Consider the following 115,343-nt stretch of genomic DNA (forward strand, 5'->3'; position numbering starts at 1 on the left):
CTTTCCCGGTTATCGCGTATTACGGGAGATCCGCAATGCCGCGCGGCGTGGCGTGCGGGTGCGGCTGATCCTCCAGGGCGAACCGGACATGCCGATCGCCAAGTTCGGCGCGCGCATGCTCTACAACTACCTGATGCGTGACGGCGTGGAGATTCACGAATACTGCCGGCGCCCGCTGCATGGCAAGGTGGCGCTGGCCGACTATGAATGGTCGACAGTGGGATCGAGCAACCTCGACCCGCTGAGCTTGTCGCTGAATCTGGAAGCCAACCTGATCATCCGCGACCACGTGTTCAACCGGCACCTGCACGAGCGGCTCGATCACCTGCTGCAGACCGACTGCCGACGCATCCCGCTGGAACGGATCATCCGGGGCTTCTGGTGGCGCGCGCCGCTGGCATTTCTGATCTTCCACTTCCTGCGGCATTTCCCCGGTCTGGTGGACCTGTTCCCCAAACACAAGCCACGTCTGGAGCTGCTCGATGCAGATGCGCCTCCACTCGATAGCGTGCCCGCCCCCATACAGCGAGAACAACGATGAGCCACACGACCCACGGCGAGGCGAATGGCGGCTGGCGTCGGCGCTGGCCATTGATCAAGAGGATTCTCACGTACGTCTTCTTCATCCTGGTCGCAGGGCTGTTGATCGGGCTGGCCCGCAACCTCGACTGGCAGGAGGTCTACAACACCCTGCGCAACTACCGCGCCGAGACACTGTTGATGGCAGGCGCGGCTGCGCTAGGCAGCTACGTCGTCTATTGCTTTTTCGACGTGCTCGGCAAGCGTTACGCGCGACATGACCTGCCGTTGCGGCAGATCCTGCCGGTCACCTTTGTCTGTTATGCCTTCAACCTCAACCTCAGCGCCTGGGTCGGCGGCATCGCCCTGCGCTTTCGCCTCTACTCGCGCCTCGGCCTGCGCCCATCGCAGATCACCAGGGTATTCACCCTGAGCCTGCTCACCAACTGGCTGGGCTACATGTGGCTGGCCGGGTTGATCTTCGTCATGGGCTGGATCACGCCGCCAGCCAACTGGGAAATCGGCTTCACCGCGTTGCGCGTGCTAGGCGCCGGATTGTTGCTGGCGTGCGCTGTCTACCTTGGGCTCTGTGGCTTTTCCAAACGGCGTTCCTGGACCATTCGCGGTCACGAGATTCACCTGCCGTCACTACGCCTGGCACTGATTCAGCTGGTCCTCGGCGCGGCGAACTGGTCCCTGATGGCGCTGGTGGTGTACTTCATGCTGTCCCGGCAGGCGGCCTATCCAGAGGTGCTGGGCATTCTGATGATCAGCAGTATCGCCGGCGTGGTAACTCATATTCCCGCGGGGCTCGGCGTGATCGAGGCCGTGTTCGTGGCCATGCTCGCCGATGAGATGAGCAAGGGAGCCATCGTCGCCGGGCTGATCGGCTATCGGGTGATCTACTTCCTGATTCCCCTGCTGTTCGCCACCCTTGTTTACGTGGTGCTCGAGGCTCGGGCGAAGAAGCTGCGCAAAGGCAACCAGGGCGCAGAGCAGCCGGCGGTTACCCAGGAAACGAGCTGAAAGCTGGGGCGGCTGCGGCTCCCCCTCGCGGCCCGCTCCCACAAGGGGCGGCGCTGCAGCCTCGCCATCAGACCAGTCGGCAGCTCGTTCCACGACAGTGGTTGATCACGGCACTCGCTGGAGTGGTCTTGATCGCGACATTCAGCGACTCAAGCAAACCCACAAAGCACAGTGACCAGATGCCCCGCCTCCCTGCCGCCCTCCAGTAAAAAAAAACGCCGCTCAGGTTGCCCCGAGCGGCGCTTGTCATTGCTGTAGCCTTCAGACCTGCGGTCGCATTACCAGCACGCCCAGTGGCGGCAGGGTCAGCGACAGCGAAACCTTCTCACCGTGACTCTCCACCGGCTCGGCCAGCATGCCGCCGCCGTTGCCGGTGTTGGAGCCGCCGTAGCATTCGGCGTCGCTGTTGAACACTTCCAGCCACCTGGCATCCACCGGCACACCGATGCGATAGCCCTCGCGCACCACCGGGGTGAAGTTGCCGATCACCAGCAGCGGATGGCCGGTCGAACTCTTGCGCAGCCAGGCGAACACGCTGTTCGCCCTGTCGTCGCCGATCAGCCACTGGAAACCGCGGGGGTCACTGTCCAGTTCATGCAGCGCCGGCTCCTGGCTGTACAACCGATTCAGATCGCGCACGAGGTTTTGCACGCCGCGGTGATCGGCTTCTTCGAGCAGGTGCCAATCCAGCTCGCGGTCATGATTCCATTCACGCCACTGGCCGAACTCGCTGCCCATGAACAGCAGTTTCTTGCCTGGATGTGTCCACATGAACGACAGGTAGGCGCGCAGGTTGGCGAACTTCTGCCAGCGGTCGCCCGGCATCTTGTCGATCAGCGAGCCCTTGCCGTGGACCACCTCGTCGTGGGAGATCGGCAGCACGAAATGCTCGGAATAGGCGTAAACCATACCGAAGGTCAGCTTGTCGTGGTGATACTGGCGGTGGATCGGGTCTTCCTGGATGTACTTGAGCGTGTCGTGCATCCAGCCCATGTTCCATTTGTAGGAAAAGCCCAGCCCGCCTTCGCTGGTCGGCTTGCTGACCCCGGGGAACGCGGTGGACTCCTCGGCGATCACCAATGCGCCCGGCGTTTCCGTGGCCACCACGTCGTTCAGGTGACGGACGAAATCTATCGCCTCGAGATTCTCGCGCCCGCCGTGACGGTTGGGAATCCACTCGCCCTCGTTGCGCGAGTAATCGCGGTAGAGCATCGAGGCCACTGCGTCGACGCGTAGCGCATCGACGTGGAACTCACGCAGCCAATGCAGCGCCGAGGCCAGCATGAAGCCGTGCACCTCGGTACGGCCGAGGTTGTAGATGTAGGTGTCCCAGTCCTGATGGAAGCCCTCGAACGGGTGCGCGTATTCGTACAGCGCGGTGCCGTCGAACTCGCCGAGGCCATGGGCATCGGTCGGGAAATGCGCCGGCACCCAGTCGAGAATCACGCCGATGCCAGCGTTGTGGCAGGCATCGACGAACTCGGCGAAGTCATGGGCATTGCCATAGCGGGCGCTGGGGGCGAACTGCGAGAGCAACTGGTAACCCCAGGAGCCGCCGAACGGGTGCTCCATGATCGGCATCAGCTCGATATGGGTGAAGCCCATGTCCACCACGTAGGGGATCAGCCGCTCGGCCAGCTCATGCCAGTTGTACAGCCGGCCGTTATCGCCACCCTCACGTCGCCAGGAACCCGCATGCAGCTCATAGATGCTCATCGGCGCGTTGAGTGACTGGCGCGAGGCGCGCTGCTGGATCCAGGTCTGGTCCTTCCACTGGTAATCCAGCGGCCGCGCGATGACCGAGGCGGTGCCCGGCGGAAGCTCGGTGGCCAGGGCAACCGGGTCGGCCTTCAGCGGCACGATGCCGTTGGGGCCGAGAATCTCGTACTTGTAGGTGTCGCCAGGCTGCAAGCGCGGAATGAACAGCTCCCACACGCCGGATGGAAAGCGCAGCCGCATGGGATGGCGGCGACCGTCCCAGCCGTTGAAGCTGCCGACCACCGAGACGCGCCGGGCGTTGGGCGCCCATACGGCGAAACGCACGCCCTGTATGCCGTCCACCTCGATCACCTGGGAGCCGAACACTCGGCCGATCTGCCGATGGTTGCCTTCGGAGAACAGGTGCATGTCCAGCTCACCGAGCTGCGGGCCGAAACTGTAGGGGTCTTCGGTGATCTGTTCCCCGCCCGCCCAGCGAATCTTCAGCAGGTAGGGCTGCCGATGGGCCAGTCGAGTGAAGAAGAAACCCGGTGCCTGCCCTTGCTCCATCACCGCCAGCAACTGCTGGTCCCGGTCGAGCAGCTCCACACCGAGCGCGTTGGGCAAGTAGGCCCGTACCACCATTCCATCACCGTCCGGATGCGGTCCGAGCACGGCGAAGGGATTGCCATGTTCGGCTCGTACCAGGGCGTCCACATCGGTATCGCTGGGCATCAGGGTCTCCCCTGGCGTGGTCAGAACCGGGCGATCAATCATTGGAACCTCCATCGAAAAGCTGTTGTGCCAGGGTCAGCAATCCCTGTAGCGGGACGGGCAACCAGGCCGGGCGGTTCTCCGCTTCGTAAACGATCTCGTACGCGCATTTCTCCAGGCTGAACAGCAGCAGTGCAGCATTCGCGCCATCCTTGTCCTTCCAGGCGTGCGGCAGTTCGGCCGTGGCCTGCCGGTAGGCTTCGAGGAACGCCTGCTGGGCACTGCTCTGGTAACTCGCGGCAATGCGCTGGCGGGCCTGGTCCGCTTCCGGCGTGCTGTCGCTGATCTGTGCACCGCGAATGGTCATGGCAGCGGCATATTCGAACGAGCGCAGCAGCCCTGACACGTCCTTGAAGGGGCTGTGCTTGCCACGCCGCTCTTCCAGCGAGCGGGCGGGCTCGCCTTCGAAGTCGATGAAGTATGCATCGCCTTGGACCACCAGCACCTGGCCGAGGTGCAAGTCACCATGCACCCGGGTGCGCAGACCTCCAAGCGTTCTAGCAGCAAGAGGTTGCACTTGTGCGAGCAGGCCGTCACGCCGCTCGAGCAACTGCCCGACCGCGGCCGCATCCTTGCGCTCGAAGCTGGAACGGTGCTCGGCGAGGCGCGCCAGCGCCTGTTCGAGCTGGCCGACGATGCTCTGCGCCCACTGCTCGGCATTGGCCTTGTCGGTGCGTTCGTAGGCGAACGCCGGATCGTCCGTCTGCGCTGCGAGGGCGACATGCATTTCCCCAAGGCGCTGGCCGAGCAGCCGGTTGAACGCCTCAAGTTCATCGAGGGCGCTGAACTGATTCTCGTGCAGCGACACGCCACCGGCGATCTCGTCGCGTACCGCGCGGTCGAGGTTGTTCAGCGTCCATTCCCAGGCGTCGCCCTGACTGTCGAGGAAATGCTGGATCACCATCAGCGCCACCGGCTCGCCCTGCTTGTTGATCCGGCTGACCTGGCCGAGCATGCCGGAAATGTGGGCGAAACCACCGGCAGTGAGGAAGCCGCCCATTTCCAGCTCGGGGTGGATACCCGCCGCGACGCGACGCAGCAGCTTGATCATCACCTTGTTGTCGATGATCGCTGAACTGTTGGATTGCTCGGCGGAGATGAAGCGTACCTCCGGGTGCTCCGGCAACTGCAGCTCGTCCAGCTGTGGCATCGGTACGAAGCGGATCTCGCCATCGTTGCAGGGCAACACCAGCTCGTCGCGTAGCCCCTGGATGACCGCTGCGCTGAACTGTTCCAGCGCGAAGGCATCGGTCATGAGTCCGACCTGCGGCCCACGGCGTACGCGGGCCAGTGCCAGCTGTTGCGGCAGTGCGGTGCCGAAGTCCGCCTCGTCGAGGAAGCCCAGCGGCAACTGATAGAGATCGCTGCGCCCGGCCGATTCGACACAGAGTTCGCTCAAAAGCACCGGCCGGTTGGGATCGCCGAACGGCACGCAGTAGTTGATGCGAATCGCCTCGATCGCCACGTCCTTTGCAGCGAACCAGCGACGCTTGGGCAAGTAGGCGGGTAACGACTCGGTCTCCAGAATGCGCCGGTTGCCGCTGGTGAGCGTGTCCAGGCGCTTGAGCACCAGGGTCCGGAAGTCCGGCATGGTGTCCACCGGTTCCTGGTGCCAGCTCGGCATCTGATTGGTGGGCGCCAACTGGAACCAGTAGAAGCCGTAAGGCGGCAGGGTCAGCAGATACGGCAGTTGGCCGATGGGCGGGAAGGCACTGCCGCCGACCATTTCCACCGGGACCATGCCGGCGTACTGCGACATTTCCAGCTCCGCCGCCTGGGCCGAACGCGAGACGTTGGCGACGCAGAAGATGATCTCGGTTTCGCCATTCGGCCCGGTGAATTCGCGCAGATAGGCCAGGATGCGCCGGTTGCTCGGCGCCAGCATTTTCAGCGTGCCGCGGCCGAAGGCCTTGAACTGCTTGCGGATGGTCAGCATCCGCCGTGTCCAGTTCAGCAGCGAATGCGGGTCGCGCTGCTGCGCCTCCACGTTGATGGTGTAGTAGCCGTAGAGCGGGTCCATCACCGGCGGCAGCACCAGATTCGGCGGGTCGGCGCGGGAGAAACCGCCGTTGCGGTCCACCGACCACTGCATGGGCGTGCGCACACCGTCGCGATCGCCGAGGAAGATGTTGTCGCCCATGCCGATCTCGTCACCGTAGTAGATCACCGGGGTGCCAGGCATGGAGAGCAACAGGCTGTTGAGCAGTTCGATGCGCCGACGATCGCGCTCGAGCAGCGGTGCCAGACGCCGACGGATGCCTAGGTTGATGCGTGCCCGCTTGTCCGAGGCGTAGTAGTTCCAGAGGTAGTCACGCTCGCGGTCAGTGACCATCTCCAGGGTCAGCTCATCATGGTTGCGCAGGAAGATCGCCCACTGGCAGTTGGCCGGGATGTCCGGTGTCTGCCGCAGGATGTCGGTAATCGGGAAGCGGTCTTCCTGGGCGATGGCCATGTACATGCGCGGCATCAGCGGGAAGTGGAACGCCATGTGGCATTCGTCGCCAGGGCCGCCGTCCTCGCCGCCGAAGTACAGCTGGGTGTCCTCCGGCCACTGGTTGGCCTCGGCCAGCAACATGCGGTCGGGGTAATTGGCGTCGATCTCGGCGCGTATCGCCTTGAGCACCGCGTGGGTCTCGGGCAGGTTTTCGTTGTTGGTGCCGTCGCGTTCCACCAGATAGGGGATCGCGTCCAGGCGCAGGCCATCGATGCCCATATCCAGCCAGTAGCGCATCACCGCCAGCACGGCCTTCATCACCTGCGGGTTGTCGAAATTCAGATCCGGCTGGTGGGAATAGAAGCGGTGCCAGAAGTACTGCTTGGCCACCGGGTCCCAGGTCCAGTTGGATTTCTCGGTGTCGAGAAAGATGATCCGCGTGCCCTGGTACTTGTCGTCGGTGTCGGACCAGACGTAGAAATTGCGCGCCGCCGAGCCCTTCTTCGCCTTGCGTGCGCGCTGGAACCAGGGGTGCTGGTCCGAGGTGTGGTTGATGACCAGCTCGGTGATCACCCGCAGCCCGCGCTTGTGCGCTTCGGCGATGAAGCGCCGGGCATCGGCCATGTTGCCGTACTCCGGATGCACGCCGCGGTAGTCGGCGATGTCGTAGCCGTCATCGCGCCGCGGCGAGGGATAGAACGGCAGCAGCCAGATGGTGTTCACGCCCAGATCGGCGATGTAGTCCAGCTTGTCGATCAGCCCGACGAAGTCGCCAACGCCATCGTTATTGGAGTCGTAGAAGGATTTTAGGTGCACTTGGTACACCACCGCGTCCTTGTACCAGAGCGGATCCTTGATGAATGCGGCCGGCTTGCGCGGTTTTGCCATGTTCTTCATTCCTGTCGTGGTGAAGGGCCGCAGTCGTTCGCAGCCCGAGCAACGACGAAACTGCGTCTGGAACCAACATCAACAGATCAATGCAACGTATTGATTTTGCGTAGATTCCAGCTACATCCAAGAAACTACTTGAGGTCGGGGTCCGGCCGCTGGGCAGTCAGGCGCCAGATACCGAACGGCAGATGCCAGGGCTCGATACGCATCCACTGGGTCTTGCCGTACCAGGTCCAGCGATGCCCGTTCATCAGGTCCTCGCCCTGGGTGTGCGCGTCATCCGGCAGGCCGAGCTCCCACAACGGCAGCTCGAAGTGCGCTTCCTGTGCGTTGTGTGGATCGAGGCTGATGGCCACCAGGATGAAATTGGACAGGTCCGGCGTGCGCTTGCCGAAGTAGAGAATGTTGTCGTTCCACGCCAGGTAGGGTTTGAAACCCAGGTGCGTCTGCAGCGCCGGGTTCTGCCGGCGGATGCGGTTGAGCTGGGCGATCTCGGCCACGATGTTGCCCGGCGCCTGATAGTTGCGTGGCCGGATCTGATACTTCTCCGAATCCAGGTACTCCTCCTTGCCCGGAATCGCCGCCGACTCGCACAGCTCGAAGCCCGAGTACATGCCCCACAGCCCCGAGCCCATGGTTGCCAGTGCCGCGCGGATCAGAAAACCGGCGCGACCGGAGTCCTGCAGGAAGAACGGGTTGATGTCCGGCGTGTTGACGAAGAAGTTCGGCCGGTAGCAGTCGCGCAGCGGCGGCTCGTTGAGCTCGCTGAGATAGTCGGAAAGCTCCGCCTTGGTGTTGCGCCAGGTGAAGTAGGTGTAGCTCTGGCTGAAGCCGACCTTGCCGAGGCGCGCCATCATGCCCGGGCGGGTGAAGGCCTCGGAGAGGAACATCACGTCGCGGTCGCGCTCGCGGATATCGGCGATCAGCCACTCCCAGAACGGCAACGGCTTGGTGTGTGGGTTGTCGACGCGAAAGATCTTCACGCCCTGCTCCACCCAGTGCCAGACCACGTCACGCAGCGCGATCCAGAGGTCGGGCATGGCGTCCTCGGCGTAGAAGTCGACGTTGACGATGTCCTGGTACTTCTTCGGTGGGTTTTCGGCGTACTTGATCGTGCCGTCCGGGCGCCAGGAGAACCAGCCCGGATGCTCCTTGAGCCAGGGGTGGTCCTGGGAGCACTGGATGGCGAAGTCCAGAGCGATCTCCAGGCCGTGCTCGCGGGCCGCGGCCACCAGCTCGCGGAAGTCGTCCAGCGTGCCCAACTGCGGGTGGATGGCGTCGTGGCCACCCTCCTCGCTGCCGATGGCATAGGGGCTGCCCGGATCGTTCGGGCCGGCCTGCAGACTGTTGTTCGGACCCTTGCGATGCTGGCGCCCGATGGGGTGGATCGGCGGGAAGTACAGCACATCGAAGCCCATGTCGCGGATCGCCGGCAGACGCTTGTGCACGTCGCGGAAGGTGCCGTGCCGATTGGGATCATCGGTCTCCGAGCGTGGGAAAAGCTCGTACCAGCTGGCGAACTGGGCCATCGGGCGCTCGACATCCAGCGGATAGACCGAGCTACGGCTGCAGTGCTCGCGCGGATCGGCCGCAGCCATGGCCGCAGCGGTTTCCGCCGCCAGCAGCAGCGATACCCGCTCATCTTCCAGATGCGCCGACCCCAGCCGGTGCAACAGATCGTCGAGGATCGCGCGGTTCTCGCCCTGGGCGCGCGCGCTGGCCTTTTCCAGCAGCAGGCGGCCCTCTTCCAGCTCCAGCTGCACCGGTACGCCCGCGGTGTGCTTTTTCGACAGTTCGTAGCGGTAGCTTTCGAACACGTCCCACCAGGCCTCGATCACGAACTCGTGTTCGGCCACCTGGGTCGGGGTGAACTGACCTTGCCAGCTATCATTGCCCAAGAGCTTCAATCGCGCACGACGCCAGCTGCTCTCGCCCTTTTCGCGCCAGCACACCGCGGCGGCGAGCTGGTCATGGCCGTCTGCGAATATCCTGCTGGTAACAACGACGGGCTGGCCAATGATCGCCTTGGCCGCAAAGCGGCCATCGTCGACCACCGGCAAGGTGGATTCGATGGCGATGCGCGGCATCTTCAGGGCTTCTTCGAGTCGAGGGTGAATCGTCACGTCGGGCTGTGCATCGCTCATCGAACGGGCTCCTGGGGCGCAAGGGTTCGGGTTGCCCGAGCCGCCTCTGGATGCGTCATCGTGCGGTTCGGGTGCCGACCCGCGAATGGCGGTTTTTGTCGGCTCTTTCTTCCGAGCCAGCCCGCCTGGGAAAGTTCAGCGTTTCACGGCGCCGACAGCTCCATTCCGCAACTGGTCGACGGGATGCCTGCAGGGCGCTTTGCAACCCTTGCGCAGGCGGCTACGGCCGACCGTCGCAGGACTTGAAAGTCCCGACGGCTGGCCGGAACCGGCGCAGCCCGCGCCCATCAATCAAGAACGTCGGACGTCATCAACAGCGTCCGGTCAGAGGAGAACGAGCATGACTCACGCACGCCCCGATATGCCCCAGCCCGATCCGATCGTGCATGACAAGCCAGGCGATGTGCCGCAGGTGCCCTGTGCCGACGAGTTGGACGAACACAAACCCGGTTCGCCCTATGGCAATCAGTCGGTCGTGGATACCGACGACCCGCAACCGTCCTGACCCTGGGGCGCCGCTCACGACGGTTCATCGAAGACGAGCAACGGGTTGTAGCCGCTGCGAGCGTACTCGCCCTCCTCGGCCAGCATCAGGTCCAGCGCCAGGCTGGCAAGATCGTCGGCGACAGGGTCGGCGCGGCCCTGCAGTTGTCGCAGCACGATCTTCAGGTAGCTTTCGCAGGCGCCGCAGGCTTCCGCCTGCACCGGCAGGAACGGCTCGCCCTGCTCATCGTCCAGCCCCAGATAGAGCAACTGCCCACCCGTCTCGCAGTTGCTGCACTTGACCCGCTCCAGGTGCCATTCCGTTGCACACAGCGCGCAGTGCAGGAAGCGCACGCCGCTGCGATACGGTTCGTTGTGCACCACGCTCGCTACGGGCGGCGAGCCACAGCACGGGCACAAGGCCCGCGCCTCGGCCAGCGGTTGCGCTGGCGGACGTGGCAAGGCCGCCGCCAGGCGCACCCAGGCCACCTGCAGCGCGGCTGCCACCAGCGGCATCAGCCCGCGGGTATCGGCGCTGCCGGCGCGCTGTTCCAGTACATCCTCGGCGATCGCCTGCAGTGCATCGGCATTCGCGTCACGCAGGGCTTGAAGCAGCGGTCTCTGCCGCTCACCGACGTGCAGCGCCAGCGCATCGAGGATCGCGCGCAGATCACCCTGCCAGTCCAGATCGCGGCGCAACGCACGAAAGCCCAGCGGCGGCATGCGATGCTCCAAAGCCTGATCGAAGGCATCCGGCGCCGGACGCCAGGACGGTTCGCGCCCACTCAAGACCTGATGCTGGGCCTGCGCCAGGCGCGCCATGAAGTCGAGAAACTCGTCCAGCGCCGGCACCATGACCATCAGCTCGCGCAGGCGCAGCGCACGGCGGCTGAACAACTGGTCGTCCGGCAGGACTACCTGCGGCGGTTCCATGATGGTGGTGGGTGCGCTGCCGAATTCGTGGCTCGCGGGGCCGCGTTTTCCTTTCATGCTCGATTCCCTTGTTGGTCAGTCATGTTCGGGTTCTGGACGCCGCGGCATCGCCGGGCTCGCGATGGGGCAAGGCCGTCTCGTCGCCACGTTTCTCGCCGGCCATGACCTCGTCGTACCAGAGCTTGTGGTGATGCCGGGCCCAGGCCGGGCTGACCCGGCCCTGGGTCATCGCGCGGATCGAACCCTTGACCCAGATGGCCGAGTAGACGTGGATGATCAGCGTGAGGATGGCGACGAAGGCCGTCACCGCGTGGATCAATGCCGCCCAGCGCAGCGCCCAGATCGGCATTTCACTGGCCACCCAGGGCCGCCAGAGCACCACACCGGTTACCAGCAGCACTGGCACCGTGGCCAGGAATACCCAGTACACCAGCTTCTGCCCGGCGTTGTTCTGCCCCACCGGGGGAAGGCGCTCGTCCCGGTTGGACAGCACGTCGCCGATCTGCCGCGCCCATTGCACGTCGTAGCGGCGGAACAGATTGGCGCGAAAGAAGCGCACCGCCTGGATCAGGAAGAACAGCGTCATGAACACACCGATGTACGGGTGCACGATGCGCGTCGGCTCCGGCCCGCCGAACAGCGCGGTGAGGCCGAAGAACGCCGGGTAGAACAGCGCCAGTCCGCTCAGGGTGAGCAGCACGAAACAGATCGCGACGATCCAGTGATTGGCCCGCGCCCAGGGGCCATAGCGCAGGATGCCCTTGCGTACGTTGGAATGACTCATGGCCGCCGCTCCTCGTCACGCAGATCCTGTTCACGGTCCGCCGCGGCGTTTTCCGCCTCGGGATCGTCCTCCGGTTCTTCCTTCGGTCCCTTGGTCATGTAGTGGAAGAAGCCGGCCAGCACCGAGACGCCCAGTACCGCGGACATGATCGGCTTGGTCACGCCCTTCCACAGCTCCACCGTCGGGCTGATATGCGGGTCCTTCGGCAGACCGCTGTAGATCTCCGGCTTGTCGGCATGCTGCAGCACGTACACCACATGGGTGCCGCCGACGCCGGCCGGGTCGTAGATGCCGGCGTTCTCGAAGCCACGCTCCTTGAGCTTCTCGACCCGGTGCGCGCCGTAGTCGAGCATCTGCTCCTTGGTGCCGAACTGGATCGAGCCGGTCGGGCAGCTCTTCACGCAGGCCGGCTCCAGGCCGTGATAGACGCGATCGGAACAGAGCGTGCACTTGTAGGCCTTGTTGTCCTTCTTCGAGATGCGCGGGATGTTGAACGGGCACCCGGCCACGCAATAGCCGCAGCCGATGCAGTGCTCGGAATTGAAGTCGACGATGCCGTTGGCGTACTGCACGATGGCACCGGGCGACGGGCAGGCCTTCAGGCAGCCCGGCTCGGCGCAGTGCATGCAGTTGTCCTTGCGGATCAGCCACTCCAGGTCGCCCTCCTCGTTCTCGTACTCGGAAAAGCGCATGACCTCGAACGACGACGGGGTCAGGTCCTGCGGGGCATTGTAGGTGCCGTCGCACTCGCCGACCTCGTCGCGCAGGTCGTTCCATTCCATGCACGCCACCTGGCAGGCCTTGCAGCCGATGCACACCGACACGTCGATCAGCTTGGTCACCTTCTCCACGCCGCCGGAGCGGATCTGCGGCGAAGGCTCGGTGGTCGCCGAACGCGCGATGATGTTCTGCAGGTTGATCTGGTCACCTCGCATCAGGCGTCTCCTATAGCTTCTCGACGTTCACCAGGAACGACTTGAATTCCGGGGTCTGGGTGTTGCCGTCGCCCACGAAGGGGGTCAGCGTGTTGGTCAGGTGAGCCTTTCTCGCCACGCCGGTGAAGCCCCAGTGGATCGGGATACCGACCTGATGCACGGTGCGCCCGTCCACCTGCAGCGGACGCAGGCGCTTGGTCACCACCGCCACCGCATCGATATGCCCGCGCTTGGAGCGAACCCGCACCTTTTCCCCCGCGGCGATGCCCAGCTCGCCAGCCAGCACCTCGCCGATCTCGACGAACTTTTCCGGCTGGACGATGGCGTTGAGCAGCACGTGGGTCGTCCAGTAGTGGAAGTGTTCGGTGAGGCGGTAGGTGGTCGCCGCATACGGAAACTCTTCGTAGGTGCCGAAGGTATGTCGATCTTCGGCGAAGATGCGGGCAACCGGATTGTGATAGGCCAGCGGGTTGTCCGGGTGCAGCGGATTGTTCGGAATCGGCGATTCCAGTGGCTCGTAGTGCTCGGGAAACGGCCCCTCGCCCAGCCACTCGCTGGCGAAGAAGTGCCCGGTGCCGCTCTCGGTGAGGATGAACGGCTTGACGTCGTCCTCCGGCGGTGCGGCCACCGGGTAGTCCGGCACGTCGGCACCGACCCAGCGTTCACCGTTCCACCACACCAGCGCGCGGTTAGGGTCCCAAGGCGTGCCGTCCGGGCGGGCCGAGGCGCGGTTGTAGAGAATCCGCCGATTCAGCGGCCAGGCCCAGGCCCAGCCGAGGGTGACGCCGATGTCGTATGGGTCGGAGTTGTCGCGCCGATCCATCATGTTGCCCTGCTCGGTCCAGGAACCGGAGTAGATCCAGCAACCGCAGGAGGTCGAGCCGTCGGCACGCAGCTCTCCGAAATCGTTGAGCAGCTCGCCCTTGCGGCGGATGATCCGCCCCTGGTCATCAATGTCCGCCAGCGCGCGGCCGTTGTATTCCTTGGCCAGCTCCGACGCGGCGGGATGCGCCGGGTCGCTGTAGTCCCAGGTCAGGTTGAGGATCGGCTCGGGGAAGGCTCCGCCCTCCTGCTGGTAGAGCTTCTGCAGGCGATGGAACAATCCGGCGAGAATCGCCGTGTCGGTCTTCGCCTCGCCGGGCGGCGGTGCCGCCTGGTGGTGCCACTGCAGCCAGCGCGAGCTGTTGGTGATCGAGCCGTCGTCCTCGGCGAAGGTGGTGGTCGGCAGGCGGAACACCGCGGTCTGGATCTGGCTCGGGTCGACGTCGTTGAACTCGCCATGGTTCTTCCAGAACTCGCCGGTCTCGGTGGCCAATGGATCCATGACCACCAGCCACTTGAGCTTCGACAGCCCATCCAGCACCTTCGCCTTGTTCGGGAACGCCGCGAGGATGTTGAATCCCTGGCAGAAGGCGCCGGTCATCTTGCCTTTGGTCATGTCGTTGACCGCGTAGAGCACGTCGTACAGCGGCTCGGACAGCTTCGGCAACCAGTCGTAGCACCAGTCGTTATCGGCTGTTGCCGCCTCGCCATAGAACGCCTTCATCATGCTGACGAAGAAACGCTCGTAGTGCTTCCAGTACGACACCTGATTGGGCAGCAACGGCTTGCGGATCTTCTCGCGGATGTAGTCCTCGTAGCGCTGGGCGCCAGCCGCCGGCAGCGTCATGTAGCCCGGCAGCAGATTGGACAGCAGGCCTATGTCGGTCAGCCCCTGGATGTTGGAATGCCCGCGCAGCGCGTTGACCCCGCCTCCCGGCATGCCCATGTTGCCCAGCAGCAGCTGGACCATGGCACCGGTGCGGATCATCTGCGCGCCAATGGAGTGCTGCGTCCAGCCCAGGGCATAGAGGATGGTCATGGTCTTGTCCGGCGCCGCGCTCTGCGCCAGCAACTCCCATAGCTGCAGGACCTTGGCCTGCGGCATGCCGCAGACGCGCTCGACCATCTCCACCGTGTAGCGGCTGTAGTGCTGGCGCATCAGCTGGAACACGCAGTGCGGGTGCTGCAGTGTCTCGTCGCGGCGGACGAAGCCCTGCTCGTCGAGGTCGAAGTTCCAGGTGGCCTTGTCGTACTGGTGGCGCTCTTCGTCGTAGCCGGTGAACAGCCCGTCGTTGAACTCGAAGCCTTCGCGCACCAGGTGCGCCGCGTCGGTGTAATGCAGCACGTATTCGTGGGCGTAGCGGTCATTCTCGATCAGGTAGCTGATCAGCCCGCCAAGGAAGACGATATCGGTCCCGGTGCGGATCCAGGCGTGATAGTCCGCCACCGCGGTGGTGCGGTTGTAGCGCGGGTCGATGGAGATCAGGATCGCATCGCTGCGCTCCTTGGCTTGCATGACCCAGCGGAAGCCCACCGGATGCGCCTCGGCCGAGTTCCCGCCCATGGACAGGACAATATTGGCATTGCGGATGTCGACCCAGCTGTTGGTCATGGCACCGCGACCGAATGAAGGGGCAAGACCTGCCACCGTCGGTCCGTGTCAGACGCGCGCCTGGTTGTCGAGTTTGAGAATGCCCAGCGCCCGAGTGATCTTCTGCGTCAGGTACGCCGTCTCATTGGTGCAGGCCGAGGCCGCCACCATGGAGGTGGTCATCCAGCGGTTGACCTGCCGCCCCTCCTCGTCCTGGCTCTCGAAATTGCGGTCGCGGTCGTCCTTCATCAGGCGGGCGATGCGGTCGAGCGCCTCATCCCAGCTGATGCGCTTCCACTCATCCGTGCCCGGCTCGCGCACCTGCGGGTAGCGCACCCGCGAGTCGCTCCTGATGAAGTCGAGCACACCGGCGCCCCGCGGGCATAGCGAGCCGCGGCTGACCGGATGGTCCGGATCGCCCTCGACATGGAAGATGTGGTCATGGCTGTTGATCGCGCCGTCACCGCGCGCGTACAGCAACATGCCGCAACCGACCGAGCAGTATGTGCATATGTTGCGGGTGACCTTGGCGCCGGTGAGCTTGAAATGCCGCACCGAGGCCAGCGCCTCCTCCGGGGCGAAGCCCATCATCGCCATGCTGGAAGCGCCCAAGCCGGCAGCGCCGAACTTGAGAAACTGCCGCCGGGATACTCGTACCGTCATCGGTATCTCCTTTCATGAATGCTCGGCCACACTGGTAGAGGGTCGACTGGCTGCGGTTGGCAGAGGTTCAGACGGGATGACGGGCGGCTCTACCGCCGGGGGTACAAGGTGGTCGGAATGCGCTGCCGCCCGGTCAGAATCGGGGCTGCGACAGGCACAAAGGGCAGCCTAGCGGTCCTCGCGCAACCGCTCGAGCAGCTCCCGTCCCAGCCGCTGGCGAGTGTTGCCGTAGTCGGCCCAGGGATCGTCGCTGCGCGCGCTCAGGTAGTCGCGGACGTTGCCCAGCCGCCACTGATCGGCGCCTTCCAGGTGGCGCACCTCTTCCAGGCTCACCGGCAGCGACACCCCAAGGCCGGGCCGCGCCCGCACCGAGTAGGCGGCGACGGTACTGGCGCCCTTCTGGTTGCGCAGGTAGTCGACGAAAATGCGCCCGACACGATTCTGCGGGCCCATCTTGCCGACGATCAGCTGCGGCGACTCCCGCGCCAGCCGCTCCGTCACCGAGCGCGCGAAGCTGCGCGCGCAATCCCAGTCGTGGCGCCGCTCGATCGGCACCACCACATGCATCCCGCGCCCGCCGCTGGTCTTGAGGAAGGCGCGCAGCCCCAGCTCGTCCAGCAGCGCCAGGGTCAGCTCGGTAGCCTCGACCATGCTCGCCCAGGGCAGTGCCGGGTCCGGATCCAGATCGAAGATCACCCGGTCCGGTCGCTCGATGCGATCGCTGCGGGCGTTCCAGGTATGGAATTCGACGCTGCCCATCTGCACCGCCTCGATGACGGCGGTGATGTTGTCGGCCTGGATCAACCGGGCGTGCTCGGGATCGAGGTTTTTCGGCAGCGCGCGCATGTGCGGCATCTTCAACCGGCCGCAGTGACGCTGGAAGAAGCTCTCGCCGCCGATACCTTCCGGCGCACGGACGATGGAAAGCGGTCGCCCGGCGAGCTGTGGCACCAGCCGGTCCGCCACCGCCAGGTAATACTCTGCCAGCGCCAGCTTGGTGGTGCCGCTGGCCTCGTCGATCACCCGCTGATGGCTGCTGATGCCGACACCGCCTGCCAGTGGGCGAGCGCTGTCCTTTCGCGCGGCCATGCCTCAGCTGGCCTTCTTGCTGGATTTGCTGCTCGCCGCCGGTGCCTTGCGTGTGCGTGACGAGCTGGACGACTTGCTGGTCTTGGCCTTGCTCGCAGGCTTGGATTTGGCTGGCGCCTTTTCCGGCGCATCGTCCTCTTCGTCCGCCTCGGCGGCGCGCGCCTTGCCCGGCTTGGCAGCCAGGCTGCGCTTGAGCAGCTCGGTGAGGTCGATGACATCCGCCGAGCGGCGATCCACCGACTCTTCCGGCCCGCCCACGGCTTCCAGCTTGCCTTCGCGTGCCTTCTTCTCCACCAGGTCCATGATCTGGTCCTGGAAGGTGTCCTTGTACTGCTCCGGCTTCCACTTCTCGGTCATGTCTTCCACCAGACGCTTGGCCATGTCCAGTTCGCGCTCGGCCAGGTCCGGATCGAGCGCTTCGTCCTTGAGCTCGAGGTATTCGACGCCGCGCACCTCGTCGGCCCAGCGCAGGGTGTTCATCACCAGCGCCTTGCCCAGCGGCATCACCACCGCCAGATGCTGCTTGTTGCGCAGCACCACGTTGGCGATGCCGACCTTGCCGGTCTGGATCAGCGTCTCGCGCAAGAGCGCATAGACCTTTTCCCCACGCCGGTCCGGGGTCAGGTAGTACGGCGTGTCGATGTAGAGAAAGGAAATGTCCTTGGCGTCGACGAAGGCGACGATGTCCACGGTCTGCGTGGCTTTGGGATGCGCCGCCTTGATCTCGTCGTCGCTGATGACCACGTAGTGGCCCTTCTCGTACTCGACGCCCTTGACGATGTTCTCGCTGTCGATGTCCTCGCCGGTGGTCTTGTTGATGCGCTTGTAACCGACCCGATCCATGCTGCGCTTGTCCAGCCAGTCGAAATCGATGCCCTGCCGTGTAGTGGCCGGCACCAGCGCCACCGGGATGTGTACCAGTCCGAAACTGACCGCGCCTTTCCAGATCGTGCGTGGCATACCCTGTACTCCTTCGCGTAGGTGCCGGCCCGCGGTCAGCCGTTGACCACGGTGCCGCCGTTGACGTGAATCACCTGCCCACTGACATAGGACGCATCGCTGCTGGCCAGATAGACGTAGGCCGGCGCCACCTCTTCAGGCTGACCGGGCCGTTTCATAGGCACGTTGGAGCCGAATTCGGCGACCTTGTCGGCATCGAAGGTGGAGGGAATCAGGGGCGTCCAGATCGGTCCCGGCGCCACCGAGTTCACTCGGATGCCTCGCTCGGCCAGGCTCATGGCCAGGGCACGGGTGAAGGCGACGATGGCGCCCTTGGTGGAGGAATAGTCGATCAGCATCGGATTGCCCTTGTAGGCGGTCACCGAGCTGGTGTTGATGATCGAGGCGCCTTTCTGCAGGTGCGGCAACGCCACCTGAGTCAGCTGGAACATGCCGAACACGTTGGTACGGAAGGTCTGCTCCCACTGCTCCGGTGGAATGTCCTCGAAACGATCGCGGGGATGCTGCTCGGCAGCATTGTTGACCAGGATGTCCAGCTTGCCGAACTGCGCCAGCGTCTCGTCGACGACCTTGCGGCAGACATCGCGGTCGGCCACGTCACCGGCGAAGGTCAGGCAGCGCCGGCCGTGTTGCTCGACGTCCTTGCGTGTCTGCTCGGCATCCTGGTGTTGGTCGAGGTAGAGGATGGCCACGTCGGCACCTTCGCGGGCGAACAGCACCGCCACCGAGCGGCCGATACCACTGTCGCCACCGGTGATGATGGCGACCTTGCCGGCGAGCTTGCCGGCCGCCTTGTAGTCCTCCCCGCGATATTGCGGCCGCGGGTTCATCAGCCCTTCCTTGCCGGGTTCTGCCTGCTTCTGTGGGGGTAGGGTCTGATTGTCATCGGCCATGGAAAATCCTCCGTCAAGGTAGTGAGCCTGTCTTCGGAGGACTGGAACGGCGCGCGAAAAGTTTCTGCGGGGCGATGAGAGGGCCCTGTACAGGGCCCTCGGATGGTCAGTTCAGCGTCAGCACGACACGACCACGAGGTACGCCGCTTTCGACGTACTGGTGGGCTTCGACTGCCTGCTCGAAGGGGAACTGCCGGTCGACCTGCGGACGCACCAGGCGGTCGACGGTCAGTTGGTTGATGTGTTGCAGCGCGCGTTCGACGGCCTCGCGGTTCTGCTCGATGCCCAGCTCCGGCTGCCCAGTGAAGTCGCAAAGGCAATGCAGGAAGAATTTGAAGTTCTTCTTGAAGGCCGCACACACCGGCAGGGCCGTTTCGTTGCCGCCGTTCATGCCATAGAGGATCAGCTTGCCCAGCGGCGCCATGACATCGCCGAGCAGTTTCATCTGCGAGCCGCCACAGGCATCCAGCACCACCTCGACGCCGCGGCCTTCGGTCACCTTCTGCAGACGGCCGACCAGGTCTTCCTCTTCGGTGACGATCACCGTCTCCGCGCCAAGCTCGCGCAGGTAGTCGCGGTCCTCGCTGGTGTCGCAGGTGGCGATCACCCGCCCCCCCAGCGCCTTGGCCAGCTGTACGGCTGCCGGTCCGGTGCAATGCGCGGCCTGGTTGATCAGCACGTATTGCCCGGGCTCCAGCTGAGCCAGTTCGACCAGGGCGAAATAGCTCACCAGCATCGGCGTATAGTGGATCGCCGCCTCGCTGGCGCTGAGCATGTCCGGGTAATGCACCAGGGCCTGCTGCGGCAGCAGCGCGTGTTCGGCATACAGCGGGTACTGATTGAGATCGTGGGCGGGGAAACCCGCCACCTGGTCGCCGACGCTGAAGCCCTGGACGCCCTCTCCCACCGCCAGCACCTCGCCCGCCACCTCGCTGCCGAGCCCGGCGGGCAGACGCGCATGGCGCGGCGCCAGGTCCTGCCGCCAGAGCACGTCGTTCCAGCTCACGCCGACGGCGCGCACGCCGATCAGGACCTCGCCCGGGCCGGCAACCGGCACCGCGCGCTCTTCCTGACGCAATACGTCGGCCGGGCCGAACTGATGAAAACGGATGATGCGGGACATTGCGACCCCTCGCTTACTACTGTGCAAACGGACTCTATCGTCAGTATCGTCACAACTCCAGTGAACGGCGTGGATTCCCATTGATAGTTCCCATGCGCAGTAATGATGGAACTACGTATGTATGCTTGCCGGCGCATTGCAGCTTTGTGCATTTCGAAAGCGGGATCGGGCATGCGCTCGTCTGCGCAAGCTGTCTAGAATGCAGCGACCCACCGAACCGGACCGCGGTCCGGCCACCAGGCTCGACGTGAACCAGGCATGAATCGCAACGACCTTCGCCGTGTTGACCTCAATCTGCTGATCGTCTTCGAAACGCTGATGCACGAGCGCAGCGTGACCCGCGCCGCCGAGAAGCTCTTTCTCGGCCAGCCGGCGATCAGCGCCGCGCTGGCCCGACTGCGCGCGCTGTTCGACGACCCGCTGTTCGTGCGCACCGGTCGGAGCATGGAACCCACTGCCCGCGCGCTGGACATCGCCCAGCTGTTGTCGCCGGCGTTGGACTCGATCTCCACCGCCGTCAGCCGCGCCTCCACCTTCGACCCAGCCACCAGCACCCAGGTGTTTCGCATCGGCCTGACCGATGAAGTCGAGTTCGCCCTGCTACCGCCGCTGCTGCGCCGCCTGCGCGCCGAGGCACCGGACGTGGTGCTGGTGGTGCGGCGCGCCAACTACCTGTTGATGCCCGGCCTGCTGGCGTCCGGCGAGATTTCGGTGGGCGTCTGCTACACCGAGGAGCTGCCGGCCAACGCCAAGCGCAAGGTACTGCGCCGGCCCAAACCGATGCTGCTGCGTGCCGACAGCATTCCAGGCCGGCTGAGCATGGAGGACTACTGCAGCCGTCCGCATGCGATGGTCTCCTTTGCCGGCGATCTCAACGGCTATATCGACGAGGAACTGGCGCTGCACGGCTGCAAGCGCAAGGTGGTCCTGGCGGTGCCGCAGTTCAACGGCCTGGCCAGCCTGCTTGCCGGCACCGATATCATCGCCACCGTTCCGGACTACGCCGCCGCGGCACTGGCGGCCAATGGTGGCGTGCGCGCCGAACCGCTGCCGTTTCAGACCAGCCAGGACTTCGAACTGTCCATGGCCTGGCGCGGCGCTCAGGACAACGACCCCGCCGAACGCTGGCTGCGCTCGCGTATCCAGATGTTCGTCGGCGACCCGGATAGTCTGTAGGGTGGAAAACGGCGCAGCCTTTTCCACGCGTATGCCGCCCCAAGCACACCGCCTCGTCATTCCAATACCCTGCCCCTGCAGCTCCTTCTAGCAGTCCCGTAGCGTGGGCTTCAGCCCACCAAGCGCTCTCAGGCCTCAACGCCCATTGGTGGGCTAAAGCCCACCCTACGAATCCCATCCCGAGTGTCCATACTGACGCAACGGCACCAACACCTCGCACGACGTCCTCGCCCCGCGCTGATATCGAATGCCCAACCATCACCGCCAATGATATTCACCTTTGGCCCGTTCGATTTCTGCTGAACGGCTTGACCACGCAGACTCCTGCCATCAACAAATCCGACTTGCGGAGTCAAGCATGGAACGTTCGCTCAACGCCTTGCGTTTTCCCCTTATTGCCCTGACGGTGCTGATCACCGCCGCCTGCGGCAAGGCACCGGAGGCCACCCAGTCGGGTACGCCGCCGCCTGCGGTCAGCGTGGCTGAAGTCATCGAGCAGCAGGTGACCGAGTGGGACGAGGTCACCGGGCGCCTGGAGGCGCCGGAGTCGGTGGAGATCCGCCCGCGCGTCTCGGGCTTCATCGACAAGGTGGCCTTCGAGGAAGGCGCGCTGGTGAAAAAAGGCGACCTCCTGTTCCAGATCGATCCACGCCCGTTCCAGGCCGAGGTCAAGCGTCTGCAGGCGCAGCTGCAACAGGCCCGCGCCACCCAGCAGCGCACCGCCGCCGAAGCCGAGCGCGGCGAGCGCCTGCGGCAGAAGAACGCGATTTCCGCCGAACTGGCCGATGCCCGCGTGAGTGCCGCCAGCGAAGCGAAGTCGGCAGTCGCGGCGATCCAGGCGCAGCTGGACAAGGCCCAGTTGGACCTCTCCTTCACCCGCGTGACGGCGCCCATCGACGGCCGTGCCGGCCGCGCGCTGATCACGGCCGGCAACCTGGTCAACGCCGGCGAGGCCCTGCTGACCACGCTGGTCTCCACCGACAAGGTCTACGCCTACTTCGAAGCGGACGAACGTCTGTACCTGAAGTACCGCGAGTTGGCGCGCCAGGGCGACCGTGGCGAGGCGACCCCGGTCTATCTCGGCCTCTCGGACGAGGACGGCCACCCGCATCTGGGCCACATGGACTTCATGGACAACCAGGTCGACCCGCGTACCGGCACCATTCGCGGCCGCGCCGTGTTCGACAACCGCGACCGCAGCTTTACCCCCGGGCTGTATGCACGGCTGAAGCTGGTCGGCAGCCCGACCTACGAGGCGGTACTGATCAAGGACGTAGCGGTGGGCACTGACCTGGGCAAGAAGTTCGTCCTGGTACTGGCCGAGGACGGCACCGTGGCCTACCGGCCGGTCGAGCTCGGGCCCAAGCTCGAAGGGCTGCGCATCGTGCGCGATGGCCTGGCCAAGGGCGAGCGCATCGTGGTCAACGGCCTGCAGCGCGTACGCCCGGGTAGCCCGGTGCAGCCCGAGTCGGTGCCCATGGCCGACGCCGAGACGCTGGCGGCGCTGAAGCAGCAGAACCGTGCGATCAGCGAGGCGATGAAGCCGCAGGTCGACGAGCGCACCCTGGCCCAGCGCCCGAGCAGTTGACCGTCCGACAGCAGTCCTGAACTCCGGCGCGCCAGTCGCGCCCATCCGATCGATCCGCCAGGGCGCGCCCGCCGCGCCCTACTCCGGAGTGCGCCATGAATTTCTCGCAATTCTTCATCAAGCGGCCGATTTTCGCCGCCGTGCTGTCGTTGGTGATCCTCATCGGCGGCGCCATCTCGCTGTTCCAGCTGCCGATCAGCGAATATCCGGAAGTGGTGCCGCCCACCGTGGTGGTGCGGGCCAACTTCCCCGGCGCCAACCCCAAGGTGATCGGCGAAACCGTTGCCTCGCCGCTGGAACAGGCCATCACCGGCGTCGAGGGCATGCTTTACATGTCGTCCCAGGCGACCGCCGACGGCAAGCTGACGCTGACCATCACCTTCGCCCTCGGCACCGACCTGGACAACGCCCAGGTGCAGGTGCAGAACCGCGTGACGCGCACCATGCCGACCCTGCCCACCGAGGTGCAGCGCCTCGGCGTGACCGTCGACAAGGCCTCCCCCGACCTGACCATGGTGGTGCACCTGACCTCGCCGGATAACCGCTACGACATGCTCTACCTGTCCAACTACGCCGCGCTCAACGTCAAGGACGAGCTGGCGCGGCTGGACGGTGTGGGCGACGTGCAGCTGTTTGGCCTGGGCAACTATTCCCTGCGCGTCTGGCTCGACCCGAACAAGGTCGCCCAGCGCAACCTCACCGCCACCGACGTGGTCAACGCCATCCGCGAGCAGAACCGTCAGGTCGCCGCCGGTGCCCTGGGCGCCCCGCCGGCACCGGGCGCCACCGACTTCCAGCTGTCGATCAACACCCAGGGGCGCCTGGTGGACGAGGAGGAGTTCGAGAACATCATCGTGCGCGCCGGCGAGGACGGCGAGATCACCCGCCTGAAGGACATCGCCCGCATCGAACTGGGTTCCAGCCAGTACGCCCTGCGCTCGTTGCTGAACAACCAGCCGGCGGTGGCCATCCCGATCTTCCAGCGCCCGGGCTCCAATGCCATCGCCATCTCGGACCTGGTGCGCGAGCGCATGGCCGAGCTCAAGCAGAGCTTCCCCCAGGGCGTGGATTACGAGATCGTCTACGACCCGACCATCTTCGTGCGCGGCTCCATCGAGGCGGTGGTGCACACCCTGCTCGAAGCCATCGTGCTGGTGGTGCTGGTGGTGATCCTGTTCCTGCAGACCTGGCGCGCCTCGATCATTCCGCTGGCCGCCGTGCCGGTGTCGCTGATCGGCACCTTCGCGGTGATGCACCTGCTCGGTTTCTCGCTCAATGCGTTGTCGCTGTTCGGCCTGGTGCTAGCCATCGGCATCGTGGTGGATGACGCCATCGTCGTGGTGGAGAACGTCGAGCGCAACATCGGCCTCGGCAAGTCGCCGGTAGAGGCGACCCGCCAGGCCATGAAGGAAGTCACCGGGCCGATCATCGCCACCGCCCTGGTGCTCTGCGCGGTGTTCATCCCGACTGCGTTCATTTCCGGCCTGACCGGGCAGTTCTATCAGCAGTTCGCGCTGACCATCGCGATCTCCACGGTGATCTCGGCGTTCAACTCGCTGACCCTGTCGCCGGCGCTGGCTGCGACCCTGCTCAAAGCCCACGATGCGCCGAAGGACGGCTTCTCACGGCTGCTCGACCGACTGTTCGGCGGCTGGCTGTTCCGCCCCTTCAACCGCATGTTCGACCGCGCCAGCCATGGTTACGTTGGCATGGTACGGCGCATCCTGCGCGGCAGTGCCGTGGCCCTGCTGGTCTACGTCGGCCTGGTGGGCCTGGGGTATCTGGGCTTTGCCAGTACCCCGACCGGCTTCGTTCCGCAGCAGGACAAGCAATACCTGGTCGCCTTCGCCCAGCTGCCGGACGCCGCCACCCTGGACCGTACCGAGGATGTGATCAAGCGCATGTCGGAAATCGCCGGCAAGCATCCGGGCGTGGAGAACACCGTGGCCTTCCCGGGGCTGTCGATCAACGGTTTCACCAACAGCCCGAACAGCGGCATCGTCTTCACCCCGCTCAAGCCCTTCGATGAGCGCAAGGACCCGTCGCTCTCGGCCAACGCCATCGCGGCGGACCTGAACGGCCAGTTCGCGCAGATCCAGGATGCCTTCATCGCCATCTTCCCGCCGCCACCCGTACAGGGCCTGGGCACGATCGGCGGCTTCCGCGTGCAGGTGCAGGATCGCGGCAACCTCGGCTATGAAGAGCTGTACAAGCAGGTGCAGAACGTCATCGCCAAGAGCGCCGACTATCCGGAACTGGCCGGCCTGTTCACCAGCTATCAGGTCAACGTGCCGCAGGTGGACGCCGATATCGACCGCGAGAAGGCCAAGACCCACGGCGTGGCCATCGATGACATCTTCGACACCATGCAGGTCTACCTCGGCTCGCTGTATGCCAACGACTTCAACCGCTTCGGCCGCACCTATCAGGTCAACGTCCAGGCCGACCAGAAGTTCCGCCTCGCGCCAGAGCAGATCGGCCAGCTAAAGGTGCGCAACAACCGCGGCGAGATGGTCCCTCTGTCGACCTTCGTCAGCGTCACGGACAGCGCCGGCCCGGACCGGGTGATGCACTACAACGGCTTCCTCACCGCGGAGATCAACGGCGCCGCCGCACCGGGCTACAGCTCAGGGCAAGCCGAAGCAGCCATGGAACGACTGCTCCAGACCGAGCTGCCCAACGGCATGACCTACGAGTGGACCGAGCTGACCTACCAGCAGATCCTCGCCGGCAACACCGCGGTGTTCGTCTTCCCGCTCTGCGTGCTTCTGGCCTTCCTGGTGCTGGCCGCGCAGTACGAGAGCTGGAGCCTGCCGCTGGCGGTGATCCTGATCGTGCCGATGACGCTGCTCTCGGCCATCACCGGGGTGATCCTGGCCGGCAGCGACAACAACGTGTTCACCCAGATCGGCCTGATCGTGCTGGTGGGCCTGGCGTGCAAGAACGCGATCCTGATCGTCGAGTTCGCCAAGGACAAGCAGGAAGAAGGCATGGACCGGCTGGCCGCCACTCTGGAGGCCTGCCGCCTGCGCCTGCGGCCGATCCTGATGACCAGCTTCGCCTTCATCATGGGCGTGGTACCGCTGGTGCTTTCCAGCGGGGCCGGCGCCGAGATGCGCCATGCCATGGGTGTTGCGGTGTTCAGCGGCATGCTCGGGGTGACCTTCTTCGGGCTGCTGCTGACCCCGGTGTTCTATCTGGTGATTCGCGCCTTCGTCGAGAAGCGTGAAGCGCGCAAGGCGGTATTCAAGGAGGCCCGCGCATGAAGTTCTTCACCCTTTCCCTGCTCGCCCTGACCATCGCCGGTTGCGCGGTCGGTCCGGACTACCGCGCGCCTCAACCGGAGCCGGCGCGGCTGCTTCAGGCCGAGCATGGCGGCCACGACCGTTCGCGCTTCGAGGCGGCCTGGTGGCGGCAGTTCGAGGACCCGACGCTGGACGCCCTGGTCGGCGAAGCGCTGGATGAAAACCGCGAGCTGCGCATCGCCTATGCCCGCCTGCGTGCGGCCCGAGCGATTCGCGACGACATCAGCAATGATCATTTGCCGACCGTCACCGCCGGCGCCAGCGCTGATATCGGCAAGGCCCAGCAACCGGGGTTCAGCGAAGAACGGGTGAACGCCGAACGTTACGATCTGGGCCTGGACATGGCCTGGGAACTAGACCTGTTCGGCCGTATCCAGCGCAGCCTGGAGGCCAGCGAAGCGCAGGCCGAGGCCGCCGAGGCCGAGCTCTATCAATTGCAGGTCAGCCTGGTCGCCGAGCTGGTGGATGCCTACGGTCAGCTGCGTGGCGCCCAGCTGCGCGAGCGCATCGCCCGCGACAACCTGGCCAACCAGCGCAATTCCCATGAACTGACCGAGCAGCTGCGCGAAGCGGGTGTCGGCAGCGAACTCGATGTGCTGCGCGCCGATGCCCGTCTGGCGGCCACCGAGGCCAGCCTGCCGCAGCTCAGGGCACAGCAGGTGCGTGCGCGCAACCGCATCGCCACCTTGCTCGGCCAGCGCGCCGATCAGCTCAGCGTCGACCTCTCGCCGCGCGAGCTGCCGGCGATTGCCAAGGCGCTGCCGATCGGCGACCCCGGCGAGTTGTTGCGCCGACGCCCGGACATTCGTGCGGCCGAACGCCAGCTGGCCGCCGCGACTGCAAACGTCGGCGTGGCCACAGCCGATCTGTTTCCGAGGGTGAGTCTGTCGGGCTTTCTCGGCTTCATCGCCGGGCGCGGCTCGCAGATCGGCTCCAGCGCCGCACAGGCCTGGGGCGTGGCGCCGAGCATCAGCTGGGCGGCGTTCGACCTGGGCAGCGTGCGCGCCCGTCTGCGCGGTGCCGAGGCGGATGCCGACGCTGCTCTAGCGGGTTACGAACAGCAAGTGTTGTTGGCGCTGGAGGAATCTGAAAACGCCTTCAGCGACTACGCCAACGCCCAGCAGCGCCTGCTCTCCTTGATTCGCCAATCAACGGCCAGCCGCGCCGCCGCACAGCAGGCGGAAATCCGCTATCGCGAAGGCACGGCTGACTTTCTCGTGCTGCTCGATGCCGAACGCGAGCGACTGCAGGCCGAGGATGCCCAGGCCCAGGCCGAGGTGGAGGTCTACCGCTCGGTTGTCTCGTTGTACAAGGCGCTCGGGGGTGGCTGGGACCTCGGTGGTCAGTCGGCTCGCCTAGCGGTTTCCGCGGCCGGTCAGGCGAAAATGTGACACGGTGCCGCTCCCGTCTGGTTGGTTGGGGAAAGCGCTTTCAGTCGTCATCTATCTTTGGCATAACGGGCGGCTGAAAGCCTAGAGGTGTCCTGTGGCTCAGCCGCACGGATGCACTGCCAACCAACCAGAATAAAGAGTCTTTCATGAAGCCGATCATTACCCTTGCCGGGCTTGTGCTGGCGGCCGCCAGCGCACTGGCCCAGGCAGAGCCCGTCGTCATCAAGTTTTCCCATGTTGTGGCTGAGGACACCCCCAAGGGCAAGGGTGCGTTGATGTTCAAGCGACTCGCCGAGGAGCGCCTGCCCGGGCAGGTACGTGTCGAGGTCTACCCGAACTCGATGCTGTTCGGTGATGCCACGGAGCTGGAGGCATTGCGCAACAACGAAGTGCAGCTGCTGGCGCCGTCACTGGCGAAGTTCGAGCAGTACACCAAGCAGCTGCAGGTATTCGACCTGCCTTTCCTGTTCGACGATATCGACGCGGTAAACCGCTTCCAGAAGCGCACCAAGGGCAAGCAGCTGCTGCGCTCCATGGAAGACCAGAACATCACCGGCCTGGCCTACTGGCACAACGGCATGAAGCAGCTTTCGGCGACCCGCATGCTGCGCCTGCCGAGCGATGCCTCGGGGCTGAGCTTCCGCATCCAACCCTCTGCCGTGCTCGAGGCGCAGTTCGGTGCTGTCGGCGCCTCAACCCAGAAGATCGCCTTCGCCGATGTCTACGACGCCCTGCGTACCGGTACCGTACAGGGCGCGGAGAACCCGTGGTCGAACATCTACAGCAAGAAGATGCATACCGTGCAGCCCTACATCATCGAGAGCGACCACGGTGTGCTCGACTATATGGTGGTCAGCAACACCCGCTTCTGGATGGGCATGCCGCACAAGATTCGTTTCGAGCTGGAAGCCATCCTCGACGAGGTGAGCTACATGGTGAACCGCGAGGCCGAGGAACTGAATCAGGCCGACCGCGAACGCATTCGCCAGGCGGGAACGACCGAAATCGTCAGCCTGACCCCCGAAGAGCGCGAGCGCTGGCGCGAAGCGATGCGTCCGGTTTGGCAGCAGTTCGAACCCGTGATCGGCGCCGACATCATCAAGGCAGCCCAGACCGTCAATCGCAAGCAGCGCAAATGACCGCCGCGCGCGACGCCGCTTAGGACGCAAAAGCCCCGCCGATCATGCGGGGCTTTTTTTCCGGCAGCGACCTCGCGACTGGAATCAGGGCGCGTCCGGCGAAGCCGCAGCCGTCGGTGACTGATCCAGCTGCGCGCTGTCCCAGCCACCGCCCAGCGCGGCGATCAGCAGCACACTGGCGGTCAGCCGATCGCCCAGCAGGGTCAGATTGGTGCGCTCGTTGTTCAGCGCGGTGGTCTGCACCGTGGCAACGCTGAGGAAATCGACGGTGCCTGCCCGGTACTGGTTCTCGATCAGACGCAGGGACTCCTGTGCCGCCTCCAGCGCCTCGCGCTGCACCACCGCCTCCTCTTCCAGGACTCGCAGCTGCACCAGGTAATCCTCCACCTCGCGGAAGCTGTCGAGCACGGTCTGCCGGTAAGTGGCCACGGTCTGGTCGTAACTGGCTTCGGCACGCTCCAGTTCGGCGCGCCGGCTGCCGAAGTCCAGCAGTGTCAGCGCGAGTTGCGGGCCGAGCGACCAGAACTGGTTGGGCACGCTGAACAGGTCGCTGAAGCTGCTGTTGCGGTAGCCACCGCTGGCGGAGAGCGTCAGGTCGGGATACCAGGCCGCTTCGGCGACGCCGATGTTGGCGTTGGCCGCCATGACCTGGCGCTCGGCGGCGGCAATATCGGGACGCCGCTCCAGCAACTGTGACGGCACGGCTAGCGGCACGCCCGGCAGCGCCGGGATGTCCTCGCGCACCGCGATGTCCAGCTCCGAGGGCGCAACGCCGATGAGCACGGCAATCGCGTGTTCCATCTGCGCCCGCTGCCAGCGCAGGTCGATAGCCTGGGCCTGGGTACTCTTGAGTTGTGTCTGCGCCTGGGTGACGTCGGATTTCGGCACGATACCGGCCCGATACTGGTTCTCGGTCAGGCGCAGCGAGCGTGCGTAGGCCGCGACGGTCTGATCGAGCAGGCGCTGATGTTCGTCGATCACCCGCAGTTGCAGGTAGGTCTGCACCAACTCGGCCTGCAGGCTCAGCCGCACCGCGGCCAGGTCTGCGGCGCTGGCCTGCATGCTGGCGCGGTTCGCTTCCAGATTGCGCCGCAGCCGGCCCCAGATGTCCGCTTCCCAGGACGCACTCAGGCCTGCTTCGTAGCTTTCGCTGACGCCACTGCCGAACGAGCCGCCGCTGGTGTCCGAGCTACCGCTGCCCTGCGCCGAACGGGTCACGCCGGCGCTGCCGGAAAGGATCGGGAACAGCTGCGAGCGTGCACCACGTACCAGTGCCCGGGCCTGACGGAACTGCGCCTCGGCCGCTGCCAGGTTCTGATTGTCGACATTCAGCCGGCCGACCAGGGCGTCCAGCTCGGCATCGCCATAAAGCCGCCACCACTCGCCACGCGCCAGCACATCGGCCGGTGACGCCGGCTTCCAGCCTTCGGCCTGCTTGAACTCGGCGGCTACCGGCAGTTCCGGCCGTTGATAGTCCGGGCCCAGGGTACAGGCACTCAACGACAGAGCCAGAACGGCAGCGGCGATGGGTTGCAGGGGCATCTTCAGCGACAACGGGCTCATAGCGAATTTTCCAGGGCGGCATCGGTGCGTACACCGCGCCAGCTGTTGAAACGATGACGCAGACGGTCCAGGTACAGATAGACCACCGGCGTGGTGTAGAGGGTCAGGATCTGGCTCAGCAGCAGGCCACCGATGATGGTCAGGCCCAGCGGCTGGCGCATTTCGGCGCCCTCCGCGCCGCCGAGCAGCAAGGGCAGCGCGCCAAGGATCGCCGCCATGGTGGTCATCAGAATCGGGCGAAAGCGCAACAGGCAGGCTTGGTGAATCGACTCGGCGGGCGACAGCTTGTCCTGGCGCTCGAACTGCAGCGCCAGGTCGATCATCAGGATCGCGTTTTTCTTCACCACGCCGATCAGCAGGAACAGCCCGAGCAACGAAATCAGGCTGAACTGGTTGCCGGTGAGGATGATCGCCAGCAGCGCGCCGACTCCGGCCGATGGCAGCGTCGAGAGAATGGTCAGCGGGTGAATGTAACTCTCATAGAGAATGCCCAGCACGATGTAGACCAGCAGCAAGGCGCCGAGGATCATCAGCGGCTGGCCCTGTTGAGTGCTCTCGAAGGCGCTGCCGGTGCCGCCGAGACGGCCCTGTACCTCGCTCGGCAGGCCGATTGCCGCCACCGCCCGCTCGATCGCCAGCGTTGCCTGGTCGAGGCTGACGCCCGGGGCGAGGTCGAAGTCGATGTTCTCCGCAGCGAACTGGCCATCATGGCTGACCCGGTCTTCTTCCAGACTGCGCTCGTAGCGTGCGAAGGCCGCCAGCGGAACACGGCGACCGTCCCCGGTGATGACATGAATCTGTTCGAGCACCTCAGGGTAATCGGCGTAGCCTGGGTCGATTTCCATTACCACGCGGTACTGGTTGAGCGCCTCGTAAATAGTGGAAATCTGTCGCTGACTGAAGGCGTTGTTGAGCAGCGTGGTCACCGTGCTCATGTCGATGCCCAGACGCTTGGCGGCATCCCTGTCGACCTTGAGGGTGATCTGTTGCGCTCCTTCGCCATCATTGGCGTCGATGCTGGTCAGCTCGGGCAGCGCCGAAAGCGCCTGGGTGACCCGTGGCACCCAGGTGCGCAGGTCGCCGAGATCACTCGCCAGCAGCGTGTAGGAATAGGCCGAGCTGCTCTGCCGGCCGCCGCCGAACTGCAGGTCCTGGTCGGCCATGAGGAACATGCGCCCGCCGGGCACTGTGGGCTGGTTCTTGCGGATGCGCTCGATCACCTTCTGCGCCGAGATCTTGCGCTCGCTCAGGGGCTTGAGGCGCACGATCATGAAGGCATTATTGATGCCGCCCTGCCCGCCGATGAAGCCGGCTACGCTCTCCACTGCCGGATCGGCCAATACCGCCTTGCGGAATATTTCCATCTTCGGCTGCATGACCTGGAACGACAGGCCGTCGTCGCCACGGATGAAGCCGGTCAGCTGACCGGTGTCCTGCTGTGGAAGGAACGTCTTGGGCACCTGCACGTAGAGCACCACGTTCAGCGCAATGGTCGCCAGCAGGCTCAACAGGGTGATGCGCCGATGACGCAGCGCCCAGCTCAGCGAGCGATCGTAGTAGCGCAGCAGCCACTGGTGCGCCGCGTGGCTCCAGCGCTGCAGGCGCCCTTCCGTCGCCGCTTCGTGGGATTTGAGCCAACGCGCGCAGAGCATCGGCGTCAGCGTCAGCGAGACCAGCAGGGACACCAGGATCGCTGCCGCCAGGGTGATGGAGAACTCGCGAAACAGCCGCTCGACGATGCCGCCCATGTAGAGGATCGAGACGAACACCACCACCAGCGACAGGTTCATCGACAGCAACGTGAATCCGACTTCGCGGGTACCGACATAGGCGGCCTTCAACGGAGGCATGCCTTCATCGATATGCCGGGCGATGTTCTCCAGCACCACGATGGCGTCATCCACTACCAGGCCGGCGGCCAGGATCAGTGCCATCAGCGAAAGGATGTTCAGCGAGAAGCCGAACAGGTACATCACCGCGAAGGTGCCGACCAGCGACACCGGCACCGCCAGCGCCGGAATCAGCGCGGTGCGCAGGCGACCGAGAAACAGGAACACCAGCACGATGACCAGGCCCACCGCGATCAGCAGCGTGCGCTCGGCCTCGTGCAGCGTGGCGCGGATCACCGGCGAGCGGTCCATGGCGATATCCAGGTCGACGCTGCCCGGCATGATGGCCTGCAGCGCCGGCAACTCACGGCGAATGCCTTCGATGGTTTCGATGATGTTGGCACCGGCCTGGCGGTTGACGATCAGCAGCACCGCCTGCTCATTGTTGAAGAAACCGCTGTTGTAGCGGTCCTCGACCGAGTCCCGAACCTGCGCCACGTCACCCAGGCGCAGCGCGGCGCCGTCCTGGTAGCGGATGATCAGCGGCGTGTAGTCGGCGGCCTGGTGGAGTTGGTCGTTGGCGCGCACCTGCCAGTGCCGGTCGGCGTCCTCGACCATGCCCTTGGGCCGGCGCACGTTGGCATTGGCGATGGTCTGGCGCACCTCGTCCAGCGAAACGCCGTACTGTTCCAGCTGTTGCGGCTGCAATTCGACGCGCACCGCCGGCAACGAGCTGCCACCGACCTGGATCTCGCCAACGCCGGACACCTGCGACAGCTTCTGCGCCAGGATGGTGGAGCCGATGTCGTACAGATCGGCCTTGTCCAGCACGTCTGAGGTCAGCGAAAGCACCATGATCGGCGCCTGGGACGGGTTGATCTTGCGGTAGGTGGGCATGCTGCGCATGCCGCTGGGCAACAGGTTGCGCGCGGCGTTGATCGCTGCCTGCACATCGCGGGCAGCCCCATTGATGTCGCGATCCAGATCGAACTGGATGATGATCCGCGTCGAGCCCTGGCTGCTGCGGCTGGTCATCTGGCTGACCCCGGCGATGCTGCCCAGCGAGCGCTCCAGTGGCGTGGCCACGCTGGAAGCCATGATCTCCGGACTGGCGCCGGGCAGGCTGGCCTGCACCGTGATCACCGGGAAGTCCATGTTCGGCAGCGGCGACACCGGCAGCAGGCCGAAGCTGACCCCACCGAGCAGCAGGATCGCCAGGCTCATCAGCATGGTCGCCACCGGGCGGGCGATGAACGGGGCTGAAAGGTTCATGCCTGCCCCCGCGCGATTGCAGTCCTGCTCACGCTTGCGCCTCCGCCAGCGGCTCGCGACGACGCCCGAAGCGCTGGCCGAGGCGGTCGAAGAACAGGTAGATCACCGGTGTGGTGAACAACGTCAGCAGCTGACTGAGCAGCAGGCCGCCCACCAGCACCAGGCCGAGCGGCTGGCGCAGTTCGGCACCGGAGCCGGATGCCAGCATCAGCGGAATCGCACCGAACAGCGCCGCCAGGGTGGTCATCAGGATCGGCCGGAAGCGCAGCAGCGCCGCGCGGTAGATCGCATCCTGCGGGCTCATGCCTTGCTGCCGTTCGGCCTCAAGGGCGAAGTCGATCATCATGATCGCGTTCTTCTTGACGATGCCGATCAGGAGGATGATGCCGATGATCGCGATAAGCCCGAGATCGTTGCCGGTCAGCAGCAAGGCGAGCAAGGCGCCCACCGCCGCCGAGGGCAGCGTGGAGAGGATGGTGATCGGGTGGATGTAGCTCTCGTAGAGCACACCGAGCACGATGTACATGGTCACCACCGCGGCAAGGATCAGCAGCAGCGTGCTCGATAGCGAGGCGCGGAAGGCCTCCGCGGCACCCTGGAAACGCGTCTGGATTCCGGCCGGCAGGCCGATCTCCTGCTCCACCGCCTCGATCACCTCCACCGCCTTGCCCAGCGACACGCCACTGGCCAGGTTGAACGAGAGGGTCACCGCCGGAAACTGACCGATATGGTTGATCAGCAGCGGTGCGTTGCGCTGTTCCAGGGTTGCCAGGCTCGACAGCCGCACCGGCGTGCCGCCTTCGCTCTGCACGAACAGCTGCTCCAGCGCCTGCGGACCAAGACGGTTGCCCGCCTCCGCCTCCAGCACCACGCGGTACTGGCTGGCCTGGGTGAAGATGGTGGAGATCTGTCGCTGGCCGAAGGCGTCGTACAGCGCATCGGTGATGTCCGCGACCTGGATGCCGAGGCGCGCCGCCGCGTCGCGGTCGATGTCCAGGTAGATCTGCAGACCATTGCTCTGCAGGTCGCTGGCCACGTCGGTCAGCTCCGGCCGCTCGCGCAGCGCCTCGACCAGGCGCGGCGTCCACTCCTGCAGCAACTCGCTGTCCGGCGTTTCCAGGCTGAACTGGAACTGCGTGCGGCTGACCCGGTCCTCGATGGACAGGTCCTGCACCGGCTGCAGATACAGCTCGATACCCGGCACCTTTGCCAGCTCCGGCCGCAGGCGATCGATCACCTGGCTGGCGGTCAGGTCGCGCTCGCCGTGGGGCTTGAGGTTGATCAGCAAACGGCCGCTGTTGAGCGTGACGTTACTGCCGTCAACGCCGATATAGGACGACAGACTGTCCACCGCCGGATCGGCAAGAATCACTCGCGCCAATGCCTGTTGACGCTCGCTCATGGCGCGGAAGGAGATCGACTGCGGTGCCTCGCTGATGCCCTGGATTACGCCGGTGTCCTGCACCGGGAAGAAGCCCTTGGGCACGGCAAGGTAGAGCACAACCGTCAGCCCCAGTGTGACGATTGCCACCACCAGGGTCAGCGTCTGGTGGCGCAGCACCCAGGTCAGCCAGCGCGAATAGCCGCCGATCAGCCGCTCCACCCAATCGGGTTTTTCTTCTGCCGCGTGGGGTTTGAGCAGCTTGGCGCACATCATCGGGGTCAGCGTCAGCGAGACCACCAGGGAGATGAGGATGGCCACCGCCAGGGTGATGGCGAACTCGCGGAACAGCCGGCCCACCACGTCCTGCATGAACAGCAGTGGGATCAGCACGGCGATCAGCGAGAGGGTCAGGGAGATCAGGGTGAAACCGATCTGCTTCGCGCCCTTGAGCGCCGCATTGAGCGGGGTCTCGCCCTCCTCCAGGTGCCGCGCGATGTTCTCCAGCATGACGATGGCATCGTCCACCACGAAGCCGGTGGCGATGGTCAGCGCCATTAGCGTCAGGTTGTTCAGCGAGAAGCCGCACAGGTACATCACGGCGAAGGTGCCGACCAGCGACAGTGGCACCGCGATCGACGGGATCACCGTGGCCGACAGCTTCTTGAGAAAGACGAAGGTCACCATCACCACCAGGAAGGTGGCGAGCATCAGCTCATGCTGTACATCGGTGACCGCGGCGCGGATGGTCTGGGTACGGTCGGTAAGCACGATCACGTCGAGCCCGGCCGGCATGCTGGCGGTCACCTCCGGCAGCAACGCCTGGATGCGCTCGACCACCTCGATCACATTGGCGCCCGGCTGGCGCTGGATGTTCAGCAGCACGGCCTGGCTTTCGTTGGCCCAGGCCGCGAGACGTTCGTTCTCGGCGCCATCGACGATCTCGGCTACGTCCTTCAGGCGCAGCGCGGCGCCGTCCTGATAGGTCAGGATCAGCTCGGCGTACTCCTCCGGCGTCTCCAGCTGGTCGTTGGCGTCGAGCATCGACACCCGCGTCGGTCCATCGAAGTTGCCCTTGGGCTGGTTGACGTTGGAGTTGGCGATCAGCGAACGCACGTCGGCCAGCGACAGGCCATAGGCGGCCAGTGCTTCTGGATTGGTACGGATACGCACCGCCGGTCGCTGCCCGCCGGCGATACTGACCATGCCGACGCCGTTGATCTGCGCCAGCTTCTGCGCCATGCGGGTATCGACCAGATCGTGCAGCTGCGGTAGCGGCAACGCATCGGACTTTACCGCCAGCGTCAGCACTGGCGTATCTGCCGGGTTGACCTTGTTGTAGACCGGCGGCGCCGGGAGGTCGTTGGGCAGCAGGTTGTTCGCCGCGTTGATTGCCGCCTGCACTTCCTGCTCCGCGATATCCAGCGCCACTTCCAGCGAGAAGCGCAGGGTGATGACCGAAGCACCGCCGGAGCTGGTCGAGGACATCTGCGCGAGCCCCGGCATCTGGCCGAACTGGCGCTCCAGCGGAGCGGTTACCGCGCTGGTCATCACCTCCGGGCTGGCGCCTGGGTAGAGTGTCATCACGCGGATAGTCGGGTAATCGACCTGCGGCAGCGCGGCCACCGGCAGCAGCTTGTAGGCGATCAACCCGGCCAGCAGGATCGCGACCATGCTCAGCGTGGTCGCTACCGGTCGCAGGATGAACAGGCGGGAGATATTCATCGCGCCTCGCGCTCCGCGGCCTCGTCACCACCGAGGACCGGCTTCTCGGCCGCCTCCTCGGCCATTCGCTGGCCGCTCACGACCTCGACCTCAGCACCGTCACGCAGGCGGTCGGTGCCTTCCATCACCACTCGCTCGCCGACTTCGAGGCCCTCGAGCACCACGGTGGTTTCGCCATTGGTAGGGCCGGCCTCTAGCGATCGCAGTTCCACCTTGCTGTCGTCGCCGATGACGTAGGCGAAGGTACCGCGCGAGCCGAACTGCAGCGCCGCGGAGGGAATGAGTACAGCATCGGCCAGGGTCTCCACCCGCAGGCGGACGTTGACGAACTGGTTGGGGATCAGCAGCTCCGCTTCATTGTCGAAACGCGCCTTCAGGCGCAGCGTGCCGGTGGTCGCATCGATCTGGTTGTCGATACTTTCCAGCACGCCCTCGCCGAACAGCACGCGTTCGCCACGATCCCAGGCCTGCACCGCCAGCTCGTCGCCCTGCCGATAGCGGGTCAGCACCGGCAGCAGGTCACCCTCGGGCAGGGTGAAGCTGATCGACATGGGCTGGGTCTGCGTGATGACCGCCAGCGGCGTGGTGTCATTGGCCGACACCAGGTTACCTGCGTCGAGTTGGCGAAGACCGACTCGACCGTCGATGGGTGAGCGGATCTGGGTGAACTCCAGGTTCAGGCGCGCCTCGTTGACCGCAGCCTGATTCGCCGCCAGCGTGCCCTGATACTGGCTGACCAGCGCCTCTTGGGTATCCAGTGTCTGCTTGGCAATGCTGTCTTCGGCGTACAGGCCGCGATAGCGCTCGAGATCCACCTGGGCATTCTTCAGCTGCGCACGGTTCTGCTGCAGCGTGCCTTCGGCCTGTTGTAGCGCGACCTTGTAAGGCCTCGGATCAATCACGGCCAGCAGGTCGCCTTTCTTGACGCGCTGCCCCTCCTCGAAGCGCAGCTCCACCAGCTCGCCGCCGACCCGGCTGCGCAGATTGACCGTGTTCAACGGCGTCACGCTGCCCAAGGCTTTCTGGAACACCTCGAACTCGCCCTGCTCTACCGTCGCGACACGCACCGGAACCGGGCCGCCGAACGCGCCGAATCCCGGTCGACCACCCGGGCGCTGCGGGGCGTCCTTGGAGGCGGGCCATAGCCACCAGATCAGCGCCGCAATGGCGATGACGGCGATGATTAGAACCACCCAGCGAAGGCTGGAGCGCGTGGATGTGGGATGCGTCTCGGACATGAACGGAGTTCGCTTGGAAAGGAGCGTGAACCATAAGCAGTCGCGATCCGCTCGCAAAGTGCCTTTACGGCATTTTTACGTATCGGCATGTACACGATGACCGGTTCAGAGCCATGGGCCTGGAACCATGGAGCAGGTCTTAAGTCTATCTAGCGTTCCTCTCGCGGCCCGTGCGCGAGTGGAGCGCTGTGAGCAAGCCCCGCGCTTTGCAGCACGTCGAAATCGGACATTGTCGTGTCGTTCAACGAGCCATCGCCTCATCGATGGCCGGCATAGGATCAAGGAATGAATGCATCGCTGGTCATTCTGGCGCTCACCGTCGCCAGCTTTCTTCTCGGTTTTCTTCGCGATCTGTTCATCGCCCGCTCGTTCGGCCTCAGCTGGGAAGCGGATCTCATCTTCGTTGCGCTGATCCTGCCGCTGTTCTTCGAGAACTTCCTCGGCCTGGCATTGCGCGACACCATGATCCCCTACCTGCAGAGGCTGCGCAGCCAGTCGGAATCGCTGTTCGAGGCGGTCGCGCGCTGGCTCTACTGGCGTGTGATGCTGCTCGGTGCCGCCGCCTGCGCACTGATCGTGATTTCCAGCTACTGGGTACTCAACGCGCTGGCGCCCGGTTGGACCACCGAGCAGGTAGCCAGCGGTCAGCTGGTGTTCTGTGTCGGCGCTCTGCTGATCGCCGTGCAAGCGGCGCTTTACTGCCAGGGCGCACTGCTGAACATGGACAACGTGTTCATCATGCCGATGACGCGCACGCTGCTACTCAATGCCGGGGCAATCGTCGGCATTCTGTTGTTCGAGCCCAGTGGCATGGTGATCTTCCTCGGCATGCTGCTGCCGCAGGTTGCGCTGATCATCGTCCAGCACCGGCGCATCCGCTACATGCGTGGCGAAGCGTTGCCGCTGGAGAAGGGACACGGCAGTCAGTTCGGACTGGCGTTCGCGCCAGTGCTGCTGGCTGCCGGGGCGCAGCAGGCATGCATACTTGCCGAACGCATGTTCGCCTCGTTTCTCGAGGAAGGCAGCATCACCATGCTTTCCTTCGCCTTCCGCATCGTCACCATTCCGCTGACGCTGTACGCCATGTCGGTGCTGTCGGTCTTGTTTCCGCAGTTTTCCTCAAGCTGGAACGACCAGGACCATAGCGGTCACGCCGCTGTGATCCGCAAGGGGTTGCTGGCGACGCTGTTGTTCCTCGTGCCTGCCGCAGTGGTGCTGTGCTCCTTCCCCGAGGCGGTAGTCTCGGTGCTGCTCGAACGTGGGCAGTTCGGCGCGGCCCAGACGCGGGCAACGGCTTCGCTGATGGTGATTTACGCGCTCGGCCTACCGGCGATGGGACTTGCCCTGCTGTGGGGACGAGCGTTGCTTGCACAGCACCAGGCGCGTCTGTTCCTCGTCATCACGCTGATCAGCTCGGTCATGACCATAGCGCTGGATGCTGCACTCTATCGCCACTACGGCGCCGCCGGGCTGGCACTGGCCTTCACCAGCGGGGCCATGTTGCAGGCGCTGTTCATGGGGCTGTTCGTCTACCGCACCTCGCCCCGAGGCGCCGGGGTGGCCGTACTGGCGCGCTGGCTGGCGACCGCAGTAGCGCTCGCCGGGGCAGTGCATTTCCTGCCGCAGCCACAGGGCTTCGTCGAACTGTGCCTTTATATCGGGCTGGTGCTGGTGGGTTTCGCCGCAGGGGTCACCCTGCTGGGTGAGCGTGATCTGTTCCGTCCGCGCTACTGGTCGATGCGCAAGGCGTGACAGATGCTCACTGTCGTCGCGAGCTGAAGTTCCAACGGCAGAAACGACAAGGCCGCTGCGTGGTGCAGCGGCCTTGTCGTCAGGACGTTCATGCTCACCCCCCCAGGGCGAGCATTCCCATGGTGCTGACGCAGGGCGTCGTCCAGCCGTCCGATGTGGCATCGGATTTCTGCGGACGCGGTCGGCGCTGCTCCATGACGATGTCCAGCGCACGACTGGGCAGGATATCGATATCGTCGAAGGTGATGATCTGCCCCGGCTCGACCGCACGTTTGAGCGCCGTCTTGCGTAGCAGGCCGATAGGTACGTGATCCGGATGCTCGGCGAGCTTGATCGCCTCGCCACGGAACTGGAAGCCACCGATTCCACGATCAATCAGCTCACCGGGCTTCATGGCGCGCTTGGCAATCGCCGCCACGCCCAAGGTCGGCTCGGTCGAGTTGTTGAGCAGCACACCGCCGCCGTCCAGTACGCGGCGCAGGGTCTTGCCCACCTCCAGCGAACACAGGTGGAACGGCCTGACCAACGTGTAGAACGGCCCGCGTCCCAGCTTGAAGTACTCGATGGCTCGCGCCTGATCCTCGTCGTGCCGCCCGACCAGGAACACGCCACCGGCTGGGTAACCTGAGGGGATCACATAGTCGACGATCGGCTGTCCAGCGCGCTCGGCCATCATTCCCAGCAAACTGGCGCTGTCGTCCAGATTGGTCGAGGCCAGCCCTTCCATGCCCTGACGGGTAATGGTCGCGCCGAGGCCGTTGCCGAGGATCACCTGTTCGATCTGGACCTTGGTGCCATCGGTAAAGGAGGTCGTCTGGTCAACGCTGATGCCTTGTCGATTGGCCCAGTAGGCCATGTCTTCGGGCGAGGGGTCGTGGTTCAGATAGCCCTTCATGTTGCCGTAGACCATCGGCTGGAAGCCCATCTGCAGCGCATCTTCGCGCAACGCCGCGAGCGAGCCGGGCTGATCGCCCTCGGCTTCGGTGAGAAAACCCTTCCCCGCCAGGTAGGAACCCGTGGTGACCTGCAGCTCGGCGTTGACGGTCACCACCTGCAGCCCAGCCTCGAAGGCCCGTTCGATGACCGAAGTACCGTGGAAGACATCACCACTGCATTCGACGATCAGATCGGAATGATCGATCAGCTCGTCCAGCGAGTTGGTCAACGCCTCGGGCAGCGGGAAGTCAGTCAGCGAGGAAAGCGGGCGGCGCGTCAGGACGCGGGAAATCTGCATGTCCTGATAGTGCCGTTTGATCAACCGAACGATGCCGTGGGCAATCATTCCGGTTCCGGATATACCGATTCTTTTGACATCTGAGGTAGGCATAACTGAATCCATTCAATGGGCATCAGCTCTATGACAGCAGCCGCGCGAAAAGATTTTTAAGAAAAGCTGCCTAATTGCCATCTTTGTGGGCTTACGCTCACCCTGAAATCCTCTGGTAAGCGACACCACGGAAAGTAGTTCGACCCCGCTGTTTCCGCTAATTGACCTCGACAGGCGGTTTCACTTGTGCCGATGGGTTTCTGTCGCCAAAAAAAAAAACGGCGAGCCCCTAAGGACTCGCCGTCGATTAGCCATTTGCGCGCTTCAGGCAAGTGAAGCGATAGCTGCCTCGTAGTTCGGTTCGCTGCCGATCTCGCTGACCAGTTCGCTGTGCAGCACGCGATCCTGCTCATCCAGCACGACTACCGCGCGTGCGGCAACGCCGGCCAGCGGGCCGCTGGCGATGGCCACACCGTAGTCCTTGAGGAACTCGGCGCCCCGCATGGTTGACAGGTTGACCACATTTTCCAGCCCCTCGGTGCCACAGAAGCGTTTCTGCGCAAACGGCAGGTCGGCGGAGATGCACAGCACGACGGTGTTCTCGAGCGCATTGGCCTGAGCATTGAACTTGCGCACCGACGTGGCGCAGGTCGGCGTATCGACACTTGGGAAGATGTTGAGGATCTTGCGCTTGCCAGCAAAGGCTGCCAGCTCGACGTCGGCGAGGTCGGCGCCTACCAGGCGAAACGGCTTGGCCTGCTGACCGGCCTGCGGAAACTCGCCGGCTACCTGGACGGGGGTGCCTTTCAGGGTGACTTCTGTCATTGCTTCGCTCCTCGATGGGTGACACGAAAAGGCCGCGGGGCCATCAGCCCCACGGCCTGAAAGAGGGCCCGAGTGTAGCCTCGGACCGCCGATCGGTGAACCGCCATCTAGGGCGATTACCGACCGTTACCGGCATCAGCTGCGTGCGAAATATTCCTTGGTCAGCTTGACCACTACCGGACTCAGCAGCAACAGCGAAACGAGGTTGGGGATCGCCATCAGGCCGTTGAGGGTATCGGCCAACAGCCAGGCGAAGTCGAGCTGGGCGATGGCACCGAACGGCACCGCCAGCACCCAGATCACACGGAAAGGCCAGATGGCTCGCGTGCCGACCAGAAACTCCCAGCACTTCTCGCCGAAGTAGCTCCAGCCCAGGATGGTAGTGAAGGCGAAGACCACCAGCGCGATGGTCAGGATGATGCCACCGATACCCGGCATGGCCGACTCGAAGGCTGCCGCGGACAGCGCCGCCCCGCTTTCGCCGCTGGTCCAGACGCCGGTGCAGATGATCGCAAGGCCTGTCATCGAGCAGACGATGATGGTGTCGATGAACGTACCCAGCATGCCGATCATGCCCGAGCGCACCGAGCTGGTGGTGGTACCGGCCGCCTGAGCGATACCGGCGGTACCGAGGCCCGCCTCGTTGGAGAAGATGCCACGAGCCACACCGAAGCGAATTGCCGCCATGACCGCAGCGCCGGCGAAACCACCGGTAGCGGCGATCGGGGTGAAGGCGTGGGTGAAGATCAGGTCAAACGCCGCCGGAATGGTCGATGCATTGACTACCAGCACCACTACAGCAGCGATCAGGTAAGCCAGGCACATGAACGGCACCAGCGAGGCGGCGACCACACCGATGCGGCGAATACCGCCGAGGATCACCAGGCCGACGATCACCATGGTGATCAGGCCGGTCGCCCACAGCGGCACCGAGAAGGTGGTTTCCAGCGCGTGGGCCATGCTGTTGACCTGCACCATGTTGCCGATGCCGAAGCCGGCCAGCCCGCCGAAGATGGCGAATGCGGTGCCCAGCCAGACCCACTTCTTGCCCAGGCCGTTCTTGATCGCGTACATCGGGCCGCCAACGTGCTCGCCCCGGTCGTCCTTCTCGCGGTAATGAACCGCCAGCACGACCTCGCAGTACTTGGTTGCCATACCGACCAGCGCGGTGCACCACATCCAGAACAGCGCCCCCGGCCCGCCGAGAAAGATTGCGGTCGCCACACCGGCGATATTCCCTGTCCCCACTGTCGCGGCAAGGGAGGTCATCAGTGCCTGGAACGGGCTGATTTCACCGGTCGAATCATCTCCCTTGGCACGGCCGCGCCACATCAGCGCAAAGCCTGTGCCGATGCGCGTAAGCGGCATGAACTTGAGGAAGATCATCAGGAACAGACCGGTACCGAGGATCAGTACCAGCATGGGTGGGCCCCAGACGAGGCCGTTTACGGTATTGACGAGGTTGTTCAGAAATTCCATTCGAGCACCTTATTTCTTATAGGCGAGTTCCCTCGCGTTGGGGGCGCGCTACCGTGGAGCCGTTGAAAAACATGACGCTTGTGGCGGTGGTTTTTCAGCGACCAGGTACCGACGACTCCGATCCGCCTCTGGAGCTTGTAAGCGCTGAGGTCCGCAGCGCTTTGCAAGACTCGTGCTAGAGCGTTGCGCGGCGATGACCGCGACGGTCGGAAGCGTGGATGCTACCACTGCATTCGCTCGTTGGGCGCGGGGCAATCGCGCCAGATTCGATGATCGAATCGACGCAGGAACCAGACCGAACGGTCAAACCCGGACAGCCAGAGCCCGCCGAATAGCGAATGGCAAGCAAAGCGAACTCAGCGTAGCCCAGTCTGGTGCGCGCGCCAGTGATCGCTGGCGCGCTTTGGTGCGCCTGTTGCCATATCAGATCGATCGGCCGGGTAGAACAGCGCCGCAAGGCGACGGCCGCCCTGTAGCCACGCCGTGCCTGCACTCAGAAATTGCGGCGGTAGAAGATGTCCAGCGAACTGGCCAGACCGCTGGCCGCCTCGAGAAAAATCCGCCGCGTCAGTTGATAGCGCAGCGCGATGGTATTCGACGGCTCGAACACGCCGACGCCGTAGCGCAGGGCCAGGCGTTCGGTCAGTCGGCCGGTGGCGACCACGCTGGTGCTGGCGCCCGTGCCTTCGGTGTCCAGCTGGAAGTCCTGGATGCCCAGGCGCTGCGCCAGGCCGCCGGTGATGGACGAGCTACCCGCCAGGCCAAGACCCAGCGCCGCCTGTGCCAGCAGGTTGCTGTCCCCGCTATCGGCGCCCAGCGGTCGCCCCAGCACCAGATAGGCCAGTGCCTGCTCCTGACTCATGGCCGGTTCGGAAAACACATCGATGCGTGGCTGCTCGGCGCTGCCGGTGATGCGCAGCCCGGCGACCACATTATCCGCATCGATCCGCCGGATCGCCTCGATGTTGAGGAACGGCTGGCTGATCACGCCGGTGAACAGCAATTCGGCGCGGCGGATGGTCAGCCGCTGGCCGTAGGCCCGATAGCGACCGTTCTTCAGCTGCAACTCGCCGCGCGCATCCAGGTTGTCGCCGATATGCAGATAACCCGCTAGATCGGCGGTCAGCCCGAAGCCGGAGAAGCGCAAGCGGTCCTGGCCCACCTCGACATCGATATCCATCTTCACAGCCAGCGGTGTCGCCGGCTCCTCGGCTTCGCGACCGATGATCACCGTGTCCTCGGAGACCTTCACCGTCGCCGGCGGTAGCTCGCGAACCGTGATCGCACCGCGCGGCACTTCGACCCGACCGCTGACCGCCAGGTCCTGCCCGCTGAGCACGATGCGCAGATCCGGCTCTACCTCGAGGTCAGCGTAAGGCTCGACTACCACCGGCAGGCGACTGCCCTTGATCGCCAAATCCAGATCCAGTTCGTTTCGCCAGTCCAGTGCGCCGTTCAGGCTGCCGCGGCCCTGTTCACCGGCCCGCCAGTTGCCGTCGATGTTCAGCCGCTCACCCTCGATCAGCAGGCGCACCCGCAGATCTTCGAACGTCGTCGGCAGTTCGCTGCCGGCAATTTCACCGTCACTCAACAGCAGCTGGCCGTTGAGCGTCGGCTGCTGCAGGGTGCCGGCCAGCTGGCCACTTCCGTTCAGTTCGCCGCGCAGACGCTCGACCATCGGCACAAACGGGCGCGCCACCGAAAGATCGAGACCGCTCAGGCGAAACTCGCCATCGATTGGCTTGGCCGCAGGCCGCGGATCGATCTGCAGCTGCACGTCCAGTTCGCCCAGCTCACCGCCCTGAAAACGCAGCTGGCTGTCGATTCGCTCCGGCAGCAAGCGACTGTTCAGCGCCAGGGTCTGATAGGGGAAGTCGTGCCACTCGTCTGCATCGCGAATGCGCAGCACGCCGGGGCCGGCGTCGACCTGAACCCGGCCATTGGGTCCGCCAGCGGGAAGGTCCAGCTCGATATCGGCATTCAACTCGCCCTGCCAGCGGAAATCTTCGGGCAGATACTCGGCCAGGGTCTGCAGGGAGAAATCGCGCAGGCGATAGCGAATCTGCGGCTCCGGCAGCAGGCGCTGATTCTCCGCACAGAGGCTGGCGGGCCCGGAGCGCCAACAATGCGCACCGAATTCCAGTCGGCCATCGGCAAAACGCTGCAGCGTGGCCGGCTGTTGCAGGGCCCAGTCCTGCTGCTGCGCGCTGAGTTCGCCACGCGTCAGCCGGCCAAGCCAGTCCTCACCGCGCAATCCGCCATCGAAAGCCAAGGCCAGGTCGAGCAACGGACCTTGCAGCTGCAGATCGGCCTGATGCCGTTCCGCAGTGCCTTCGGCATTGATCCGCAGTGCACCGAGTTCCGTCTCGCCTGCGCGGATTCGCTCGGCGTTCAGCGCCAGCCGCCCGCGTTCCCCATCGGATAGCTGACCCTGCACGCTGAGGCGACGCAGCCGATTGTCCTGATAAGCGAGGTTGCGACCGCTCAGCTCGAGCCGCCCGCTCGGCGCCGCTGCGGTTCCCGCCAGCGTGACCTCACCGTTCACTCGCCCTCTGAGATCGGGCCACAACTGCGCCAGGCGGCCCAGCTCCAGTTGCAATCGGCCATCCAGCGTCTGTGCCCAGCTGCCGCTGCCGTGCACGCGGTTATCACCCGTACGCAGGTCGATGACCAGCAGATCCCAACGCTCGCCTTCGCCGTTGGCCTGCAATTGAAGGCTGGTGTTCTGACCACGCAGGCGTCCGGCGATGTCGAGGCTCGCTTCGGCCTGCAGCTGTTCGTCACGCAAGGCGCCCTGGCTTTTCAGCGAACCGCCGAGATTGCCCGGCAGTTCAGCCAGCCAGTACGCAGGATCGAGTTCGCTCAACGTCAGGTCGGCTTTCCAGTCGACGCCCGCGGCGAAGCCGATGCTCAACGAACCCGTCGCACTGCCCTGCCCGGCTTGCAGCTGCAGTTGCGGCAGATGTACCGCTTCGAGATTGCCGCTGACCGGGCTGTTCAATGTGAAATCCCCGGCCGGGCCGGTCATGGCCGATTCGAAATTACCGAGATAGCTGCCGTCGTCATACTGAATCTGCGCCTTGAGCTCGCGTAGGGTCACCGGCGGCTCTTCGATCGCCGGGTAGAGCCGTCGCCAGGGAAAATCGCGCCAGAGCAGATCGGCATTCGCGGTCAGGCCGTCCTGCCAGTCGACATCGCCACTCAACCGCACATCGCGCTGCTGACCCGCATCCAGCTCGAGCATCTCGATCTGCGCTCCGCTCGGACTGACGACGCCCTCCAGCGCCAGCCGCACTGCGCCACCCTCCCCTGGCAGTTCGGTGGTACCGAGCAACCGGTAACCGTCCTGCAGGTTGCCGCTTGCTGTTAGCTCCAGATCGTTCAGGCGCAGGGTGTCCGGCAGATCGGGGAGCGCCTTGAACCCGTCGGCGTTCAGCCGGAGCGTCGCCGGCAATTGCTCATCGAGGGCGCGCAGCTGCCCGCTGAGGGTACCGTCGAGATAGCCCTGGCTTTGCACCTGCACCTGCAGCTTCTCGCGCAGATCGCCATCCACAGCGATCATCAGCGCCCACGGCTGCTCGTCCGGCGACTGCAACGCCGCCTGTCCGTCCAGCGTCAACGGCCAGTCACCGCTGGGCTGCAGCCGGCCAGTCACTGACAGGTCCACATCCGCCCTGCGCAAGTCGAGGCGCTGGATGTCCAGGCCATCCGCACGCCAATCTGCCTGCAGATATAGATTTTGCACCTGCTCGCTTTCATTGAGCGTCACCCGGCCGATTTCGATGCGTTCGACTTGCAGCGCCAGCGGTAGATCGAGCTCAGGCAAGCTGAAGGGCTCCGCCGCCGGATCAGGCTCACTGGGCGGGAAGCTGAGGTCGATGTCGCCGGTGACCAGCTCGTCGATGCACAGCGTGCGTTTGAGCAGGCACGCCGGTGACCAGGCAAGACGGGGCTGTTGCACTTCGACACGGCTGCCGTCCTGCTCCCAGATCAGCCGCTCGGCCTGCCAGCGCTGGCCGAGTCGGCCCTCGAACGTTTCGACTGTCAACCCCGGTACCTGACCCAGCAGCCAGCGGCTGCCGCTGGCGGTGCCGAGTAGCACGACGGTGACGATGAGCACGAGCAGGATCAGCCCAAGCAGCGTCCAGCCAAGCCCACGCAGTAGCCGCATCACAGCTCCGGCCCCATGGAGAAATGCAGGCGGACACCACCGTCGCCATCCAGCGGATGCGCGACATCGACGCGAATCGGGCCGACCGGCGATACCCAGCGCACACCGACGCCAACGGCACTTTTCAGCGTGGGAATTTCCAGCGAGTTGAAGGCGTTGCCCTGATCGACGAAGGTCGCGACACGCCATTTCTCGGCAATCGAATACTGATACTCGGCGCTGACCGCGAACTGATAGCGGCCGCCGATCTTGTCGCCATCGGAGTTGGTCGGTGACAGGCTTTGGTAATCGTAGCCGCGCACGCTCTGATCACCACCGGCGAAATAGCGCAGTGACGGCGGCACGTTGACGTACTCATCGGTCCAGTTGCCGCCAAGCTGCACGCGACCGAGAAAGCGATGCCGCTGGGCCAGGGTGGTCAGCCCCCGCAGTTGCACGTTGGCGTGGACCAGATCCGCGTCGGAAAGCACCCCGGCCTTCGCGGCAGCCACTTCGAACTGCAGGCGATACCCGCGGCTCGGGTCGATACGGTTGTCGCTACGCAGGTAGCTGTAGGCGACGCCGGGCATGAGCAGAGTACTGGTCCCGGAATCGTCCCCGAGGCGATATTCCTCGTGCTGCCACTTCAGCGACAGCACGCGCAGCCAGCCGCTGGGCAGCTGGCTGTGCCATTCCGGCCCGACCTTGAGCAGACGGCTTAGGCTGTCGGTGCCGGCGATCTCTTCATACTGGTAGCCGCCGACGAAGCGCAGCTTGTCGGTCAGTGGCGGGTCCAGCGGAATGTCGTACCAGAAACCGACGTTCTGCCGCGGCGCCGACAGTTCCGCCTCGGCACCGTAGCTATGACCTTGCGGGTTGACCCAGTGGCGCGTCCAATCCAGCCGGACCCGCGGGCCTACGTCGGTGGAATAACCAAGGCCGAAGCCGAAGGTGCGCGGCTTGCGGGTGGTGAGCGCGACCGAAACCGGGATGCGCTGCTGGTTGGCACCGCTCGGGTTGGCATCGACACGCACGCCCTCGAAATAGCCGCTCGACTGCAGCGCCTGGCTGAGTTCGGCGATCAGTTCTGAGTCGTACGGGGTGTCTGCCTCGAACGGCACCATGCGCCCGAGCAAGTCGTCATCGAACGGCGAATCCCCCTCGAAGCGCACGTCGCCCAGGCGGTAGCGCGGCCCGCTGTCGAATACCAGCTCGACGTCGGCGACATTCTCCCGCGGATCGACGGCCAACCGCTGCTGAGTGAAGCGACCATCGAAATAGCCGAAGCGCGAGGCCTGGTTGAGGAACTGCTGCTTCACCTCCTCGTACCGACCGTGGTTCAGCACATCGCCCTGACGCAGGGTGCGTTCGGCGACGCGAAAGCCGGAGAACTCAGCGGCAGGCCCGTCCAGCCGGACGGTGATGTTGCGCAGCTTCACCGGCTCACCGGTTCGCACACGCAACAGCAGCGCCGGTTCCTCGCCCTCACGCACATCGGTGCGGATGCGGCTGCGGTAGTAACCCAGCGCTTGCAACGCCTTTTCCGCCTGACGCTGCGCGACCCGGCTGTAGCGCAGCAGCTCGCGCGCGTCACGGTCGCCCAGGTCGCCAATGTAGTTCTCGATATTTTCCCGGAGCGCCCGGTTCTCGGGCTCGATGCGAACGTCGAGCTCGGCGGCGCTGGCATGAATGCCGCTCAACATCACGAGTGCGGCTGCCAGCGGGCCGATTCGGTTCGATTTGCACATGGCCAGCGATGCTAGCACGTGTTTCCGCTCAGGCCCGAACGTGCGGGCTAGACAGTGTGTAAGGCGGTCTTGCGGTGGGGCGGGCATCGGCTGACATCGCGTGGCTTCAGACCTGTCAGACTGACCCGCCCGGATAAAATTCGGACACACCTAACGCGCCGCTTCCATCCGCTTGGGCGCCGGATGAAAGAAGATGTGTTCGACCACCGGGCCGACGGCGATCTGGCCTATCTCCTCGTAGCCCTGCCGCTGGTAGAAATTCAGGTAGCGTGGATTGCCGGTATCGATCACCAGCCCCTGGGAGGTTTCATCCTCGGCGCACCACTCGTGCACCGCCTGCAGCAGCTGCTCACCATATTGCTGCCCCTGAAACTGCGGATGTACACCGAGCAACGGCAGGAGATGCACCGCGCCGGTCGGCAGACACGCCAATACCGCCGCGTGGTAGTCCAGATAGCGCCGAGTGCAGCGGAACCCGGCGGTCAGCAGCATGCGCGCGCGCCAGGCCCAGCTTTCGGTGACATCCAGCCGCCGTTGCGGCGGCGCGATCAGCGCGACGGCTATCAGGCGGTCGTCCAGCAACAGCCCGAGTGCTGGTTGCTGCTGCAGGAAATGCTGGTTTACCAGCTCCCGTACGGTCGCGCGCACGCGCTGCTGATAGCCGGGCCGGTCCGCCTCGAACAGGTAGGCAAAGGTCGGTTCGTGACGGTATGCGTGATACAGCAGCGAACGGGTTTCGCGGTCATAACCACTATCGAGCGTGCGAACCTCGGCAGACATCGGCATGGCAACTCTCGGCTTTTTCCAGAGGGATGCTTGCAACTTAGCAGCGCTTCGCCCGCCCCGCCACGCCGCCGGAGCTGCTGCCGTTCATGCTGCTCCAAAGACAATGCCGTTGCTGTCCGTTTCAGCTCGAAACTTGGTAAGCATGGCGCCGCGGCTCTAGAATCGGCGTTCTTTGCCCACGACAGATCGGCATCGGCAGCGCCGCGCCGGGTGTTGTTCCCCCTTGAGCCTCAGCCAGCCTTCACGGAATCCCATGAAAATCGTTTCCTTCAATATCAATGGATTACGCGCAAGACCTCACCAGCTTTCTGCAATCATTGAAAAGCATCAGCCAGACGTCATCGGCCTCCAGGAAACCAAGGTTTCTGACGAACAGTTTCCCCAGGCGGAGATCGAAGCGCTCGGCTACCACGTCCACTATCACGGGCAGAAGGGCCACTACGGCGTCGCCCTGCTCTCGCGCCAGGCACCGCTGGAGATACACAAGGGCTTTCCCAGCGACGGCGAGGAGTCGCAGAAGCGTTTCATCTGGGGCCGCTTCGCCGATGCCAACGGCCAGCCGGTCACCGTCATGAACGGCTACTTCCCCCAGGGCGAAAGCCGCGCCCATCCGGTGAAGTTTCCCGCCAAGACCAAGTTCTACGCCGACCTGCAGACGCTGCTCGAACAGCAGTTCCGCCCCGAGGATTCCCTCGCGCTGATGGGCGACTTCAATATTTCCCCGCAGGACTGCGACATCGGCATCGGCGAAGTGAACGCCAAGCGCTGGCTGCGCACCGGCAAGTGCAGCTTTCTCCCCGAGGAGCGCGAGTGGCTCGAACGCCTGAAGGGCTGGGGGCTGCAGGACAGCTTTCGCACCCTAAACCCGGAAGTCGTCGATCGCTTCAGCTGGTTCGACTATCGCAGTCGCGGTTTCGAGGACGACCCGCGTCGCGGCCTGCGCATCGACTACATCCTGACCACCGCAGCGCTGCACCAGCGCGTGGTCGATTGTGGCGTCGACTACGACATTCGCGCGATGGAGAAGCCTTCGGACCACTGCCCGGTGTGGATCGAGCTGCGCTGACGACCTCTGCGCAATTCCGGCAGCGCCGTCCGCGCTGTCATTTATTGGTAACCGAACCGTCTTAATCTCGCGGCCTTCTACAAGGAGGTCGTGAGATGACGCCACGAGTGTTTGGACGGTTCTGGAATCGGGCACTGCCCCTGCTGTTGCTCACGCTTGGAAGCGCCTCCGGCAACAGCCTCGCCGCCCCGCCAGACGGAACGACCATACTGCGCATCCACGGCTCCAACACCGTGGGTGCCAAGCTGGCACCGATGCTGGTGGCCGGCCTGTTCGAGGCCAAGGGCCTGCAGTCGGTCCGCATCGCCCCGGCCGGCAAAGAGAACGAGCAGCGCGTCACTGCCCTCGACGAGCGCGGCAAGACCATTCAGGCGCTGGTCGCAGCCCATGGCACCGGTACCGGATTCGCCGGGCTGAAAGAGGGCACTGCCGACCTCGCCGCTGCGTCGCGACCGATCAAGCAGAGCGAAGCGCAGAGCCTCTCCGCTCTGGGCGACCTGCGCAGCGCTGAGAGCGAACAGGTCATCGCCATCGATGGCCTGGCGGTGATCGTCAATCCCGATAACCCGGTGCAGTCGCTCAGCGTAGAACAGGTCGCACGCCTCTTCTCAGGCGAGATCGCCAACTGGCGTGAGCTCGGCGGTGCCAATGCAGCCGTCGAGTTGCACGCTCGCGATGACCAGTCCGGTACCTACGACACCTTCAAGGAACTGGTCCTGGGCAGCCAGGGCAAAACGCTGGCTACCAATGCAACGCGTTACGAGTCCAACGACGCCTTGTCCCTGGCCGTCAGCCGCCGTAGCGGGGCCATCGGCTTTGTCGGTCTCGCCTCTGTCGGCAAGTCGAAGGCGCTGGCAATCACCGACGGCGATTCCCAGCCCATGCCACCGGCCACGGCCCTGGTCGCCACCGAAGACTATCCCCTGTCGCGGCGCCTGTTCCTCTACGCCGATCCACAGAAGCAATCGAAATGGACCCGCGAATTCCTGACGTTCGTGCATAGTCCTGCGGGGCAAGCCATCGTCGAGAAATCCGGCTACGTGGCCCAGGCCATCGCGCCGATCAGGCTGCCGCTGCAGACCACGATGCCTGAGGCCTATCAGCAGCTGGCCAAGGAGGCACAGCGCCTGACCGTCAACTTCCGCTTCGCCGAAGGCAGCGCGCAACTGGACAACAAGGCCCAGCGCGACGTGCAGCGTTTGATCGACTATCTCAACAGCCACGACAAGCAGATGAACGCGGCGGTGCTGGTCGGCTTCGGCGACGCCCGCAACGATCCCGCGCGGACTGCATTGCTGTCCAAACTGCGCGCCATGGCGGTGCGTCGCGAACTGGCGCGTGGCGGCATCCTTGTGAAAGAAATCAACGGCTTGGGCGATCAACTTCCAGTGGCATCTAACAGCGAAGCTGGCCGCATCAAGAATCGCCGCGTCGAAGTCTGGGTGTACTGAAACGAGTGCAAGATCGTATCGGCTGCCAGCCGCGGGCGTACTGTCCCGGTGCAGGCGCCGGGTTTAAGCTCGGGCGATTTCCGCCAGCAGGAATCGTCCATGTACCTCATCTGTGGTGAAGCGCTTTTCGATGTGTTCGCGGCCTCGACCGACAGCCGCAGTCACCTGAATCTGGAAGCCGTCGCCGGTGGCTCGCCGTTCAACGTTGCCGTCGGGCTGGCCCGGTTGGGCGCGCAGGCCGCGCTGCTCGGTGGGCTCTCCCACGATCATTTCGGTCAGTGCCTGCTAGAGCTGCTGCAGGAAGAAGGCGTTGCCACCGAGCATCTCGCCATCTTCGATGCGCCGACCACCCTGGCGATGGTCGCCATCGGTGCCGATGGCAGTCCGGTCTACAGCTTTCGCGGCGAAGGCTGTGCCGATCGCCTGTTGCACACCGAACAGCTGCAGCCGCTGCCTGCGGACATTCGCGGCATCCATTTCGGTTCCTACTCGCTGGTGACGCCGCCGATTGCCGATACGCTGCTGGCGTTGCTGCATCGCGAGCATGCCCGGCGCCTGATTTCACTCGATCCGAACATTCGCCTCAACGTCGAACCCAGCCTCGAACGTTGGCGCGAGCGGGTCGAGGCGTTCGCCGAACGCGCACATCTGATCAAGGTCAGCGACGAGGACCTGGCCCTGCTCTATCCAGACATGGCGCCAGCGAGCATCGCCCAGCGCTGGCTGGAGCATCACGCCGAACTGGTGGTGCTAACCCGCGGTGCCCACGGCGCACAGCTCTTCAGCCGCAAGCACGGCCAGTTGCACGTGGCAGCGCAGGCGGTGACGGTGCGTGACACCGTGGGAGCCGGCGACACCTTCCAGGCCGCGTTGCTCGCCTACCTGGCCGAACAGCAGCTGGACTCGCCGCGCGGGCTCGCGCAGATGGGACCCGCGCAACTGCAGGCCATGCTCGCCTTCGCCAGCAGCGCCGCTGGCATCACCTGTTCCCGGCGTGGTCCGGACCTGCCCTACCGATACGAAATTGCCTGACCGGTTTGGCCGTTGCGCCCTCAGCAGCTATAACCCTTCGTGGCCTTTCACGACAACGGACCCTGCATGAGAGCGTTGAAGATTACCGACCCGTCCTACGAGCTGATGGACGACCACCACGGCAACTCGCTGATCTATCGCGAACATGGTTTCCCCTGCCCGCTGGTGCGCTGGCACAACCACAAGGAATACGAGCTGCATCTGATCGTCGCCAGCTCCGGCAAGGTCTTCGTCGGCGACTACGTGGGCAATTTCGGACCGGACAGCCTGTTTCTCACCGGTCCGCACCTGCCGCACAACTGGATCAGCCAGGTCGAGGAAGGCGAGGTCGTGGCCAAGCGCGACATGCTGGTCAACTTCACCGACGAGATGCTCGAGGCCGGTCACGCTGTGTTCTCCGAGCTGCGGACTTTCACGCCGATGCTCGAACGCTCGCGCTACGGCATCGAGTTTCGCTGTCCGCAGACCATCGCCCAGGCACGCCAGCTGATGCAGCAGATCGCCGACAGCCGCGGCGCCACCCGCCTCGGCTATTTCCTGATCATGCTCGAGCTGCTTGCCAGATGCGACGACTACCAGTTGCTCTCCGGCGCCACCTCGGCACAGTTGAGCGACGAGCAGCAGGCCGACCGGACCAACATGGCGGTCAACTACATCTTCGAACACTACATGCGCGAGCTGCCGCTGGAGGAAGTCGCCAGCCATCTCGGCATGAAACCCACCTACTTCTCGCGCTTCTTCAAGCGCGCCACCGGGCGCTGCTACGTCGAGTTCGTCAACAGCCTGCGCATCAGCAAGTCATGCGAACTGCTGCTCGATCAGGACAAGCCGGTCACCGACGTCTGCTTCGAATCGGGTTTCAACAACCTGTCCAATTTCAATCGCCGCTTCCAGCAGCTCAAGGGCATGACCCCATCGCGCTATCGGCGTCTGGTCGAACAACGCCTGACCGAGCAGAACCTGGCCGGCTGATACGCTTCCGGCCGGGCGGGTTCGGCGCCCTATCCTGGACTGTCTCTACGTTCGCGCCATTACGGTTGTGGCAAAGCCTCATTCTTGAGCCCCGGCGACGGGTCTGGTCGGTGCCGCTGCGAGCGGCCCGCCTCGCTCAACCGAGTGCAAAAAAGTATCGAAGCGAGTGCAGTCACGGCTTTGTCGCGCTGCTCCCCCCGGCGTTGTAATGCTCGCGAGACGCTCGTAGCGCAGTACGCGGGTAACAACAAAAACAATAAGTGCTTCCAGGCCCTGCTCTGGAAGAGGAGTCCACGAATGAAAGCATTCCACTTGCTGCTCGGCACCGCCTGCATGGCCTCGCTCGGCCTGGCCCAGGCCGCCGAAACCCTTACCGTCGCCACCGTCAACAACGCGGACATGATCCGCATGCAGCGCCTCTCCAAGACCTTCGAACAGCAACACCCCGACATCAAGCTCAACTGGGTGGTGCTGGAGGAGAACGTCCTGCGTCAGCGCCTGACCACTGACATCGCCACCGATGGTGGCCAGTTCGACGTGCTCACCATCGGCATGTACGAGGCCTCGCTGTGGGGCGACAAGGGGTGGCTCGCCCCGATGACCGACCTCCCTGACGACTACGACCTGGACGACGTCTTCCCCTCGGTTCGCGAAGGCCTTTCGGTCGACGGCACCCTTTACGCACTGCCCTTCTATGCCGAAAGCTCGATGACCTACTACCGCACCGACCTGTTCGAACAGGCCGGTCTGAACATGCCCGAACACCCGACCTGGACCCAGATGGCCGAGTTCGCCGAAAAGCTGCACAAGCCTGGCGAGGACCAGTACGGGATCTGCCTGCGCGGCAAGGCCGGCTGGGGCGAGAACATGGCGCTGGTCACCACCGTCGCCAACGCCTTCGGCGCGCGCTGGTTCGACGAGAAGTGGCAGCCCGAATTCGATGGCCCCGAATGGACCAAGGCGGCCAAGTTCTATGTCGACCTGCTCAGCCAATACGGCCCGCCCGGCGCCTCCAGCAATGGTTTCAACGAAAACCTGGCGCTGTTCAACAGCGGCAAATGCGCCATGTGGGTCGATGCGACCGTTGCCGGCTCCTTCGTGACCGATGAATCGCAGAGCAAGGTCGCCGACAAGGTCGGTTTCACCTTCGCACCGCAGGAGACCACCGACAAGGGCTCGGCCTGGCTGTACTCCTGGGCACTGGCGATCCCGACCAGCTCCCAGCAGAAGGACGCCGCCAAGACCTTCACCGCCTGGGCGACTTCCAAGGACTACGCCAAGCTCGTCGCCGAGACCGATGGCGTCGCCAACGTGCCGCCGGGCACGCGCGAGTCCACCTACAACGAGCAGTACATGGCGGCCGCGCCGTTCGCGGAGATCACCCTGGAGTCGCTCAAGCAGGCCGATCCCGCCTCGCCATCGGCCAAGCCGGTGCCCTACGTCGGTATCCAGCTGGTCACCATCCCCGAATTCCAGGCCATCGGTACCCAGGTCGGCAAGATGTTTTCCGCCGCGCTGACCGGGCAGATGCCGGTCGAGCAGATGCTTACCGCGGTGCAGCAGTCGACCACCCGCGAAATGAAGCGCGCCGGTTATCCCAAGTAGACCAGCCGCACGTCCCGTGAAGGCGTAAACCCGCGAGGGCTCCACGAGCCCTCATCGGCCCCTCTTCAGCCGGAGCATCATCATGGCGACCACCACGACTGCCTTGCCCAAGGCCCCTGCGAGCAACGCATCACCACAACCTGCCGAGCGCCGCCGGCCGAGGTTGGCCCCGAGCTGGTTCCTGGTCAGCCCTTCGGTCGCGCTGTTGCTGCTGTGGATGCTGGTACCACTGGCGATGACCCTGTACTTCTCGCTCGTGCGCTACAACCTGCTCTATCCCGGCGAAAAGGATTTCGTCGGGCTGGAAAACTTCCACTACTTCCTGACCGATGCCGGCTTCATCCCTGGCATGACCAATACCCTGATCCTGGTCGGCAGCGTGCTGCTGATCAGCGTCGTGCTCGGCGTGCTCATCTCCGCATTGCTGGAGGCGGCGGACTTCGCGGGGCGCGGGATCGTCCGGGTGCTGCTGATCTCGCCGTTCTTCATCATGCCGACCGTCAGCGCGCTGGTCTGGAAGAACCTCATCTATCACCCGGTCTCGGGCATTCTCGCGGCGGTGTGGAAGTTCTTCGGCGCGCAGCCGGTGGACTGGCTCGCACAGCATCCGCTGGCGTCCATCGTGATCATCGTGTCCTGGCAGTGGCTGCCCTTCGCGATCCTGATCCTGATGACGGCCATGCAGTCCCTCGATCAGGAACAGAAGGAAGCCGCCCGCCTCGATGGTGCGGGCCCCATCGCGATCTTCTGGTACCTGACCTTGCCCCACCTGGCCCGCCCCATCGCCGTGGTGGTGATGATCGAGACCATTTTCCTGCTTTCGGTATTCGCCGAGATCTTCACCACCACCAGCGGGGGCCCCGGCTACGCATCCACCAACCTCGCGTACCTGATCTACAACCAGGCGCTGCTGCAGTTCGATGTCGGCATGGCCTCGGCCGGCGGCCTGATCGCGGTGGTGATCGCCAACATCGCGGCGATCATCCTGGTGCGGATGCTCGGCAAGAATCTCACCGAAAAATACTGAGGACAGACCGATGCTGACGCTCAAACAAAGTCGCCGCCTCAATACCCTGGTAGTCGGGCTGTTCGCCTGGGCCGTGGCGCTGCTGCTGTTCTTCCCGATCTTCTGGATGCTGCTGACCAGCCTGAAGACCGAGATCGACGCTTTTGCCACACCTCCGCAATTCATCTTCACGCCCACTCTTGAGAACTACCTGCAGATCCAGGACCGCAGCGGCTACTTCAAGTACGCCTGGAACTCGGTGACCATCTCCTTCGGTGCCACAGCCCTGGGCATGCTGATTGCAATACCTGCGGCCTACTCGATGGCCTTCTACGAGACCAAGCGCACCAAGGGCACGCTGTTGTGGATGCTCTCGACCAAGATGCTGCCGCCGGTGGGCGTACTGGTGCCGATCTACCTGCTGGCCAAACAGTTCGGCATGCTGGACAGCCGCGCAGTGCTGATCATCATCTACACGCTGATCAACCTGCCGATTCTGGTGTGGATGATCTACACCTACTTCAAGGACATCCCCCGCGACATCCTCGAAGCGGCACGTATGGACGGCGCAACCTTGATGCAGGAAATGGTTCGCGTGCTGCTGCCGATCAGCAAGGGCGGGCTGGCCTCGACCATGCTGCTGTCGCTGATCCTGTGCTGGAACGAGGCATTCTGGTCGCTGAACCTGACCTCTTCCAATGCCGCGCCGCTGACCGCCCTGATCGCGTCCTACTCCAGCCCGGAAGGCCTGTTCTGGGCCAAGCTTTCGGCCGTATCCACCCTCGCCTGCGCTCCCATCCTGATTTTCGGCTGGATCAGCCAGAAGCAGCTGGTCCGCGGCCTGTCGTTCGGCGCCGTGAAATGAGCGCCGCCTGACAACCAAGAACAACTGAGGATTCGAACATGGCAGACCTGAAGATCCACAACCTGAAGAAAGGCTTCGACGGCAACGAGATCATCAAGGGCATCGACCTTGACATCCGCGACCGCGAATTCGTTGTCTTCGTCGGCCCCTCCGGCTGTGGCAAGTCCACCCTGCTGCGCCTGATCGCCGGGCTCGAGGAGGTCAGCAGCGGGCGAATCGAACTGGACGGGCGCGACATCACCGATGTCAGCCCGGCCAAGCGCGACCTGGCCATGGTGTTCCAGACCTATGCGCTCTACCCGCACATGACGGTGCGCAAGAACATGTCCTTCGCCCTGGACCTGGCCGGTGCCGACAAACAGGAGGTTGCCCGCAAGATCGAAGCGGCCGCGCGCACCCTGGAGCTGGAGCCGCTGCTCGAACGCAAGCCGCGGCAACTGTCCGGCGGCCAGCGCCAGCGCGTCGCCATCGGCCGCGCCATCGTGCGCAACCCCAAGGTGTTTCTCTTCGATGAGCCGCTGTCCAACCTCGATGCCGCGCTGCGTGTGCAGATGCGCCTGGAGCTTTCGCGCCTGCACCAGGAACTGCAGGCCACGATGATCTACGTGACCCATGATCAGGTCGAGGCCATGACCCTGGCCGACAAGGTGGTGGTGCTCAACGGCGGGCGCATCGAGCAGGTCGGCTCGCCCATGGAGCTTTATCACCATCCGGCCAACCTCTTCGTCGCGGGCTTTCTCGGCACGCCGAAGATGGGCTTTCTCAACGGCCGCGCAAGCCGTGTCGAAGCCAGCGGCTGCGAAGTCGAGCTCGACGCCGGTTGTCGTCTGTTCCTGCCGGTGAGCGGCGCCACGCTGAAGGCGGGCGATCCGGTCACGCTCGGCATCCGCCCGGAGCACCTCAACCGTGGCAGCGAAGGCAACTGCCAGTTGACCGTGAAGGCCGACGTCAGTGAACGCCTGGGCAGCGACACCTACTGCCACGTCGTCACCGGCAACGGCGAACAGCTGACCATGCGCATTCGTGGCGACTTCACCCCGCGCTACGGCGAGTCGCTGTCGCTGACGCTGGAGGCCGCCCATTGCCACCTCTTCGACAGCAGTGGTCAGGCGGTCGGCCAGCCGCTCCAGCAGGTGGCCTGACGCCCGACGTCGCGCCCAGCTCTTCCAACGGCAGGTCGCTGCGCCCGTAAAGGCAGCGATCCCGCCCCCGGCTTTTCCACATTCAAGCCCAGCGAGGCCCGAGATGAAGTTGAAAGAAGCGAATCTGCCACAGCTGCCGGCCCCTATCGCGCGCCCCGACTACCGCCTGGCCGAGGTCACCACCGGCATCGCCCACATCGGCGTGGGCGGCTTTCACCGCGCCCACCAGGCGGCCTACACCGATGCGCTGATGAACACCGGCGAGGGGCTGGAATGGGGTATCTGCGGCATCGGCACGCGCGCCGAGGAACGCTCCATGCTCGACGCGCTGGCCTCGCAGGACTATCTCTACACCCTGGTCGAGCTCGACGACCGGCCTGACACCGAGGTCCGGGTGATCGGCAGCCTTCGCGACATGCTGCTGGTGGGCGAGGATGGGTCCGAGGCGGTGGTTGCCCGCCTGGCCGATCCGGCGATTCGCATCGTCTCGCTGACCATCACCGAGGGCGGCTATTGCCTGGACGACAGCACCGGCCAGTTCAATGCGCAACTGCCGCAGATTCAACATGACCTGCAGAACCCGCGCCGCCCGGTCAGCGTGTTCGGCCTGATCTGCGCGGCGCTGGCCAAGCGCCGCGGCGACGGCGTCGGGCCCTTCACGGTGATGTCCTGCGACAACCTCCCCCACAACGGCGACGTGACCCGCAAGGCCACGCTGGCCTTCGCCGGCCTGGTCGACCCCGACCTGGCCCGCTGGATCGAGCGCAACGTCAGCTTTCCCAACGCCATGGTCGACCGCATCACGCCGATGACCAGCACGGCGCATCGCCAGGACCTCAAGCATCAGCACGGCCTCGATGACGCCTGGCCGGTGGTCTGCGAACCCTTCGTGCAATGGGTACTGGAAGACCGCTTCGTTGCCGGCCGTCCGGCCTGGGAAAAGGTTGGCGTGCAGTTCACCGACGACGTTTCGCCCTACGAGGAGATGAAGATCAAGCTGCTCAACGGCAGCCACCTCGCGCTGACCTACCTCGGCTTCCTGCGCGGTTATCGCTTCGTCCACGAAACCATGGCCGATCCGCTGTTCGTCGAGTACATCCGCCGCTACATGGACGAGGACGTCACTCCGCAACTGGCTCCCGTGCCAGGCATCGATCTCGCCCGCTACAAGCAGACCCTGATCGAGCGCTTCTCCAACTGCGCCATCGCCGACCAGCTGGAGCGGGTGTGCTCCGACGGCTCGTCGAAGTTTCCCAAGTTCACCGTGCCGACCATCAACCGCCTGATCGCCGATAACGCCGCCCTGGACCGGGCCGCCCTGGTGGTTGCCGCCTGGGCGCTGTATCTGCGGGGCGTCGATGAAAACGGCGAGCAGTACCGCATCCCCGATCCGCGCGCGGATTTCTGCCAGTCCCTTGTCGCGGAGGACGACGATCTCACCGAACGCCTGCTGGGGCGCGAGGAGATCTTCGGCACGCAGATTCCGCGTTCGCTCGCCTTCCGCGATGCCTTCGAGCGCAACCTGCTGCGGCTGCGCACGCTGGGGGTGAGCGGCACCCTTGATCTGTTGCTGACGCAGTGAGGGACCCGGCATGTTTCTCGGGATCGATTGCGGTACCCAGGGCACCAAGGCGCTGTTGCTCGACGCCAGCAGCGGACGCGTGCTCGGCCAGGGCTCGGCCGGCCACGATCTGATCAGCGGGCCCAACGGCCGGCGCGAGCAGGACACCGGGCAGTGGACCGCCGCTTTCGCCAGCGCTACCGCGGCAGCTCTGGCTGAGGCCGGGGTCGACGGCGGCGCCGTGCTGGGCATTGGTGTCTCCGGGCAGCAGCATGGCCTGGTCACGCTCGATGCCGCGGGCCGCGTCTTGCGCCCGGCCAAGCTCTGGTGCGACACGGAGTCGGCTGCGGAGAATCAGCGCCTGCTCGACTGGCTGGGCGGTGAACAGGGTTCCCTGCAGCGCCTCGGTATCGTCATCGCGCCGGGCTACACGGTTTCCAAGTTGCTGTGGATGAAGGAGCAGCACCCCGCGCTGTTCGCACGCATCGCCCATATCCTGCTGCCCCACGACTACCTCAACTACTGGCTGACCGGACGGTGCGCGAGCGAATACGGCGATGCCTCCGGCACCGGCTATTTCGACGTGCGCGCGCGGCAATGGGCGCCCGAGATCCTGCGCCATATCGATGCCGAGGGTCGTCTGGAGGCCGCGCTGCCCGAGCTGATCGAGTCTCATCAGCCGGTCGGCCGCATCCGGCCCGAACTGGCTGCCCGGCTGGGGCTCAATCCGCAGGCCATGGTGGCAAGCGGCGGTGGCGACAACATGATGGGGGCCATCGGTACCGGCAATATCCGCCCCGGCGCCATCACCATGAGCCTGGGCACCTCCGGCACGCTCTACGCCTTTTCCGGCGAACCCCGTATCAGCTCGCAGCCGGCGGTGGCTACCTTCTGCTCGTCCAGCGGGGGCTGGCTGCCGCTGATCTGCACCATGAACCTGACCAATGCCAACGCGGCAATGCGCGGCCTGCTGGAGCTGGACCTGGAGGCGTTCAACGCGCTGGTGGCGCAAGCGCCGATCGGCTGCGAGGGTGTCACCATGCTGCCCTTTCTAAACGGCGAGCGCGTCCCCGCCCTGCCCCAGGCCAGCGCCAGCCTGCACGGCCTGACCGCTGACAACCTGAGCCGCGCCAACCTCTGCCGCGCCGTGCTCGAAGGCGTGACCTTCGGCCTGCGCTACGGGCTGGACCTGCTGCGCGAAAGCGGCATTCGCAGCGAGCGGATCCAGCTCATCGGCGGCGGCGCGAAGAACCCGCTGTGGCGACAGATCGTCGCCGACCTGATGGCCACGCCGGTGGTCTGCACCCGCCACAGCGAGGCCGCGGCGCTGGGCGGCGCGATCCAGGCGGCATGGTGCCATGCGCGACAGCAGGATCCCGAAGCCAGCCTCCAAGCCATCTGCTCGCGCTGCGTCAGCCTGGACGAAGACACCGCGGTCGCGCCGGTCGCCGAGTCGGTCCGGGCCTATGAGCAGGCCTATCGGCGCTATCGGCAGCTGGTGGCCAGCACCTACGGCGGGCAGACACCACCGGAGCTGACGCCGGTCGCCTCCTGAGGCGCAGCGCTCGGTCACAGGCAAACGGTCATAAAAAAGGCAAAGCCACGGCGTGTGGCTTTGCCCTTGGTTCCGCGCGACTAACTAAGTGTCACATCAGCGGCTGCGCAGCGCCTCGCGGGGCACGTACTTGCCCAGCTCATGACGGGCAATGGCCACCCGATGCACCTCATCCGGGCCATCGGCCAGGCGCAGGGTACGCTGCATCGCCCACCAGTGCGCCAGCGGGAAGTCCTCGGAAACCCCGGCGCCACCGTGGATCTGGATGGCGCGGTCGATGACCTTCAGCGCGACGTTGGGTGCGACCACCTTGATCTGCGCGATCTCGCTGGCGGCGATCTTGTTGCCCACGGTGTCCATCATGTACGCCGCGTTCAGTGTCAGCAGGCGCGCCATGTTGATCTCGATGCGGCACTCGGCGATGTGGTCGAAGTTCGCGCCCAGCCGGGCCAGCGGCTTGCCGAAGGCGGTACGGCTGACGGCACGTTCGCACATCAGCTTCAGTGCGCGTTCCGCGACACCGATCGAGCGCATGCAGTGGTGGATGCGGCCCGGGCCGAGACGCCCCTGGGCGATCTCGAAGCCGCGGCCTTCACCGAGGATGACGTTCTCGTACGGTACCCGCACGTTTTCCAGCAGCACTTCCGCGTGGCCGTGCGGGGCGTCGTCGTAGCCGAACACCGGCAGCGGACGCAGCACCTTCACGCCGGGAGTATCCATCGGCACCAGAATCATCGAGTGCTGGGCGTGCCGCGGTGCATCCGGGTTGGTCAGACCCATGAAGATCATGATCTTGCAGCGCGGGTCGCAGGCGCCGGAGGTCCACCACTTGCGACCGTTGATGACCCACTCGTCACCCTCGCGCACCGCGCGGGCTTCCATGTTGGTGGCGTCGGACGAAGCCACGCCGGGCTCGGTCATGCCGAAGGCCGAACGGATTTCGCCGCGCAGCAACGGTTCCAGCCACTCGCGCTTCTGCGCCTCGCTGCCGTAGCGCACCAGCACTTCCATGTTGCCGGTATCCGGCGCCGAGCAGTTGAACGCTTCCGGGCCGAGGCCCGAGCTGCCCATGATTTCCGCCAGCGGTGCGTATTCGGTGTTGGTCAGGCCGGCGCCCAGTTCCGATTCCGGCAGGAACAGATTCCACAGCCCCTCTGCCTTGGCCTTGGCCTTGAGCTCCTCGACGATAGCGGTCGGCTGCCAGCGGTCACCCTCGGCGACCTGCTGGTAGAACACCTTTTCGGCGGGATAGACATGAGCATCCATGAACGCTTGCACGCGCTCTCTCAGCTCTTGAACCTTCGGGGAGTAGGCGAAATTCATGGGCGACAACCTTCTGGCAGGTAATGTTTTGTAGTTTTGAATGCTAGAGGAGGCCCAGCGATTTATCGAAGCTATTTTCCTCGTGTATAAACATTCATCACCGATATATGATCGGCGAATTCCGATACACGCCGGAGAGCACAACAATGAACCTGAACAAGGTCGATCTGAATCTTTTCATCGTCTTCGATGCCATCTACACCGAGGCCAACCTGACCCGCGCCGGGCAGATCGTCGGCATCACCCAGCCCGCCGTTTCCAACGCCCTTGCCCGCCTGCGCGAGACCTTCAACGACCCGCTGTTCGTGCGCACCGCGCAGGGCATGGTGCCGACGCCAATGGCGCAGAACATCATCGGCCCGGTGCGCAATGCGCTGCAGCTGCTGCGGGTATCGGTGCAGGAAAGCCGCACCTTCAGCCCGGCGCAGGCGAACAAGACCTTCCGCATCAGCATGACCGACCTCACCGAGGCGGTGATGCTGCCGCCGCTGTTCCAGCGCCTGCGCCGTCTGGCACCGAACGTGAAGATCGAGAGCATGCTGGCCAAGCGTCGCGAGACGACCAAGGAACTGGCTGCCGGCCGCCTGGATTTCGCCATGGATGCACCGCTCAATACCGACCCGCAGGTGCGCCACGTCAAGCTGCTGGAAGATCGCTACATCTGCGCCATGCGCCGCGGCCACCCGCTAGCCAAGGACAAGCTGACCCTGGAGCAGTACCTGTCGCTGTCGCACATCCATATTTCCAGCCGCCGCAGCGGGCTCGGTCTGGTGGATCTGGCGTTGGGCAAGATGGGTCTGCAGCGCAAGATCGCCCTGCGCTCACAGCACTATCTGATGGCGACCCAGGTGATCGACCAGACCGACATGGCGGTGACCGTTCCCGAGCGTTTCGCCCGGCGGCACAACCTGCACCAGGTCGACTTGCCGGTGGACATCATGCCGCTGGAAACCCACATCTACTGGCATGAAAGCACCGATCAGGACCCGGCCAACCGCTGGATGCGCGAGCAGATGATCGAGATCGCCCAGCAGGTCACCGCGCAGCAAGATCTCTGATGCCCTGGCGGGTGAAAGCCCGCCTCAGGCGCTGTCGCGCATCACCACTTCGAAACCCACATCGATACAACGCTCGGCAGGCTGCTGACCTCGCATCAGGCTCAGCAGCATCTGCGCCGCCAGCTCGCCGATCTCGCCACGCCGGGTGCGCACCGTGCTCAGCGCCGGGTGCATCCAGGCCGCGGCCGGCAGGTCGTTGAAACCGGCAATCGCCAGCCTTCCCGGCACTTCGAGTCCCAGCTGATGGGCGCGAAACAGCGCCCCGAGGGCCAGGTCGTCGTTGTTGAAGAACACTGCGTCGATCTGCGAGTGCTGCGCCAGCAGCCGATCCAGGAGCTCCGCGCCAAGCCCAATGGACGACAGCTGCGGCGTCAACAGCTCCAGAGTCGGCTCATAGCGACCGGCCTGACGCATGGCCTGACGGTAGCCTTCGGCGCGTTGCAGGGTCCGAGGGTCGAGCTGCGCCGCGGCGAAGGCGACGTGACGATAGCCGCGCTCGAGCAAGGTGCGGGTCATGGCCACGCCGGCTTCCAGTTGCGAGAAGCCGACGCAGTAGTCGCCCGGCCGCTCGCTCAGCTCCATCAGGGTAACCATCGGTGCGGTGTAGTTGGCCAGCACCGCACGGGCGGCATCGCTGCGCTCGAACCCGGTGAGCAGCAGTCCGGCCGGCTGATGGGCCAGATAGGCGCGCAGCAGCCGTTCGTCCTCTTCGGGGCGATAGTGGCTGACGCCGATCATCATTTCGTAACCCGCCGGCATCAGCACCCGCTGGATGGCCTCGACGGTGTCGACGAACACCGCGTTGGACAGCGAGGGGATGATCGCCGCCACCAGGTTGGAGCGCGAACTGGCCAGGCTGCGCGCCGCGGGGTGCGGCACATAGCCGAGCGACTTGACCGCCTGCTCGACACGCTCACGCAATGCGTCGGAAACCAGATCCGGTTGCGACAGCGCACGGGACGCCGACATCAGCGAGCAGCCGGCGCTACGTGCGACATCCGAGAGGGTTACCCGCTCGGCAGAGCGGCGGCGGCGTGTGGTCATACGCGTTCCATTGGTCGAAAGCGGCGGATTCTAGCAGCGGGCAGGTGCCGATCGGCTCCTAGCGCGCGGCCTTTTCGACTTCGGCCTGGACCTGGTCGAACAGCTCCTGGCCGACGGCGTCGATCACCGTCTGGATCGCCGGCTGCGCCTGTTCGCGCATGCGCTGGATCTCATCCGGGCTGACCTCGTTGATCTGCATGCCACGTTCCTTCAGCGCCGCCAGCGCCTGGCTGGCCTCGCGCCGGGTGTCCTCGCGCTCGGCATCGCGGGCCTTTTCCGCAGCGTCCATGAGGATGCCCTGCTCGGTCGCGGACAGCCCGTCCCACCAGCGCTTGGAAACCGTGACGACCCAGGGGCTGTAGACGTGATTGGTCACGCTCAGGTACTTCTGCACTTCATAGAACTTGGAGGACAGGATGGTGTTGTAGGGGTTTTCCTGGCCGTCGACCGCTTTGGTTTCCAGCGCAGTGAACAGCTCGGAGAACGGCAGCGGCACCGCGTTGGCGCCCATGCGCTTGAAGGTGTCGATGAACACCGGGTTGGGCATCACGCGCAGCTTGATGCCATTGAAGTCCTCAAGCTTCTCGATCGGCCGGGCGCTGTTGGTCACATTGCGAAAACCGTTCTCCCAATACACCAGTCCGACCAGACCTTTATCTTCCAGCTTGTCCATCACCTGCCGGCCCACCGGACCGTCCAATACCTGATCGGCCTGGAGCGGATCGGTGAACAGGAACGGCGTATCCCACACCGCCATTTCCTTGCTGATGCCGACCAGCGTCGCGGTCGAGCCGACCATCATCTCCTGCGCGCCGCCGATCAGCGCGTTCTGCATCTGGTCGTCCGAACCGAGGCTGGCGGAGGCGAAGGTACGCACCTTCAGCTTGCCGCCCGAAGCCTTGGCCACTTCCTCGGCCAGCAGCTTGGCCGCCCTGCCCTGGTTACTGTCTTCGTTGAGCCCGTAGCCGAAGCGGATCATGCGTGGGCGGATGTCGTCCGCTGCCTGAACCTGACCGAGGCTGAGCGTGCTGCCGAGCAAGGCGGCAGTCAGGGTGCTGATGAGGAGTCGTTTCATGTCGGGGTACCTTCTTGTTGTTAGACGTGGGTTGTTGAGCGCTTGGTTGGACGACCGGCGTTACCGCAGCCAGGCCAGGGGTACGGTGATGATCGAGGGCACGGCGATAAGAAGCCCGACGATCACCAGGTAGACGAGGAAGAACGGCATGACGCCGCGCACCAGGGTTTCCATGCGCAGTCGGCCGATGCCGCCGACCACGTTGAGCACCGTGCCCACCGGCGGCGTGATCAGCCCGATGGACCCGATCAGCACGAACATCACACCGAAGTACACCGGATCGATGCCGGCCTTGATCGCGATCGGCGCCAGCACCGGACCGAGGATCAGGATGGTCGGGGTCAGGTCCAGCACCATGCCGACGGCGATCATCAGCAGCATGATGGCGATCATCAGCAGTTTCGGGTCCTGCGCCAGCGGGCCGAGCATTGCAGCGATCTCGTCGGGCAGCTGCGCCAGGGTGATCATGTACGCCGACACCGTCGCGGCGGCGCAAAGGAACATCACCGAGGCCGTGGTGCGGCTGGCACGGGTCAGCACCTCGACCAGCCCGGCCCAGTTCAGCTCGCGATACAGCAGAGTCGAAACGGCCAGAGCATAGACGGCGGCGACCACCGCCGCTTCGGTCGGGGTGAACAGGCCACCACGCAGCCCACCAACGATGATCACCGGCAGCATCAGTGCGGCGGCGCCGTCGACCAGCACGCGACGGCGTTCGGCGGCGCTGGCCTTTTCCTGTTTCGGTTCGTCGATCCGCCGGGCGATCAGCGTCCAGGCGACGATCAGACCCATGCCCATGATCAGCCCAGGCACCATGCCGGCGAGAAACAGCTGGCTGATCGACGTGCCGGTCACCACGCCGTAGATCACGAACGGCATCGACGGCGGAATGATCGGCGCGATGATCCCGCCAGCCGCCACCAGGCCCGACGACGAACTCAGCGGGTAGCCACGCTCGCGCATCATCGGCAGCAGCAGCGTCGCCAGCGCGGCGGTATCGGCCAACGCCGAGCCGGACATGCTCGCCAGTAGCACCGAAGCGGCAATCGCCACGTAACCCAAGCCGCCACGCTTGTGGCCGAAATAGGCCTGCGCCATCGCGATGATGCGCCGTGAGATGCCGCCGGCATTCATCAGCTCGCCGGCCAGGATGAAAAACGGCACCGCCAGCAGCGGGAAGCTGTCAGCGCCGGCCTGCAGGTTCTGCGCGAGCAGCTGCACGTCCCAGAAATCCAGGTACCACATCAGCACCGAGCCGGTGAGCAGCAGCGCGAAGGCGATGGGCATGCCAAGCGTCATGAAGCCCAGCAGCGATGAAAGGAAGACGACGACGGTCATACAAGCTCCTCGGTTGGGCAGTGCCCGTATTGTTCTGAATGCGGCGTCGCTTCAGTCCGCGGTGACATTCGCAGCGGCAATGGCCGATGACTGATCGCGCCGCCAGACATTCACCAGCTGCACCAGCGCCAGTACAGCCATGGCAAGCATGCTCGCCGCTACCGGCAGCATTGCCAGGCCCAGCGGGTAACCGACCACCGGGCTGTTGATGGTCCAGCCGAACTGCATCTGGTTCCATCCGCCCCAGGCCGCCAGACAACTCGCGCCTGCCACCAGCAGCCAGCTCAGCGAGTCGACCAGCCGGCGCAGCAGATGAGGGAAACGGTCACGCAGCATGGCGAAGCTCATCAGCTCGCCGCGACGCATGCTCGAAGCGACGCCGACGAAAACCAGCCAGACGAATGCCAGCCGTGACAGTTCCTCGGCACCCGTCCAGCCGGTGCCGAAGGCGTAACGCAGCACCACGCTGGAAAACACCACGATGACCATGAAGGCCATCAGCGCCGCCATCAGCCAGTCGGTCAGGCGGTCGAAACGCTGCGCCAACGCGCCGCTGTAGATCGGCGCATTGGTCAGCGATGGCGCCGAGGTAGCGCTATCAAACGGACGCGCGGAAAGATCGACGCGGGACTCGATCAGTTCATCCAGATCGGCGCCGCGCATCCATTCGACGATTTGCAGCAACACCACGTCGCGGGGCTGACTGGCATCGACGGTCAACACGCCTGGCTCACCCTCGGGCGATTCGAGGGTGGCGAACTGGCTGTCGACCAGGGAGATCGGCATGAAGTGCCCCGGTCGCGCACCGACGCGCTGCACCGCGGTGTCGTAATCGATGGCCAGATGGGCGAAGCGCAGTCCCGGGACGGCACTGCGCAAGAGCTCACGATAGCTGCGCTTGAGCGCCGAGCAGGCCAGGACGAAGCCACTGCCGCTATCGAGCGTGCGCCGCATCTCGCCGATTAGTGCGTGCAGCCATTGCACGCGGTCGGTATCGGACAGCGGTGTACCGGCACGCATACGCGCGACGTTTTCCGCAGGGTGAAAGTTATCCGCCTCGATGTGCGGCAGGCCGAGCGCATCGGCGACGGCGTGGCTGGTATCGGTCTTGCCCGAACCGCTGACGCCCATGACAACCAGGACCGGCAGCGCGGTAGCCCGGGAAGGCTGCTTTGAAGGCATGAAGAAATCCGTCGTTGTTGTGCTTGTTTGGTCGGATGTTAGCGCTATCAAACATACAGATAAAACTACCGCTCGTCGTGCCTGACCAGACCCAGTGCCGATCGCGCAACGGCTGAACGATCGACAAGCGCGGCAAGGCGACTACAATCGCGCCCCTCAATGCATGAGGACTGCGACATGCCCAAAGCCATGGCCCGCCACATTCTGGTCAAGACCGAAGCCGAAGCCGAGCAACTGAAGAAGCGCCTGGCTAACGGCGAGGCGTTCGACGTGCTGGCCCGCAAGTATTCGACCTGCCCGTCCGGCAAGAAAGGCGGCGACCTCGGCGAAGTGCGCCCTGGGCAGATGGTGCGCAGCATCGATCAGGTGATCTTCAAGAAGCCGCTGCGTGAGGTGCATGGCCCGGTAAAGAGCCAGTTCGGCTATCACTTGGTGCAGGTGTTCTACCGCGACTGACTCAGATGCCCGTGGCCGAAGCGCTGCAGCTGCATCTCCCGCAGCCGGCTCAGCGTGCGGCGGAACGGGAACGCCAGATACCCCTCGGTATACAGCTCGTCCAGGGCCACCTCGGCTTCGATATACAGCGGAATCCGCCGGTCGTAGCACTCGTCGACCAGGGCGATGAAGCGCCGCACCGCATCGTCCCGGGCGGCGAGCGTCGGCAGCTGGCGGTCTCCTGCGACCACTCGCGTCGCCGCATCCTCGGTGCCACGGGCGATGCGTCCTTCCCGCGGCGCGCCACCCAGACGCGGTACATCACTGATCAGTATGGCGGTGAAGCGATCGCACAGCTCGATGAAGTCCAGCGCCGAGAACGGCTGTTCGCAAAGGTCGGCGAAGCGACACCAGAGCACCGCTTGGTCATGGCGCACCACCGCCAGGGGGCGACGGCCCAGGGATAGCGGCTCGCCGCGGCCAGGGCCTCCGGCCAGGCTGGCGAACACGGCCGCCAGCGCCGAGGTAGCTCCGGGCGCGGCGACCCAGTAGCGCCGCTGCGCAGCACCCGGATGCAGGCGGTGATCGGTGTCCCCGTCCACGCTCAGCACCTGCATGTGCCGAACGATGGCATCGATGGCCGGCAGAAAACGTTCGCGATTGAAACCATCGGCGTACAGCTGCTCCGGTGGCTGGTTGGAGGTGGCGACGACTACCACGCCGTGCTCGAAGAGCACCTGGAACAGCCGACCGAGGATGATCGCGTCGCCGATGTCGCCGACGAACAACTCGTCGAAGCACAGCACGCGAATTTCCTCCGAAAGCCCTTTCGCCAGCGCCTGCAACGGATCGGCCGTGCCATTGAGCTGGTACAGCCGAACATGTACCCAGCGCATGAAGTGGTGAAAGTGCTGGCGGCGCGCAGGCACGGGAACGCAAGCGTGGAAGATGTCCATCAGCCAGGTCTTGCCACGGCCGACCGGGCCCCACAGGTAGACCCCGGACGGCGCGCCGTCAGCGCAACGCAACGCCTGGTGGCAGGCCTCGAGCAGTTGCGCGGCGCGCTGCTGCGCGGGATCCCGCACAAAGCCACCCTGCGCAAGGGCCTGCTGGTAACGTTGCAGCGGGGAATCGTCGTGCATGGTCATCGGCGCAAAGCGCTCATGGTAACGGCCCTCGCTCAGGCATGCTCGGCCTGTAGCAATCGCGCGGCCTGCTCGCCGAGTGCATCGAGCAGCATTGCCTGCGCCGGCAGCGGCTGCTCGTGCACCCGGGTAAGGGCATAGAGCGGCACGCTGATGGCGGGCTCTAGCAAACGCGTCTGCACCTCGCCGCCATCGGTCGCCAGCGCGGTGAATGGATCGACCAGGGCCACGCCCTGCCCCGCCGATACCAGCTGGCGCGCCAGCTGATAGGTCTGCACCCAGGTGACCACGCGCGGCGGTGGGTCGAGCTCTTCGAGATGCCCCCGCAGCAGGCTGCCAAGGGCATCGCGGGTATCCAGGCCGATCAGCGCCCGGCCCGCCAGCGCCTGCAACCGGACTGGCGTGTCCAGCTCCTCTTGCGCCCAGCACCCGGGCGGCGCAATCACCCGCATGCGTCCTTCGGTGAGCATGCGGCTGCACAGGCCGGGGTGTTCCACTGCCTGCAGCGTCAGGCCGAGGTCCGCCTCGCGTAGCAGCAAGGCCTCGACGATCTCCACAGTGTGCTGAGTGGCGAGCTGGCAGGCGGTGCGCGGAAAACGCTCGCGCCAGCGCTGCAAGGCCATTGGCAGCAGCGCCTGGGCCAGTGCCGGGGTACAAATCAGACGCAGGGCTCGGGCGTCGCCTCGCCCGAGATTGTCGGCCAGGCGGCGCAGGTTCTGCAGGTCGATGGCGAGGCGCTCGGTCTGCTGCTGCAGCAGTCGCGCCTCTGCGGTGGGCTGCAGTTTGCCGCGCACCCGATCGAACAGGGCGAAGCCCAGCTGCTGCTCGGCATGCTTGAGAATCTTGCTCGCCGCCGGCTGGGAGATATGCAGCAGCTCGGCCGCGGCAGTGAGGCTGCCGGTTTGCAGAATCGCCTGGAACAGTTCGATATGACGCAGACGCATGTGCGGCCCTCCTCCAGACCCGAGCATAACCGCAGGTTATGGCTGGCCTCCATCCTTTCATTGGCCGCCTCGCCGGCTGGCGCCTAGGCTGCGCTGAGCGAATACGAGGAGCAGTGCATGCGTGTTGCAGTCGTCGGCGGCGGCGTCATCGGGCTGGCCACCGCTTATTCTCTGGTGCGCCAAGGGCACTCGGTCGAGCTGATCGAACGGCGTGACGACGTGGGTCTGGAAACCAGCTTCGCGAACGGCGGCCAGCTGAGCTATCGCTACGTCTCGCCCCTGGCCGATGCCGGCGTGCCGCTGCAGGCACTGGGCTGGATGCTGCGCGGGCAGACGGCGCCCCTGCGCTTCAGTCCGCGGGCGAGCCTGCGGCAATGGCGCTGGTGCCTGCGCTTCCTGGCGGCCTGCCGGCGCTCGGTCAACCGCCGCAACGCCGCTCATCTGCTGCGCCTGGCCCTGCACAGCCAACAGGTTCTGCGCAGCTGGCGCGAGGAGGACCGATTGGACGGTTTCGCCTGGCGCGCCAACGGCAAGCTGGTGATCTACCGTGATCGGGCAAGCCTCGCCAAAGGCGCTGCGGCGCTGGATGAGCGGTCCGGTCAACGGCTGCTGGATGCAGCTCAATGTGTGGAGATCGAACCTGCACTGGCGCCACTGAGCGCCCCATTGCAGGGCGGCATCTACTCGCCAGGTGACGAGGTCGCCGATTGCCAACGGTTCTGCCACCAGCTGCTGCAGCGGCTGCGGTCCTCGCCAGCGTTCCGCCTGCATACCGGGCAGGCGGTGGACGCGCTGCCCAGCAATGGTCGCCGCGTGCGTGCCGTGCGTATCGGCCGGGAGGAGATCACTGTCGATCATGTGGTGATCGCCGCCGGAACATCCAGCGTCGGGCTGCTGCGGCCCCTGGGCATCGATCTGCCGATCTATCCGCTCAAGGGCTACAGCCTGACCCTGCCGCTGGGCGAACGGAGCCAGGTGCCGCAGACCAACGTCACCGATTACGACAACAAGGTCGTCTATGCCCGCCTGGACGATCAGCTGCGCGTCGCGGCAATGGTGGATATCGGCGGCTGGGACAGCGCACTCGACCACAAACGCATCGCGACGCTGCAGCGCCTGGCTGGCGCGACCTTCCCCGACGCGGGGGACTACCGGCACGCCCGCCAATGGGCAGGTCTGCGCCCGGCCACACCGGAGGGCACGCCGCTCATCGGCCGCAGCGGCATCGATAATCTCTGGCTCAACGTCGGCCACGGCAGCCTGGGCTTCACGCTCGCCTGCGGCAGCGCCGACCTGCTGGCCAGCGAAATCGGCGGATCGCCGCCAGCGGTTTCGCTGCAGGGACTGAGCCTAACCTGCTGATCTCACAGCCGTACCGTTCCGACTAAACCAACAAGAGGGAACCACGATGAACCACCAGATCCGTATCGGCCTGTTCGGCATCACCCTGGCAGGCGCGCTGGCAATGGCGAGCCCAGGCGCGCTCGCCCAGGAGCGTTTCGTCACCATCGGCACCGGCGGCCAGACCGGCGTGTACTACACCGCCGGCCAGTCGGTGTGCCGCTTCCTCAATCGCGCCGAGGTGAAGCCGGCCATCAAGTGCAACGCACCCTCCACCGCCGGCAGCGTGACCAACATCGTTGCGTTGCAGAAAGGTGAGTACGATTTCGGTTTCATCCAGTCCGACCATCAGCACAAGGCCTTGCAAGGCCTGGCCCCGTTCGACCGCGACGGTGCCGTCGACGAGCTACGCGCGGTGTTCTCGCTGCAATCGGAAATTCTCACCGTGGTGGTGCGCGAGGACAGCGGCATCCGTGATCTGGATGGCCTGGAAGGCAAACGCGTGAACATCGGTGTGCCCGGCTCCGGCAGCCGCGATACCTTCGAGGAAGTCATGAAGGCCAAAGGCTGGAGCAATGCCAGCTTCGCCCTGGCCGCCGAACTCAAACCCGCGGAGATGGCCTCGGCGCTGGGCGACAACAACCTGGATGCCATCACCTATGTGGTGGGCCATCCCAGTGGTGCGATCCAGGAAGCACTGACGAACGTGAAGGCGCGGATCATCCCGGTCCAGGGCGAGGCGATCGACGCCCTGCTCGCCAAGGCCGACTACTACAGCGCGGCGCCGATCCCCGGCGGGCTCTATCCGGGTGTCGATGAAGCGGTCCCCTCGATCGGCGGCAAGGCGGTTCTGGCCACCACCAGCAAGACCGACCCCGAAGTCGTCTACCAGCTGGTCAAGTCGGTGTTCGACAACCTCGAACGATTCAAGCGCCTGCATCCGGCCTTCGCCGAGCTTCAAGCCGAGGACATGATCCGCGTCGGCCTGACCGCGCCCCTGCATGAGGGCGCGGAACGTTACTACCGGGAAAAAGGCTGGCTGTGACGCAGCCGCCCGCCGTCAGAGCGCCAGGGACAGGCTCAGGCTGAGGTTGCGCGGATCGCCCGGCATCACCCAGACGTTGCTGTACGAGCGCTCGTAGTAGGTACGGTCGAAGGCATTGTTCAGGTTCACTCCCAGCGTCAGGTTCTGCGTGGCCTGGTAGCGCGCGAGCAGATCGACCGTGGTGTAGGACGGCAGTTCGAAGTCGCTGTGGGCCTGCCCTGCCCGATCGCCCACATAGTTCAGCGCACCGCCCAGAGAAAGACCGCGCAGATCGCCATCCTGGAACTCGTAGGTGGTCAGCAGGCTGCCGCTGTGGCGCGGCACGTTGAGCAGGCGACTGCCGCGCGCCAGGGTGTTGTCGCGGGTCACTTCCGCATCCACGTAGGCGTAGGCGCCGATCACTCGAATGGCGTCGGTGAGCTGGCCGGCGAGCTGCAGATCCACACCACGGCTGCGAACTTCGCCCGCAGCGATCTGGAAGCCATCGTTGGCCGGATCGCTGGTCAGCACATTCTCCTTGGTCAAGTGGAATGCCGCGGCGGTCAGGCCCAGACGGCCATCGAACAGGTCGAGTTTGACGCCCGCCTCGTAGCCCATGCCCTCTTCCGGATCGAAGGTCGCGCCACTGGCAGCGGCTCCGTTGTTCGGTTTGAACGACTGCGAAGCGTTGGCGAACAAGCCGACCTCCGGCAACAGCTGGTAGAGCACGCCGACCCGAGGCGTGATCTTTTCGTGCGTCTGCTCGGCTCGCCGGCCGCTCACCTCGTTGTCCAGGCGCTGCTCGTAATGGTCGTAACGGGCCCCCACCACGCCGAACAGCTTGTCGGTCAGACGCATCTGGTCCTGCAGATTCAGTGCGCGGTTGTGCACCAACTCGTTGCGGTCGACCGTGCGGGCAGGATTGAACGCCGGTCGCAGTGAGCCATAGACGGGGTTGTAGAGGTCGATACTGCGCAGGTTGTCGGAGCGCAGCATGAATTCGCTCAAGGCATAGCGTTCGTACTCGGTGCCGATCAGCAGCTGATGTTCGATCGAACCGGTGTCCACCCGGCCGTGCAGTTCCAGTTGGGTGATCGCGTCCTGCCAGTCATAGTCGCGATAGCGCAGGTTGCGCGACAGCGTTCGGCCGTCTGCTGCGACCGCCGCTGCTTCGGTGGCATAGCCGTCCATGCGCCCCTGCTTGTAGTGACTGGCCAGGCGCAGTGTCCAGACCTCGTTGAGGTCGTGTTCGAGTTCGGCCTGCAGCGTTTCGTTGTCGTTGCTGATCGGACCATCGGAGGGTTCGCCATAGAATGCCGAGCGGGACACCCGGCCCAGGTTGCCGCCCGGTGCGACCACCCCGCGGTCGAAGGTCTGCCGGTTGCGCACCACCTCAGCCTGCACCAGCAACCGCGTATCGGGGCTCAGCTCCCAGCTGAAGGACGGCGCCACGAACTGCCGTTCGGATTCGCGATGGTCGCGGAAACTCTTGTTGTCTTCGACGGCGATGTTCATGCGGTACAGCATGTTGCCGTCTTCATCCAGCGGCGTGTTCACGTCCAACGCGCTGCGGTAGCGATCCCAACGCCCGGCGCTCAGGTCAAGACGGGCGAAGCTATCCAGCTGCGGCCGCTTGCTGACGATGTTGATGGTGCCGCCCGGATCGCCACGGCCGTACAGGCTGGCGGACGGTCCCTTGAGAACCTCGACACGTTCGATGCTCGCCGCGTCCGGCGGGTTCATGTAGCCCCGGTTGACGCTGAAGCCATCCTTGTAGAACTCGCTGGTGGTCAACCCGCGGACGCTGTACTCGTACATCGTAAGGCCGCCGAAGTCGTTCTGCCGTGCAACGCCCCCGGCGAAGTCCAGCGCCCTTTCCACTCGCGGGCTGTCCAGGTCGTCCAGCACCGAGGCCGGGACGACGCTGATCGACTGCGGTATTTCCTCGATGGGCGTATCGGTCCTGGTGGCACTGCGCGTTCGCTTGGCGCGATAACCCTGCACCGGTCCGTCGGCACGTTCCTGATCGGCAGTGATGACGACCGAATCCAGCACCGCCGCCTCCTGCGCGCCCGCCAGCGGCGCACCCGCCAGCATCAATGCCGCTCCGGCACCTACCCACTTCAATACCGCGACTTTCTCACTCATGCCTAATGCTCAAAGGTAACGACGTTATATCGTAACAATTCTGTCCGTTTGGCTTGGCGCTGTCAATGGAACGATTCGCATCTGCTTCGCCGCGAAAAGCCAATGCCTCGATCGCTGCGTGCGGCCCTGCTTACTCCGATGGCGTAGCTATGCGACAATGCGCGCCTTTCGCTCGGCCGCAATCCCCGCATTCGTTCTGACAGCCGGCCTCCGTCGCTGTCGTACTCCTCAACACTGCAGGATCACCAGCTCCTTCGCTGCGAGCTGGAGCGCCGAGTATTGCTGCCGGATCGGCGATGCACGCCGCCACATACATTGATAGGTAAGTCCTTGATCTCCACCGCCAACATCACCATGCAGTTCGGTGCCAAGCCGCTGTTCGAAAACGTCTCCGTCAAATTCGGCGGCGGCAACCGCTACGGTCTCATCGGCGCCAACGGCTGCGGCAAGTCGACCTTCATGAAGATCCTCGGTGGCGAGCTGGAGCCATCGGCCGGCCAGGTGATGCTCGAGCCCAACGTGCGTCTGGGCAAGCTGCGCCAGGATCAGTTCGCCTATGAAGATTTCAGCGTGATCGACACGGTGATCATGGGCCATACCGAGCTGTGGAAGGTGAAGGCCGAGCGCGACCGCATCTACTCGCTGCCGGAAATGAGCGAAGAAGACGGCATGGCGGTCGCCGAGCTGGAGGTGCAATTCGCCGAGTTCGACGGCTACACCGCGGAATCGCGCGCCGGCGAGCTGCTGCTCGGCCTCGGCATCCCGCTCGATCAGCATTTCGGCCCGATGAGTGCCGTGGCGCCCGGCTGGAAGCTGCGCGTATTGCTGGCCCAGGCGCTGTTCTCCGACCCGGAAGTGCTGCTACTGGACGAACCGACCAACCACCTGGACATCAACACCATCCGCTGGCTGGAATCGATTCTCACGGCGCGCAACAGCACCATGATCATCATTTCCCACGACCGCCACTTCCTGAACTCGGTCTGCACCCACATGGCCGACCTGGATTATGGCGAGCTGCGGCTGTTCCCGGGCAACTACGACGAATACATGACCGCCGCGACCCAGGCCCGTGAACGCCTGCTTTCCGACAACGCCAAGAAGAAGGCGCAGATCGCCGAACTGCAGACCTTCGTCAGCCGCTTCTCGGCCAACGCCTCCAAGGCCAAGCAGGCCACCAGCCGCGCCAAGCTGATCGACAAGATCCAGCTCGACGAAGTGAAGCCGTCCAGTCGCGTCAGCCCGTTCATCCGTTTCGAGCAGTACAAGAAGCTGCATCGCCAGGCGGTCACGCTGGAGCGCGTCAGCCAGGGCTATGACGGCACACCGCTGTTCCGGAACCTGAATCTGCAGGTCGAAGCCGGCGAGCGCGTGGCCATCATCGGTCCGAACGGCATCGGCAAGACCACCCTGCTGCGCACTCTGGTCGGTGAATTGCCACCCATGTCCGGTGAAGTGAAATGGACCGAAAGTGCCGACGTGGGCTATTTCGCCCAGGACCACGCTGAGGACTTCGAGGACGACGTCACCCTCTTCGACTGGATGGGCCAGTGGACCCAGGGTGGCGAACAGCTGGTACGCGGTACCCTTGGCCGCATGCTGTTCTCCAATGACGAGATCAACAAATCGGTCAAGGTCATTTCCGGTGGTGAACAGGGCCGCATGCTGTTCGGCAAGCTGATCCTGAAGAAGCCCAACGTGCTGGTGATGGACGAACCAACCAACCACCTGGACATGGAATCCATCGAGGCACTCAACCTGGCGCTGGAGAACTACCCGGGCACGCTGATCTTCGTCAGCCATGACCGCGAATTCGTCAGCTCCCTGGCCACGCGCATCATCGAATTGTCGGAGAACGGCGTGACCGACTTCAGCGGCAGCTACGACGACTACCTGCGCAGCCAGGGCGTACAGCTCTGACCGTCGAATCAGCCCTCCAAAAAAAAGCCCCGCACTAGCGGGGCTTTCATTTCTTTGATGCTCTAGCCGACGGCCGTGCTCCAGTCGATCATGCCCAGCTGCCAGGTCGCCAGGATCAGCAACCCGAAACCGATCCGGTACCAGGCAAACGCGGCATAGCTGTGGTTGCCGATGAATTTCAGCAGTGCCCGCACGGCCAGCATGGCGAAGATGAACGAAGTGACGAAGCCGATGGCGAACACGGCAAAGTCGCCCGGCTGGAACAGCTCGCGGTATTTGTAGCCGGAGTAGACCGCTGCACCGACCATGGTCGGCATTGCCAGAAAGAACGAGAACTCGGTTGCGGCCTTGCGCGACAGGCCGAACAGCAGCCCGCCGATGATGGTCGAGCCCGACCGCGAGGTGCCCGGCACCAGCGCCAGACACTGAGCGAAACCGACCTTCAAGGCCAGCGTCCAGGTCATGTCATCGACTGTCTCGGCGCGAATTGCATGTTCGCGACGCTCGGCCCAGAGCATGACGATGCCGCCGATGACCAGCGCGGTGGCCACTGTGATCGGATTGAACAGGTATTCGTGAATCAGATCGGCAAAGGCCACGCCAAGCACCACAGCCGGCATGAAGGCGACCAGCAGGTTGGCGGTGAACTTCTGTGCCTGGCGCTCCCTAGGCAGGCCGACCACCACATCGATGATCTTGCGCCGATATTCCCAGATCACTGCGAGGATCGCGCCGAGCTGGATGATGATATTGAAAGCCAGTGCGCGTTCACCGCCGAAGCCGATCAGATCCGCGACGATGATTTGGTGGCCGGTACTGGAGACCGGAAGAAACTCGGTTATCCCCTCTACTACGCCCAGAATCAGTGCCTGAACCGCAATCCAAAGATCCATCTACTCCCCAAAAGCGATGCCACTCATCGCACATGAATGCAACCAAGGTATATGTCACAAAGCCATCGAAACGCTGTTCTGACTCGCCGCGGGGAACTAAATTCCACGGCAGACGAAACGGGGGCTCATTTTTAGTCACAAGCGGCCGAAAAGCTACTTAGAAGCCATTGCCCGGCTCTTACCAGCAGGCCGCACGCAGCTGACAGGCGACCCGTTGGTTGCTTGAGCGGGCGCAGGCTCAGGTGGTTGTCGTCACCAGCATGGCGCTACCACTTGCAACAAACCAAGCATCGTCCGAGCCACCACAAGACAAGAACGATAAGAAAGACACCTCCAGGAGCCGTATTCATGAATCTGCTGCGCAATGTTCCTATCAGCAAGCGCCTCTGGCTGATCCCCGTGGTCGCCATCGCCATGCTGTTCATCCTCGGCCTGCTGATGATCCAGCAGGTTCGCTCCGACCTGTACCGAGGCAAGCAGGAGGCGACGCGTAACGTGGTTGAAGCGGCCGCCGGTGTTTTCGAGCACTACCGCAAGCTGGAAACCAGCGGTGCGATGAGTACTGCCGAGGCGCAACGTGCCGCCATGGAGCAGATCCGGCTGCTGCGCTATGACGGCCAGGACTACTTCTGGATCAACGATCTTGGCCCGACCATGATCATGCACCCGATGCAGCCCAAGCTCGACGGCCAGGATCTTTCGAAGATCAAGGATCCGGAAGGCAAGGAGCTGTTCAACGAGATGGTCGCCATCGCTCGTCGTGACGGTGCAGGCCTGGTCGACTACATGTGGGCCAAGCCCGGCGAAGAGAATCCGGTGCCGAAAATCTCCTATGTGCAACTGTTCAAGCCCTGGGGCTGGATCATCGGCTCAGGCATCTACGTCGATGACGTGGAGCAGGAGTTCTGGAACTACGTGACGCGCTTTTCCATCATCGGTCTGTTCATCGCCGCGATCATGGCCGTGGTGGTCGCCATCCTGATCCGCAGTATCGTTGCGCCGCTGCGCCACACGATGGCGGCGATGGCCAATATCGCCAGCGGCGAAGCCGACCTGACCCACACACTGGATGTGTCGGGCAATGATGAGCTGACCACGCTCGGCCGAGATTTCAACCGATTCACCCAGAAACTGCGTACCGTTGTCGGTCAGCTTTTCGAAACGGCCGGAGCCCTGGATCAATCCTCGCGCTCGCTCAGCGAGCTTTCCAGCCAGACCCACGAACAGAGCCAGCAGCAGATGCTGCAAATGGAACAGGTGGCCACGGCAGTCAACGAGGTTACCTACGCAGTGCAGGAAGTCGCCAAGAACGCCGAACACGCGTCGAGCGAAGTGGGCGCAGCAGAGAACCAGGCCGGGCTCGGCCAGCGCAACATCGAGACGAGCCTGCAACAGATCGATGAGCTGTCGGCAACGATTAGCCAGGCGGTGGACGTGATCCAGTCGCTGGCCGATGAAACCACCAAGATCGGCTCCGTTCTCGAGGTCATCGGCTCCATCGCCGAGCAGACCAACCTGCTGGCACTGAATGCCGCAATCGAAGCTGCACGAGCTGGCGAGCAGGGCCGTGGCTTCGCCGTGGTAGCCGACGAGGTGCGTCTGCTGGCTCAGCGGACACAACAGTCGACAGCGGAGATCCAAGGCATGATCGAGCGCCTGCAGAAGAATTCAGGTGCAGCCGTGAACGTCATCATGGAAAGCAACCGGGCCTCGCAGCTCACTGTCGAGCAGGCCAGTCAGGCTGGCGAAAGTCTTGGCGAGATCGCTCAGGCTTTGCGCAACCTGTCAGGCGTCAACGCTTCGATTGCCAGCGCCACCCTGCAGCAGTCCCATGTGGTCGAGGAGATCAACCAGAACGTGACCCAGGCCGCCGGCCTGGCGCAAGAGAGTACGCTGGCAGCCGAGCAGTCCAGTGAGGCGGGCAAGCGTCTGGGCGAACTCGCCAGCCAGCTCAATCGCCTGCTCAGTCAGTTCAGGGTCTGATCCCCCACCCGGCGGTCCTCGTGCGAGCGGGACCGCCGGCACCCTACTGAAGCAGTGCCCCCTCCCGCTCGCACCATCAGCAAGCAGGCGCCAGCCTAACCTCAACATCTCCCCTCGCGACAGGTTGTCGCACGGGCCTTTTCCCACTGCGGCCTAGCAAGCCCACCTCCCTCACCTCGCCAGTGAAATTCTCCAGCAGTGACAAGGGTTTAGATCGAACCTGGAGCCCCCGGCCGACCATGCGTCAACGTTATACCTTTGGCTAATTGCAAAGGCCTTCAAATTTTTTCGAACTCGCATGTGACTCATCAGTCCTCTGGGTACATCAACTGCAATGTAAGGCCAATGCCAACGAGCTTGGCTGCAGGTATTTTGGGTATCACACAGAGAGACATGCCCCATGCACACCCCGCTGCGTATCAATGAAGCCCTTCTGATCACCGACCGCGCGTTCAAACCATTCCAGTGCGTTGCCTGGACGCTGCCCGAAGGAAACGGCGAAGTCAGCATCACCGTTGTTGATCGCGACGAAGCCCGCCTCTTGGGTCGTTGCAAGATGTCCAGCAGCGTTTTCACCGATCCTGTGAAGCTCGGTGAAACCCTGGAGCAGACTCGCGAGCAACTCAGCCGCGACGGCGCCCACTTCTCCCCTTGGCACATGCCTGAATAAGCATGGCTCGCCCGAACGAAGGCCTGCGGCACGCGCTCCAGGCCTTTTTTCATGTCCGGCGGTTGGGCTGCCCTGGTGATCTCGACTGATCCATTCGGCTGTTTGACGGTCTCAACAGCAACGGACATAACAGGAGAGACCCATGAAAGGTGCAGAAGCCTACGTCAACGATCAATGGCAAAGCTGCGGGCTTGCCGATCTACCTCGAGACTCCGGCGGCCACTTGGTGAAACTGCACTTCGTCATTCCGCGCGACACACAGACGCCCGGACTCATCGACCACATCGGTGACGTCGCACAGCGGCACTTGAGCGAGGCCTATGGCGGGCGCAAGGTCACCCGCAAGCCAGTAGTCGGCTCGGTGGTCGGTGACGGTAGTGGTGATGCCATCGACCTGGAATTCGAGATAGCAGCAGCCGAGTAACGGGGCTGCACTCCTCGACGCTGGCACTCTAGGATAAGCCGAATGTGATGCCCGCCGACGAACGCCGGCTTTTCCGAAGGAACACCGAAGATGACTCCCTTTGATCTGCAGCGCATGCTTTTGCATGAGTTTCCGTTGATGTTCGTAGCGGAAGTGGCGCTACGGGCATTGCTCGCTTTCGCAGCGGTTTTCATCTTTCTCAAGGTCAGCGGCCGTCGGGGCATTCGCCAGCTCTCGGTGTTCGAGCTGGTCATCATCCTGACCCTCGGTTCCGCCGCCGGCGACGTCTCGTTTTACGAAGACGTGCCATTGCTACCGGTCGCGGCGGTGTTCGCCACCCTGCTGTTCTTGTATCGCTTCACCGTGTATCTGATGAATCGCAGCCCGCGCTTCGGTGTGTGGCTAGAAGGTCGACCGGTCACCATCATTCGCGACGGCATCTACGAGCTGCGCAGCCTGGACAGCTTGAACATCTCGGCTGACGAATTCTTCATGGAACTGCGCCAGCAGGGGGTCGAGCACCTTGGTCAGGTACGGCTCGGCATTTTGGAAAACGACGGCAACGTCAGTCTGTTCTTCCATGAACCCGAAGCGGTACGTCCCGGACTCTCCGTTCTGCCGCCGGAATACCGGCCGGAGTTCCGCCAGGTTCCCGCGGCCGGCATGTATGCATGCGGCCGCTGCGGTTTCCCCCAGGCATTGGAAAGCCAACAGACTCAGCGATGCCCGCGCTGCTCCAATCCGACCTGGTCAAAGGCGCTGACTACGCTGCGATCACGCTGATACACGGTACGAACCGCCATCGCTCTAACCGGTCAGTTGATAGAGACCAGCCAATTCCGTTGCGGCTGTCCGCCTTCAATCCAGATCAAAAGCAGGAGCAGACCATGCTTGGCGACTATTCATCGATCAACGACCACCTCGAAACCGCGCGCAAGCACGCAGACCAGGCTGAAACCGAGGCCAAGCCAGAGCTCTACCGCGAAGCGGTTGACGAACTCGTCGCAGCAATCCGCCTGTTGATGCGCAACGGCAACGAAAAGGACAACTGAGCCGCTCCATCGCCTCGCCAGCCAGGCTGGCGAGGCCTAGAGGATCTCGCAATAGATGCGCGACGACAGCACGATGCAAGAGCCCCCTCCCCTGGCGGAGGGCGAGCGCCCCGTTCCCAGGGACGAAGCGGGCGACACCGGCACCCTCTTATGCCCTGCGTTACCACCGGACCTGCATTACGTAGATGATTCGCAACCCGGCATCCGCCGCCGGATGTTACGTGGGAAGTTCGCCTACTTCGATACTGACGGCGAGCGCATCCGCGACGAAGACGAGATACGCAGGATCAACAAGTTGGCGATACCGCCGGCGTACCGTGATGTCTGGATCTGCTCCGATCCAGAAGGTCATCTTCAAGCTACCGGTCGCGACGCCCGTGGGCGCAAGCAGTACCGTTACCACCCCCGGTGGCGAGAGATCCGAGACAGCAACAAGTACGACCGGATGCTGGAGTTCGGCGAAGCACTGCCACGGCTGCGCCGAGACTTGGAAAAACACCTGGCGCTCCGGGGCATGCCGCGCGAGAAGGTCATGGCGCTGGTGGTGCTATTGCTCGAATCCACACTAATCCGAATCGGTAATCCACGTTACGCCAAGGACAACCGCTCCTACGGGCTGACTACCCTGCGTACGCGCCATGTTGATATCCGCGGTACCGCAATCCGTTTCCACTTTCGCGGCAAAAGCGGGGTCAAGCACGAGGTCACCCTGCGCGACAAGCGCCTGGCCAGGCTTATGCGCCGCTGCATGGAGCTACCGGGTCAGCAGTTGTTTCAGTATCTGGATGACGAGGGGCAACGCCGGGCGGTCAGTTCCAGCGATGTGAATGCCTACCTGCAGGACATGACGGGCCGCGACTTCACCGCCAAGGACTACCGCACGTGGGCCGGAAGTGCCTTGGCACTGGCGCGTCTGCGCCAGCTCGAATGCTCCCCCGAGAGCATCGCCCGGCACAATCTGGTTGAGACGGTAAGGCAGGTCGCCAGCCAGCTGGGGAACACGCCCGCCGTATGTCGTCAGTGCTACATCCATCCTGCAATCCTGCAGGCATTCAGTGAGGGTGCACTGGCCGGATTGCGAAGTGCCAGGAAGCGCAGATGGCTGAGCGCGGAAGAAGTTGGATTGCTTGCCTTTCTCAGGAGCGCAGCGGATTGAAGGCGCGCCCCCGGCTCAGGCGTCGTGCTGATGCAGGGTGACCCGATTGCGTCCGGCCGCCTTGGATGCATAAAGTGCCGAATCCGCCCATTCGATCAGCTGGGCATGGCTGCTGGTAGGCTCGCTGAGATCAGCTACCCCGAGGCTGATGGTGAAACGAATACGGTGCTGCTCGTGCTGCACCTCATGGCTCTCAACGGCATGCCGGAGGCGCTCGGCGAAGGTCATGGCGCCCTGCTTGTCGGTGTCCGGTAATAGCACGACGAACTCCTCGCCGCCGTACCGCCCCGCTACGTCCGAATCCCGCAGATTCTCGCGGATCAGATCGGCAACCTGCTGGATGACCGCGTCGCCGACCTGGTGACCGTAGGTATCGTTGATCGCCTTGAAGTGATCGATATCGAACATCACCAGCGCGGCCTGACTCTCGTAACGGCGATGACGTGCATAGTCCAGCTGCAGCATCTCCTCCCAATGGCCGCGGTTGTACAAACCGGTCAGCCGATCGGTGCTCGACAGGCGCTGCAGCTCAGCGTTGGCCGCCTGCAGTTGGCGCCGGTTCACCGCAACGTCGGTCACGTCGTAGATGATCAGGCAGACCTGGGCGATGCTGCCGTCAATGCCCTTGAGCGGCAGCAGCGTGGTGTTCTGGTACATGAAATCTTCCAGCCCGGTAATCGGCTGGTAGTTCTTGAAACGCAGGAGATACGGCCGCTGCTCCCAGATGGTGAACGAGGGCGTACCCAGGGTCATGACGCCCTCCACCTTGCGGCGAAACCAATCCTCGTCGACTTCGGGAAAGAGAGAGAAAAAAGAGCGATTGCGCGCCTTTGCCGGCGGCAGGCCAGAGCGATTCTCCATGAACGTGTTCCAGACCTCGACACGGAAGTCGCGGTCCAGAACCACCACACCCACGTCGATGCTCTGGACGATGGCCAGCAACCAGTGAAGCTCAGTCAACTCGGTGGTATCGCTCATGCTCAATCCATCAGGTGGGCGAGCTTGCGGGTCAGCAGCTCGACCGAATCTTCCGTGAACAACAGCAGCAGGTCAAAGTGGATGTCATGCCCTTCCAGGCTATAGCTGATCTCGACCGCCAAGGTCTTTTTCCATCTCGCGCTGTTGAGGCGTATCAGCTCCTCGATCGACGCATGCTGCCCGAGCACCTGCGGATGCCCCTGGGAAAACACGACCTCGATCTGCTCGGCGATGCCGCTCAGGCACGCGCTGATCAGCAGGCTCGACAGATCCAGGAGCATCTCCATCTCCAGGTAATCCTGCCGGCGCATCAGGCGCGCCATGTCCGCGACCTCCGAATCGTGGAACAGTAGCAACGCCTCTCCGGCGATCCCCCCACCGATGTAACCCTGACAAACCGCGGTCAACTGGTCACCGCGCGCAGCATCGGCCAGCGCCATGTGCAGTTCGCCGACCTCGAGAATGTTGACGTTGGGAATCGGGAGCTGAATGAAGACGCCCAGAACACGCGCAAGCAGGGCCGCGGCACGACCCATGGCGATGTTGACGACCTCGCGGAAGGTGTCGCGGAAACCGATCCGCTCACCCTCCTCTCGACCGATCAGCGTCGAAAGATCGTCCAGCAGGCCAAGGCTGGCGAGCGTCTGCTGCAGGTGCACGGGGTCCGCAGGCTTCTTGATGAAGGCCAGCGCGCCGAGCGCCAGCACCCGACGTACGGCTTCATCCTGGATATCGGCCGAAATCACGATGGTTTTGCACGGCAGTTTTTCTTCGCGCAGCTGCGCAAGGACCTGATAACCGTCCAGCTCGGGCATTGTGAGGTCGAGCAGCAGCACGTCGATGTCGCCCTGCCGGACCCTTTCCAGGGCTTCGATACCGGTTGCCGCTTGGCTGACGACCACCGGCCAGCCTGCAGGCAGCGCTTGCAGCAGCTGCTTGCGGGCCAGGCTGGAGTCATCGCAGATCAGCAGTGAAATGGCAGACATGGTACGAGCTCTCGTTGCCCGATCGACCGAAGCGCCAGAGCTTATCGCAGGAAAGACGCGCTGTGTGCGTCAGGGTGGCAAAATAATGGCATTTTGCCTTTAATCCGCTGAACGGCCCGGCGGACCTGCTCCACCGGGGCCCAAGATCAGTAGTACGCGTTCTCGCGATTGGTATGGTCGGTGACGTCGCGGACCCCCTTGAGCTCTGGAATCCGAGCCAGCAACGTCTTCTCGATTCCTTCCTTCAATGTCACGTCGGCCTGACCACAGCCCTGACAGCCGCCACCGAACTGCAATACGGCGATGCCTTCGTCGACCACATCGATGAGGGTCACCTGCCCTCCGTGACTGGCCAGGCCAGGGTTGATCTCGGTCTGCAGGTAGTAATTGATGCGCTCGTTCAGCGGACTGTCGTCATTGACCATAGGCACCTTGGCATTCGGCGCCTTGATGGTCAGCTGGCCACCCATCCGGTCAGTGGCATAGTCGACCAGTGCATCTTCGAGGAACGGCTCGCTGGTGCCATCGATCCAGGCGGTAAAGCTCTTCAAAGCCATGGCGACGTCATCGGGCTTCTCCTCACCCGGCTTGCAGTACGCGATGCAGGTCTCGGCGTATGGTGTGCCGGGCTGGGTGATGAAGATGCGAATGCCAATGCCGGTGGTGTTCTGCTTTTCGAGCAGGTCGGCCAGATAATCGTGTGCAGCTTCGGTAATGGTGATCGCGCTCATGGGAACTCCTCGCAGACATGCGCCGCAGTGTACGCCAAACCACTGCCACGGTTAAGTCCTAGTATTTTAGTCGGACTATCGGATTTCAAGTTCCACGTTCCGTGGATCGCCCTGAAACGCCTGCTAGAGGTTTTCATAACGGTTCATATCTAGAACGCCGGCCTCTACCGGCTCGGTCTCCTCGAGATAGCGCGTCAGATCGTTGAAGTAGTGCCAGAACTGCGGATGGCTGCGGCGGATGCCCCAGCGCTCGACCAGCCGCTCGAGATCGGCGCCCGCCCTCACCTGCTCCATCGCCGCAACGAAGGTCGGGACGTCCGCTGCCCGCAGGTTGAAGATGAAGTTCGGGTAGCTGCTGAGGATGCCCGGATAGACTGTCAGGGTGTCCAGGCGCGACTGCCAGCGCAGCGACTCGCCAAACATGAACGCCACGTTGCTGTGAGCCCGGTTGCGCAGCAGGCTGTAGATTTCCCGACGGTCCCCGGGGTACTCGACCCGCACCAGGGTCGCCTCGGGCAGATGCAGGATGGCAGGCATACCGGCCGCCATCCGGTTGGTCAGCCGGCTGAGCGCCTGTTCGACACGCTGCAGCTCGGCCGGCTGGTCGTCGCGATAGCAGTGCGTGCCCTGGCAGCGGTTGATCGGGTCGGGAGCGGCGTTGATACCCGCGTGCCGCGCCAGCAGCTGCCGGGCGAACGCGCGCTTGGGATCGCCACTGTCCAGCGCAAGCTGTGTGGGTGTCGCGCGGTCGACCGATGTGTAGGCCAGCAGCAGCTTGAGCTGACCGCTTTTCTCGTACCAATCATCCAGGATGGCCTGACGCGACGCAGGCGGCAGCAGCCGCAGGAAGTTGAGCTCGGCGCCGTTACGGATCAGGTCGAAATACAGCCGCGTCTGGCCCTGGTGGGATACGTTGCCAAACACGTCGAAGTTGACCACCAGCTGGTAGTAGGTGCGTTCGAGCAACGGATAGTCCATCCACCACAGCGTTTGTGGAATCTCGCCGATCAGCCCCTTGCGCACCGAGGCGCTGTCATGCTGGCGGAACACGCTGAGCAAGGCGTTCTCGTTACCTGCCCAGATCTGCGGCCAATCGGCCGGTGCGTTGGCGTAAGCCTTGGTGCGCAGCTGCTCGTACTGGTTGCGCTTCACGCGGTAGGTCTTCCAGAACGCCAGCAGATCGCCCATCTCGTCGAATTGACCCGGCATGGCTAGCAGCGGTGTGGCCTGCTCACGAAAGCGACGGTCGGTGATATAGAGGTCATGCTGCGGGTCCTGAAAAAAGACCCAGAAGTTGTCGCGAATCACGTCCGTGGCGATCTGCCCACGGCAGACCGGCCCGCGAATGAAGGTGCGCACGAAATACTCGGCGTTATCCAGCATGAACTGGTAACGCGCCTCGGCAGGAATCGCCTGGAAGGTCTTGAACGGATTGGCCCGGTGATTCGCGCCATAACCGGGTAGCGATTCGACGGTCCAGTCGTCTGCGAAGAACAGCGATCTGACCCGCGCCAGCTTCGTCGCACTCAAGGGATAGGTGATATGCGTCTTGTGCACGATCACATCGCTGATGGGGCGCAAGCGGTAGCTGAAGCGGGTACCCGGATCGTCGTTCGGCCGCCGCGTGGCAATGGGATCGATTGGCTCACCGCTGGGTGTACGCGAGCGTACCAGCTGATAGAAATGCCCGCGCTCGCCATCTTCGAAATACAGGTGGGCAATGAAGAGGTGCTCATACAGCCAGCGTCCGACCAGCGTGCCGCGCGGGCCGGGCGTGTTCAGCAGGCGCTCCCATTCTTCGATCTGCAGTGCTTCCGCCGGCGACGGTTGCAGCTGCCGATGCTCGACCGGAGCGCCCTGCTCCAGCCACCGCTGCAGCGTCGCGTATTCCTGATCGCTGAGGCCGGTCACAGCGAAAGGCATGCCACCGTGCAGGTTCTTGCGTGCATAGCCATCGAACTCTTCGGGCAGCGGGCAGGTGTTCTCCCGGCCGATGCCGATGCTCAGCTCGGCGGGCAGCTTGGCATTGGGCGTCAGTGGCTGGCTGTGGCCAAGTTCCAGCATGCGCGCCATCAGCGCAGCCTGGGTGTCCTGGGCATCGAGCACCCCATGAAACCCCTTGCGCCGCCAGGCGTCTGTTTCCTCGGCGTCGAGAAACAGGCGGGTCGGCGCCTGCGCCTTGGAACGCACACCGTTGTAGACCGGCAGTTTGTTCGCACCACGCTCGGCACCCTCGCCGCTGCCCAGATTGAGCTGGCACGGCGAGTCATAGCAGGCATGGCAGGCCACGCACTTGGCGGTGAAGATCGGTTGGATATCGCGCTGATAGGAGAGGACTTCGGCCTGTGCAGCGCTGCCGATGAGCAGGAACAGACAGCCGAGCCAGAAACGGTGGGACATGAAACGAACGCCTGAAAGTGACCCTGCATTCTATGCGTGCACGACAAACGTCGCTTGCCTGCCCAACCTGAATAATCTTCATGCAAATGCGCGACAGCTAAAAAAGCATGCAGCTTTGCTATCATTCGCGCTCTTTTCGTTCCCGCTTTTCAGGTAGTTCCCATGTCCGCTCGCAACGCCCGACTTCAGGCCCTCCAGCACGCGCTCAGCCAGCGCATCCTGATTCTCGACGGTGGTATGGGGACCATGATCCAGAGCTACAAGCTGGAGGAGTCCGACTACCGGGGCGAGCGATTCGCCGATTGGCCGAGCGACGTGAAGGGCAATAACGACCTGTTGCTGCTCTCCCGCCCCGACGTCATCCAGGCCATCGAGAAGGCCTATCTCGATGCCGGCGCCGACATTCTGGAAACCAACACCTTCAATGCTACCCGGGTCTCCCAAGCCGACTACGGCATGGAAGAACTGGTCTACGAGCTGAACGTGGAAGGTGCGCGCCTGGCTCGGGAAGTGGCCGATGCCAAGACCGCCGAGACGCCGGATCGCCCGCGTTTCGTCGCCGGCGTGCTCGGCCCGACCAGCCGCACCTGCTCCATCTCGCCGGACGTCAACAACCCCGGCTACCGCAACGTCACCTTCGACCTGCTGGTGGAGAACTACACCGAAGCCACCCGTGGCCTGATCGAGGGCGGCGCCGACCTGATTCTGATCGAAACGATCTTCGACACGCTGAACGCCAAGGCGGCGATCTTCGCTGTCCAGCAGGTATTCGAGGAAGATGGCGTCGAGCTGCCGATCATGATCTCTGGCACCATCACCGACGCCTCCGGCCGCACGCTGTCAGGCCAGACCACCGAGGCGTTCTGGAACTCGGTGCGCCATGCCAAGCCGATCTCCGTAGGCCTGAACTGCGCCCTGGGCGCCAAGGACCTGCGCCCTTATCTGGAAGAGCTGGCCAACAAGGCCGACACCCACGTGTCCGCCCACCCCAACGCCGGCCTGCCCAATGCCTTCGGCGAGTACGACGAAACGCCGGCAGAAATGGCCGCGGTGGTCGAGGAGTTCGCCGCCAGCGGTTTCCTCAACATCATCGGCGGCTGCTGCGGCACCACGCCGGCGCATATCCAGGCGATTGCCGAGGCGGTGGCCAAGTACCCCCCGCGCGTGATCCCGGACATTCCAAAGGCCTGCCGCCTGTCCGGCCTGGAGCCCTTCACCATCGATCGCAGCTCGCTGTTCGTCAACGTTGGCGAGCGCACCAACATCACCGGTTCGGCCAAATTCGCCCGCCTGATCCGCGAGGAGAACTACACCGAAGCGCTGGAAGTGGCCCTGCAGCAGGTGGAAGCCGGCGCCCAGGTGATCGACATCAACATGGATGAGGGCATGCTGGATTCGAAGGCGGCCATGGTCACCTTCCTCAACCTGATCGCCGGCGAGCCGGACATTTCCCGCGTGCCGATCATGATCGACTCCTCCAAGTGGGAAGTGATCGAGGCGGGCCTCAAGTGCATCCAGGGCAAGGGCATCGTCAACTCCATCTCCATGAAGGAAGGTGTCGAGCAGTTCAAGCACCACGCCCACCTGTGCAAGCGCTACGGCGCCGCGGTGGTGGTGATGGCCTTCGACGAAGCCGGCCAGGCCGATACCGCTGCACGCAAGCGCGAAATCTGCCAGCGCAGCTACGACATTCTGGTCAACGAGGTGGGCTTCCCGCCGGAAGACATCATCTTCGACCCGAACATTTTCGCCATCGCCACCGGCATCGAAGAGCACAACAACTACGCGGTCGACTTCATCGAGGCTTGCGCCTACATACGCGACCACCTGCCCTACGCGCTGACCTCGGGCGGCGTGTCCAACGTGTCGTTCTCCTTCCGCGGCAACAACCCGGTGCGCGAAGCGATCCACTCGGTGTTCCTGTTCCATGCGATCAAGGCGGGCCTGACCATGGGCATCGTCAACGCCGGCCAATTGGAGATCTACGACGAGATCCCGAAGGAGCTGCGCGACGCGGTCGAGGACGTGGTGCTCAACCGCAGCGCCGGCGGCACCGAGGCGCTGCTGGAGATCGCCGACAAGTACAAGGGCGATGGCTCGGTCAAGGAAGCCGAGACCGAGGAATGGCGCAATCTGCCGGTGGACAAGCGCCTCGAGCACGCGCTGGTCAAGGGCATCACTGCCTTCATCGTCGAGGACACCGAGGAGTGCCGCCAGCAGTGCGCACGCCCCATCGAGGTGATCGAAGGCCCGCTGATGGCCGGTATGAACGTGGTGGGCGATCTGTTCGGCGCCGGCAAGATGTTCCTGCCCCAGGTGGTCAAGTCTGCCCGCGTGATGAAGCAGGCCGTGGCCCACCTGATCCCGTTCATCGAGGCGGAAAAGGGCGACAAGCCGGAAGCCAAGGGCAAGATCCTCATGGCGACCGTCAAGGGCGACGTGCACGACATCGGCAAGAACATCGTCGGCGTGGTGCTGGGCTGCAACGGCTACGACGTGGTGGACATGGGCGTGATGGTGCCGGCGGAAAAGATCCTGCAGACCGCCATCGCCGAGAAGTGCGACATCATCGGCCTTTCCGGGCTGATCACCCCGTCGCTGGACGAAATGGTTCATGTGGCCAAGGAAATGCAGCGCCAGGGCTTCAGCCTGCCGCTGATGATCGGCGGCGCCACCACCTCCAAGGCGCACACCGCGGTGAAGATCGACCCGCAGTACAGCAACGATGCAGTGGTCTATGTCACCGATGCCTCGCGTGCAGTCGGCGTGGCCACCACCCTGCTGTCCAAGGAACTCAAGCCGGCGTTCGTCGACAAGACCCGCGAGGAGTACGCCATGATCCGCGAGCGCACCGCCAACCGCAGTGCGCGCACCGAACGCCTGAGCTACCTAGATGCCATCGCCAACAAGCCGCCGTTCGACTGGAGCAGCTACGCCCCTGTCAAACCGAGCTTCACCGGCCGCCAGGTGCTGGAAGACATCGATCTGCGCACCCTGGTCGACTACATCGACTGGACGCCTTTCTTCATCGCCTGGGACCTGGCCGGCAAGTACCCACGCATCCTCGAGGACGAGGTGGTTGGCGAAGCGGCCACCTCGCTGTTCAACGATGCCCAGGCCATGCTGAAAAAGCTGGTCGACGAGAAGCTGATCCGCGCACGTGCGGTGTTCGGCTTCTGGCCAGCCAACCAGGTCCAGGACGATGACCTGGAAGTGTACGGTGACAACGGCGAGAAGCTGGCCACCCTGCACCACCTGCGCCAGCAGACCATCAAGCCGGACGCCAAGCCGAACCTGTCGCTGGCCGACTTCGTGGCACCGAAGAGCACCGGCATCACCGACTACGTGGGCGGTTTCATCTGCACCGCTGGCATCGGTGCCGAGGAACTGGCCAAGGCCTATCAGGACAAGGGCGACGACTACAACTCGATCATGGTCAAGGCATTGGCCGACCGCCTCGCCGAGGCCTGTGCCGAATGGCTGCACGAGCAGGTGCGCAAGCACTACTGGGGCTATGCGCCTGACGAGCGGCTGAGTAACGAGGAACTGATCCGCGAGCAGTACAAGGGCATCCGCCCTGCCCCCGGCTACCCGGCCTGCCCGGACCACACCGAGAAGGGCACGCTGTTCCAGCTGCTGGATGCCGACGGCATCAGCCAGGTCACGCTTACCGAGCACTACGCCATGCTGCCCACCGCGGCGGTAAGCGGCTGGTACTTCGCCCATCCCGAGGCGCAGTATTTCGCCGTCGGCAAGATCGACAAGGATCAGGTGGAAAGCTACAGCCAGCGCAAGGGCCAGGAATTGGCCATCAGTGAGCGCTGGCTGATGCCGAACCTGGGCTACGACAACTGATCTCGACGCGGGCGTTTCCCGACGCCTGCGTTCGATCCACGGAGCAAGTGCACCATGTCATCGGAAACACCCTGGCTGATCGACGAACTCGAAAATGCTGACATGCTAATCATCGACGGCCTGCACGCGTGGCAGTTCGCGCTCGACGAAGCCGTGCTGGATCAGGCCGACGCAGCCGCCGAAGCCAACCAGCCGTTCGCCAGCGAGGCCACCTTGCTGACCATCGACCTGGTGGACGGCCGGACCCGCCGCCAGTGGCAGTTCAGCTACAACCAGATCATGGAGGCGCAGCGCGACGCCGACGATGAAAGCTGGCTGCTGGAAGGCCCGCACCGCCTGCAATGCCTCAGCGCCATTGGCGGCGAGGACGAGGACGAGTAGTCCACTGCACCTCAGCCGCACCCCGTTGAGGCGCCCCCATCGGGCGCCCTCCATCCAGGCACGCCAGAAAGGCGCCCCCAGCTAGGCGCCCCCATCCGTCAACGGCTGCGGACGGCTGCGCGGGTGCCCACCTCGTCAATCGCCGGTTCACGCGATACCGCCCCTTCGGTCAGCGGTCGCTCGATATACCGGTAGCTGAGCCCGGCGACGATCAGCGAGACCGCCACGCAGAGCGCAACGCGCGGTAGCACCGGCTGATCGTCCAGCCAGTGCATGCACAGCAGCCAGCCCGGGATATGGCAGAGGTACAGCGAGAAGGAAACCTGGCCTATGGCTTCCAGCGGGCGCGAGAGCGCGCCGAAGATGGCTTCGCCGGAACAGGCCGCGAGCATGAAAGGAACGGCCAGCACCAGCGTCGTCGCCGCCCAGCGGAACGACGCGAACGGCTCCAGCGCGATGGCCAGCACGCTGGCCGCCAGCACCGCCAGGCCCATCACCAGCACCTTGCTCACAGGAGACATCGCCTCGATGTCCCGTTCGACCAGCCGAAACGATTCCAGGGACGACAGTTTCCACAGCAACAGGCCGAGGAACAGGCCGTTGGCGCGGAACAGCCACTCGGGCGCAAACGGATTGGCAAAACTGAACCACAGCACGATGCCGATCACCGCCGGCCAGAACGCCCTGCCCAGCAGGAGCAGCAGCGGGAAAAGCAGGTAGAACTGTACTTCCAAGGCGATCGACCAGAAGTAGCCGAAATCCGTCTCGTGCAGCGCGTTGAACACATTGGCGAGAAAGAACGCCGCGCTCGCGGTCACGCCCAGCAGGGTGTCCAGCGAATAGCTGGGTGCGCCGCGTGGCGGCTCGAGCGCGGCGAACAGCAATACCACCGCGGACCAGAACCAGGTCGGCAGCAGCACGCGGCGAATGCGTTTCTTGTAGAACCCGTACACCGCCGCCGCGTCGAATTGCCTGTGCTTGCGCAGGAAGGTTGCACCCATCAGGAAGCCGGATATCAGGAAGAACAGGTCGACTCCGACACCCGGCAGGAAGCGTTGCAGCACCCCATCCCACCAGACAGCCTCGGCACCTATCAGCATGACCGAGCCGTGGGCCAGCAGCACCAGCACGATTGCCAGGCCACGAAGAAATTGAATGTTGCGATTCTTGCCGTGCCGCGCTCCGGCATCACTCATAAGCCATCCGTTGTTCGCCAGCCGCCGCGACTACCAGCCATTGCCTGGGTCATTCAGGATCGATTCCATCGCCTCGCGGCCTCGTTCGACATCAGGCCAGCCTCCCGCTGCGCCTTTGCATTGTCCAAGACAGGTCGATGTCGGGGTCGTTCAATCTCGCCTGCCGCGATCCGGACGAGGCCCGGCTCCGTTATGATCGCGCCCCTCGTTCTTCGCCACCGGTCACCGCCATGTCGCTTCTCGAACTGATCGCCTCGCTGCTGGGCGTTATCGCCGTCTGGCTGACCGTGCGGCAGAATCCCTGGTGCTGGCCCATCGGACTGAGCATGGTGTCGCTGTATGCGTGGTTTTTCTTCGATGCCAGGCTGTACTCCCAGGTGCTGTTGCACAGCGTCTTCGCGGCGATGCAGCTGTATGGCTGGTGGGCCTGGACCCGCGGCGCCGATGGGCACGGCCGGCGCGTGAGCCTGGCCAGCGGGCCGGAAGTGCTGGTCGGCATCGGCATGGCAGTGCTAGGCAGCCTGCTGCTCGGCGGCGTAATGGCTCGCTTCACCGAGGCGGCGTTTCCCTGGATCGATGCCAGCCTGACCGCCTTCAGCCTGCTCGCGCAGCTGTGGATGGCGCTCAAGCGCCTGCAGTGCTGGCCGCTGTGGATCGTGATCGATGCGTTGTTCGTCGGCTTTTTCAGCTATCAGGGCTACTGGTTGACGGCCGGGCTCTACGCGCTGTTCACAGCGCTGGCGGTGATGGGGCTGCGTGAATGGCGTGCGACCCTGGTGGCCGCCCGATGAAGGTCGTCGTGCTCACCGGACCGGAATCCACCGGCAAGAGCTGGCTGGCCGATCGCTTGCGACGCCGCTTTGGCGGCCTCGTGGTCGACGAGTACGTGCGTCACTACATCGAGCGGACGCAACGCGACACGACGCTGGCCGACATCCCGGCCATTGCCCGCCACCAACTGGCCCGGGAAGACGCCGCACGGGCCGCCGCACCGCATCTGCTGATCCTCGACACCCATCTGCTGAGCAACATGCTCTGGAGCCGCACGCTGTTCGGCGACTGCCCCGATTGGCTGGAAGCCGAACTGCAGGCGCGCGAATACCACCAGCACCTGTTGCTCTCGCCCATAGGCGCCGAGTGGCATGCGGACGGCCAGCGCTGCCAGCCGGATCTAGACGACAGGCAGCGCTTCTGTGAGCAATGCCGTGACTGGCTTCGGCAGCATCGGCAGCCGTTCGTTGAAATCGCTGGCGACTGGGCCGAGCGCGAACGTCAGGCAATTGCCTGGACACGAGCGCTGCTGGATGGCTGACCGCCTCAGCGGCTTGGCTGCCCGTCCCGGCGCAGCAGCAGGCCGATGGCGAGGATGACCAGCAGGCTGCCCGGCAGCCAGTGCCAACCCATGCGCGCGGGCTGATCGAAGAACAGCAACTGCATCGAGACGAAGGGCACCAGGTAGCTGTAGGCCGTTACCGCCCCGGGGGTCAGTGCGCTGGTGGCGCGCTGCTGCAGGAAGAAGGTCATCGCGCTGGAGAACACGCCCAGGTAGGTCACCAGCAGCAGGTCCAGCAGATTCATGTGCAGCAGCGCCGCCGGGCGCTCCCATATCGCCCCCATCAGGCCGATCAGCACAGCGCCCGCCACCAGGCTCCAGAAAGTGCGCAGGCCCGCCTGGGTCGGCAACGATCCGTTGGCCAGCCCCCATTTGCTGAGCACCGGATAGAGCGCCGAGGCGACGCAGCCGAAGAAGAAACCCAGCTCGCCGAAGCCCAGCTGCATCCCGGAGAAGTCGCCGCCATTCTCGGCCCAGGCCAGCCCCAGCGCCCCGCTCGCCCCGAGCGCGAGAATGGCGAGCAGCCTGCCCGCGCGCTGTTCGACGCCCAGTCCCCGGCCGAGGCAGTACGCCAGCAGCGGCACGCTGACGAACAGAGTCGCCATGGACAGTGCACTGACCCGATGCGCCGCCCAGAACATGGTGCCGAAGAAGCCCGCCAGGCAGAGCCCCATGGCCGCATAGAGCAACAGGGTTCGCCAGCCCGGGCGCCCGTCGCTCTGGCGCCACGCCAGCGGCGCGAGTACCAGCGCGGCGATACCGAAGCGCATCGCCGTCAGCAGCAGCGGGGGCAGCCCGTCACTGAGCAGCCCAACCGCGGGAAAGGAAAGCCCGACGAACAGCGCCCAGAGCAGCATGCCGAGATGGGCCTGGGTGACACGCTTGCGCTCATGGCCGCGCGTCGTCGCGCCTGCGCGCGGATCATCTCGACTGATGGTGGGCGCATGGCTGGGCTCTTGATAGCGACGACTCAAATCTTCGCTCCGGCGGGATGGGTTCGGGCTGGCGCGGCGCCTACGAACGCGACGCCGACCGTCGAATGACCTTGATGGAATAGGTGAGGTTCGGTTTGCGCGTCACGCTGATCGGCCGCCGAGTAACGGTGTCCAGTGTAATGTTCCAGAAACCCGAGCTTGGCGCGGCAATCCTCGCCGGAAAGCGGTCGAACGCACCGCCGTGGTAAGTGTGCCGGCCGCCATTCTTGAAGCTGCGAAAGTTCGCGTCGTTCATCAGACGTATATTGCAGGTCTGCGAACACTGGATAACGACGATGTCACCTTCTTCAAGGTGCTCGCGCTGGTGTATGAACTTCATCGACTGCTCCGACACGGTTTGCGGCAAAGCGCAGAACGATAGCATGCATACCGCTGAAACCGGCCTGCCGACGATCCCGGTCCGCGAAAGGCATGAAGCCCAAGTGGCTGACCCAGGACATCCTGCTTGGCGTGACCATCGACATGTGGACGGGCGACATCGGCGCTCGTATCGGTATCGCCCTGGGCCTGATGCGCCGAGGTTGACCGCGCTCGCCGCGAGCGGGTTGTCCTACGGACCGGGTTGTGTATGCTCTGCCGACCTGTCCGAAAGTCTCCTTCCTGCCATGTACAGCACGTCACGTCCCTGCTCTGTCAGCCTGCCCGCAGGAAGTCGGCTGCTGTTTCTCTTCGATACCGGATTGCTGGCCGTGTGGTGATGGCGCCCAGTCGCGCCTTTTCCTGCACATCCATTTCCTGCTTATCGAGGTCCGCCGCCCATGTTCGCGGTTCGTAACACCGTTCAGATTGATGCCCCCATCGTGCGCAACGCGACCCGTTGCGGTTTCTTCATGGCCGGGTTCGGCCTTTCCGTCTGGGCGCCGCTGGTGCCTTACGTCCGTGAACGCATCGAGATGACCGATGCGGTGTTCGGTCTGTTGCTGCTTTGCATCGGGATCGGCTCGCTGACCTGGATGCCCATTTCCGGCGTCCTGGTGGCCCGCTGGGGCATTCGCCCGGTGCAGCTGTGCAGTGTCGCGCTGCTGGCCCTGGCGCTGGCCGGCATGGCGCTGTCCGATTCGATCGGGTGGCTGGGCCTGGCGCTGTTCTGTTTCGGCGGCAGCCTGGGCGTCATCGACGTCATCATGAACATTCAGGCGGTGCTGGTGGAAACCGCTATCGGCCGCCGGCTGATGTCCAATTTTCACGGCATGTACAGCCTCGGCGCCATCAGTGGTGCGCTGGTGCTGACCGGCCTGCTGAGCCTGGGTCTGGCACCGGAGGTCGGTAGCTTCATGATGATCGGCGTGATCGTGGCGGCGAACCTGGCCCTTGCGCGCGGCTACCTGCCGAATCGCGCGCCCGGTGGTGGCCTCGCCTTCGTCCGCCCGACCGGGCTGGTGATGCTGGTCGGCCTGATGTGCTTCGTCGTCTACCTCGCCGAAGGCGCCGTGCTGGACTGGAGCGCGCTCTATCTGACCGGCGAGAAAGGCCTGGAAGTCGCCAGAGGCGGGCTCGGCTATGCGGCCTTCGCGCTGATGGTCACCATCGCCCGTTTCGCTGGCGCTCCGCTGGTGAACAGCCTAGGCGCGGCGCGGGTCATCGCCTTCGGCGGCATGCTGGCGGCATTCGGCATCGGTCTGAGCCTGACCGCCGAGCACTGGGCGCTGGCATTGGTCGGCTATGGGCTGTGCGGCCTGGGGTGCGCCAACGTTTCGCCCGTGCTGATTTCCTCGTTGAGCCGGCAGGACGGCATGCCGGTACAGCTGGCCGTCACCGTCGCCACTACCATCGGCTTTGCCGGCGTGCTCGCCGGCCCGGCGATGATGGGCATGGTCGCCCATTTCAGCTCGCTGGGCATGGCCTTCGCACTGCTCGCCGTCCTGCTGCTCGGTATCGTGCCGTTCTGCCGTCGCTTCGCGGCGTGAGCCCGGCTAGAATGCGCGCCCTATGCGCATCCCCGACTTCCAGCAACGCCTCGCCGACATCGGCGCCAAGCCCCGTCATATCGGGCGGATGACCCGCGCCTGGCTCAAGGGCCTGCCGCTCGATGTCGGGCGGCGCCAGCAGCAGGCCGAGGACTTCCTGCCGCTGAGCGTGCGCGAAGGTCTGCCGGCGCTGAGCCTGGAAATCGATGCACTGGCCCGCCTGCGCTCCGAGCACCCGGCCGCCGATGGTTCGGCAAGACTGCTGGTGGAGCTTGGCGATGGGCAGATGGTGGAAAGCGTGCTGCTGCCGCGCGACGGGCTGTGCGTGTCCAGCCAAGTCGGCTGCGCGGTGGGCTGCGTGTTCTGCATGACCGGCAAGAGCGGCCTGCTGCGCCAGCTGGGCAGTGCCGAAATCGTTGCTCAGGTCGCCCTCGCCCGCCGCTTCCGCCCGGTGAAGAAGGTGGTGTTCATGGGCATGGGCGAGCCGGCGCACAACCTAGACAACGTACTCGAGGCGATCGACCTGCTCGGTACGGAGGGCGGCATCGGTCACAAGAACCTGGTGTTTTCCACCGTCGGAGACTTGCGCGTGTTCGAGCGCCTGCCACAGCAACGGGTCAAGCCGGCCCTGGCGCTATCGCTGCACAGTACCGACGGTGCCTTGCGCCAGGCGCTGCTGCCGCGCGCACCGCAGATCGCCCCGGAGGAACTGGTCGAGCTTGGCGAGACCTACGCCCGCGCGACAGGCTTCCCGATCCAGTATCAGTGGACGCTGCTCAAGGGCATCAACGACAACCAGGAGGAGATGGACGGTATCCTGCGCCTGCTCAAGGGCAAGTATGCGGTGATGAACCTGATCCCCTACAACAGCCTGGAAGACGACGCGTACCAGCGGCCTGAGGGTGAGCGCATCGTGCAGATCGTGCGCTATCTGCACAGCCGCGGCGTGCTGACCAAGGTGCGCAATTCGGCCGGCCAGGATATCGATGGCGGCTGCGGCCAGCTGCGCGCCCGCGCCGAGCAAGTGCTCGGACGCAGGCGGCCGCGCTGATCGGGCCTGAACCCACCTCGCCAACGGCTGTCGGAGCGCTGTAGCAGACGCCGTTTCGGTGTTCATCTCAGCAAGGAAAGCGCAACACCGCATGCATACCCTGGAACAACTCGAACGTGGCGAACTGGCCGGCATCAGCCGCCTTGATCTTTCCGCCGGCCTTGACGCCTTTCCCGACGCGATCTTCGGCCTCGCCGATACGCTGGAAGTGCTGAACCTCTCGGGCAACCAGCTCGACAGCCTGCCAACCGACTTATCCCGGCTGCGCAAGCTGCGCATCCTGTTCTGCTCGGACAACCCGTTCACCGAGGTGCCGGAGTGTCTCGGCGATTGCCCGCAGCTGGAAATGGTCGGCTTCAAGGCCAATCGTATTCGTCATCTGCCTGCCGATTCCTTGCCGCCGGCTCTGCGCTGGCTGATCCTTACCGATAACCAGCTGGAAAGCCTGCCCGACGAGATCGGCAACTGCCGAAGGCTGCAGAAGCTGATGCTCGCCGGCAACCGGCTGACCAGCCTGCCGCCGTCCCTGGCCGAATGCACCCACCTGGAGTTGTTGCGCATCGCCGCCAACCGCCTGCAGCTGCTGCCAGACTGGCTGCTGACACTGCCGCGCCTGAGCTGGCTGGCCTTCGCCGGCAACCCCTTCAGCGACGCCAACGAGGCCGCGAGCCTTGCACGCCACTCGCTGCCGGCAATTGCTCGGGCGCAAGTCATGCTGCATGAACAGCTCGGCCAGGGAGCCTCCGGCGTCATTCACGGAGCGCAATGGCAGGTGCCCGGCCAGGCGCCGCGACCCATGGCGGCGAAGCTGTTCAAGGGACACGTCACCAGCGACGGCCTGCCACATAGCGAAATGGCCGCGTGCGTGGCGGCTGGCCGTCACGCCAACCTGATCGACGTCGCCGGCCCACTTGCCGACCACGCAGAGCTGACGCCCGGCCTGCTGATGGATCTCGTCGACCCTGGCTTCCAGCCCCTGGCCGGGCCACCCTCGCTGGCCAGCTGCACGCGCGACAGCTACGGTGCCGAGCAGCGTTTCAGCCTCGAACAGGTCCTGAGCATCGCCAGCGGCGTCGCGTCCGCCGTTGCTCACCTGCACCGCCGCGGCATCCTGCATGGCGACCTCTATGCCCACAACCTGCTGGTCGATCCGAGTGGCGCCTGCCTGCTCAGCGATTTCGGCGCGGCCTCCTTCTTCGAGCCCGACAGCGCAGCCGGACAGCACCTCAAGCGCATCGAAGCCCGCGCTTTCGGTTGCCTGCTGGAAGAATTGCTGCAACGCTGCCCGGACACCGATCCACGTCAGCATGTCCTGCTGGATCTGCAACGACACTGCCTGAACGACGACATCGAGCAGCGACCGGACTTCGACCGTCTGCATAGCCTTCTCGCCGCGCTCTGATGCGCATTACCGGAGCGACTACACCGCCATGACCTCACCCGAAGCGGACGAGCCGCGCTCGCCCTACCCCAAGCCCTACGCCGACACTCCGCTGGACCAGGACCCCTTCGTTCGTGGACTCAAGCAGCGGCTGCCCGAGCACCTGCGTGATTCGTTCAATGAGGAGCAGCTGGCGGCGTTGCGCGGTGTGTTCGGCGCACGCTCCTGGGTCAGGCACCGGGTCGACCTGCGCGGCACGGTGCGGTTGTGGCGCAATCACTACTATTTCGCGATCGTCGCGGGGCGCAACAAGCGCAACCTGACCCGCCCGCAGCAGAACCTGTCGCTGATCGCCAAGGCTGCGCTGGCGACCCTCTTCCTGCTGTTTTCCGCCCTGGTCGGGCTGGTAATCCTCTACCTGCTCAAATCCGCGCTGGGCATCAATCTGTTCCCCGATTTTTCCCTCGGACTCTGGGACTGGTTCAAGGAGAGCCTCTGACCCCCTGCGTCTTGTAGCTGGCCAGGAAGACGCTACGCTGAATGACGCGCGGAGAGTGGATCGGGGTTGATCGGAATCAAACCTCAATCTGCCCGCCGGTAGAACACTAAATGCGCTCTGACCTTCCCGAGCTTCTACAGGAGTTTGTGAAATGAACGACGCTTCGAACAAACCTGCAGTCAGTACGGATGAAAAAAAGGTGCCGACGGCACCGCAAGACCCATGGCGCCCCTTCGACACCCTGCGGCGACAGGTCGACCGGCTTTTCGATGAGTTCGATCGCCCCTGGCATCTGCCCTTCAGCCGCCATGGCCTTGAAACCACGCCCCTCTGGCAGGGCGGTCCCAGCCGGATGCCAGCAGTGGACGTAGTCGAGAAGGAAAACTCGTTCGAGATCACCGCCGAGCTGCCCGGCCTGGACGAAAAGGACGTCGAGGTGAAGCTGGTCGGCAACAGCCTGGTCATCAAGGGAGAGAAGCGCCAGGAACACAAGGAGGACAAGGACGGCTATCACCTGTCCGAGCGCTCCTACGGCAGTTTCCAGCGCAGTTTCGCCCTGCCGGACGGGGTTGACCGCGAGAAGATCAATGCCAAGTTCGGCAAGGGTGTATTGCGCGTTTCACTGCCCAAGCAACCCGGCACCAGCGACGCTGCGAAAACCATCTCAGTCAAGGCCGAATAATCACCAAAAGGGCCGGCTGCCAGTTCTGTCGGCCCTGTTCTATTCGCTGACCCCGCGCGGTCAGCGATCCTCATCGGTATTTGCTTACGCTCCGCCAACCTCGAATCGCTCGACTAGACTTCGGAAAACTCTGAACCGAGGCAGCCATGAACGATGAGCAGGAAAAGAACCTGACACTGCGGCAAATGCTCGGCAGCGTGCTGGCTGCGGCATTAGGCGTGCAGAGTGGCAAGAATCGGGCAAGAGACTTCCGCCACGGCAAGCCGAGTCATTTCATCATCCTAGGCGTCGGGTTCACCGTACTGTTCGTACTGATCGTCCTGGGCGTGGTGAAGCTCGTGCTTTACCTCGCGGGCCTGTAGGCCACGGCTACTGGTGACTGACCCAGAATATCGCCGTACCCACGGCGAGCATGATCAAGGCAAATATGGCCGCGGCGTCCACTACACTGTCGCGCTGGTCATTTCTCACGTGACTTCTCCTCTAACAGCTTCGATCGGCAGCCTCTCTTCTCGCAGTTAAGACCAGGGATCGGGGTTGCTCAAGGTGCGTCGACCGTAAGTTCATTTCGCTTGGTTTAGTTCTAAACATATTCCCAAACATCACTTTTGCGCATAACAACTAGCTGGTATCGTGCCGCCCTCCCTAAATGGGTGCGCGGCCGTGCGCGCGAAAGCTGTTGCAGCCTGAAAACAGGACATTTATGTACGTTTACGATCAGTACGACCAACACATCATCGAGGATCGGGTCCGGCAGTTCCGCGACCAGACCCGCCGCTTCCTGGCTGGCGAACTCGCTGATGAGGAGTTCCGCCCCCTGCGCCTGCAGAACGGCCTGTACATCCAGCGCTATGCGCCGATGCTGCGCATCGCCGTGCCGTACGGTCTACTTTCCTCGACGCAGGTGCGCAAGCTGGCCGAGATCGCCCGTCGCTACGACAAGGGTTATGCCCATATCAGCACCCGGACCAACGTGCAGTTCAATTGGCCTGAACTGGAAGACGTACCCGAGATCCTCGCCGAGCTGGCCACGGTGCAGATGCACGCCATCCAGACCAGCGGCAACTGCATCCGCAACACCACCACCGACCAGTTCGCTGGCGTGGCCCGCGACGAACTGATCGACCCGCGTCCCTGGTGCGAAATCATCCGTCAGTGGTCCACCTTCCATCCCGAATTCGCCTTCCTGCCGCGCAAGTTCAAGATCGCCGTCAACGGCGCCGTGAGCGATCGCGCCGCGATCGAAGTGCACGATATTGGACTGGAAGCAGTAAAGAACGACGCAGGCGAGCTGGGCTTCCGCGTTTCGGTCGGTGGTGGCCTCGGTCGCACTCCGATCGTCGGCAGCTTCATCAACGAATTCCTGCCGTGGCAGCACCTGCTGAGCTACCTCGATGCGATCCTGCGGGTCTACAACCGATACGGCCGCCGCGACAACAAGTTCAAGGCGCGCATCAAGATCCTGGTCAAGGCGCTGACGCCAGAAGTATTCGCCGAGCGCGTCAACGCCGAGTGGGCGCACTTGAAAGACGGCCCGACGACGCTGACCGAAGCTGAAGTTCAGCGTGTCAGCAAGTTCTTCGTCGATCCGCAGTACAAGGCTCTGCAGGATCAGGACGCCGCGCTCGCCCAGCTGGACGCCGAACATCCCGGTTTCGGCCGCTGGCGCCAGCGCAACGTGGTGGCGCACAAGAAGCCCGGCTACGCCGCCGTGACGCTGTCGCTCAAGAGTACCGGCGTGGCCCCTGGCGACGTCACTGACAAGCAGCTCGACGCCATCGCCGATCTGGCCGATCGCTACAGCTTTGGCGAGGTGCGCAACTCCCACGAGCAGAACATGATCCTGGCCGACGTCGAACAGGCCAGGCTGTTCGAGCTGTGGCACGAATTGCGCGAACTGGGCCTGGCCACGCCAAACATCGGTCTGCTGACAGACATCATCTGCTGCCCGGGCGGCGATTTCTGCTCCCTGGCCAACGCCAAGTCGATTCCGATCGCCGAAGCCATCCAGCGGCGCTTCGACAACCTCGATTACCTGTTCGATCTGGGCAACATCGACCTGAACATCTCCGGTTGCATGAACGCCTGTGGCCATCACCATATCGGCCACATCGGCATCCTCGGCGTGGACAAGAAAGGCGCCGAGTTCTACCAGGTCTCGCTGGGCGGCAGCTCCGGCCGCGACGCCAGCCTCGGCCAGATCCTCGGCCCATCCTTCGCCCAGGATGCGATGCCCGACGTGATCGAGAAGATCATCACCGTCTACGTGGAGCAGCGTACCGAAGATGAGCAGTTCATCGATACTTTCCGCCGCATCGGCATTGATCCCTTCAAGGAGCGCGTCTATGCAGCGAATCATTAAGAACGACCAGCTGGTCGACGAAACCTGGCACCTGCTCCCCAAGGAGCAGACCCTGGACGACCTGTGCAACAGCGACGATCTGATCGTGCCGCTGCATCTGTGGCTCGATCATGCGCATGCGCTCAAAGCCCGTGACGGTGGCCTGGGTGTGTGGCTCGATGCCCATGAGCAGGTGGAAGATATCGCTGACGACCTGCAGTACTTCCAGGTCATCGCGCTGAACTTCCCGAGCTTTACCGATGGCCGTCACTACTCCAGCGCGCGCCTGCTGCGTGAGCGCTACGGTTACAAGGGTGAGATCCGCGCCATCGGCGATGTGCTGCGCGACCAGCTGTTCTACATGCGCCGCTGTGGCTTCGACGCTTTCGCCATCCGCGCCGATCGCGATCCCGTCGATGCCCTGGAAGGTCTCAAGGACTTCTCGGTGACCTATCAGGCCGCAGCCGACGACGAGCGCCCGCTGTTCCGTCGCCGTCAGATCTGACGGCAACGCCAGCAAGTGAAAAGCCCGCCTATTGGCGGGCTTTTCGTTGGCGTCACTGGTACATCCAGAAATTCGGATGTTCGACCGGTACCGGTACCGGCACTGCAGCGGTCTTTTTTCCGGAAGCGATCTGTTTGATCTTTTCGGCCAGCTTCTTCATGAACGATTTCCTCGATTGCGGTCTGGAGTGGCGATAGATTCGACCAAACACAGCGCCCGAGGAAATTCATTGCCACTATCGTACCGATTGACCAGGCGAGGCTTCGTTACCCCTCAATCCAGACGCACCAGCACACGCCCAACCTGACCGCCCGCCAGGATGCGCTCGATGGCCTCCGGCAGTTGCTCCAGATTGATCTCATGGGCCAGCTCATCGAGATTGGCCAGCTTCCATTGCAACGACAGCTTGTCCCACATGGAGGCCTTGACCACCAGCGGAATCTCCACCGAATCCACGCCCAGCAAGTTCACGCCGCGAAGGATGAACGGCAGCACACTGGCCTGGAAATGCGTGCCCGCAGTGAGGCCGCAGCAGGCCGCACTGGCGCCGCGCTGCAGCGACTTGACCACGTTGAACAGGATGTCGCCGCCCACGGTATCCACCGCCCCGCCCCACTGCTCCTTCAGCAAGGCTTTCTCCACGCCGGCCTGCAGCGCAGCACGCTCGACGATCTGCGTGGCCCCGAGGCGAGTCAGGAAATCGGCCTGGTCGGCCTTGCCGGTCACGGCAGCCACCTTGTAGCCGAGGCTGGCCAGCAACGCCACCGCAATGCTGCCGACACCGCCGGTCGCACCGGTCACCAGCACCGGCGCGTCTCCCGGCTCTAGACCAGCCTGTTCCAGCTTGTCGATACAGAGTGCGGCCGTCAGGCCGGCTGTGCCGAGTATCATCGCGTCACGTAGTGACAGTCCCTGCGGACGCTTGATGACCCAGGCGGCCGGAACCCGGATGTACTGACCGAAGCCGCCGGCGGTATTCATGCCCAGGTCATAGCCGGTGACGATCACTTCATCGCCTTCGGCGAACTCGGCCACGCTGGACGAGGCCACGACACCGGCGGCATCGATCCCCGGAGTATGCGGATAAGCCCGGGTCACGCCACGATTGCCACTGGCCGACAGCGCATCCTTAAAATTCAGCGAGGAATAACGCACCCGGATGAGCACCTCACCGGCGGGCAGGTCTTCGGTGGTTCGCTCGACGACCTTCGACTCGAAACGGCCACCTTCGGTCTCGCTGACTTGTAGTGCCTTGAAGCTGCTCATCGCGGTTCCCCTTGTCATTGCCAAAAACGTTGTTCGTTCAGCCGGCTCCAGCCTTTCAGCAAGCCGTGCTCCATGATCGTGCTGGCCGCCATGCCGAAACGCTCCGGCAGGCTCTTCTTCTGTATGTAATGCAGCTGGAAGAGTTCAGCCTCCTGCGCGCGCTCGGCAAGATACTGATCGCTGGTCTTGAGCTCGTCCGCCAGATGCTTGCCCAGCGCTGCAATGCCCAGCCAGACCTCACCCGTCGCGACATCGTCGATCGACAGGTTCTGGCGATAGCGGGCAACGAAGTTCTTGAACAGCTCGTGCGTGGTTTCCAGGTCTTCCTGGAATTTCTCCCGCCCCTTGTCGGTGTTCTCGCCGAATACGGTGAGGGTGCGCTTGTATTCGCCCGCGGTGAGTACCTCGAAGTCCACGTCGTGTTTCTTCAGCAAGCGGTGCACATTGGGCAGCTGCGCTACCACGCCGATGGAGCCAAGGATAGCGAACGGCGCCGTGAGGATACGGTTGCCGATGCAAGCCATCATGTAGCCACCGCTCGCCGCGACCTTGTCGACGCAAACGGTCAGCGGCACACCGGCATCGCGGATGCGCACCAGCTGCGAGGCAGCCAGACCGTAGCCGTGGACCATGCCGCCGCCACTTTCCAGACGCAGTACCACCTCATCCTGAGGCGTCGCCATGGTCAGCAACGCGGTGATCTCATGGCGCAGGTTTTCCACCGCCGACGCACGGATGTCGCCGTCGAAATCGAGCACGAACACACGTGCGGACGTCTCCGATTTCTTCGTCTGCTTGGCCGCTTTCGCCTCCCGCTTGCGCAACGCCTTGAACTCGTCCTTTTCCAGCACTGCCTGCTCCAGGCGCTCGCGCATGGACTTGTAGAATTCGTTGAGCTTGTGCACCTCCAGATGTCCACCGCCCTGTTTGCTGCGTCCACGCCGCATGGACGCGAGTGCGATGAGCACGATCACGATAGCCACCACAAGCGTGACGGTCTTGGCCAGGAAGCTGGCGTAGTCGACAAGAAATTCCACGTATCCCCCTCGATGAGTTTCAGGCGCCCGCCGCAGCTCTTGACGCCGAGCCGCCAGCATACCGATGGCCCCTTGGCTGAGCCAGTCGGCGGGATTCAAACAAACGTTCGAATTATCGTTGACACTCCGGAACGATGTCCCTACCCTCGCGAAAAAACAGTGCCGGCCGGAGCAGCAGCATGGGCAGTATCTACCTGATCAGACATGGTCAGGCGTCTTTCGGCGCAGAAAACTATGACGTGCTCTCCCACCTGGGTTATCGCCAGTCCGAAGCGCTAGGCGACTACCTGGCGCAACTCGGCGTCAGCTTCGATCGCTGCCTCAGTGGCGAGCTCGATCGTCAGCAGGACACCGCCAAAGCGACCCTGGCCCGACTCGGCCCCCAACCCGAGGTCGAAATCGATGCGGCCTTCAACGAATTCCATGCCGACGCGGTGATCCGCGCCCACCTGCCCGACCTGCTGAAGGTCGAGCCCAACGCCATGCATATCCTGCGCAATGCCGCCGATCACCGTGCCGACTTCCAGAGACTTTTCACCTATGTGGTCCATCGCTGGATCTCCGGTGAGCACGAGAAAGACGAACTGGAAAGCTGGCAGCATTTCCTCGATCGCGTGCGCGGCGGCCTGGAACGGGTACTCGAACGAGCCGACAAGCGCGATCGCATCGCCATCTTCACCTCCGGTGGAACCATTACCGCGCTGCTGCAGCTGATCATAGGCGTACCGCCGATCAAGGCGTTCGAGATGAACTGGCAGATCGTCAACACGTCGCTCAGCCTGCTGAAGTTTCGTGATCGTGACGTCGCGCTCGCGTCATTCAACAGTCATGCGCATCTGCAACTTCTAAAGAATCCGGAGCTCATCACCCATAGATGAGCCCAGCCCCAAGCGGCCCAAAGCTGCGTGTAACCATAACGAGCAAAAAGGAAACCCTCATGAGCAACGTCGCCGAAACCTTCAAAGGCATGCAGTCGAAGTTCAACCCCAGCGCCGCCGCCGGCCTGGATCTGGTGTTCCAGTTCAATATCACCGATGCCGAGAACTACTATCTGGTCGTCAAGGATGGCACCTGTGATCTGCAGCAGGGCGAGTCCAGCGATGCCAACGTCACCCTGATCATGGACAGCGAAACCATGCAGGGCATCGTCAGCGGCGAGACCGACGGCATGCAGGCCTTCATGGGCGGCAAGCTGCGCGCCGAAGGCGACATGATGCTGGCCCTGAAGCTCAGCGAGCTCTTTCCGGCCTGAATCTCAGGCGGCGGTCGAGAGACACGAAAAACCGAAGTCTCGACTTCGGTTTTTTTATGTCCAACGTAGCCGTGAATGGCGGATCAGGCAGCTTGATTGACAGGCAACACGCCGGCCAATAACGGCCAGCCGCGCTTGGTATCAGACACCGCGAGCATTAGATTGTTGAATCATCTTGGGCACCAAACATAAGTAGAAGGGATAACAATGGCGCTTACAGATCAAACAACCCGCGTCCGAGCGGGTGAGGAATTGCCCGTCGATATCATCGACCAGTACCTGAAGGCGCATATCCCGGGTCTGGAAGGGACTCCGCAGATTTCCCAGTTTCCCGGCGGCGCATCGAACCTGACCTACCTGCTGCAATACCCCAGCCTGGATCTGGTGCTGCGCCGCCCGCCGTTCGGCCACAAGGCCAAGTCCGCTCACGATATGGGCCGCGAGTACCGCATTCTCAATCAGCTCAACGCTGGGTTCCCCTACTGTCCCAAGGCATATGTCTACTGCACCGATGAATCAGTGATCGGCGCCGAGTTCTACGTGATGGAGCGCGTCAACGGCATCATCCTGCGTTCGGAACTGCCGCCTGAGCTGAACTTCGACGAATCCCAGACCCGCGCCCTGTGCGAGAGCTTCATCGACAAGTTCGTCGAGCTGCACAACGTCGACTACCAGGCCTGCGGGCTCGGCGATCTGGGCAAGCCGGAAGGCTATGTGAAGCGCCAGATCGAAGGCTGGAGCGAACGCTACGAGCGCGCCATGACCCCTGACGCGCCGGCCTGGGAAGCGGTCAAGGCCTGGCTGAAGGACAAGATGCCGGCCGACCACCCAAAACCCGGGATCATTCACAACGATTACCGCTTCGACAACGTCATTCTCAATCCGGACAACCCGATGGAAATCATCGGCGTGCTGGACTGGGAAATGACCACCATCGGCGATCCGCTGATGGACCTGGGCAACACCCTCGCCTACTGGATCGAAGCCGACGATCCCCAGCCGATGCAGGCAATGCGCCGACAGCCGAGTCACCTGCCCGGCATGCACACCCGCCAGGGCTTCGTCGATTACTACGCCCAGCGCGCCGGCATCGAGATTCCCTGCATCGACTTCTACTACACCTACGGCCTGTTCCGCCTGGCCGGAATCGTCCAACAGATCTATTACCGCTTCCATCACGGCCAGACCCAGGACAAGCGCTTTGCCCAGTTCATTCACATGAACAAGCTTCTCGAGCAAAAGGCGCTGCAAGTGATCGGGCAATCGAAGCTCTGACCCCACCCAATCCGTCTGTGGCCTGCCACAGAAACGAACAAGAAAGAGGAACGACCATGTCCAAGACCACCCTGTTCGACCTAGACGGCAAGATCGCCTTCGTTTCCGGCGCCAGCCGCGGTATCGGCGAGGCGATCGCCAAACTGCTCGCCCAGCAAGGCGCCCACGTAATCGTGTCCAGCCGCAAGATCGAAGGTTGCCAGGCGGTCGCCGACGCCATCGTCGCGGCTGGCGGAAAGGCCACCCCGGTGGCCTGCCACATTGGCGAGTTGGAGCAGATTCAGGGCGTGTTCGCGCAGATCCGCGAGCAGTTCGGCCGCCTCGACATTCTGGTCAACAACGCCGCCACCAACCCGCAGTTCTGCCATGTGCTGGACACTGACGTATCGGCCTTCCAGAAAACCGTCGACGTGAACATTCGCGGCTATTTCTACATGTCCATCGAGGCCGGCAAGCTGATGCGCGAGCACGGCGGCGGCAGCATCATCAACGTCGCGTCGATCAATGGTGTTTCGCCAGGCAACTTCCAGGGAATCTACTCGATCACCAAGGGTGCCGTGATCAACATGACCAAGGCGTTCGCGAAGGAGTGCGCGCAGTTCGGCATTCGCTGCAACGCCTTGCTGCCCGGCCTGACCGACACCAAGTTCGCTTCGGCGCTGGTCAAGAACGACTCGATCCTGCAGATGGCCCTGCAGCACATTCCGCTGAGCCGCGTTGCCCAGCCGAGCGAGATGGCCGGCGCTGTGCTCTACCTGGCCAGCGAGGCATCGAGCTACACCACCGGCGTGTCGCTCAATGTCGATGGCGGCTATCTGGCCTGATCCGACCAGCCAAATGAAAAAGGGAGCCGGAATGGCTCCCTTTTGTTATCTGCACGCTTACCAGTTCTTCAACGCTTCGGTCGCCGCTGCGTTCAACGGCCTGGCCAGCAGGCCGGTCGGTGCAAGCTCTACCGCATAGCTGGCGCCATCGGCGATCGGCATGTAATCGACGCGTAACACTTGCGGCTCGAGGAAATGCAAGTTGCGCCGTTCCAGCTGCAGCGACCGCCAGATATCCACCCCCAGCAGCTTTTCACCCAGCTCAACCCGCGCATGACGCGCCAGGTTCTGCTGTTCCACCGCCAGGTAACGTCCGGAGAGTCTTTCCAGGCGGTAGCCCGACTCCAGCCCGATAAGCTCAGCAAGACTTTTCCAGCGAAGCACATGCAGGTCGAGTTGCCAAAGATCGCCTTCAAGCACGTACGTTCGGGTTGCCTTTTCCTGCTCCAGGCTGACCTCATAACGCTGCGGCCCTACGGCCTGAAAGCGCAGGGTCGCCAGCGCCCGCGCATCCGGAAGCGCCGCATAGGTACTGATGTCGTAGCCGATCAGGCCAATCAGACCGGCAAGGGCGAGAGCCAGAAAGCCGCAGGTGCCCCTCAGCCAACCCATCAGCCACTGCCCCCCCAGCAACAAGCGCAGCGCCACCAGCAACACGATCACTGCCAGCACGGCAACCACGATCGCAAGCCCAAGATATTGCATAACCAAGCGTCCTTTTCATTGGGTGCGATATTATCCGCGGCCCCCGCCCGGGCAGCCAGAGCCGGCATGGGATGGCGGTCACGCGGCGGTACTGTTCTTGGTCGATCTTCTGATAGTTCAAGTTGACGCCCACTTCCGCGGTCGCGACCGCGGCATTATTCTCCGCTGTCCCTTTGCTCAGCGAGACCTGTATGCCCTTCGCACTTGAGCTCGCGCTCGATCCATCAACATTGTTGTTACTTTTCGCAGTCGCCTTCACCGCTGGGTTCATCGACGCCATTGCCGGCGGCGGTGGACTGCTGACGATTCCTGCATTGCTGACGGCAGGTCTGCCACCGCACCTGGTGCTGGGGACCAACAAACTGTGCGCCACCTTTGGTTCGGCGACCGCGAGCTACACCTTCTACCGACGCCGGCTTTTCGAGCCGGGTCTGTGGCGACGAGCGCTGCTCGGCACCGCCGTTGGAGCAGCGCTCGGTGCATTGCTCGCGCAATACATGCCGGCAAGCTGGCTCAATCAGCTGCTGCCGCTGGTGGTGTCCGCCTGCGGCATCTACCTGCTGTTCAGCAAAGTGCCGGCGAAGGCTGCCGGTGATGCAGCGGAAATCGGTCGTCGACGGCAATGGCCGCAGAGTCTCTCGCTCGGCTTCTACGATGGCGTCGCTGGGCCCGGCACGGGCGCTTTCTGGACCGTCAGCAGCATGCTGCTCTATCCCCTCGACCTGTTGCGGGCCAGTGGGGTGGCGCGAACAATGAACTTCGTCAGCAACGCCGTGGCGTTGGCGGTGTTCATCGTGGGCGGGCATGTCGCCTGGGTTCTGGGGATCGGTATGGGGCTGGCGCTGATGGCAGGCGCCTACTTCGGCGCACGCACGGCCATCGGCGGCGGCTCTCGCTTCATCCGCCCGGTGTTCATCCTCGTGGTACTGGCGATGAGCCTGCGCCTAGCCTGGCAGCACTGGTTCGGGGCGGCCTAGCCGACGAGCCAGGTACAGCTCGATCAGATAGCGCGCGATTGACTGGCGCGCGGGCAACGCCGGCAGGTTGTCGATATGAAACCAGCGTGCATCCTCGATTTCTTCGGGCTGCGGGACGATCTCGCCGCCGGCATATTCCGCGTGGAACCCAAGCATGAGGGAATGGGGAAACGGCCAGCCCTGGCTGGCAATGTACTGCGGCGAGTGAATTTCCACCCCAACCTCTTCCCGCACTTCACGTGCCACACACTGCTCGACCGACTCACCCGGCTCCACGTAGCCGGCCAGCGTACTGTAGACGCCGGCTGCGAAGCGCGGTGAACGCGCCAGCAGCAGCTCGTCACCACGGGTAACCAGAACGATCATGCTGGGCGAAAGCCGTGGGTAGTGCTGAACGCCACAGGCTGGACAGTACATGGCGCGCTCACCAGCTCGCGCCTGCATGCGCGAGCCGCAACTGCCGCAGAAGCGATGCTGGCTGACCCAGGTGCCGATCTGCGTGGCGTAGCCGAGCAGGCGAAACAGGTCCTGGTCGGCCTGCTGCATGAACTGACGCAGCCCCTGCCAACGCGCACCAGGCACCTCAGCGGGAAAGTCCAGTTCGAAGAGAAAGACCGGCTCGCCATCGAAATGCCCGAGCCCCTGCTCGCTCAGCAGCGGCAGCTCCAGACGCTTGAGCCAGTCCCGTGGAAACAGCACGCCACTGTCGTCGACCAGAAACTGTTGCCGGCAATGTACCACCGCCCAGCCCCCCGCCAGCGAGGGATCGAGCAGCGCCGCCTGCCAGCGCAGACTCATCAGGCGGCGACCGGCATGCCCAGCGCGCGTACGCTCTCGCTGGCCAGATCGAGCACACTGAGGCGCGAGTCATCGCGCCGCAGGACGGCACCACCCTCAAGGTAGTACTCGAGGCTGGTCAGGGCGTCGGCGAGGGTCTCGAGCATCTGTTCGGGTGGCATCTGGTTCGACTCGAGCATATGTTTCTGAATGAAATCGGCACAGGCACCGATCAGCTCGGCGGCACGTTCCTGTTCGAGGAAGCGCAAGCCGCCTCGGACGGCCTGCAGACTGAACGGCACGTTGGCCAAATGCAGCTTTTCCCCGTTCGACTCGAGGTAGGCGGTGATGGCACGCTTGGCCAGCGCGAGTCCTGCGGTCGCCTCGTCGATCACCACGATGCAGGCTTCGGTCAGCTGGTGGTTGGCGAAGGCCTCCGCCTCCATGCCCGGTCGGGCGACCTGAGGCTTGTTCTCCCGCCGGTCCCCGCGCTCCAGGCTGGCGACCATGCTCTCGACGTAAAGCACCGCGTCGGCCAGACGCTGGATCACTTCGGGGTCAGGCGTGCGTTCCAGGCTCCAGCCGGACACGTCGCCAAGTTGCGCCTGCAGCGTGCTCGCTGCCGAGGACAGACCAACCATGCCCAGGGTCTTGGCCAGCTTGCCCAGCAGGTTGTGCAGGTTTGAATAGGCCTCTGCCTGGGCGGTGCCCCGCTCGATCAGATCCAACAGATCTTTAAGGCTCGCCAATTCTTCGCGGATCGCCGAGGACAACGAGCGCATGACAGCCTGTCCGGGACCTGCGAGGCGCTGTGACTCATCCTCAAGCAGATGGTCGGTAAAGGGCAGCGGGCTCAGCGAGAAGACCTGGCGCACCTGGCTGGCGAGCGGTCCTTTGCTGTCGGCCAACGCTACGACATACAACAGCTCCTTCAGCAGGCTACGTGGCGCCTCGTACGCAGGATTGCCGAGTACCTGCTTGAGCTCACGATCGAGCCTGGAGAACAGCTGCTTGCGCGACTTGCGTGGCAACAGCTGGCCATCCAACTGAGACTCCAGGGCCGCACTGCCGATCCAGCACAGCCGACTGGCTGGCGTTTCGATGAAAAGGTGATCGAGGCGCGACAACGCGCGTCCCATGAGCTTCAGGCTGGCAGGCAGGTTCTCTTCGCGAATGAAGCCGAGCAGGCCGACCTGATACATCTGACGTAGCCGCCGCGCTTCGGCCGCCGGTGCGCCGCCCGGCCGCGGCGACACCTCTGTCGCGGGTCGCGCATGGTCGAGCCGAACGCTGAAGAAGAAGCTCTCCGGCAACGGAGGCTGGGTGCAGGCCTGACGCAACGCATTGATCGCCGGAAGCAACAGCTCAGGAATCTCCTGACGGCTGGCATCGACGCTCTCCAAGTAGCGGCGCAGTACATAGAGCGCGTTGCTTAGCGCAGCGAGCTGAACGTCACGGTCTTCGCCCGCGCCGACGGGAATATCGGTGGCCAGTTGCAGGATTTCCTGTGCGAGGAGTTCGGCGCCGGTCAGCTCGATCAAGTTGAGCGTGCCGCGTACCTGCTTGAGATTCTCGACCGCCTGTTGCAACAAGCCGCCGTTGTTGCGATCGATGATGAAATGCTCGAGGCTCTGCTCGGCCTCCTCCATGGTGGCGAAAAGCTCGTCACGGACCAGACCGAGAGAAGTTGCTCCAGTAACCATGCCTAGTGCGCCTCCCGCGCAAACGTATGATGGCGCATCAGTCGGCAAAGTCCGGCTTCTGTTTGCTCATGTGAGCGGCAATGGCCACCTTGATGTCGGCCGACTGCAGCATCGCCGCGTTCCAGGTGGCGATGTATTCGAGACCATCGTCGACGCGATGATCGCGCATGTAGCGGATCATTTCCTTGGTACCGCGGATGGCGACCGGCGATTTGCTGGCGATGTCGCGAGCCAGCTCAAGCACGCCATCCATCAGAGCCTGCTGGTCGGCATAGGTGCGATTGACCAGGCCAATGCTGCGCGCCTCTTCACCATCGATCGTGCGACCGGTAAAAGCCAGCTCGCGCATCATGCCATCGCCGATGATGCGAGGCAGGCGCTGCAAGGTGCCGACATCGGCGGCCATACCCATGTCGATCTCCTTGATCGAGAATTTCGCACTTACCGTGCTGTAGCGCATGTCGCAGGCGGAGATGAGGTCGATGGCGCCACCCAGGCAGTAGCCCTGAATCGCCGCGAT

General features: G+C 64.0%; 90 protein-coding genes (2 of these 90 cut by a window edge). 47 read left to right on the top strand and 43 right to left on the bottom strand.

What is annotated here, in order from left to right:
- Nucleotides 1–541, top strand: partial view of a cardiolipin synthase ClsB gene (gene clsB, locus ACX1DW_RS07570; RefSeq protein WP_458993121.1) — the 3' end only. Its footprint begins 701 nt before the window's first position; only the last 541 of its 1,242 coding nucleotides appear in the window; its start codon lies beyond the left edge, outside the window; it ends in the stop codon at nt 539–541.
- Nucleotides 538–1,545, top strand: a complete 1,008-nt coding sequence (locus tag ACX1DW_RS07575; RefSeq protein ID WP_458993122.1) for a lysylphosphatidylglycerol synthase domain-containing protein — start codon at nt 538–540, stop codon at nt 1,543–1,545. Before clsB ends, ACX1DW_RS07575 begins: the two co-directional genes overlap by 4 nt.
- A 261-nt stretch (nt 1,546–1,806) precedes the next feature.
- On the opposite strand, the gene glgB is transcribed toward ACX1DW_RS07575, so the two are convergent.
- The 3 genes from glgB to ACX1DW_RS07590 form a co-directional block, all read right to left on the bottom strand.
- The gene (gene glgB / locus ACX1DW_RS07580; protein WP_458993123.1) at nt 1,807–4,020 is read right to left on the bottom strand and encodes a 1,4-alpha-glucan branching protein GlgB; all 2,214 of its coding nucleotides are present in this window, start codon (nt 4,018–4,020) and stop codon (nt 1,807–1,809) included.
- A complete protein-coding gene (treS, locus tag ACX1DW_RS07585) occupies nt 4,013–7,339 on the bottom strand; it encodes a maltose alpha-D-glucosyltransferase (RefSeq protein WP_458993124.1) in 3,327 nt (1,108 codons plus the stop codon). The genes glgB and treS overlap by 8 nt, the downstream gene beginning before the upstream one ends.
- A 134-nt stretch (nt 7,340–7,473) precedes the next feature.
- Nucleotides 7,474–9,486, bottom strand: a complete 2,013-nt coding sequence (locus tag ACX1DW_RS07590; RefSeq protein ID WP_458993125.1) for an alpha-1,4-glucan--maltose-1-phosphate maltosyltransferase — start codon at nt 9,484–9,486, stop codon at nt 7,474–7,476.
- A gap of 340 nt (nt 9,487–9,826) precedes the next feature.
- On the opposite strand from ACX1DW_RS07590, the gene ACX1DW_RS07595 reads away from it, so the two are divergent.
- Complete coding sequence (locus tag ACX1DW_RS07595) at nt 9,827–9,991, top strand: hypothetical protein (protein WP_166082560.1); 165 nt, start codon at nt 9,827–9,829, stop codon at nt 9,989–9,991.
- Nucleotides 9,992–10,005: 14 nt separating this feature from the next.
- Here ACX1DW_RS07595 and fdhE read toward each other — a convergent pair whose 3' ends face one another.
- The 8 genes from fdhE to ACX1DW_RS07635 all read right to left on the bottom strand — a co-directional run bounded on the left by fdhE (nt 10,006) and on the right by ACX1DW_RS07635 (nt 19,762).
- Nucleotides 10,006–10,959, bottom strand: coding sequence for a formate dehydrogenase accessory protein FdhE (gene fdhE / locus ACX1DW_RS07600; protein WP_458993126.1), 954 nt, complete (start codon nt 10,957–10,959; stop codon nt 10,006–10,008).
- Nucleotides 10,960–10,981: 22 nt separating this feature from the next.
- Nucleotides 10,982–11,686, bottom strand: coding sequence for a formate dehydrogenase subunit gamma (locus tag ACX1DW_RS07605; protein WP_045632103.1), 705 nt, complete (start codon nt 11,684–11,686; stop codon nt 10,982–10,984).
- A complete protein-coding gene (gene fdxH, locus ACX1DW_RS07610) occupies nt 11,683–12,621 on the bottom strand; it encodes a formate dehydrogenase subunit beta (protein ID WP_017244542.1) in 939 nt (312 codons plus the stop codon). The genes ACX1DW_RS07605 and fdxH overlap by 4 nt, the downstream gene beginning before the upstream one ends.
- A 10-nt stretch (nt 12,622–12,631) precedes the next feature.
- The gene (fdnG, locus tag ACX1DW_RS07615) at nt 12,632–15,697 is read right to left on the bottom strand and encodes a formate dehydrogenase-N subunit alpha (RefSeq protein WP_458993127.1); all 3,066 of its coding nucleotides are present in this window, start codon (nt 15,695–15,697) and stop codon (nt 12,632–12,634) included.
- 168 nt (nt 15,698–15,865) lie between these two features.
- Nucleotides 15,866–16,786: a non-homologous end-joining DNA ligase gene (ligD, locus tag ACX1DW_RS07620; RefSeq protein ID WP_458993128.1), complete on the bottom strand. Its 921-nt coding sequence runs from the start codon at nt 16,784–16,786 to the stop codon at nt 15,866–15,868.
- A gap of 3 nt (nt 16,787–16,789) precedes the next feature.
- Nucleotides 16,790–17,746, bottom strand: coding sequence for a non-homologous end joining protein Ku (gene ku / locus ACX1DW_RS07625; RefSeq protein WP_013982834.1), 957 nt, complete (start codon nt 17,744–17,746; stop codon nt 16,790–16,792).
- A 35-nt stretch (nt 17,747–17,781) separates the two neighbouring features.
- Nucleotides 17,782–18,639 carry an SDR family oxidoreductase gene (locus tag ACX1DW_RS07630; RefSeq protein WP_458993129.1) on the bottom strand — a complete coding sequence of 286 codons (858 nt, stop codon included), beginning with the start codon at nt 18,637–18,639 and terminating at the stop codon, nt 17,782–17,784.
- 106 nt (nt 18,640–18,745) lie between these two features.
- Nucleotides 18,746–19,762, bottom strand: a complete 1,017-nt coding sequence (locus tag ACX1DW_RS07635) for a zinc-dependent alcohol dehydrogenase family protein (protein ID WP_458993130.1) — start codon at nt 19,760–19,762, stop codon at nt 18,746–18,748.
- A 258-nt stretch (nt 19,763–20,020) separates the two neighbouring features.
- Between ACX1DW_RS07635 and ACX1DW_RS07640 the strand changes: the two genes are divergently transcribed.
- From ACX1DW_RS07640 to ACX1DW_RS07660, 5 genes are all read left to right on the top strand, one after another.
- On the top strand, nt 20,021–20,938 hold the full coding sequence (locus tag ACX1DW_RS07640; RefSeq protein ID WP_013982836.1) for a LysR substrate-binding domain-containing protein: 918 nt from the start codon (nt 20,021–20,023) through the stop codon (nt 20,936–20,938).
- 358 nt (nt 20,939–21,296) lie between these two features.
- Complete coding sequence (gene mexE / locus ACX1DW_RS07645) at nt 21,297–22,526, top strand: multidrug efflux RND transporter periplasmic adaptor subunit MexE (protein WP_041105470.1); 1,230 nt, start codon at nt 21,297–21,299, stop codon at nt 22,524–22,526.
- 95 nt (nt 22,527–22,621) lie between these two features.
- Nucleotides 22,622–25,792: an efflux RND transporter permease subunit gene (locus ACX1DW_RS07650; RefSeq protein WP_458993131.1), complete on the top strand. Its 3,171-nt coding sequence runs from the start codon at nt 22,622–22,624 to the stop codon at nt 25,790–25,792.
- Nucleotides 25,789–27,222, top strand: a complete 1,434-nt coding sequence (locus ACX1DW_RS07655; protein WP_458993132.1) for an efflux transporter outer membrane subunit — start codon at nt 25,789–25,791, stop codon at nt 27,220–27,222. Before ACX1DW_RS07650 ends, ACX1DW_RS07655 begins: the two co-directional genes overlap by 4 nt.
- Nucleotides 27,223–27,368: 146 nt before the next feature.
- On the top strand, nt 27,369–28,361 hold the full coding sequence (locus ACX1DW_RS07660) for a TRAP transporter substrate-binding protein (protein ID WP_458993133.1): 993 nt from the start codon (nt 27,369–27,371) through the stop codon (nt 28,359–28,361).
- 84 nt (nt 28,362–28,445) lie between these two features.
- Here ACX1DW_RS07660 and ACX1DW_RS07665 read toward each other — a convergent pair whose 3' ends face one another.
- The 4 genes from ACX1DW_RS07665 to ACX1DW_RS07680 are packed head-to-tail and all read right to left on the bottom strand — an operon-like array spanning nt 28,446 to nt 37,369.
- Complete coding sequence (locus tag ACX1DW_RS07665; protein ID WP_458993134.1) at nt 28,446–29,924, bottom strand: efflux transporter outer membrane subunit; 1,479 nt, start codon at nt 29,922–29,924, stop codon at nt 28,446–28,448.
- On the bottom strand, nt 29,921–33,025 hold the full coding sequence (locus ACX1DW_RS07670; protein WP_458993135.1) for an efflux RND transporter permease subunit: 3,105 nt from the start codon (nt 33,023–33,025) through the stop codon (nt 29,921–29,923). Before ACX1DW_RS07670 ends, ACX1DW_RS07665 begins: the two co-directional genes overlap by 4 nt.
- A gap of 28 nt (nt 33,026–33,053) precedes the next feature.
- The gene (locus tag ACX1DW_RS07675) at nt 33,054–36,131 is read right to left on the bottom strand and encodes an MdtB/MuxB family multidrug efflux RND transporter permease subunit (protein ID WP_133457204.1); all 3,078 of its coding nucleotides are present in this window, start codon (nt 36,129–36,131) and stop codon (nt 33,054–33,056) included.
- Nucleotides 36,128–37,369 (bottom strand): MdtA/MuxA family multidrug efflux RND transporter periplasmic adaptor subunit, encoded by a 1,242-nt coding sequence (locus tag ACX1DW_RS07680; RefSeq protein WP_458993136.1) that lies wholly within the window; start codon nt 37,367–37,369, stop codon nt 36,128–36,130. The genes ACX1DW_RS07675 and ACX1DW_RS07680 overlap by 4 nt, the downstream gene beginning before the upstream one ends.
- Before the next feature lie 285 nt (nt 37,370–37,654).
- Between ACX1DW_RS07680 and murJ the strand changes: the two genes are divergently transcribed.
- On the top strand, nt 37,655–39,121 hold the full coding sequence (gene murJ, locus ACX1DW_RS07685; RefSeq protein WP_458993137.1) for a murein biosynthesis integral membrane protein MurJ: 1,467 nt from the start codon (nt 37,655–37,657) through the stop codon (nt 39,119–39,121).
- 94 nt (nt 39,122–39,215) lie between these two features.
- On the opposite strand, the gene ACX1DW_RS07690 is transcribed toward murJ, so the two are convergent.
- The 6 genes from ACX1DW_RS07690 to ACX1DW_RS07715 form a co-directional block, all read right to left on the bottom strand.
- Nucleotides 39,216–40,403, bottom strand: a complete 1,188-nt coding sequence (locus tag ACX1DW_RS07690) for an NAD(P)-dependent oxidoreductase (protein WP_063542215.1) — start codon at nt 40,401–40,403, stop codon at nt 39,216–39,218.
- A 309-nt stretch (nt 40,404–40,712) separates the two neighbouring features.
- A complete protein-coding gene (gene tpx / locus ACX1DW_RS07695; protein WP_267930512.1) occupies nt 40,713–41,213 on the bottom strand; it encodes a thiol peroxidase in 501 nt (166 codons plus the stop codon).
- A 135-nt stretch (nt 41,214–41,348) separates the two neighbouring features.
- Nucleotides 41,349–42,692 carry an alanine/glycine:cation symporter family protein gene (locus ACX1DW_RS07700; protein WP_230724765.1) on the bottom strand — a complete coding sequence of 448 codons (1,344 nt, stop codon included), beginning with the start codon at nt 42,690–42,692 and terminating at the stop codon, nt 41,349–41,351.
- A 493-nt stretch (nt 42,693–43,185) separates the two neighbouring features.
- On the bottom strand, nt 43,186–46,863 hold the full coding sequence (locus ACX1DW_RS07705; RefSeq protein ID WP_458993138.1) for a translocation/assembly module TamB domain-containing protein: 3,678 nt from the start codon (nt 46,861–46,863) through the stop codon (nt 43,186–43,188).
- A complete protein-coding gene (locus ACX1DW_RS07710; protein WP_458993395.1) occupies nt 46,863–48,545 on the bottom strand; it encodes an autotransporter assembly complex protein TamA in 1,683 nt (560 codons plus the stop codon). The genes ACX1DW_RS07705 and ACX1DW_RS07710 overlap by 1 nt, the downstream gene beginning before the upstream one ends.
- A gap of 195 nt (nt 48,546–48,740) precedes the next feature.
- Complete coding sequence (locus tag ACX1DW_RS07715) at nt 48,741–49,376, bottom strand: GNAT family N-acetyltransferase (protein WP_448131877.1); 636 nt, start codon at nt 49,374–49,376, stop codon at nt 48,741–48,743.
- Between the two features lie 253 nt (nt 49,377–49,629).
- On the opposite strand from ACX1DW_RS07715, the gene xthA reads away from it, so the two are divergent.
- From xthA to xylB, 10 genes are all read left to right on the top strand, one after another.
- A complete protein-coding gene (gene xthA / locus ACX1DW_RS07720) occupies nt 49,630–50,442 on the top strand; it encodes an exodeoxyribonuclease III (RefSeq protein WP_458993139.1) in 813 nt (270 codons plus the stop codon).
- Between the two features lie 95 nt (nt 50,443–50,537).
- Nucleotides 50,538–51,893: a substrate-binding domain-containing protein gene (locus tag ACX1DW_RS07725; RefSeq protein WP_458993140.1), complete on the top strand. Its 1,356-nt coding sequence runs from the start codon at nt 50,538–50,540 to the stop codon at nt 51,891–51,893.
- A gap of 99 nt (nt 51,894–51,992) precedes the next feature.
- Nucleotides 51,993–52,925: a carbohydrate kinase family protein gene (locus tag ACX1DW_RS07730; protein ID WP_458993141.1), complete on the top strand. Its 933-nt coding sequence runs from the start codon at nt 51,993–51,995 to the stop codon at nt 52,923–52,925.
- 66 nt (nt 52,926–52,991) lie between these two features.
- Nucleotides 52,992–53,897, top strand: a complete 906-nt coding sequence (locus tag ACX1DW_RS07735; RefSeq protein WP_285361662.1) for an AraC family transcriptional regulator — start codon at nt 52,992–52,994, stop codon at nt 53,895–53,897.
- Nucleotides 53,898–54,194: 297 nt separating this feature from the next.
- A complete protein-coding gene (locus ACX1DW_RS07740) occupies nt 54,195–55,502 on the top strand; it encodes an ABC transporter substrate-binding protein (RefSeq protein ID WP_458993142.1) in 1,308 nt (435 codons plus the stop codon).
- A gap of 82 nt (nt 55,503–55,584) precedes the next feature.
- A complete protein-coding gene (locus tag ACX1DW_RS07745) occupies nt 55,585–56,529 on the top strand; it encodes a carbohydrate ABC transporter permease (RefSeq protein ID WP_458993143.1) in 945 nt (314 codons plus the stop codon).
- A gap of 10 nt (nt 56,530–56,539) precedes the next feature.
- Entirely contained in the window at nt 56,540–57,373 is an 834-nt protein-coding gene (locus ACX1DW_RS07750; RefSeq protein WP_228208877.1) for a carbohydrate ABC transporter permease, read from the top strand.
- Between the two features lie 38 nt (nt 57,374–57,411).
- Nucleotides 57,412–58,515, top strand: coding sequence for an ABC transporter ATP-binding protein (locus ACX1DW_RS07755; RefSeq protein WP_014596752.1), 1,104 nt, complete (start codon nt 57,412–57,414; stop codon nt 58,513–58,515).
- A 103-nt stretch (nt 58,516–58,618) separates the two neighbouring features.
- Nucleotides 58,619–60,097, top strand: a complete 1,479-nt coding sequence (locus ACX1DW_RS07760) for a mannitol dehydrogenase family protein (protein ID WP_458993144.1) — start codon at nt 58,619–58,621, stop codon at nt 60,095–60,097.
- Between the two features lie 10 nt (nt 60,098–60,107).
- Nucleotides 60,108–61,631, top strand: a complete 1,524-nt coding sequence (gene xylB, locus ACX1DW_RS07765) for a xylulokinase (RefSeq protein WP_458993145.1) — start codon at nt 60,108–60,110, stop codon at nt 61,629–61,631.
- Nucleotides 61,632–61,727: 96 nt separating this feature from the next.
- On the opposite strand, the gene ACX1DW_RS07770 is transcribed toward xylB, so the two are convergent.
- A complete protein-coding gene (locus ACX1DW_RS07770) occupies nt 61,728–62,954 on the bottom strand; it encodes an acyl-CoA dehydrogenase (RefSeq protein ID WP_013982861.1) in 1,227 nt (408 codons plus the stop codon).
- A gap of 146 nt (nt 62,955–63,100) precedes the next feature.
- Between ACX1DW_RS07770 and ACX1DW_RS07775 the strand changes: the two genes are divergently transcribed.
- Entirely contained in the window at nt 63,101–64,012 is a 912-nt protein-coding gene (locus ACX1DW_RS07775) for a LysR family transcriptional regulator (RefSeq protein WP_011913327.1), read from the top strand.
- 24 nt (nt 64,013–64,036) lie between these two features.
- On the opposite strand, the gene gntR is transcribed toward ACX1DW_RS07775, so the two are convergent.
- Genes gntR through ACX1DW_RS07795 form a run of 4 tightly spaced genes read right to left on the bottom strand, consistent with a single transcriptional unit; the run spans nt 64,037 to nt 68,600 of the window.
- The gene (gntR, locus tag ACX1DW_RS07780) at nt 64,037–65,056 is read right to left on the bottom strand and encodes an HTH-type transcriptional regulator GntR (protein WP_458993146.1); all 1,020 of its coding nucleotides are present in this window, start codon (nt 65,054–65,056) and stop codon (nt 64,037–64,039) included.
- Nucleotides 65,057–65,114: 58 nt separating this feature from the next.
- Nucleotides 65,115–66,131, bottom strand: a complete 1,017-nt coding sequence (locus ACX1DW_RS07785; protein ID WP_458993147.1) for a TRAP transporter substrate-binding protein — start codon at nt 66,129–66,131, stop codon at nt 65,115–65,117.
- A 60-nt stretch (nt 66,132–66,191) separates the two neighbouring features.
- Complete coding sequence (locus ACX1DW_RS07790) at nt 66,192–67,469, bottom strand: TRAP transporter large permease (protein WP_458993148.1); 1,278 nt, start codon at nt 67,467–67,469, stop codon at nt 66,192–66,194.
- Nucleotides 67,470–67,520: 51 nt separating this feature from the next.
- Nucleotides 67,521–68,600, bottom strand: coding sequence for a gluconokinase, GntK/IdnK-type (locus ACX1DW_RS07795; protein ID WP_458993396.1), 1,080 nt, complete (start codon nt 68,598–68,600; stop codon nt 67,521–67,523).
- 228 nt (nt 68,601–68,828) lie between these two features.
- On the opposite strand from ACX1DW_RS07795, the gene ACX1DW_RS07800 reads away from it, so the two are divergent.
- Entirely contained in the window at nt 68,829–69,107 is a 279-nt protein-coding gene (locus ACX1DW_RS07800; protein WP_230485788.1) for a peptidylprolyl isomerase, read from the top strand.
- Here ACX1DW_RS07800 and zapE read toward each other — a convergent pair.
- A complete protein-coding gene (gene zapE / locus ACX1DW_RS07805; RefSeq protein WP_458993149.1) occupies nt 69,095–70,234 on the bottom strand; it encodes a cell division protein ZapE in 1,140 nt (379 codons plus the stop codon). The two genes, ACX1DW_RS07800 and zapE, sit on opposite strands and share 13 nt — an antisense overlap.
- Nucleotides 70,235–70,266: 32 nt before the next feature.
- The gene (locus ACX1DW_RS07810; RefSeq protein ID WP_020307440.1) at nt 70,267–71,175 is read right to left on the bottom strand and encodes a LysR family transcriptional regulator; all 909 of its coding nucleotides are present in this window, start codon (nt 71,173–71,175) and stop codon (nt 70,267–70,269) included.
- A 117-nt stretch (nt 71,176–71,292) separates the two neighbouring features.
- Here ACX1DW_RS07810 and ACX1DW_RS07815 point away from each other — a divergent pair, with 117 nt between their 5' ends.
- Nucleotides 71,293–72,537 (top strand): D-amino acid dehydrogenase, encoded by a 1,245-nt coding sequence (locus ACX1DW_RS07815; RefSeq protein ID WP_458993150.1) that lies wholly within the window; start codon nt 71,293–71,295, stop codon nt 72,535–72,537.
- Between the two features lie 46 nt (nt 72,538–72,583).
- On the top strand, nt 72,584–73,561 hold the full coding sequence (locus ACX1DW_RS07820; RefSeq protein ID WP_279642674.1) for a TAXI family TRAP transporter solute-binding subunit: 978 nt from the start codon (nt 72,584–72,586) through the stop codon (nt 73,559–73,561).
- Nucleotides 73,562–73,576: 15 nt separating this feature from the next.
- Here ACX1DW_RS07820 and ACX1DW_RS07825 read toward each other — a convergent pair whose 3' ends face one another.
- Complete coding sequence (locus tag ACX1DW_RS07825; RefSeq protein WP_458993151.1) at nt 73,577–75,688, bottom strand: TonB-dependent siderophore receptor; 2,112 nt, start codon at nt 75,686–75,688, stop codon at nt 73,577–73,579.
- 330 nt (nt 75,689–76,018) lie between these two features.
- On the opposite strand from ACX1DW_RS07825, the gene ACX1DW_RS07830 reads away from it, so the two are divergent.
- On the top strand, nt 76,019–77,608 hold the full coding sequence (locus ACX1DW_RS07830; protein WP_458993152.1) for an ABC-F family ATPase: 1,590 nt from the start codon (nt 76,019–76,021) through the stop codon (nt 77,606–77,608).
- Nucleotides 77,609–77,670: 62 nt separating this feature from the next.
- Here ACX1DW_RS07830 and ACX1DW_RS07835 read toward each other — a convergent pair whose 3' ends face one another.
- The gene (locus tag ACX1DW_RS07835) at nt 77,671–78,501 is read right to left on the bottom strand and encodes an undecaprenyl-diphosphate phosphatase (RefSeq protein ID WP_208216111.1); all 831 of its coding nucleotides are present in this window, start codon (nt 78,499–78,501) and stop codon (nt 77,671–77,673) included.
- A 348-nt stretch (nt 78,502–78,849) separates the two neighbouring features.
- On the opposite strand from ACX1DW_RS07835, the gene ACX1DW_RS07840 reads away from it, so the two are divergent.
- From ACX1DW_RS07840 to ACX1DW_RS07865, 6 genes are all read left to right on the top strand, one after another.
- On the top strand, nt 78,850–80,484 hold the full coding sequence (locus tag ACX1DW_RS07840) for a methyl-accepting chemotaxis protein (protein ID WP_063540592.1): 1,635 nt from the start codon (nt 78,850–78,852) through the stop codon (nt 80,482–80,484).
- Nucleotides 80,485–80,884: 400 nt separating this feature from the next.
- Complete coding sequence (locus tag ACX1DW_RS07845; protein ID WP_038659962.1) at nt 80,885–81,154, top strand: hypothetical protein; 270 nt, start codon at nt 80,885–80,887, stop codon at nt 81,152–81,154.
- A 142-nt stretch (nt 81,155–81,296) separates the two neighbouring features.
- Entirely contained in the window at nt 81,297–81,578 is a 282-nt protein-coding gene (locus ACX1DW_RS07850; RefSeq protein ID WP_063540593.1) for a hypothetical protein, read from the top strand.
- Between the two features lie 90 nt (nt 81,579–81,668).
- Nucleotides 81,669–82,361: a DUF421 domain-containing protein gene (locus ACX1DW_RS07855; protein ID WP_133457230.1), complete on the top strand. Its 693-nt coding sequence runs from the start codon at nt 81,669–81,671 to the stop codon at nt 82,359–82,361.
- Nucleotides 82,301–82,630 carry a hypothetical protein gene (locus ACX1DW_RS07860; protein WP_458993443.1) on the top strand — a complete coding sequence of 110 codons (330 nt, stop codon included), beginning with the start codon at nt 82,301–82,303 and terminating at the stop codon, nt 82,628–82,630. Before ACX1DW_RS07855 ends, ACX1DW_RS07860 begins: the two co-directional genes overlap by 61 nt.
- A 55-nt stretch (nt 82,631–82,685) precedes the next feature.
- A complete protein-coding gene (locus ACX1DW_RS07865; RefSeq protein WP_133457231.1) occupies nt 82,686–83,786 on the top strand; it encodes a DNA topoisomerase IB in 1,101 nt (366 codons plus the stop codon).
- A 15-nt stretch (nt 83,787–83,801) separates the two neighbouring features.
- Here the strand turns inward: ACX1DW_RS07865 and ACX1DW_RS07870 are convergent, their stop codons facing one another.
- The 4 genes from ACX1DW_RS07870 to ACX1DW_RS07885 all read right to left on the bottom strand — a co-directional run bounded on the left by ACX1DW_RS07870 (nt 83,802) and on the right by ACX1DW_RS07885 (nt 88,881).
- A complete protein-coding gene (locus ACX1DW_RS07870; protein WP_133457232.1) occupies nt 83,802–84,764 on the bottom strand; it encodes a sensor domain-containing diguanylate cyclase in 963 nt (320 codons plus the stop codon).
- A gap of 2 nt (nt 84,765–84,766) precedes the next feature.
- Entirely contained in the window at nt 84,767–85,750 is a 984-nt protein-coding gene (locus tag ACX1DW_RS07875; RefSeq protein ID WP_063540597.1) for a response regulator, read from the bottom strand.
- A gap of 146 nt (nt 85,751–85,896) precedes the next feature.
- Nucleotides 85,897–86,481 carry a Fe-S biogenesis protein NfuA gene (gene nfuA, locus ACX1DW_RS07880; protein WP_133457233.1) on the bottom strand — a complete coding sequence of 195 codons (585 nt, stop codon included), beginning with the start codon at nt 86,479–86,481 and terminating at the stop codon, nt 85,897–85,899.
- Between the two features lie 123 nt (nt 86,482–86,604).
- Nucleotides 86,605–88,881, bottom strand: a complete 2,277-nt coding sequence (locus tag ACX1DW_RS07885) for a fatty acid cis/trans isomerase (RefSeq protein WP_458993153.1) — start codon at nt 88,879–88,881, stop codon at nt 86,605–86,607.
- A gap of 162 nt (nt 88,882–89,043) precedes the next feature.
- On the opposite strand from ACX1DW_RS07885, the gene metH reads away from it, so the two are divergent.
- Nucleotides 89,044–92,736 carry a methionine synthase gene (gene metH, locus ACX1DW_RS07890; protein WP_458993154.1) on the top strand — a complete coding sequence of 1,231 codons (3,693 nt, stop codon included), beginning with the start codon at nt 89,044–89,046 and terminating at the stop codon, nt 92,734–92,736.
- 54 nt (nt 92,737–92,790) lie between these two features.
- The gene (locus ACX1DW_RS07895; protein WP_011913350.1) at nt 92,791–93,117 is read left to right on the top strand and encodes a DUF5629 family protein; all 327 of its coding nucleotides are present in this window, start codon (nt 92,791–92,793) and stop codon (nt 93,115–93,117) included.
- A 98-nt stretch (nt 93,118–93,215) separates the two neighbouring features.
- On the opposite strand, the gene ACX1DW_RS07900 is transcribed toward ACX1DW_RS07895, so the two are convergent.
- A complete protein-coding gene (locus ACX1DW_RS07900) occupies nt 93,216–94,313 on the bottom strand; it encodes an acyltransferase family protein (RefSeq protein ID WP_458993155.1) in 1,098 nt (365 codons plus the stop codon).
- A gap of 230 nt (nt 94,314–94,543) precedes the next feature.
- On the opposite strand from ACX1DW_RS07900, the gene pnuC reads away from it, so the two are divergent.
- Together pnuC and ACX1DW_RS07910 are read left to right on the top strand one after the other, a co-directional pair.
- Nucleotides 94,544–95,104, top strand: coding sequence for a nicotinamide riboside transporter PnuC (pnuC, locus tag ACX1DW_RS07905; protein ID WP_458993156.1), 561 nt, complete (start codon nt 94,544–94,546; stop codon nt 95,102–95,104).
- Complete coding sequence (locus ACX1DW_RS07910; RefSeq protein WP_458993157.1) at nt 95,101–95,625, top strand: AAA family ATPase; 525 nt, start codon at nt 95,101–95,103, stop codon at nt 95,623–95,625. The genes pnuC and ACX1DW_RS07910 overlap by 4 nt, the downstream gene beginning before the upstream one ends.
- A 5-nt stretch (nt 95,626–95,630) precedes the next feature.
- On the opposite strand, the gene ACX1DW_RS07915 is transcribed toward ACX1DW_RS07910, so the two are convergent.
- Both ACX1DW_RS07915 and ACX1DW_RS07920 read right to left on the bottom strand, forming a co-directional pair.
- A complete protein-coding gene (locus tag ACX1DW_RS07915) occupies nt 95,631–96,620 on the bottom strand; it encodes a DMT family transporter (protein ID WP_208216118.1) in 990 nt (329 codons plus the stop codon).
- A gap of 40 nt (nt 96,621–96,660) precedes the next feature.
- Nucleotides 96,661–97,005, bottom strand: coding sequence for a DUF1883 domain-containing protein (locus ACX1DW_RS07920; protein ID WP_458993158.1), 345 nt, complete (start codon nt 97,003–97,005; stop codon nt 96,661–96,663).
- Nucleotides 97,006–97,399: 394 nt separating this feature from the next.
- On the opposite strand from ACX1DW_RS07920, the gene ACX1DW_RS07925 reads away from it, so the two are divergent.
- The 8 genes from ACX1DW_RS07925 to ACX1DW_RS07960 all read left to right on the top strand — a co-directional run bounded on the left by ACX1DW_RS07925 (nt 97,400) and on the right by ACX1DW_RS07960 (nt 105,007).
- On the top strand, nt 97,400–98,548 hold the full coding sequence (locus tag ACX1DW_RS07925) for an MFS transporter (RefSeq protein WP_458993159.1): 1,149 nt from the start codon (nt 97,400–97,402) through the stop codon (nt 98,546–98,548).
- A 22-nt stretch (nt 98,549–98,570) separates the two neighbouring features.
- Nucleotides 98,571–99,599, top strand: a complete 1,029-nt coding sequence (locus tag ACX1DW_RS07930; protein ID WP_013982889.1) for an RNA methyltransferase — start codon at nt 98,571–98,573, stop codon at nt 99,597–99,599.
- A gap of 91 nt (nt 99,600–99,690) precedes the next feature.
- Nucleotides 99,691–101,001 carry a leucine-rich repeat-containing protein kinase family protein gene (locus ACX1DW_RS07935; protein ID WP_458993160.1) on the top strand — a complete coding sequence of 437 codons (1,311 nt, stop codon included), beginning with the start codon at nt 99,691–99,693 and terminating at the stop codon, nt 100,999–101,001.
- Between the two features lie 28 nt (nt 101,002–101,029).
- Nucleotides 101,030–101,479, top strand: coding sequence for a hypothetical protein (locus ACX1DW_RS07940; protein ID WP_011913359.1), 450 nt, complete (start codon nt 101,030–101,032; stop codon nt 101,477–101,479).
- 151 nt (nt 101,480–101,630) lie between these two features.
- Complete coding sequence (locus ACX1DW_RS07945) at nt 101,631–102,161, top strand: Hsp20/alpha crystallin family protein (protein WP_458993161.1); 531 nt, start codon at nt 101,631–101,633, stop codon at nt 102,159–102,161.
- A gap of 146 nt (nt 102,162–102,307) precedes the next feature.
- Nucleotides 102,308–102,523 carry a DUF2970 domain-containing protein gene (locus ACX1DW_RS07950; RefSeq protein ID WP_063540609.1) on the top strand — a complete coding sequence of 72 codons (216 nt, stop codon included), beginning with the start codon at nt 102,308–102,310 and terminating at the stop codon, nt 102,521–102,523.
- A 341-nt stretch (nt 102,524–102,864) separates the two neighbouring features.
- Entirely contained in the window at nt 102,865–104,523 is a 1,659-nt protein-coding gene (locus ACX1DW_RS07955) for a nitrite/sulfite reductase (protein WP_048329101.1), read from the top strand.
- On the top strand, nt 104,507–105,007 hold the full coding sequence (locus ACX1DW_RS07960; protein ID WP_063540611.1) for a DUF934 domain-containing protein: 501 nt from the start codon (nt 104,507–104,509) through the stop codon (nt 105,005–105,007). Before ACX1DW_RS07955 ends, ACX1DW_RS07960 begins: the two co-directional genes overlap by 17 nt.
- A gap of 273 nt (nt 105,008–105,280) precedes the next feature.
- Here the strand turns inward: ACX1DW_RS07960 and ACX1DW_RS07965 are convergent, their stop codons facing one another.
- Nucleotides 105,281–106,273: a YhdH/YhfP family quinone oxidoreductase gene (locus ACX1DW_RS07965; RefSeq protein ID WP_458993162.1), complete on the bottom strand. Its 993-nt coding sequence runs from the start codon at nt 106,271–106,273 to the stop codon at nt 105,281–105,283.
- Nucleotides 106,274–106,287: 14 nt separating this feature from the next.
- Nucleotides 106,288–107,310 (bottom strand): protease SohB, encoded by a 1,023-nt coding sequence (gene sohB, locus ACX1DW_RS07970; RefSeq protein WP_133457248.1) that lies wholly within the window; start codon nt 107,308–107,310, stop codon nt 106,288–106,290.
- A gap of 179 nt (nt 107,311–107,489) precedes the next feature.
- Between sohB and ACX1DW_RS07975 the strand changes: the two genes are divergently transcribed.
- The 4 genes from ACX1DW_RS07975 (at nt 107,490) to ACX1DW_RS07990 (ending at nt 110,661) form a co-directional block, all read left to right on the top strand.
- Nucleotides 107,490–108,188 carry a histidine phosphatase family protein gene (locus ACX1DW_RS07975; protein ID WP_458993163.1) on the top strand — a complete coding sequence of 233 codons (699 nt, stop codon included), beginning with the start codon at nt 107,490–107,492 and terminating at the stop codon, nt 108,186–108,188.
- Between the two features lie 59 nt (nt 108,189–108,247).
- Nucleotides 108,248–108,562 carry an SCP2 sterol-binding domain-containing protein gene (locus tag ACX1DW_RS07980; RefSeq protein ID WP_003296758.1) on the top strand — a complete coding sequence of 105 codons (315 nt, stop codon included), beginning with the start codon at nt 108,248–108,250 and terminating at the stop codon, nt 108,560–108,562.
- Between the two features lie 207 nt (nt 108,563–108,769).
- On the top strand, nt 108,770–109,837 hold the full coding sequence (locus ACX1DW_RS07985) for a phosphotransferase family protein (protein ID WP_458993164.1): 1,068 nt from the start codon (nt 108,770–108,772) through the stop codon (nt 109,835–109,837).
- Between the two features lie 56 nt (nt 109,838–109,893).
- A complete protein-coding gene (locus tag ACX1DW_RS07990; RefSeq protein ID WP_458993165.1) occupies nt 109,894–110,661 on the top strand; it encodes an SDR family oxidoreductase in 768 nt (255 codons plus the stop codon).
- Nucleotides 110,662–110,718: 57 nt separating this feature from the next.
- On the opposite strand, the gene ACX1DW_RS07995 is transcribed toward ACX1DW_RS07990, so the two are convergent.
- On the bottom strand, nt 110,719–111,366 hold the full coding sequence (locus ACX1DW_RS07995; RefSeq protein WP_208216126.1) for a hypothetical protein: 648 nt from the start codon (nt 111,364–111,366) through the stop codon (nt 110,719–110,721).
- A 191-nt stretch (nt 111,367–111,557) separates the two neighbouring features.
- Between ACX1DW_RS07995 and ACX1DW_RS08000 the strand changes: the two genes are divergently transcribed.
- Nucleotides 111,558–112,343 carry a TSUP family transporter gene (locus ACX1DW_RS08000; protein WP_208216127.1) on the top strand — a complete coding sequence of 262 codons (786 nt, stop codon included), beginning with the start codon at nt 111,558–111,560 and terminating at the stop codon, nt 112,341–112,343.
- Here the strand turns inward: ACX1DW_RS08000 and nudC are convergent.
- The 3 genes in view from nudC to ACX1DW_RS08015 are tightly spaced (at most 37 nt apart) and all read right to left on the bottom strand, a layout consistent with a single transcriptional unit that may run on beyond the window.
- Complete coding sequence (gene nudC, locus ACX1DW_RS08005) at nt 112,311–113,141, bottom strand: NAD(+) diphosphatase (RefSeq protein WP_125869190.1); 831 nt, start codon at nt 113,139–113,141, stop codon at nt 112,311–112,313. The genes ACX1DW_RS08000 and nudC overlap by 33 nt on opposite strands.
- The gene (locus tag ACX1DW_RS08010; protein ID WP_458993166.1) at nt 113,141–114,823 is read right to left on the bottom strand and encodes a ferrous iron transporter B; all 1,683 of its coding nucleotides are present in this window, start codon (nt 114,821–114,823) and stop codon (nt 113,141–113,143) included. The genes nudC and ACX1DW_RS08010 overlap by 1 nt, the downstream gene beginning before the upstream one ends.
- Before the next feature lie 37 nt (nt 114,824–114,860).
- Nucleotides 114,861–115,343, bottom strand: the 3' portion of a protein-coding gene (locus ACX1DW_RS08015; protein WP_125869188.1) for a crotonase/enoyl-CoA hydratase family protein. 330 nt of this gene lie beyond the right edge of the window; only the last 483 of its 813 coding nucleotides appear in the window; the start codon falls outside the window, past its right edge; it ends in the stop codon at nt 114,861–114,863.

It is taken from the genome of Stutzerimonas sp. KH-1, assembly GCF_054483855.1.

Bases quoted from the DNA above. Each gene is read 5' to 3' on its own strand.
- ACX1DW_RS07835 (WP_208216111.1), bottom strand. From the start codon at position 78,501: ATGGATCTTTGGATTGCGGTTCAGGCACTGATTCTGGGCGTAGTAGAG.
- zapE (WP_458993149.1), bottom strand. From the start codon at position 70,234: ATGACCATGCACGACGATTCCCCGCTGCAACGTTACCAGCAGGCCCTT.
- ACX1DW_RS07995 (WP_208216126.1), bottom strand. From the start codon at position 111,366: ATGCAATATCTTGGGCTTGCGATCGTGGTTGCCGTGCTGGCAGTGATC.
- ACX1DW_RS07825 (WP_458993151.1), bottom strand. From the start codon at position 75,688: ATGAGTGAGAAAGTCGCGGTATTGAAGTGGGTAGGTGCCGGAGCGGCA.
- ACX1DW_RS07730 (WP_458993141.1), top strand. From the start codon at position 51,993: ATGTACCTCATCTGTGGTGAAGCGCTTTTCGATGTGTTCGCGGCCTCG.
- ACX1DW_RS07980 (WP_003296758.1), top strand. From the start codon at position 108,248: ATGAGCAACGTCGCCGAAACCTTCAAAGGCATGCAGTCGAAGTTCAAC.
- murJ (WP_458993137.1), top strand. From the start codon at position 37,655: ATGAATGCATCGCTGGTCATTCTGGCGCTCACCGTCGCCAGCTTTCTT.
- pnuC (WP_458993156.1), top strand. From the start codon at position 94,544: ATGTCGCTTCTCGAACTGATCGCCTCGCTGCTGGGCGTTATCGCCGTC.
- ACX1DW_RS07815 (WP_458993150.1), top strand. From the start codon at position 71,293: ATGCGTGTTGCAGTCGTCGGCGGCGGCGTCATCGGGCTGGCCACCGCT.
- ACX1DW_RS07655 (WP_458993132.1), top strand. From the start codon at position 25,789: ATGAAGTTCTTCACCCTTTCCCTGCTCGCCCTGACCATCGCCGGTTGC.
- ACX1DW_RS07680 (WP_458993136.1), bottom strand. From the start codon at position 37,369: ATGTCCGAGACGCATCCCACATCCACGCGCTCCAGCCTTCGCTGGGTG.
- ACX1DW_RS07895 (WP_011913350.1), top strand. From the start codon at position 92,791: ATGTCATCGGAAACACCCTGGCTGATCGACGAACTCGAAAATGCTGAC.
- ACX1DW_RS08000 (WP_208216127.1), top strand. From the start codon at position 111,558: ATGCCCTTCGCACTTGAGCTCGCGCTCGATCCATCAACATTGTTGTTA.
- ACX1DW_RS07640 (WP_013982836.1), top strand. From the start codon at position 20,021: ATGAATCGCAACGACCTTCGCCGTGTTGACCTCAATCTGCTGATCGTC.
- ACX1DW_RS07735 (WP_285361662.1), top strand. From the start codon at position 52,992: ATGAGAGCGTTGAAGATTACCGACCCGTCCTACGAGCTGATGGACGAC.
- ACX1DW_RS07635 (WP_458993130.1), bottom strand. From the start codon at position 19,762: ATGTCCCGCATCATCCGTTTTCATCAGTTCGGCCCGGCCGACGTATTG.
- ACX1DW_RS07855 (WP_133457230.1), top strand. From the start codon at position 81,669: ATGACTCCCTTTGATCTGCAGCGCATGCTTTTGCATGAGTTTCCGTTG.
- ACX1DW_RS07965 (WP_458993162.1), bottom strand. From the start codon at position 106,273: ATGAGCAGCTTCAAGGCACTACAAGTCAGCGAGACCGAAGGTGGCCGT.
- ACX1DW_RS07800 (WP_230485788.1), top strand. From the start codon at position 68,829: ATGCCCAAAGCCATGGCCCGCCACATTCTGGTCAAGACCGAAGCCGAA.
- ACX1DW_RS07875 (WP_063540597.1), bottom strand. From the start codon at position 85,750: ATGTCTGCCATTTCACTGCTGATCTGCGATGACTCCAGCCTGGCCCGC.
- ACX1DW_RS07630 (WP_458993129.1), bottom strand. From the start codon at position 18,639: ATGGCCGATGACAATCAGACCCTACCCCCACAGAAGCAGGCAGAACCC.
- glgB (WP_458993123.1), bottom strand. From the start codon at position 4,020: ATGATTGATCGCCCGGTTCTGACCACGCCAGGGGAGACCCTGATGCCC.
- ku (WP_013982834.1), bottom strand. From the start codon at position 17,746: ATGCCACGCACGATCTGGAAAGGCGCGGTCAGTTTCGGACTGGTACAC.
- ACX1DW_RS07950 (WP_063540609.1), top strand. From the start codon at position 102,308: ATGAACGATGAGCAGGAAAAGAACCTGACACTGCGGCAAATGCTCGGC.
- ACX1DW_RS07990 (WP_458993165.1), top strand. From the start codon at position 109,894: ATGTCCAAGACCACCCTGTTCGACCTAGACGGCAAGATCGCCTTCGTT.
- ACX1DW_RS07590 (WP_458993125.1), bottom strand. From the start codon at position 9,486: ATGAGCGATGCACAGCCCGACGTGACGATTCACCCTCGACTCGAAGAA.
- ACX1DW_RS07690 (WP_063542215.1), bottom strand. From the start codon at position 40,403: ATGATTGCCCACGGCATCGTTCGGTTGATCAAACGGCACTATCAGGAC.
- xthA (WP_458993139.1), top strand. From the start codon at position 49,630: ATGAAAATCGTTTCCTTCAATATCAATGGATTACGCGCAAGACCTCAC.
- ACX1DW_RS08010 (WP_458993166.1), bottom strand. From the start codon at position 114,823: ATGGTTACTGGAGCAACTTCTCTCGGTCTGGTCCGTGACGAGCTTTTC.
- ACX1DW_RS07910 (WP_458993157.1), top strand. From the start codon at position 95,101: ATGAAGGTCGTCGTGCTCACCGGACCGGAATCCACCGGCAAGAGCTGG.
- ACX1DW_RS07810 (WP_020307440.1), bottom strand. From the start codon at position 71,175: ATGCGTCTGCGTCATATCGAACTGTTCCAGGCGATTCTGCAAACCGGC.
- ACX1DW_RS07870 (WP_133457232.1), bottom strand. From the start codon at position 84,764: ATGAGCGATACCACCGAGTTGACTGAGCTTCACTGGTTGCTGGCCATC.
- ACX1DW_RS07745 (WP_458993143.1), top strand. From the start codon at position 55,585: ATGGCGACCACCACGACTGCCTTGCCCAAGGCCCCTGCGAGCAACGCA.
- nfuA (WP_133457233.1), bottom strand. From the start codon at position 86,481: ATGAGCGCGATCACCATTACCGAAGCTGCACACGATTATCTGGCCGAC.
- ACX1DW_RS07925 (WP_458993159.1), top strand. From the start codon at position 97,400: ATGTTCGCGGTTCGTAACACCGTTCAGATTGATGCCCCCATCGTGCGC.
- ACX1DW_RS07715 (WP_448131877.1), bottom strand. From the start codon at position 49,376: ATGCCGATGTCTGCCGAGGTTCGCACGCTCGATAGTGGTTATGACCGC.
- ACX1DW_RS07940 (WP_011913359.1), top strand. From the start codon at position 101,030: ATGACCTCACCCGAAGCGGACGAGCCGCGCTCGCCCTACCCCAAGCCC.
- ACX1DW_RS07705 (WP_458993138.1), bottom strand. From the start codon at position 46,863: ATGCGGCTACTGCGTGGGCTTGGCTGGACGCTGCTTGGGCTGATCCTG.
- tpx (WP_267930512.1), bottom strand. From the start codon at position 41,213: ATGACAGAAGTCACCCTGAAAGGCACCCCCGTCCAGGTAGCCGGCGAG.
- ACX1DW_RS07975 (WP_458993163.1), top strand. From the start codon at position 107,490: ATGGGCAGTATCTACCTGATCAGACATGGTCAGGCGTCTTTCGGCGCA.
- ACX1DW_RS07750 (WP_228208877.1), top strand. From the start codon at position 56,540: ATGCTGACGCTCAAACAAAGTCGCCGCCTCAATACCCTGGTAGTCGGG.
- ACX1DW_RS07985 (WP_458993164.1), top strand. From the start codon at position 108,770: ATGGCGCTTACAGATCAAACAACCCGCGTCCGAGCGGGTGAGGAATTG.
- ACX1DW_RS07960 (WP_063540611.1), top strand. From the start codon at position 104,507: ATGCAGCGAATCATTAAGAACGACCAGCTGGTCGACGAAACCTGGCAC.
- ACX1DW_RS07665 (WP_458993134.1), bottom strand. From the start codon at position 29,924: ATGAGCCCGTTGTCGCTGAAGATGCCCCTGCAACCCATCGCCGCTGCC.
- ACX1DW_RS07885 (WP_458993153.1), bottom strand. From the start codon at position 88,881: ATGTCCCACCGTTTCTGGCTCGGCTGTCTGTTCCTGCTCATCGGCAGC.
- ACX1DW_RS07795 (WP_458993396.1), bottom strand. From the start codon at position 68,600: ATGGGCGTCAGCGGTTCGGGCAAGACCGATACCAGCCACGCCGTCGCC.
- xylB (WP_458993145.1), top strand. From the start codon at position 60,108: ATGTTTCTCGGGATCGATTGCGGTACCCAGGGCACCAAGGCGCTGTTG.
- nudC (WP_125869190.1), bottom strand. From the start codon at position 113,141: ATGAGTCTGCGCTGGCAGGCGGCGCTGCTCGATCCCTCGCTGGCGGGG.
- ACX1DW_RS07840 (WP_063540592.1), top strand. From the start codon at position 78,850: ATGAATCTGCTGCGCAATGTTCCTATCAGCAAGCGCCTCTGGCTGATC.
- ACX1DW_RS07700 (WP_230724765.1), bottom strand. From the start codon at position 42,692: ATGGAATTTCTGAACAACCTCGTCAATACCGTAAACGGCCTCGTCTGG.
- fdhE (WP_458993126.1), bottom strand. From the start codon at position 10,959: ATGAAAGGAAAACGCGGCCCCGCGAGCCACGAATTCGGCAGCGCACCC.
- ACX1DW_RS07930 (WP_013982889.1), top strand. From the start codon at position 98,571: ATGCGCATCCCCGACTTCCAGCAACGCCTCGCCGACATCGGCGCCAAG.
- ACX1DW_RS07945 (WP_458993161.1), top strand. From the start codon at position 101,631: ATGAACGACGCTTCGAACAAACCTGCAGTCAGTACGGATGAAAAAAAG.
- ACX1DW_RS07845 (WP_038659962.1), top strand. From the start codon at position 80,885: ATGCACACCCCGCTGCGTATCAATGAAGCCCTTCTGATCACCGACCGC.
- ACX1DW_RS07775 (WP_011913327.1), top strand. From the start codon at position 63,101: ATGAACCTGAACAAGGTCGATCTGAATCTTTTCATCGTCTTCGATGCC.
- ACX1DW_RS07785 (WP_458993147.1), bottom strand. From the start codon at position 66,131: ATGAAACGACTCCTCATCAGCACCCTGACTGCCGCCTTGCTCGGCAGC.
- ACX1DW_RS07900 (WP_458993155.1), bottom strand. From the start codon at position 94,313: ATGAGTGATGCCGGAGCGCGGCACGGCAAGAATCGCAACATTCAATTT.
- ACX1DW_RS07865 (WP_133457231.1), top strand. From the start codon at position 82,686: ATGCGCGACGACAGCACGATGCAAGAGCCCCCTCCCCTGGCGGAGGGC.
- ACX1DW_RS07660 (WP_458993133.1), top strand. From the start codon at position 27,369: ATGAAGCCGATCATTACCCTTGCCGGGCTTGTGCTGGCGGCCGCCAGC.
- ACX1DW_RS07670 (WP_458993135.1), bottom strand. From the start codon at position 33,025: ATGAACCTTTCAGCCCCGTTCATCGCCCGCCCGGTGGCGACCATGCTG.
- ACX1DW_RS07595 (WP_166082560.1), top strand. From the start codon at position 9,827: ATGACTCACGCACGCCCCGATATGCCCCAGCCCGATCCGATCGTGCAT.
- ACX1DW_RS07790 (WP_458993148.1), bottom strand. From the start codon at position 67,469: ATGACCGTCGTCGTCTTCCTTTCATCGCTGCTGGGCTTCATGACGCTT.
- metH (WP_458993154.1), top strand. From the start codon at position 89,044: ATGTCCGCTCGCAACGCCCGACTTCAGGCCCTCCAGCACGCGCTCAGC.
- ACX1DW_RS07755 (WP_014596752.1), top strand. From the start codon at position 57,412: ATGGCAGACCTGAAGATCCACAACCTGAAGAAAGGCTTCGACGGCAAC.
- ligD (WP_458993128.1), bottom strand. From the start codon at position 16,786: ATGGCCGCGCGAAAGGACAGCGCTCGCCCACTGGCAGGCGGTGTCGGC.
- ACX1DW_RS07725 (WP_458993140.1), top strand. From the start codon at position 50,538: ATGACGCCACGAGTGTTTGGACGGTTCTGGAATCGGGCACTGCCCCTG.
- ACX1DW_RS07605 (WP_045632103.1), bottom strand. From the start codon at position 11,686: ATGAGTCATTCCAACGTACGCAAGGGCATCCTGCGCTATGGCCCCTGG.
- treS (WP_458993124.1), bottom strand. From the start codon at position 7,339: ATGGCAAAACCGCGCAAGCCGGCCGCATTCATCAAGGATCCGCTCTGG.
- fdxH (WP_017244542.1), bottom strand. From the start codon at position 12,621: ATGCGAGGTGACCAGATCAACCTGCAGAACATCATCGCGCGTTCGGCG.
- ACX1DW_RS07575 (WP_458993122.1), top strand. From the start codon at position 538: ATGAGCCACACGACCCACGGCGAGGCGAATGGCGGCTGGCGTCGGCGC.
- ACX1DW_RS07650 (WP_458993131.1), top strand. From the start codon at position 22,622: ATGAATTTCTCGCAATTCTTCATCAAGCGGCCGATTTTCGCCGCCGTG.
- ACX1DW_RS07860 (WP_458993443.1), top strand. From the start codon at position 82,301: ATGCCCGCGCTGCTCCAATCCGACCTGGTCAAAGGCGCTGACTACGCT.
- ACX1DW_RS07935 (WP_458993160.1), top strand. From the start codon at position 99,691: ATGCATACCCTGGAACAACTCGAACGTGGCGAACTGGCCGGCATCAGC.
- mexE (WP_041105470.1), top strand. From the start codon at position 21,297: ATGGAACGTTCGCTCAACGCCTTGCGTTTTCCCCTTATTGCCCTGACG.
- ACX1DW_RS07955 (WP_048329101.1), top strand. From the start codon at position 102,865: ATGTACGTTTACGATCAGTACGACCAACACATCATCGAGGATCGGGTC.
- ACX1DW_RS07710 (WP_458993395.1), bottom strand. From the start codon at position 48,545: ATGTTGAGCGGCATTCATGCCAGCGCCGCCGAGCTCGACGTTCGCATC.
- ACX1DW_RS07920 (WP_458993158.1), bottom strand. From the start codon at position 97,005: ATGCTATCGTTCTGCGCTTTGCCGCAAACCGTGTCGGAGCAGTCGATG.
- gntR (WP_458993146.1), bottom strand. From the start codon at position 65,056: ATGACCACACGCCGCCGCCGCTCTGCCGAGCGGGTAACCCTCTCGGAT.
- ACX1DW_RS07820 (WP_279642674.1), top strand. From the start codon at position 72,584: ATGAACCACCAGATCCGTATCGGCCTGTTCGGCATCACCCTGGCAGGC.
- ACX1DW_RS07760 (WP_458993144.1), top strand. From the start codon at position 58,619: ATGAAGTTGAAAGAAGCGAATCTGCCACAGCTGCCGGCCCCTATCGCG.
- ACX1DW_RS07740 (WP_458993142.1), top strand. From the start codon at position 54,195: ATGAAAGCATTCCACTTGCTGCTCGGCACCGCCTGCATGGCCTCGCTC.
- ACX1DW_RS07675 (WP_133457204.1), bottom strand. From the start codon at position 36,131: ATGAATATCTCCCGCCTGTTCATCCTGCGACCGGTAGCGACCACGCTG.
- ACX1DW_RS07850 (WP_063540593.1), top strand. From the start codon at position 81,297: ATGAAAGGTGCAGAAGCCTACGTCAACGATCAATGGCAAAGCTGCGGG.
- ACX1DW_RS07770 (WP_013982861.1), bottom strand. From the start codon at position 62,954: ATGAATTTCGCCTACTCCCCGAAGGTTCAAGAGCTGAGAGAGCGCGTG.